Origin of the sequence: Micromonospora ferruginea (assembly GCF_013694245.2) — a bacterium.
Classification (GTDB): Bacteria; Actinomycetota; Actinomycetes; order Mycobacteriales; family Micromonosporaceae; genus Micromonospora; species Micromonospora robiginosa.
Genome location: NZ_CP059322.2, coordinates 2,173,458 through 2,288,150, shown reverse-complemented (window position 1 = coordinate 2,288,150; position 114,693 = coordinate 2,173,458). Strand labels below are relative to the sequence as shown.

The following is a 114,693-nucleotide window of genomic DNA, read 5'->3' as shown; positions in this document are numbered from 1 at the left end:
CGGGGTGATCGGCGCGGCACTCACCCTCACGGTCGGCGTCCTCTCCGGATGCACCGGCGGCGAGGCCGTCGACGTCGGTGACGGCGGCGGCGCCAAGGGCGCGGGGGGCGTCCTCAACGCCGCCATCGGTGGCGAACCGGACCAGCTCGACCCGCACAAGACCTCGGCCTACTACAGCTTCCAGGTGCTGGAGAACGTCTACGACACCCTGGTCGAGCCGGACGCCGACCTGAAGATGGTGCCCTCGCTGGCCACCAAGTGGACCACCAGCGCCGACCAGCTCACCTGGACGTTCACCCTGCGCGACGGCGCGACGTTCTCCGACGGGTCGCCACTGACCTCGGAGGACGTCGTCTACTCGTACGAGCGGATCATCAAGCAGAAGCTGAACACCGCCTACAAGTTCGCCACCGTCAAGTCGGTGACCGGTCCCGACCCGGCGACCGTCGTGGTGACGCTGAGCGCGCCCACCCCGAACCTGCTGGCCAACCTCGGCGGCTTCAAGGGCGTCGCGATCGTCGAGAAGGCCAACGTGGAGTCCGGCAAGGTCAAGACCGCCCCGGTCGGCAGTGGTCCGTTCAAGGTGGCCGGCTACACCTCCGGCGACAGCATCAAGCTGGTCCGCAACGACGCCTACTGGGGTGACAAGCCGAAGCTGGACGGCGTCACCTTCACCTTCGTCAAGGATCCCACCGTCGCGCTGCAGAACCTGCGCAGCGGCCAGGTGCAGTGGACCGACAACCTGCCGCCGCAGCAGGTGAAGTCGCTGCGCGACGGCGACGACCCGGTGGTGAGGTCGGCGCCGTCGACCGACTACTGGTACGTGGCGCTCAACGAGGCCCGCAAGCCGTTCGACAACCCCGAGGTCCGCCGCGCGATCGGCTACGCCCTGGACCGGGAGGCGATCACCAAGGCGGCCAAGTTCGGCCTCGCCACGGTCAACCAGACCGCCATCCCGCGCAACAGCGCGTTCTTCTACGACTACGCGCCCTACTCGCACGACCCGGCCAAGGCGAAGCAGATGCTCGGCCAGGCCGGCGTCGGCAACCTGACCATGGACCTGATGGTCACCAGCGAGTACCCGGAGACGGTCACCGCCGCGCAGGTCATCGCCGCGCAGCTCAAGGACGTCGGCATCACCGTGAAGATCCGTACGCTGGACTTCGCCCAGTGGCTCGACGAGCAGGCGAAGGGGAAGTTCGACGGGTTCATGCTCGGCTGGCTGGGCAACGTCGACCCGGACGAGTTCTACTACGCCCAGCACCACAGCGGCGGCACGTTCAACTTCCACAAGTACGCCAACCCGGCGGTGGACAAGCTGCTCGACACCGCCCGCACCGAGACCGACCAGAACGCCCGCAAGCAGGCGTACGAGCAGGCCGCGAAGCAGATCGTCGACGACGCCAGCTACCTCTACCTCTACAACCCGGACGTGGTGCAGGGCTGGTCGAAGAAGGTCTCCGGCTACGACGTCCGCAGCGACCGGGCGATCCGGTTCCGCTCGGTCGCCCTCGGCAAGTGACCCGCTTCGTCCTGCGGCGGGTCCTCCAGTCGGCGGTCGTGCTGCTCGGGGTGACCCTGGTGGTCTTCCTGCTGCTGCAACTGGTGCCGGGTGACCCGGTCCGGGTGGCGCTCGGCACCCGCTTCGACCCGCAGACGTACGAGGCGCTGCGCTCGCGCGCCGGCCTCGACCAGCCGCTGCCGGTGCAGTACGCCAGCTATCTCGGCCACGCGCTCACCGGTGACCTCGGGGTCAGCTTCCGCACCGGCCAGCCGGTCAGCCGGATCGTGCTGGAACGGCTGCCGGCGACGCTGTCGCTGGCCGTCACCGCGGTGCTGTTCGCCCTGCTGGTCGCGTTCCCGCTGGGCATCGTCGCGGCGGTGCGCAGCGGCTCGGCGGTCGACCACGCGGCCCGCGTGTTCAGCCAGTTCGGCGTCTCGGTGCCGGACTTCTGGATGGGCATCATGGGCATCATCCTCTTCGCCGGGGTGCTGGGGTGGCTGCCGCCGTCGGGCTACGTGGCGCTGACCGAGGACCCGGGCCGGTGGGCCAGCCACGTGGCCCTGCCGGCGGTCACCGTCGGCCTGGTCACCGCGTCGATCCTCACCCGGTTCATCCGCTCGTCGGTGCTGGAGGTTCTCTCCGCCGACTACGTCCGCACCGCCGAGGCGAAGGGGCTGCGCAACCGGGTGGTGATCCTGCGGCACGTGCTGCGCAACGCGCTGATCCCGGTGGTCACCGTGGTCGCGGTGCAGTTGGCCAGCCTGCTCGGCGGTGTGATCGTGATCGAGGTGCTGTTCGCCTGGCCGGGCATCGGCCGGCTCACCTTCGACGCCGTCCAGGCCCGCGACTATCCCGTCCTGCAGGGCGCGGTGCTGCTCGTCGCGGCGCTGTTCCTGCTGGTCAACCTGCTGGTGGACATCCTCTACGCCCGCCTCGACCCGAGGATCACGGTCAAGTGAGCGCCGCAAGCGAGAGCACCGGCCGTCGCGTGCTGGACGCGCTGCGCCGCGACCCGCTCGCGGTCGGCGGCACGCTCGTCCTACTGCTGCTGGTCGTGGTGGGCGTCTTCGGCCCGTGGCTCGCCCCGGCCGGGGTCAACGACGTCGACGTGGACGCGATGCTGCGACCGCCCAGCGGCGCGCACCCGTTCGGCACCGACGAGCTGGGCCGGGACGTGCTCAGCCGGGTGCTGGTCGCGGCCCGCGTCTCGCTGGAGGTCGGCGTGGTCAGCGTCGGCATCGCACTGGCCGCGGGCGTGACGCTCGGGCTGCTCGCCGGCTACTACCGGGGCTGGCTGGACAGCGTGCTGATGCGCTGCATGGACGTGCTGTTCGCGTTCCCGGTGCTGCTGCTGGCGGTGGCCATCGTGGCGGTGCTCGGCCCCGGCCTGCTCACCGCGATGGTCGCCATCGGCGTGGTCTACACGCCCATCTTCGCCCGGATCACCCGGGCCGGTGTCCTCTCCGTACGCGAGCAGGTCTTCGTCCGGGCCGCCGTCTCCATCGGCGCGTCCGACCTGCGCATCATGCGCCGGCACGTGCTGCCCAACATCGCCGCGCCGCTGATCGTGCAGACCTCCCTGTCGCTGGCGTTCGCGATCCTCTCCGAGGCGGCGCTGTCCTTCCTCGGCCTCGGCATCCAACCGCCGGCGCCGGCCTGGGGGCGGATGCTGTTCGACGGGCGCGGCTTCGTCACCGACGCCTGGTGGCTGGGCGTGTTCCCGGGCGCGGCGATCTTCCTGACCGTGCTCGCCTTCAACCTGGTCGGCGACGCGCTGCGCGACGTGCTCGACCCCCGCCAGCTCACCGTCAGCGAGGCCCGAAGGGGCACCACCGCATGAGCGAGCGCACCGAGCGAAGCGAGGGCCACGAGCGCATGCCCAGCCAGCCCAGCACGAGCAACGGCAAGACCGTGTTCTCCGTCGAGGACCTCACGGTCACCGTGGGCACCCGGCGCGGGCCGGCCCGCGCGGTGGCCGGGGTGTCCTGGCAGGTGCGGGCCGGGGAGACGTTCGCGCTGGTCGGCGAGTCCGGCAGCGGCAAGAGCATGACGCTGCTCGCGGCCACCGGGCTGGCGCCGCGCGCGGCGACGGTCACCGGCCGGGTGCGGCTGCTCGACACCGAGCTGAGCGCGTTGCCGGACGACCGCCGCCGCAAGCTGCGCGGCCGGCACGTCGGGTTCGTCTTCCAGGATCCGATGACGTCGCTCAACCCGGTGCTGCCGGTGGGCCGGCAGGTCACCGAGGCGGCCGAGGCGCACCTCGGACTGACCCGCCGCGCCGCCCGCGACCGGGCGGTGGAGCTGCTCGACCTGGTCGGCATCCCGTCCGCCGCGCGGCGCGTCGACGCGTTCCCGCACCAGTTCTCCGGCGGCATGCGCCAGCGGGTGGTGATCGCCATGGCGCTGGCCTGCGAGCCGGACCTGCTCATCGCCGACGAGCCGACCACCGCGCTGGACGTGACCACCCAGGCGCAGATCGTCGAGCTGGTCGCCGACCTGCAACAGCGGCTCGGCACGGCGGTCGTCTGGGTCACCCACGACCTGGGCGTGGTCGCCGGCATCGCGGACACGGTCGCGGTGATGTACGGCGGCCGGATCGTCGAGCAGGGCCCGGTCGACGCGGTGTTCGACACGCCGTCGCACCCGTACACCCGGGCGCTGCTCGCGGCCCGGCCGGACCCGGCGCGCCGGGGTGAGGACCTGGTGGCCATCCCGGGCGCGCCGCCGAGCCCGCTGGACCTGCCGCCGGGGTGCGCGTTCTGGCCGCGCTGCCCGGTGCGCGCCGATCCCCGGTGCGAGCACGAGCTGCCCCCGCTGACCCCGGTCGGCCCCGGGCACACGGTCCGCACCTTCTATCCGGGGGAGACCTCATGACAGCGGCGGACGTGGTCGCCGAGCTGGACGACCTGGCGGTGCACTTCCCGACCCCGGCCGGCGTGGTGCGGGCGGTGGACGGCGTCAGCCTGGCGGTGCGTCGCAGTGAGACGCTCGGCCTGGTCGGCGAGTCGGGCAGCGGCAAGTCGACCGCCGGCCTGGCGCTGCTGCGGCTGGTCGACCCGACCGCCGGCCGGGTCCGGGTGGCCGGCGCGGACGTCACCGACCTGTCCCGCCGCCGCCTGCGCGGGATGCGCCGGCACGTGGCGATGGTCTTCCAGGACCCGCAGGCGTCCCTCGACCCGCGCCGCACGGTCGGCGACAGCATCGCCGAGCCCTTGCACGTGCACCGGCTGGCCGGTTCCGCCGCGACCCGCCGGGACCGGGTGGCCGAGCTGCTGGAGCTGGTGGGCCTGCGCGCCGACACCGCCGGCCGGCATCCGCACGAGCTGTCCGGCGGCCAGCGCCAGCGGGTGGGGGTGGCCCGCGCGCTGGCCGGGGAGCCGGACCTGATCGTCCTGGACGAGCCGATCGCCTCGCTGGACCTGAGCGTGCAGGCGCAGATCATGAACCTGCTGCGGCACCTGCAACGCGACCTCGGGCTGACCTACCTGTTCATCGCGCACGACCTGGCCGCGGTGGAGCACATGAGCGACCGGATCGCGGTGATGTACCTCGGCCGCATCGTGGAGACCGGCCCACCGGAGCGGATCTACCAACGGCCGGCGCACCCGTACACGGCGGCGCTGCTGTCGGCGGTGCCGGTGGCCGATCCCCGCGTCGAGCGGCAACGCCGCCGCACCGTGCTCACCGGAGACATCCCCAGCCCGGTGGACCCGCCCAGCGGCTGCCGGTTCCGTACCCGATGCCCGCGGGCCCGCGCCGAGTGCGCCGGGACCGATCCGGCGCTGGCCGAGGTGGGCCCCGACCACCGCGCGGCCTGCCTGTTCCCGCTCGACGGCGAGGCCGCCGACCCGGCGTAGGATCGACGGTGATGACCTTCACCACCCGGCCGACGCTGCGCGGCACGTTCGGCATGGTCTCCTCGACGCACTGGCTGGCCAGCCAGTCGGCGATGGGCGTACTGGAGCGCGGCGGCAACGCCTTCGACGCCGCGGTCGCCGCCGGGTTCGTGCTGCACGTGGTCGAGCCGCACCTCAACGGCCCGGCCGGCGAGGTGCCGGCGATCGTGGCCACGGCCGCCGATCCGACCCCCCGGGTGCTCTGCGGGCAGGGCCCGGCCCCGGCCGGGGCCACCGTCGCGCACTTCGCGTCGCTCGGCCTGGACCTGGTGCCCGGCTCCGGCCCGCTGGCCGCGGTGGTGCCCGGCGCGGTCGACGCCTGGCTGCTGTTGTTGCGCGACCACGGCACCCGCTCCCTCGGCGAGGTGCTGGAACCGGCGATCGGCTACGCCGCCGCCGGCCACCCGCTGGTCGGCGCCGCCGGGGAGACCGTCGAGCGGGTCCGGTCGCTGTTCACCGAGCACTGGCCGACCTCCGCGCGACTCTGGCTGCGCGACGGCCGCCCGCCCGCGCCGGGGGAGATGGTCACCAACCCGGCGTACGCGCGGACGCTGCGCCGCCTCGTCGACGCCTCTCGGGCGGCCGGGGCGGACCGGGTGGCGCAGATCGAGGCGGCCCGGCGCGCCTGGCGGGAGGGGTTCGTCGCCGAGGCGATCGAGGAGTTCAGCCGCCTGCCGTTCCGGGACTCCAGCGGCCGCCCGCACGCCGGCGTGCTCACCGGCGCCGACCTGGCCGGCTGGTCCGCCGGCTGGGAGGAACCGGTCACGCTCGACTGGCACGGGCACACGGTGGCGAAGAGCGGCTTCTGGGGCCAGGGGCCGGTGCTGCTGCAGACGCTGGCGACGCTTGACGCCCTCGACGACCCCCGGGCACTCGATCCGTCCACGGTGGACGGCATCCACGCCCAGGCCGAGGCGCTCAAGCTGGCCTTCGCCGACCGGGAGGCGTGGTACGGCGACACCGACGTGCCGGGTGGGGCGCTGCTGTCGCCGGAGTACGCGCGAGCGCGGGCCGCGCTGATCGGCGACTCCGCGTCGACCGCGCTGCGCCCGGGCAGCCCGGCCGGCACGCCGCCCCGGCTCCCGGCGCACCTGCACGCGCACGACACCCGGCGCGCCGGCCCGCCGGATCCCGCCACCGGCGAGCCGACCGTACGCGCGGACGGGGTGACCCGCGGCGACACCTGCCACGTCGACGTGGTCGACCGGTGGGGCAACATCATCTCCGCCACGCCGAGCGGCGGTTGGCTGCAGAGTTCGCCCACCATCCCGGAGCTGGGTTTCCCGCTGGGCAGTCGGTTGCAGATGTGCTGGCTGGAGGAGGGGCTCGCCTCGTCGCTACGGCCGGGTCGTCGGCCGCGTACCACGCTGAGCCCGACGCTGGTGCTGCGCGAGGGCGAGCCGGTGATGGCCTGCGGCACGCCCGGCGGCGACCAGCAGGACCAGTGGCAGTTGCTGTTCCTGCTGCGGCACCTGGCCGGCGGGCAGGAGTTGCAGGCGGCGATCGACGCCCCGGCCTGGCACACGACCAGCCTGCCGGCGTCGTTCTATCCGCGCGAGGTCGAGCCGGGCGTGCTGGTGGTGGAGGACCGCGTGGATCCCGAGGTGCTGGCCGGCCTGCGCGCGAGGGGCCACACGGTCCGCCGCGCCGACCCGTGGAGCCTGGGCCGCCTCTGCGCCGTCACCCGCGACCCCCGCACCGGCGTCCTCGCGGCCGCCGCCAACCCCCGAGGCGCCCAGGGCTACGCCACCGGCCGCTGACCCCCGCCCCCGGCCCCCGCCCCGCCCCGTCGATCTTGGACTTGTGGCGCCTCGAATGTGGTGGATGTCCGCCTTGTCATCGACCACAACTCCATGATCGACGGATCCCGGGTGGGCGGTTACGATCTCGCGGTCGGGCACGGGGAGGAGACGATCGTGGGGCTTTTTCGGCGGCGGGGACGGGAGCAGGGGCGGGGCGGCGGGCCGGTGATGGATCCGGCGTTCGGGGATCCGGTGGCGCGGGCGTTGGTCGACGCGCTGGGCGCGCGGGACTGGCGGGCCGCCCGGGACGTGCTGACCCCGGTCACCGACCCGGACGACCGCGCGTACCTGATGGAGGCCGCCGGGCGGGTCGACGGCGTGCAGGACTGGATCGGCGAGTGGGTCGCGGCGGAGCCGGACTCGACGCTGCCGGTGCTGGTGCGCGGCTGCCACGCGTTCTACTGGGCGTGGGAGGCACGCGGCAACCAGCGCGCCGAACACACCGGCCAGGATCAGTTCCGGGAGTTCCGCAAGCGGCTGCTGGTGGCCGAGAACCTGCTCGACGAGGTGGCGGACCGGGACCCCGACGACGTGACGTCCCGAGCCTGGCTGGTCGCCACCTCCCGGGCCCGGCAGGTCGACCAGGAGGAGGCGGCGGCCCGCTTCGACGCCGTGGTCACGCGGCACCCCGGGCACCAGGTGGCGCACGAGCACCGGTTGCAGTACCTGTGCCCGAAGTGGTTCGGCACCGAGGAGGCGATGTTCTCGCTGGCCCGGGCGGCGACCGTGAGCGCGCCGGAGGGCAGCATGCTGCCGGCGCTGATCGCCGCCGCGCACATCGAGAAGTGGCTGGAGCTGCCGGCCGGCGAGGACGACGCGTACATGCGGTCGGACGAGGTCGGCGCCGAGCTGGTCGCCGCCGCCGAGCGGTCGGTGCTGCACCCGACGTTCCGGCCCGGCCCCGGCCTGGCGCCCCGCGCCGGACTGTTCGCGCTCGCCCTGGAGCTGGCGCACGAGTTCGAGGCCGCGGCCCGGGTCTTCGACCTGCTCGGCGACCAGGTCAGCGAGTGGCCCTGGGGGTACGTGGGCGAGCCGGTGGCGGCGTTCGTCCGGTCCCGGGACTGGGTGCGCGAGCACGTGTCCTGAGCGGCGGAACGCCAGGTCCGATCACCGCCGGACATCGCCACCGTCCCCGAGCAGGCTGGTCCTCATGAACAACACGCTTGAGGGCAAGGTCGCGCTGGTCACCGGCGGGGCCGGGGATCGGGGCGGCGGTGGCGACGCGGCTCGCCGAGGAGGGCGCCGACGTGGCGCTGACGTTCCACCGGGACCGGCGACGGGCCGACGAGGTGGTGGACCGGATCAGGGCGATGGGCCGACGGGCGACGGCGGTGCGTGCGGACAGCGCGGATCCGGGCGAGGTGGTCGCCGCCGTCGACCGTGCCGCCGGTGAGCTGGGGCGGCTCGACATCCTGGTCAACAACGCCGGGGCGTTCCTGCTGGGGTCGCTGGAGCAGTTGCGCCCGGAGGACTTCGACCGGACCGTGGCGGTCAACGTCCGGGCGCCGTTCGTGGCCTCGCAGGCGGCGGTGCGGCACATGGCGGCCGGTGGCCGGATCGTCACCATCGGCAGCAACATGGCGGAACGGACGCCGTTCCCGGGCTTCGCGCTCTACGCCATGAGCAAGACCGCGCTGGTCGGGCTCACCCGGGCGCTCGGCCGGGAACTCGGCGGCCGGGCGATCACCGTCAACCTGGTGAATCCCGGTCCGACGGACACCGACTCGAACCCGGCGGACGGTCCGAACGCGGGCGCCATCGGCGGCCTCACCGCCCTCGGTCGGTACGCGGAGCCGGCGGAGGTGGCCGCCGCGGTGGCGTTCCTCGCCGGACCGGACGGGCGCTACGTCACCGGGGCCACGATCAACGTCGACGGCGGCTTCGCCATCTGACCCGCGCGGCGCGGCCGGTCCGTCCCCGCTCGCGGAGGGGGACCGGCCGCGGCGGGCTCAGCCGTCGATCCGGGTGATGTTGCGGATCTTGTTGGCCGCGTCGAGCGCCGCCACCTTGTACGCCTCGGCCAGCGTCGGATAGTTGAACACGGCGTCGAGCAGGTAGTCGACCGTGCCGCCGCAGCCCATCACGGCCTGCCCGATGTGGATGATCTCGGTGGCCCCGGTGCCGAACACGTGCACCCCGAGCAGGCGTCCGTCGCCGGGCGAGACGAGCAGCTTCAACATGCCGTAGGAGTCGCCGACGATCTGCCCGCGGGCCAGCTCGCGGTAGCGGGCGATGCCCACCTCGAACGGGGTGGAGCTGTCGGTCAGCTCGTCCTCGGTCTTCCCGACGAAACTGATTTCCGGGATGGTGTAGATGCCGATGGGTTGCAGGTCGGGCATGGCCCGGGCCGGCTCCCCGCAGGCGTGTTGCGCGGCGAGGCGGCCCTGTTCCATCGAGGTGGAGGCCAGCGCCGGGAAGCCGATCACGTCGCCGACGGCGTAGATGTTCTCGACCGAGGTGCGGTAGTGGGTGTCGACCTGGATCCGGCCGCGGTGGTCGGCGGTGAGGCCGGCCGCCTCCAGCGCGAGGTCGTCGGTCTGGCCCTGCCGGCCGGCGGAGTACATCACCGTGTCGGCGACGATCTTCTTGCCGCTGCGCAGCACGCAGAGCGCGGCGGTGCGGTGCTTCTCCACCGAGGCCACCTCCTCGCCGAAGCGGAAGGTGACCGACAGGTCCCGCAGGTGGTACTTGAGCGACTCGACGATCTCCTCGTCGCAGAAGTCGAGCATCCGCTCGCGGCGCTCGACCACCGTCACCTTGGTGCCGAGCGCGGCGAACATCGACGCGTACTCCATGCCGATCACGCCGGCACCGACGACCACCATGCTGCGCGGCACGGCCTGCAGGTTGATGACGCCGTCGGAGTCGACGATGGTCCGGTCGTCGAAGTCGACGCTGTCCGGGCGGGCCGGCCGGGTCCCGGCGGCGATGACCGCCTTGTCGAAGGTGACCCGGTTCTCGCGGCCGGAGCCCGCGTCGACCCAGACCGCGTGCGGGTCGGCGAACCGGCCGGTGCCGGTGATCATCGCGATCCGGTTGCGGGCCAACTGGTTGCGGATGACGTCGGTCTGCCGGCTGATCACGTGCTCGGTGCGGGCGGCCAGGTCGGCGACCGTGATGTCCTCCTTGACCCGGTAGCTGCTGCCGTAGAGGTCGCGCTGGCTCAGCCCGGTCAGGTAGAGGACGGCTTCGCGCAGCGTCTTGGACGGCACGGTCCCGGTGTTGATGCACACCCCACCGAGCATGTCGCGGCGGTCCACGATGGCCACCCGCCGCCCCAGTTTGGCGGCGGCGACGGCCGCCTTCTGTCCACTCGGCCCGGATCCCAGCACCAGCAGGTCGTAGTCATACACGAGGGCCAGCGTGTCAGGGTGTGCGGCTCGACGCCAGCCGTCGAGACGCTACGGAAGGATCAAGATCGCTAGACTCGTCGTATGCCGGACTCCACTGCGACCTGGCGCACCGTCGAGGACGAGGTGGTGCGGGGGCGGCAACGCCTCGTCTTCGTCCGTGAAGCGGATCACCACATCCTGACCCCGCTCTCCGTCTACGCCGACGGCGTCGTCACCTGGCGATGGGAGTCAACGGACGTCGACGGCCTCCGGGCCGCGTTCGACGACGGCACGCTGACCCTGGCCCCGCCCGAGGGCGCGACGATCACCGTCGACGGCACCGCCGCCGGCCCGGCGCGGCTGACGTCCTGGCTGACACCCGACCTGGTGGTCGCCGACCTCGCCGACGAGCTGGACCGGCTCAACGACCGGCCGGACTCCTCCGGGCGCTGCTGGAACGCGCTGATCGCGTACGCCGCCGAGCCGAGCCGTGCCAACCTGGAGATCGTCCGCGAGCGGTACCTCGCGGTTCCCGAGCACCGGCGGCGATACGTGCTCGGTGACATGGACCAGGACGACGTGCCGGTGCGGATCCTGCTCGCGGAGCCGGGTGAGACGACCCCGGCCCGGCGTCCGGAGCACACCCTCACCGTGACGACCGAGATGCAGGAGTGGGCGGTGGACTACTTCCGCCGCAGCGAACGCGGCATCGCCGCGTCGCGGGAGCGGGACGTGCTGGACGGGCCGGAGGTCGCGACCAGGGTCCCGCTGCGGATCGGCGGCCACGTCTATCCGAGCGGCTGGCCGCAGCCGCCGGGTTCCGAGGTACTCCAGCTCGACTATCCGGCACCGGTCGTGCACGACGGCCGGGAGTATCCGAGCGTCATGCACGCCTACTGGGCGCTGTCCACCGACGACGCCGCCTGGCACGACCGCATCGCCGGCGTCGAGCGCGGCCTGGACGCCCGGGCGCTCGCCGAGCAGGCGCCCCGGCGGGACGGCTGGCCGGCCGTCCGGCTCGGCGTGATGGCCGCGCTCCTGCGGGACAAGTTCGCCCGGCACCCGGCGATGGCGGACCGGCTCCGGGAGACCGGGGACGCCCGGTTGCTCTACGGCGACTGGGGATCCCGCTACTGGAGTTCGGCCGGCGCCAACTGGGTGGGCCGGCTGTTGGAGCTGGTGCGATCGGAAAAGGCGGCGCGGTGAACGCCGGTCACCGGCCCGACGAGGTGCCGGGCCGGTGACGCGGATCCGTGCGCTCAGCGGCCCTGGAGCCCCCTGACGGTGTCGCCGAACGTCCAGCCCTTCGACCCGTCCCAGTTGACCGACCAGGTCATCAGCCCCTTGAGCCCCGGCACGGAGTTCCAGGCCTGCCCCACCAGCGCCGGGCCCATGTACCCGCCGCCCGCGCCGGGCTGCGCCGGCAGGCCGGGGACCTGCTTGTCGTACGGGACGCGGATGGTGACGCCCTGGACGGTGAGCCCGTTGTTCAGGCACTGCGTCTGCACCGTGAAGCCCTGCACCGTGCCGGCCGGGTACGAGTCGCCGGCGCAGCCGTACATCGAGCCGTTGTAGTACTGCATGTTCAGCCACCAGAGCCGGCCGTTGTCCGCGTACTTCTTGACGATCGGCAGGTAGGCGCCCCAGATCGAGCCGTAGGTGACGCTGCCGCCGGTGACGTACGCGGTCTCCGGCGCCATGGTGAGCCCGAAGCCGGCCGGCATCTGGGCCAGCACGCCGTCGATGATCCGGATCAGGTTGGCCTGCGACGGGGAGAGCTGGTTGATGTTCCCGCTGCCGGTCAGCCCGGTCTCGATGTCGATGTCGATGCCGTCGAAGTTGTGCCGCTTGAGGATCGGCACCACGGTGGCGACGAAGCGGTCCGCGACGGCTGCGGAGCTGAGGTCGATGCCGGCGGCGGCGCCGCCGATGGAGAGCAGCACGGTCAGCCCGCTCGCCTTGGCCTGGCACACCTGCGCCGGGGTGGGCACCTTGACGCCGGCGTCCATGCCGTCCTCCCAGAGCACGGTGCCGTCGGCGCGGATGACCGGGAACGCGGCGGTGACCACGTTGTAGCCGTGCCCGGTGATCCGGGAGTCGGTGATCGGGATCCAGCCGAGGCCGGGGTGCACGCCGTTGGCCGCGCCGTCCCAGTTCTCCCAGTAGCCCTGGAGCACCTTGCCGCCGGGCCGCGATCTCAGCGCGCAGGTGTCGCCGCCGGGTGTGGTCGGGCTGGGTGTGGCGGTCGGCGTCGGCGTCGGGGTGGGTCCGGGCGTGCGGGTGGGGAGGGGCTGGGCGTGGGCGAAGGCGGCCGGGTGGTCGGGCTCGGCGACGGCGTGCCGCCGGTGCAGGCGCCCAGGTCGGTCCAGAGCGCCGGTACGGCGGCCGGGGTCCAGCCCGCGCCGACCGGTGGGGTGTGCGTCACCAGCGCCTGGTAGAGCCGGCCGCCGAAGGTGGCCCGGCTGCCGGCGGTCCAGGTGACGCCCTCGGCCCAGGCCGGCGCGTCGCAGGCGACCAGCGCGGCCTGGTTGCCGGTGGGCGTGGCGCCGGCGGTGGCCGGCAGGGCCACGGTGGCGGCGAGTAGCGCGACGCCGCCGAGCAGGGCGGTCATCGGACGTCCGAGTCGCATGTCATACCTCCTCGTCGATGCGCCGGAGGCTATCAGTTAACTTTGTTAAATGTAAATGTCCAGTAGCCTGTCAGCACTTCGTTCAGAGCGTGAAAATGCGGGAAGGACGGCGGCGGACGTGGACGCCAGACGCACCACGGTGCGCGACATGCGCCGGGCCAACCGGTCGGTCCTGCTCACCCGGATCTGGCTGGACGGGCCGCTCAGCCGGCACGAGCTGGGCCAGTCCACCGCGCTGAGCCTGGCCAGCGTGAGCAACCTGGTCGGCGAGATGATCGCCGAAGGGCTGGTCGAGGAGGCCGGCTCGGTCGAGTCCGACGGCGGCCGTCCCCGGGTGCTGCTGCGCGTCGCGCCCGGCTACGGCTACCTCGTCGGGGCCGACGTGGGCGAGACCCGGGTACAGGTCGAGCTGTTCGACCTGAGCATGACCGCGCTGGCCAAGGCGGAGTACCCGATCGCCGCCGCCGAGCCCGACCCGGTGCGGGTCGCCGCGCACCTGTTGCACGGCCTCGCCGCGGTGACCGAGCAGGCGGGCGTCGACCCGGGCGCGGTGCTCGGCTTCGGCGTCGCCGTCTCCGGCACGGTGGAACACACCGCCGACGCCGTGGTGCACGCCCAGACCCTCGGCTGGGACGGCGTCCCGCTCGGCGCGATGCTGCGCGCCGGCACCGACGTCCCGGTGCACGTCGACAACGGCGCCAAGACGCTCGGGCAGGCCGAGATGTGGTTCGGCGCCGGCCGGGGCGTCCGGCACGCGGTGGTCGCCCTGGTCGGCTCCGGTGTCGGCGCCTGCGTGGTGGCCGGCGGCGTCGGCTACCGCGGCGCGCACAGCAGTGCCGGCGAGTGGGGCCACACCACCATCGTGTACGAGGGCCGGCGCTGCCGCTGCGGCAACCTCGGCTGCCTGGAGGCGTACGTCGGGGCGGAGGGGGTGCTGGACCGGTTCCGGCAGGCCAACCGGGGTCGCCCGGCGGCCGGCGGGGACGAGGAGAGCGCGTTCGGCGAGCTGCTGCGCGCCACCGGCCGCACCGCGGTGAAGGTGGTCGACGAGACGGTCGGCTACCTGGGCGCCGGGGTGGCCAACCTGGTGAACCTGTTCAACCCGGAACGGGTGGTGCTGGGCGGCTGGGCAGGGCTGGCCCTGGGCGAGCGGCACCTGCCGGCGATCCGCGAGGCCACCGCGCGGCACGCGCTGCGCCAGCCGTACGCCCAGACCTCGATCGAGCTGTGCCGGCTCGGACCGGACGCGGTCGCGATGGGCGCGGCCACCCTGCCGATGACCCGGCTGCTGCGCGACGGCGGCGTCCCCCGCGAACCCGCGGTGCGACCCGCGCCCGCGCGACGGCCGGGCCGCCGCTGAGCGGCGGCCCGGCCGGTCGGCTCAGGAGGGCAGCGTCCACTTCTGGTTGGCGCCGCCGGTGCAGCTCCACACCTGGGTCTTCGTGCCGTCGGCGGCGGTGTTGCCGGTGACGTCGAGGCACTTGTTCGCCTGCGGGTTCACCAGGTCCCGCGCGGCGGTCCAGGTCCACTGCTGGGCGGCGCTGCCGTTGCAGGTCCACAACTGGACCTTCGTGCCGTCGGCGGTGCCGCCGCCGGCCACGTCCAGGCACTTGCCGAGCGCGCGCAGCGTGCCGTCGGCGGCCCGGGTCCAGCGCTGGTTGGTCCCGCCGGTGCAGCTCCAGATCTGCGCCGGGGTGCCGTCGGCGGTGGCGTTGTCGGTGACGTCGAGGCACTTGCCGCCGATGCCGGTGACCGGGCCGGTGGGCGGGGTGCCGCCGCCGGACGGGGTGCCGGACCAGGTGAACGTGGCGGTGGTGCGGGCCGGCAGCGTGTAGGTGAAGGACTGCCCGCCCCACACCACCTTCACCGACTGCGCCGACGTGCCGCCGTTGTGCGCGAGCAGCGCCTTGGAGCCGTCCGGGTTGCGGTAGGCGACGTTCGGCACGGTCGTGTCGGCGGTGGAGTCGATCCGGGTCGCGCCGGGCCGGACGAACTTGGTGAGGTGCCCGGTGGTGTAGTACTCGACGGTGTAGTCGACCTGGCCGGCCCGGGCGCCGCCCTCCTGCACGGTGATCAGGCCGGTGCAGGTGCCGCAGCCGCCGTTGTGCGGGCCCATGTTCTGGTTGACCGCGAGGCTCCACTTCACCACGCTGCGACTCCAGTTTCGCGCGTAGGTGACGATGTCGGCCATGTCCTCGTTGTGCTGGTTGGTGATCCAGGTGCCGCCGGAGTGCTCGGTGCTGAACTGCGGCACCGCCGGGTACTGGGCGCGCACCTGGCTGCCGACCGCCGGGTCGCCGAAGTAGCCGTGCCAGGCGATGCCGCCGAACAGCGGGTCGGTGCGTACCGCGCTGTCGGCCAGCAGGCCGGAGCCGATCGTGCCGTAGTCGCCGTAGTTCCAGTCGTGCACCAGCACCTTGGTGCTGAGGCCGGCGGCCCGCAACGCCGGGTAGACGAAGTTCTTGGTCAGCTCGGTCAGGCCGGAGGCGTTCCAGCTCATGCCCGGGTAGTCCATCGCGGTGGGGTTACCGGACTGGCAGCAGTTCGGCTCGTTCTGCACCGACAGGTAGTCGACCGGGACGCCGCGCGCCGCGTACGCCTGGATCGTCTTGACCAGATACTGCGCGTAGGTGGCGTAGTGCTCCCACTTCAGCCAGCCCATCTGGTCCATCCGGCCGTTGTCCTTCATCCAGCCGGGCGCGCTCCACGGCACCACCATCACCCGCAGCGCCGGGTTGAGCTGGCGGGCCTGCGCGGTGAGCAGCTCGACGTTCGTGTCGTAGCCTCCTGCGCCGAAGTCGTTCAGGTCGCAGCAGGTGTCGTCGAGGGAGACGTTGCCGGGGCGGGACAGGTCGGACGCGCCGATCGGGTTGCGCACGAACGACAGCCCGATGCCGTCGGTGGGGCTGAACAGCTTGCGCATCACCGCGTCCCGGGTGGCCGCGCTGACCGGACCGCCGCGAAGCAGGTACGCGGTGGTGTCGGTGATGGACGCGCCGGCGCCCTCGAACGGCTGGTAGCGGGTGTTCTCGTCGACGGTGATGGTGCGGGTGGCGCCGGGGCTGGTGGCGGCGAAGCTCAGCGGGCTCTGCTGTTGCAGGCCGCGGGTGACGGTCCGGCCGCCGGCGTCGGAGGTGGTGGTGAGCCAGACGTCGACGGTCTCGCCGGCGGCGTGGGCCGCGGTGGTGGGGACGAGGGCGCCGGCGGTGAGGCAGAGCGTCAGGGCGACGCGGCCGGCGTGGCGGGCAGCGGTGGTGGGGGACACGGATGCTCCTTCCGAATGAATTGACATCCGCGAATGAGCGAACCGTTGTTCCGGCCTTATGTCAAGACGTGAAAAAAATGGGCGGCCGCCCGGGAGGACTCCCGCGCGGCCGCCCCGGGCGGTCGCCCTAGCCCTGCCCGCGCACCCGTCGCACGGTGTCGCGGTACCACAACGCGCTGCGCTTGGGGGTGCGGCGCTGCGAGTCGTAGTCCACCCGCACGATGCCGAAGCGCTTGTCGTAGCCGTACGCCCACTCGAAGTTGTCCAGCAGGGACCAGGCGAAGTAGCCACGGATGTCCGCGCCCGCCTGCCGGGCCCGGGCCACCGCCCGCAGGTGCTCGGTCAGGTAGGAGACCCGGTCGTCGTCGGCCACGAACCCGTCGGCGTTCGCCTCGTCGTCGAACGCCGCGCCGTTCTCGGTGATCACCATCGGCACGCCCGGGTAGTCCCGGTGCAGCCGGACCAGCAGGTCGGTGAAGGACTCCGGCACGATCTCCCAGTCCATCGCGGTGCGCGGCAGGTCGCGGCGGACCACCCGGCGCACCGGCTTGCCGTCGTCGTCGCGCTCGCGCCCCTGCTCGTCCACCCCGGAGTGCACCTGCCCGAAGTAGTAGTTGACCCCGAGCACGTCGATCGGGGTGGCGATGACGTCCAGATCGCCGTCCTCGACCGGAATGCGCACCCCCTCGGCCGCCAGGTCGTCGATCACGTCCTGCGGGTACGACCCGCGCAGCACCGGGTCCAGGTAGAGCCGGTTGCCCAGCCCGTCCGCGGCCCGCGCCGCGTCCCGGTCCGCCGCGCTGTCGGTGGCCGGGTCGGCGGTGGACAGGTTCACCGTCAGGCCCAGCTCGATCGGCGACTGCGCCGCCGCCCGCAGCCGCTGGGTGGCCAGCCCGTGCCCGAGCAGCAGGTGGTGCGCGGCGGCGATGCCGTCGCCCAGGTTCCGCCGGCCCGGGGCGTGGTCGCCGTACGCGTAGCCGAGCATCGCCGAGCACCACGGCTCGTTCAGCGTGGTCCAGGTGCGCACCCGGTCGCCGAGCGCGGCGAAGACCAGCTCCGCGTAGTCGGCGAAGCGGTACGCGGTGTCCCGGTTCGGCCAGCCGCCCGCGTCCTCCAGCTCCTGCGGCAGGTCCCAGTGGTAGAGCGTCACCCACGGGTCGACGCCCCGGCCGAGCAGCTCGTCCACCAGCCGGTCGTAGAAGGCCAGCCCGGCGGCGTTGGCCGGCCCGCGCCCGCCCGGCTGCACCCGGGGCCACGCCACCGAGAACCGGTAGGTGTCCAGCTCCAGGTCGGCGATGAGCGCCACGTCCTGCGGCATCCGGTGGTAGTGGTCGCAGGCCACGTCGCCGTGGTCGCCGTTCGCCACCGCGCCGGGGACCCGGCAGAAGGTGTCCCAGATCGACGGGGTGCGGCCGTCCTCGGCCGCCGCGCCCTCGATCTGGTACGACGACGTCGCCACCCCCCACCGGAAGGTCGGCGGCAGCGTGTCGATCGGGTCGGCCTGATCGACGCTCGGGCGGTTGAGGTCGGTGTCCATGGTTCTCCTCGCGGTAGCGGTGGGCTCGGACTTCTCAGCGGGGCAGCGGGGCGACGGCCGGGTGCAGCCAGCACGCGACGGCCCGGGTCGGATCGGCGACGCCGGGCGGCCCCAGCACCGGAAGCCGTTCGTCGCAGGGGTCGAACGCCTTCGGGCAGCGGGGGTGGAACGCGCAGCCGGCCGGCATGGCGCGCAGGTCCGGCGGGGAGCCGGGGATGCCGGTCAGCTCGCGGCGCGGGCCGCGCAGCGCCGGGAAGGAGTGCAGCAACCCCTCGGTGTACGGGTGCAGCGGCTCGGCGTACAGCTTGGCGGCCGGCGCCTCCTCGACGATCCGGCCGCCGTACATGATGGCGATCCGGTCGGAGAACTCCACCAGCAGCGACAGGTCGTGGGTGATGAACAGCACCGCGAAGCCGAGGCGTTCGCGTAGCTCGGCGAGCTGGCCGAGGATCTGCCGCTGCATCACCACGTCCAGCGCGGTGGTCGGCTCGTCCATGATCACGAGTTGCGGCTCCAGCGCCAGGGCCATGGCGATCATGACGCGTTGCCGCATGCCGCCGGAGAGCTGGTGCGGATAGCTGTCCAGTCGGTCGGCGGCGATGCCGACCAGGCGCAGCAGGTCCCGGGCGCGGGCCAGCCGGCCCGCCGCGGTGCTCCTCGGCTCGTGCGCCTTGATCACGTCGAGGAGCTGGGTGGAGACCTTGTGCACCGGGTTGAGCGAGTTCATCGCACCCTGGAACACGATCGACGTCTCCGCCCAGCGGAACTCGCGCAGCTTCGCCGGGCTGAGCGTCAGCACGTCCACCGGCGGCCCGTCGGCCGGGTGGTAGATCACCTGGCCGCCGCTGACCACGCCGGGCGGGGGCAGTAGCCGGGTCAGCCCGTACGCCAGGGTGGACTTGCCGCTGCCGCTCTCCCCGGCCAGGCCGAGCACCTCGCCGCGGTGCAGCGTCAGGTCGACGTCGCGCACCGCGTGCACCGCGTCCGCGCCGACGCCGTAGTCGACGCACAACCCACGGATCTCCAGCACCTTGCCGTTCATGAGGTCCGGTCCTCTCGGGTGTCAGGCATCGGCACGGGAGCCGGCTTCGGGGCCAGCACGGGGGTGAAGCCGACCCGCATCCGCACGGTGCGGCCGTCGGCGGTGCGGATCCGGGTCCGGCCGCCGGTGCGCAGCCGGGGGCTGACGAACTCGTCGATCCCGAAGTTGATCAGCGCGAGCGCGGTGCCGAGCAGCGCGATGGCCAGCCCGGCCGGCACGAACCACCACCAGGCGCCCTGCGCGAGCGCCTGCTGGCCCTGCGCCCAGAACAGGATGGTGCCCCAGTTCCAGGAGCTGACCGAGGAGATGCCGATGAACGCCAGGGTGATCTCCGACATCACCGCGAAGATGACCGTGCCGACGAATCCGGACGCGATGATCGCGGTGAGGTTCGGCAGGATCTCGAACCCGATGATCCGCCAGGTCCGCTCGCCGGTGGCCCGGGCCGCCTCCACGTAGTCGCGGCGGCGCAACGACAGTGTCTGGGCGCGCAGCACCCGGGCCCCCCAGGCCCACGAGGTGAGCCCGATGATGAGCGCGACCAGCAGGTCGCCGGCCTGGTCGACGAGGGACGCCACGATGATGATCAGCGGCAGCGCGGGGATCACCAGGAACACGTTGGACAGCGCGGACAGGCTCTCGTCGGCCGCGCCGCCCAGATAGCCGGCGGTGACGCCGATCAGGATGGACAGGATGGTGGCCAGCACGCCGGCGATCAGCCCCACCACCATCACGCTGCGCGCGCCGACCAGGATCTGACTGAAGATGTCCTGCCCGAGGTGGGTGGTGCCGAACCAGTGCCGGGACGACGGCGCCTGGAGCACGTCGGCGCCCCGCGCGTCCGGGTCGTACGGCGCGATCCACGGGCCGATCACCGCCAGCAGCGCGTACACGCCGAGGACGACCAGCCCGGTCGCGGCCTTGGCGTTCGCCACGAAGCGGAACCGGCGGCGGCGCGCCTTGGCCGACGGCTGCGCCATCGCGCCCTGGCCGGGGATGACCTGCTCGATGCTGGACGGGGAGAGTGTCATCGCTCAGCTCTTTCGGGTCCGCGGGTCGAGGAGCAGGTATGCGACGTCGGCGAGCAGGTTCGCCACCAGCACCGAGATCGTGATGATCAGGAAGATGCCCTGCATCAGCGGGTAGTCCTTGCTGCCGACCGCCTGGAAGAGCTGGAACCCCAGGCCCGGGTAGGAGAAGACGATCTCCACCAGCAGCGTGCCGCCGACGATGAAGCCCAGCGACAGCGCGAAGCCCGACACGTTGGGCAGCAGCGCGTTGCGGGCGGCGTAGCTGAGCGCCACCCGGCGCTCGGAGAGCCCCTTGGCGTGCGCGACCGTGATGTAGTCCTCGCTGGAGACGGTCACCATCATGTTGCGCATGCTGAGGATCCAGCCGCTCATCGACGAGACCAGGATGGTCGCCGCCGGCAGGATGCTGTGCTGCAACGCGCTCGGGATGAAGTACGCGTCGAACGCCGGCACCAGCCCCGGCTCGTAGCCGCCGGAGGAGGGGAAGAAGCTGCCCGGCCCGGCGAACAACGCGATCGCCACCAGGCCCAGCCAGAAGTAGGGGATCGAGGAGAGGAACGTGGTGGCCGGCAGCAGCCCGTCGATCCACGACCCGCGCCGCCAGCCGGCGCCCACGCCGAGCGCGGTGCCGAGCAGGAAGCTGACGATCGTGGTGACGCCGACCAGGCCGACGGTCCACGGCAGGCTGTTGCCGATCACCTCGGACACCGGGGCCGGGAAGAACGTGAACGACAACCCGAGGTCGCCGTGCAGGAGTTGGCCCCAGTAGGCGACGTACTGCTCCCACAGGTTGCGATCGGAGTCCAGGCCGAACAGCACCCGCAGCGACGCGATCGCGTCGGCGCTGATCCGGCCCTGGTTACGCGAGATCAGCGACTGCACCGGGTCGCCCGGCACGATCCGCGGGATGAAGAAGTTGAGCGTGATCGCCGCCCACGCGGTGAACAGGTAGAACGCCACCCGTTGCAGCAGGAACCTCATCGGGTCGCCTCCTGTCCGGCGGTGGCGCCGGCCGTCGGGGTCGCCGTGGCGGTTCCGGTCTTCCCGGCCGCGACGGTGTCCGGGTCGAACAGCCAGCACGCCGCCCAGTGCCCGGGCCGGTCCTCGACCGGGATCGGCGGCGGCAGCTCGGTGGTGCACCGGGGCATGGCGTGCGGGCAGCGCGGGTGGAACCGGCAGCCGGCCGGCGGGCGGATCAGGCTCGGCGGCTCGCCCTGCCCGCGCTCGCTCGCCGCTTCGGCGTCCGCGCCGGCGCCGGTGATGCGGTCCGGGTCCGGCGCCGAGTCGGTCAACAACCGGGTGTACGGGTGCGCCGGCCGTTGGGTGACCGTCTCGCTGTCGCCGCCCTCGACCATCCGGCCGGCGTACATGACGATGGTCTCGTCGGCGAAGTAGCGGGCCGAGGCGATGTCGTGGGTGATGTAGAGGATCGCCAGGTTCAGCCGGTCCTTGAGGTCCTGGAGCAGGTTGAGCACGCCGAGGCGGATCGAGACGTCAAGCATCGACACCGGCTCGTCGGCGAGCAGCACCTCCGGGTCGGCGCCGAGCGCCCGGGCGATGGCGACGCGCTGGCGCTGCCCGCCGGACAGCTCGTGCGGGAACGCGTCGAGGTAGCGCTCCGGCGGGGTGAGGCTGACCCGGGTGAGCAGGTCGGCGAGCGCCCGCTCCAGCCCGTCCGGGCCGGATCCGGCGTTGCCGTGGATGCGCAGCGACCGGGTCAGGTGGTAGCGGACCGTGTGCACCGGGTTCAGCGACGCGAACGGGTCCTGGAGGATCAACTGCACCCGCCGCACGTACGCCCGGAAGCGGCGGCCGCCGTGCACCCGGGTCGAGGCGCCGTGCAGCCGGATGTCGCCGCCGGTGCGCGGGTAGAGCTGGGCCAGCAGCCGGGCCACCGTGGACTTGCCGGAGCCGGACTCGCCGACCAGCGCGGTCACCCGGCCGCGGCGCAGCGCGATCGAGACGTCGTCGACGGCGTGCACCACCGCCGGGTTCCGGGAGAGGAGGTCGCGCAGCCGCCGGCGCACCGGGAAGTGCTTGGTCAGGCCGACGGCCTCCAGCACCACCTCGTCGGCCGGCGCCGGGGCGCTCTCGGTCGTCGTCATGCCGAATTCCTGTCTGAGGTTGCCGGGGGTGAGGGCGGGGTCCGCCGCCCCGGCCGGCGGGCGTGCCGGCCGGGGCGGCGACGCCGGGTCAGCCGGCGGTCGGCTTGAGGTGCAGCACCACGTCCAGCGCGTTGGGTTGGGTGGGCTGCAGCGCGCCGTACGGGTTCGAGTCGTCCGGCCAGCCGGTCCAGTTCTTCACGCTGTACGCGCCGCCGATGTTGTCCGCGCCGACCGGGATCATCGGCGTCTGCTCCACGAAGATCTTCTGGAGCGTGGCGAGCGCGGTGGTGCGGGTGGCGTCGTCGGTCGCGTTGGCGTACGAGACCAGCGCGTCGGTCGCCGCCTGATTGGTGAAGCGGCCGAAGTTGCCGGCCGGCGACGCGGTGCCGATCGGCTTGAGCACCCGACCGTCCATGATCGTCCGGTAGATGTCGTACGGCGTGGCGCCGCTCTCGGTCCAGCGGAAGGTGGCGTCGAAGTTGCCCTGCTCCACGTTGCGGAACCAGGCGTCCTGGTTGGCCTTGTCGATGGTCGCCGCGATGCCGATCTTCGACAGGTTGTCCTTCACGATCTCCAGGCTGGTCTGGTAGTCGGACCAGCCGGCCGGGTCGGTCAGCTTGATCGTGACCGGCTTGCCGCCCTTGTCCTTGAGCGTGGTGCCGTCGAGCTTGTAGCCCGCGCCGGTGAGCAGCGCCTTGGCGCCCTCGACGTCGACCTTGTGCTCCTGCCCCTTGTACTCCGGCGCGATGAACGAGTCACCGGCCGGGCTGGGCAGGCCGGTCACGCTCTTGACCTCGGGGTGGAAGTAGGCCGCCTCGGCGGTGGTGAAGATGTCCGACCGGTCGACGACCATGTTCATCGCCTTGCGCAGCGTCGGGTCGTCGAACGGCTTCTTCGTGGTGTTCAGGTAGAGGCCGTGGATGCCCAGCACCGGCGGCGCCCACACCTTGTGGTTCTTCTGGTCCTTGGCCACGAACACGGTCTGGTAGTTGGGGATGAAGACGAAGCTCCACTCCGACTCGCCGTTGGCCAGCGCCGTGGTCTGCGCGCTGTTGTCGGTGTACGAGGTGAACCGCAGCTCCTTGACCTTCGGCGCGTCCTGCCAGTAGCCGCCGTCGCGCACGGTCAGCGTGGTGGTCGCCGGGGTGAACGACTTGAGCGTGTAGGGGCCGCTGCCGACCGGCTGCTTCACCGGGTCGGTGGTCGGGTCGGCGATCTTCTCCCACAGGTGCTTCGGCACGATCGGCACCCGCCACAGCACCTTCTGCTGGTTGACGAACTGCGGGCTGGACATGGTGATGGTGACGTCGTTGCCGCTCGCGGTCGCGTCGGTGTACGGCACGCCCTGGTCGTTGAGCGCGGGGAACTTCTTGACCAGGTTGTAGGTGAACGCGACGTCCTCGGCGGTCACCTTCTGCCCGTCCGACCAGGTGGCGTTGTCGCGGATGGTCACCTTGACCGACTTGTAGTCCGCCGACCACTCGGCCTTGGTGGCCAGCCACGGCTTGAACGGCTCGGCCGGCTTGACCGGGTTCCACATCATCAGCGGCTCGTAGATCTGCCACCGGTAGCCCAGCGACGCGGCGGCCGAGGTGGTGAGGAACGGGTTGTTGTTCTCCGCCTGCGGGCCGTTGGGCATGCCGACGTTCAGCACGGTCGCGGCCTGGCCGCTCTTCTTGTTCGCGTTCGGGCTGTCGCCGCAGGCGGCCACAGTGGTGGTGACCATCGCGCCGGCCAGCGCGGCGGCGAGGAGTTGCCGTCTTCTCATGGAGGTCTCCCTCGGTGGTCCCGCGTGTCCTCGGGCGGGATGTGGTGGATGGAGGGTGTGCGGTGGTGCACCGGCGGGCTGGCTGCCCACCGGCGTGGTCGCCGGGTGCGGCGGGGTGACGCTCAGGTGACGTGGGTGGAGGCGCGGGCGGCGAAGCCGGTCGGGATGACGGTCGGGGTGTCGGGCAGCGGGGTGCCGGTCAGGTGGGCGATGAGCAGCCGGGCGGCGGCCGTGCCCATCTCGCGCAGCGGTTGCCGCACCGAGCTGAGCGGGGGATGGGTGTGCCCGGCGAGCGGCAGGTCGTCGAAGCCGACCACCGCCACGTCCTGCGGGACGCGCCGGCCGGCGTCGCGCAACGCCTGCAGCGCCCCGGCGGCGGAGAGGTCGTTGTGCGCGAAGACCGCGTCGAACGGCACGCCGTCGGCGAGCAGCCGCCGCACCGCCGCGCGCCCGCACTCGAACGTGAAGTCGCCCTCCACCACCCGCTCCGGCGCGACGGGTACGCCAGCGTCGGCGTACCCGCCGGCGAACCCGGCGAGCCGCTCCCGGGTGCAGCCGAACCGGCGCAGCCCGGTGATGACCAGCGGCCGGCGACGGCCGAGGGAGAGCAGGTGCGCGGCGGCGGCCCGGGCGCCGTCCTCGTTGGTGGTCCGCACCGACGGAAAGCCGGGCTGGTGGCCACGGTCGTCGATGAGGATCACCGGCAGGCCGCGCCGGTGCAGCCCGGTGATGTAGTCCAGGGTGCCCTCGGGTTCGACCACGAGCAGGCCGTCGAAGGACTTGGCGGAGACCTGGGAGGCGAACCGCCGCATCGACTCGTCGCCGTGGGTGCAGGTGAACAGCAGCATGCCGTAGCCCTCGGCCTCGACCGCGTCGGCCGCGCCCTGCAACACCTCGCCCATCCAGGGCCAGGTCAGGGCCGGCACCAGCATGCCGACCACCCGGGTCCGCCCGCGGGCCAGCCCGACCGCGCGGGCGCTCGGCACGTAGCCCAGGTCGCTGATCACCGCGCGGACCCGGTCGGCGGTGCGGATGTGCACCTCGCCCTTGCCGTTGAGCACCCGCGAGACGGTCGTCTTGCTCACCCCGGCGCGGGTCGCGACGTCGGCGATGGTGATCGGCACGGGACGCTCCCGGGACGCAGGGACGGGGGATGTTTCGGAACCGGTTGCGGTAGCGGTTCCGTGGCAGTCAACCGAAGTGGCGCCGGTCACGTCAATAACGGGCCGGTAACGAAACATGCCTAAGTTCGACACCTGAAAAAAGTGGCCAGGCAGCGGATGCGTCGATCAAGCCGGTGAGCAGCGTCGATGCAGTGCGATCGGCAGGTTCCGGTGTGGACGGTGCTCAGCTTCGCGCGTACACGTCGCCGGCGTTCGCCTCGTGCGGCAACCCGTCCAGATACGCCGCCACCGCGCCGGCCGGCCCCCAGCCGGGCAGCGCGAACGTCGTCTCGTCGCCGAGCGCCACCGTGAACGCGGTGAAACCGAGCGTGGTCAGCCGCTCCAGACAGTGCCCGGCCAGGTCCCGGGTGATCGTGGTGAACTCGAACGACAGCGCCGGCACCGGGCGGCTCAACCCGGCCAGCACGGCGTCCTCGAAGCCCTCCACGTCGATCTTCACGAACGCCGGCCGGCCGTACGCGTCGACGAGCGCGTCCAACGTGGTGCCGCCCACCTCGATCTCGTCGTCCCAGGTCTGGCCCTCCCAGCCGGCGGCCCGGTCGGCGGCCCGGACGAAGCCGGGGGAGGCGGTGGAGACGGTCGGGTTGGCGGAGTTCACGTGCAGCCGGACCGGTCCGGTCGTCGCTCCGCAGGCCGCCTCCACCACCGTCACCGCGTCGTCGCCGGCGTGCAGGGCGCGCAGCACCCGGGCGCACAGCGGTTGCGGCTCCACCGCGACCACCCGGGCGCCGAGCCGGCGGAAGCTGGCGAGCCGGTCGCCGACGTGCGCGCCGACGTCGAGGACCAGGTCGCCGGCACGGACCAGCGGGGCGTAGAACGCGTCGAGCGCCGCCTCGCGTGCCGGGTCACCGTGGTAGAAATCGAGCGACCGGCGCAGGCCGGCCATCGCGGGATCCGCCCTGAGCGCCTCGAGCACACCCTCCCGATCTCCCACCTCACCGACGGTAGTCACGGTTCGCCCACCGTGAGCCGGGTTCACGTCATCCGACCACCACGCTATCCTCCTAGGATGCTCTAGGCGGTGTGACCAGGCCCGGCACGGGGCCCGAAGCGGGCGAACGCGGATCACCGGGGCCGCCGGGCGGAGTTCGCGGGCTGACCGAGTCCTCGCCACCGGACAGCGCCCGGGTCACCCGCTCGTCCGCCTCGCCTTTCGACTTGAGAGCGCGGGCGACTCAGGGGGCGGCCGTCCAGCGACTCGCTCACCGGGGCCAGCGGTGTCCGCCGCCCCGGCCTCGACTGTCCCTCTGGCGTCGTGCCGCACGGCGGTGTCCACCGCCCGGCCTCGACAGGCCCTCTCGCGTAGTGACGCACTCCCGCGCCGGGCGGTGCGTCCGGCCGCGAAGCCGAGTCGCCTCCGCTCTCAGCTCGAAAGGCGCCGGGCAGGGGTGCCGCCGGGTGGCCCGCCGGGTCAGGGGGTCTCGACGACCTCCTGGCCGAGCGGCCAGAGCGCGGCCGGGACCAGCTTGAAGTTGGCCACCCCGAACGGGATGCCGATGATCGTCACGCAGAGCGCGACCCCGGCGAGGATGTGCGACAGGGCCAGCCACCAGCCGGCCAGCACCACCCACAGCACGTTCGCCAGCCCGGACGGCACCCCGGCGCCCGGCTTCGGCACCAGCGTGCGGCCGAACGGCCACAACGCGTACGAGGCGAGGCGCAGCGAGGCGACACCGAACGGGATGGTGACGACCAGGACGAAGCAGATCAGGGCGGCCACGCCGTAGCCCACGGCCAGGACGAGGCCGCCGCCGAAGACGAGCCACAGCAGGTTCAGCAGGAAGCGGATCACCACTCCATGGTGCCCGCCGCCGGCAACCGGCCCGAACCGCGACGGGCTACCGTCGGGCTGCGGCCCGGTCCGCCGCACGGCCCCCGGTCACCCCGTACCGGCCCCGGTGCGGTCCGGCGTCAGCAGGGCCGCCACGGCGCGGGCGGTGTCCGGATGCGCGGCGAGCAGCGGCGACCCGCCGTCACCGGCCGGCCGGCCGGGCCCGGCGAGGGAGCGCCACGGCCCGTCGCAGCCGAGCAACGCGGCCACCGCGTCCACGGCATCCGGGTGGTCGACCAGCAGTCCGGCGAGCGGACCCGTGGACGCCTGCGGAGTCGGCGCCGGCGCGGTGGGCGCGGCGACCCACGGTGGTGTCCAGGCGTCCAGCGCGGGAAGCGTGGCCGGGAAGGTGCGCTCCGCCTCGCGGACCAGCAGCGGGACCAGCTCCGGGCCGTGCTCGCGCAGCGTGGTGATCAGGGTGGGCAGCCAGGGCAGCAGCACCGGATCGGGCAGCCCGGCGAACGCGGCGGACATCGTCTCGACCACGAACGGCGCCAGCCCCGGCACCGGGTCGAGGGCATGCACGAACCCGGAGAGGTAGTGCGGGAACGCCGGCACCACAAGCGGGTTGGCCAGCAGCTCGGCGCAGCGCTCGCGCAGGTGCGCCAGCGGCAGCAGGCCGAGCTGGTGGCGAGCCGCCCAGAGCAGCGCCAGCTTGGCCGGCGCCTCGGGGTGGGCCTGCGCGACGGCCAGTTCGAGCTGCGACCGGTCACAGCCCAGCGACAGCGCGAGGCTCTCCATGCTGAACAGGAAACCGAGCATCGCGCCGACCTGGCGGACGCCCGTCGTCTCGTCGACGAACGCGGTGGGCAGCAGCGTGCAGTAGTGCGCGTAGCCGGTGGTGACGAACGCCCGGCACCAGGCGGGCAGCGCGGGCGCGGTGGTGCGGTGGTGGGCGAGCAGCCGGCGGATGCGCCGCAGCACCTCCGGCGCGTCGTCGACGGTGCGTTCGGCGGCGAGCAGTTCCACCGCCCGCGCGCCGAGTTCGTCGACCAGGCGGGGGCTGTCGAGCAGCCGGATGGCATCCTCGACCGCGGCGAGCGCGCGGGCGGCGGTCGCGTCCGGGCCGCGCACGGCGCGACGCAGCCGCTGCTCCAGCACCTGCTCGACGGTGACGCCCTCGTAGCCCAGCTCGATCAGGGCGCGCTGGTTGCGGCCGAGGGCGAGGTCCCAGCTCTCCTGCGTGGAGCGGTGGCCGAGGCGGCGTTCGCCCATGATCGGGCGGACCGCGTCGGCGGGCAGCAGGTGCCGCAGCATCCAGAGCAGGTCGGAGCAGGGCGCCAGCGCCGGGTCGGCGCGCAGGTCGAGCAGCGCGCGTTGCACGGTGCGCCGTTCCAGGTCGAGGCCGAGCGGGTGGAGCCGGTCGAGGACGTCACGGGCCAGCGGCGGCAGGGAGTCGTAGCCGACCTGGCCGATCCGGTCGCCGCCGAGCAGGATCTCGCAGAGCCGGCGCACGTCGCGGCGGCCGGGCACCACGTCCTTCTCGATGCAGGTGACCGCGGCGTCGGCGAAGTCGTACGGCGTGGGCCGGGCCCGGTTGCGCAGGTTGGCCAGCAGGATCGACGTCTCGAACACGGCGATCGCGTCGGCGGTGCTGGCCAGGTAGCCGTTGCGGCGGGCGAGCCGGACGATGTCGACGCACCAGCCGCGCAACTCCGCCTCGTCCAGCTCGTCGAGCGCGGGTGGCGCGGCGAGGAAACCGGTGAGACGGTCGGTGCTCGTGTCGGCCGGGGCGCCCGCCGGCGTGGCGCGGGCGCGGCGGCCCTTCTTCCCGGTCTGCTGCCCGGCCAGCCGGTACGGGGTGAGCCGGGTGCGGCCGATCGCGGCGGTCCAGTTGGCGGCGGCGATGGACACGGTGCCGGGGGCGAGGCCGAACTGCGCCTCGATGGCGGAGTGGCTGGACGGGATGAGGCCGTAGCGCCAGCGGGTGCCGGTGCGAGGGCTGATCGGGAAGTCCGGCGCGGTGGAGTCGAGGCCGAACTGTTCGACGTGGCTGGCGGCGTGGAAGGCGCCGCAGACGTAGAGGCAGTCGGCCGGGTCGGCGCCGGTGGCGGCGAGGTGCTGGCGCATCCGCGTCCACATGTGGCGCTCGCGGTCGGAGTCGCGGTCGTCGCGGGCGGACCGGGCCGGGCGCAGCCGGCGGAACAGGCTGCCGATCAGCACCATCACCTGGCGGTAGGTGTCGTGGTCGGCGTCGGCGAGGGGGCGTTCCACGTACTGCTCCCACCACTCCGACCAGTGCCGCACCTTGCCGTGGTGCAGCAGGTAGGACTCCAGTTCGGCGAACCGGGGGCGCAGGTCGCCGATCTCCACCCCGATCGCGTCGCCGTGCAGGGCGCCGTCCTCGTCGGTGGCCGGCGTCGGGTCGGGACCGGTCGGCCGGTCGTCGCGCGGGGTCCACTGGTAGACGTGGTCGGTGGAGCGGTCCACCAGCACCAGCTCGACGCCCGGGGTGTCCAGCGCGTACGCGATGGCCTGGTATTCCGCGGAGGCCTCGGTGACCGGTGCGATGACGCTCAGCGGGCTCCACTCGGTGGGGAAGCCGTCGAGTTCGGTGGCGAACGCCTGCACGGCCACCGGCAGGCGGCAGTTGCGCAGCTCGTCGAGGAGCGGGCGCAGGTCCTCGCAGAGTTCGAGGTAGATGACCTTGGGTGGGCGGGCGCGCAGCCGCCGGACCATGGCCAGCGCGGACGCGGGGGAGTGGTGGCAGACCGGGAAGATCTCCAGCCGTTCGCCGAGTGCCCGGTCGACGTCGTCGACCATGCCGGCGAGGATCCCGGCGAGCGCGTCGGGGGAGTCGGCGAACGCGGCAGCGGCGTCGGTGAGCTGTTCGCGCAGCGCGCCGAAGAGGCCGGTCGGTGCGGGGGCGGTCACGACAGGGACGCGATCGCCTGGCGGCCGCCGTCGAGGAAGCCGTCCCAGTCGCCGCCGTCGGCCTTGGCGCGCGGCTCCACGACGCCGTGCAGGTATTTGTTGAGGATGGCCAGGTCCTCGGGGCTGCGCCGGGCCAGCGAGCCGACCAGCGAGCCGGCCAGGGTCTGCGCGCGCAGGGTGCGGTCGCCGAAGAACTGGCTGTGCAGGACGGCGTCCTCCAGCACGCCGATCTGCTCGGCGGTGGACAGCGCCGACTCCAGCTTCTCGTCGTCGCTGGTGGCGGCGGACGCGGCGGCGCGCAGGTCGGCGAAGCTCTGCAGCAGGATGCCGAGCAGGGTGGGGGGCACCTCCAGCTCGATGCGGTGCCGGCGCAGCAGCTCCTCGGTGCGGAAGCGGACGATCTCGGCCTCGCTGCGCTTGTTGGTGACGACCGGGATGCGGACGAAGTTGAACCGGCGCTTGAGCGCGGAGGACAGGTCGTTGACGCCGCGGTCGCGGCTGTTGGCGGTGGCGATGATCGAGAAGCCGGGCTGGGCGAAGACGATGTTGTCGTCGTTCAGCTCCGGGATGGAGACGTACTTCTCGGACAGGATCGAGATGAGCGCGTCCTGCACGTCGCTGGTGGAGCGGGTCAGCTCCTCGAAGCGGCCGATGACGCCCTGCTCCATGGCGGTCATGATCGGCGAGGGGATCATCGACTCGCGGGACTGGCCGCGGGCGATGACCATGGAGACGTTCCAGGAGTATTTGATGTGGTCCTCGGTGGTGCCGGCGGTGCCCTGCACGACGAGGGTGGAGTTGCCGCAGATCGCGGCGGAGAGCAGCTCGGCGAGCCAGCTCTTGCCGGTGCCGGGGTCACCGATGAGCAGCAGGCCCCGGTCGGAGGCGAGGGTGACGATGCTGCGTTCGACGAAGCTGCGGTCGCCGAACCACTTCTGCGGGATCTCCCGGTCGAGGCCGTCGGCGCGTTCGGAGCCGAGCACGAACAGCCGGACCATGCGTGGGCTCAGGCGCCAGGAGAACGGCTTCGGCCCGGTGTCGACCGACTCGAGGTAGGCCAGCTCGTCGGCGTACTTGACCTCGGCGGGGGCGCGGAGCATGTCGGACATCAGGGGTGCTCTCCTAGGTGAGGAAGTTCTTCAGCTCGGCGACGAGCTTGCGGATGTGGCCGGAGATGACGGGCGTGCCGAGGTCCTTGAAGCGCTGCCGGAACCACGGGTTGACGCTCTGGTGGCCGGAGCTGTTGACCGAGCCGACCGGGATGAACCGCACCCCGGAGCGGTGTACGGCCTCGATGCCGTCGAACAGCGGCTGGGAGCGGTCGAACTCGTAGAAGTCGGAGATCCAGACCAGCACGGTGTTGCGCGGCTCGGCGATCTTAGGGCGGGCCAGGGCCATGGCGACCGGGCCGTCGTTGCCGCCGCCGAGGTTGGTGCGCAGCAGCACCTCGAACGGGTCGTGCACCCAGGGGGTCAGGTCCAGCGCCCGGGTGTCGTACGCGATCAGGTGCACGTCGACCTTGGGCAGCCCGGCGAAGATGGAGGCCAGGATGGTGCAGTTGACCATGGAGTCGACCATCGAGCCGGACTGGTCGACCACCACGATGAGTCGGGCCGGGGTGGTGCGGCGGGCGGTCTGCCGGTAGTAGAGCCGGTCGACGTAGAGGCGCTCGTCGTCCGGGCTCCAGTTGGTCAGGTTCTGCCAGATGGTGCGGTCCAGGTCGAGGTTGCGGAAGACCCGCTTGGGCGGCACCGACCGGTCGACGGCGCCGACGGTGGCCTGCGCGACCTGGGTGCGCAGCACCTCGGCGACCTGGTCGACGTAGCGGCGGATCAGCGACTTGGCGTTGGCCAGCGCCACCCCGGACAGGTTCGCCTTGTCCCGCAGGAGCTGCTCGATCAGGGACATGCTCGGGGTGAGCCGGGCGGCCAGCGCCGGGTCGGCGAGCACCTCCCGCAGCCGCATCCGCCGGACCAGGTCGCCTTCCAGCCCGGCCAGCGTGGCGCCCAGGCCGGCGCCCTCGCGGCGCAGCTCGCCGGGCGCGACGCCGCACGCCTGCTCGAACCAGCCGGCATCGGCCTGCCAACGCGCCAGTTGCCCGGCGCTGACCTCGCCGGCGCCGGTGGCGAACACGTTGAGCAGCAGTTTGGACGCCAGCGCGGCCCGGCGGACCTCGGCCTCGGCCGGGTGGAACGGCCCGTCGTCGGCCGGCGTCTCCCGGTCGGCGGCGAGCAGGTCGCGCAGCTCGGCGGCGAGCGCCGGGAAACGCTGGACGACGGTGTCGACGGAGACGGTCGGGTCGAGCAGCGCGGCGGGCAGGCCGAGGTCGTCGACCACGGCGACGCTCGCGGACTCCAGCGTGGGCTGCTCGTCGGGGCTGAACAGGCGGGCGAGCAGCCGCCAGTAGAGCACCTGGCGGCGGTTGGCGTGGGTGCGGTCGTCGGTCATCGGCGCAGCAACCGTCCCGCGCGTTCGCGCAGCACGGCCACGGCGTCGCCCGCCCTGGCCTCGGCCTTGGCGGCCTTCGCGTCGGTGACGCCGCATGCCCAGTCGCCGTTGTGCGCCTCGACGGTCTGCCGCTTGACCGTGGCCCGCACCGCGAGCGGTTGCAGCAGCCAGCGGCCGTCGTCCCAGCGCAGCAGGCCGAGGCAGGTGGTGGCGGTGGCCAGCAGCGCCGGGGTGAGCGGCCCGGCCGCCGGCAGCCGGTCGACGGCCAGCGGGATCACCGCGCCGTCGAGGTCGACCGTCGGGCCGCCGTCGCCGTCACGGTCGACCCGGCCCTCGACCAGGACCGGCTCGGCGATCGCGGCGGGGTGGCGGTGCAGCGGCGGGGTGGCGGCGGCGGTCGCGTCGGCGAGCAGGACCCGGGCCGTGGCGAACGGGTCGGCCGGCTCGGCGAGCGCCGCGCGGGCGTCGACCCAGTGCAGGTCGCCGCCGTGCGCGGGCAGGTCGGTGACGGTCAGCGCGCGCCGCTCGGCCAGCGCCTTGAGCAGCACCGGGTAGGCCTCCAGCAGCCGCCAGCCGGCCGGGCCGACGATGGTGGCGACCTTCGCCGCGCCGACGGTGACCCGGACCAGCCGGACCGCGCCGCCGCCGGCCGGTTCGAGCAGGGCGTGCAGTTGCACCTGGAACGCGGTGTCGTGTTCGTGCACGTCGACGCCGAGCGGCAGCAGCCGGCCGGACACCGGCTCCGCCGGCGTGGTCTCCGCGGTGGCGCCGGCGGCGAGCAGCACGGCCCGGCTCCACAGGTCGGCCCACCGGCGGGCGGGGACCCGGGTCGGGTCGGTCACCGGCAGGGCGGCGCGCAGCTCGGCGGCGAGGCCGTCGAGCAGCACCGCGAGGCGGCGCAGCGCCGGCTCGGCGAGCGCGGCCTCCACCGGCGCGGCGACGCCGGAGAGCAGCTCGTGGTCGGCGCCGCGCCAGCCGGCGAGCGCCAGCTCGTGCAGCCACGCCCGGGCCCCGGCGCGGGCGGGCGCGGCGTCCGCCGGCCCGCCGGTGGCGGCGGCCGATGGGACACGGGACCGGTGCAGCGCGGTGTCGAGCCGCTCCAGCAGCGCGTCGTGGACGGCGCCGAGCAGCGCGGCGCGGGCGCCGGCGAGCACGGCCAGGTGCTCCTCGGTGAGCGCGCCGGTGGTCGCGGCGCGCACCGCCTCGGCGACGCGGTCGGCCAGCGGGGTGCCGGCGACCGCGTCGGCCAGCGCCGCCCAGGCGGCGGCGTCCGGTTCGGCGACGCGGGCCAGGCCGCGCACCAGCGTGTCGTCGACGGCGTCGACGACGGCGAGCGCCTCGGCCAGCCCGGCGGGCGCGTCGGCGTCGAGCCGGGTGAGCTGCGCGGCGAGCATCAGCGCACCCCCGCCGTGGCCGGGAACCAGTGCAGCTCGGGCACCGGCGTGGTGGTCGGCGGCACCTCCAGGTAGGCCAGGTGGCTCAGGAAGCGGCTGAACACCACCGCCGCCGGGCCGGGCTCGTGCCGCGCCTCGGTGCGGGCCAGCAGCTCGCCGCCGGTGTCGACGCCGTCGCCGACGTCGACGCGCAGGTAGCGGGCGACCTGCGCGACGCCGTACTGCAGGACGGCCTCGTCGGCCAGCGCGTGCAGGTGCTTGCAGAGCAGCGTGCCGCGCAGGCCGCCGCAGGGCCGGTTGTTGTTGGTGCTGCAGTTGACCGCGTGGCTGCCGGCGGTCACCGAGGAGACGTAGACCCGCTCCACGTCGGACCCGCTGGACACCACCCCCTGCAGCCGCCCGTCGGCCAGCTCCACGAAGGGCACCTTGGCCAGCTTGCGGGCTCGCGCCGGGGGCGCGACCCGCAGCACGCTCCGCCGTCGCCAGGAGGCGTCGGTGGGCTCCGTCATCGTCTCGACCTCCCCGCCGGCGGCCGGCTCCGGGCACGCCGGAACGCCGTCGCCGGCCCGTGATCCGTGCCGTTGTGACGACTAGGATCATGGACCACGGGTACGACAGGAGCGCGCCGGGCTCACCCGGCGTCGAGCGCCACCAGCCGGGGCCGCAGCTCGGCCACCACCGGGTGCTCCGGTGCCAGCAGCGCCAGCGCGTCGGCGAGCGCCCGGCCCGGCGCGAGATGCCGGTACGCGCGCAGCGTGTCGAGCGCCGCGAGCAGTTCCAGCCGGGCCGGGCCGGGCCGGGTGAGCTGTTCGCGTACCCGCAGCGGCAGCCGCGCGTAGGCCTGGGCGCGGAACGCCGGGTCGGTCATCCCCGGCACCGCGAGCAGCAGGTCCACCAGCTCGCCGTCGGCGCGCGGGTGGGGGATGGGGGCGGCCGGCGGCCGGTCGTCGTCGCCGGCCAGCCGCAGCAACTCCTGGCGCAGCACCCGGTAGGACCGGTGCTCCGGCGAGTCGGGCCGGACGATGGTGAAGTGGTCGCCGGGCAGCACGCCGGCGTCCGGGAACACGCTGCGGGCGGAGGCCGGCGACACCACGGCGTCGCTCTCGCCCGCGAACGCCAGCACCCGGGTCGGCGACCCGGGCGGGTGCACGATCCGGTGCAGCACGGCGCGCTGGGCGTCCAGCACGGCGGCGTTCAGCGGCCGGAGTTGCCGCTCCTGCGGGTTGGCGCGCAGCAACGCCCGCCGCGCGGCGAGCCCGAGGTCGGATCCGGCGGTCGGGCAGGCGTACATCAGCAGCAGGCGGATCCGGGCCAGGTCGGCGTCGTCGTCGGTGAGCATCCGGGCCAGCGCCCGCTGCGCCACCAGGCCGCCCTGGCTGTGCGTGACAAGCGCCAGCCGGGGCCGGTCGGCCAGGTCGTGCCGCAGGAACGTGCGCAGCCCGTCGGCGACGTCGTCGAACGTCGGCACCTGGCGCAACGGATGCCAGGACAGCAGCGAGGTGGCGTAGCGGAACGCGTGGGTGTCGACGTCGCCGAGCGCCGGGTCGGCCCGGATCAGGTCACGGAACGTCGCCCACACCTGGTCCGAGGACAGGAAGCCGTGGACGAACACCACAGTGGTTCTGGCCACGGCGTCACGCTAGCACCGCGCCGCACGCGGCGTGGCGCGGCGGAAACCCCGCGCCACGCCGGGATTCTTCGGCCCGCCGAGCGTCCGGGAGGCCCGCCACTATGGATAATGACTCCCCGTGAATCAACCGTACGCTGTCGACGTCGACTCGGAGCTGATCGATCTGAAGCCGGTCGATCTCGCCCTGCTTCCCGAGCTTGACCAGGAGATTCTCGGTCCGGTCATGGGCCGGTTGCTGCGCCGTGTCGACGATCCCGAGAGCATCACCAGTGGTTACAATCCGCAACGACTCGACTGATCTCGCCCACCCGGGTGGAGGAAGCATGACCGTCACGCAGCCGATCGACGAGCTGGACCGGCACCGGCTCGACCGCCACCACTTCGGGGACCTGGCGGCGGGCGGCGGCGACGCCGGGACCGTCGAGGAGCTGCTCGCCGCCGAGCACAGTTGGCGGCTGCTGCAGTTGCGCGCCGTGCTCGACGCGGTGGCCGGCACGCCGGAGGTGGCGGGGCCGCTGCCGCCGGTGGCCGAGGCGTGGGCCCTGCTGGTGGCGGCGCAACGCCGCGCACCGGCCGAGGTCGACCGGCTGATCGCGCACCCGCACGTCGGCACCTGGGCGGGGTACGTGCTGCGCCGGCTGCGCGGCTCCACCGTCACCGCCGACGGCCCGCTCTGGGCCGACCTCGGCTACCTGCACGCCCTCGCGGCCGTGGCCGGCGTCCGCGCGGGCCTGTCGTTCGCGTTGCGGGTGCCGGTGCGCGACGGGTTCGCCGCGCTGCCCACGCTGGGCGGCGCCGTGCTGCCCGCCCCGCAGCGGTGGACGGTGGCCGAGGTGGCCGGCGCCGACGGCGCGGCGACCGTCACGCTCGACGGCCACCGGGTCGCCTTCGACCGGGCCGGTGGCGGCGGCGACGGCTGGTTCGCGCTGCCCACCGTGCGGGCCGAGGCCGGCGGCCGGACGCTGACCGTCGGCCTGGACTTCCTCGACCCGTACCGCAATCTGCGCAGCCCGACCCCGCCGGACCTGGACACGGTCGCGGCCGTCGACCGCTGGCGGACGCTGCTCACCCAGGCGTGGGAACTGCTCGTGCGGGTCTGCCCGGAGCGCGCCGCCCCGATCGCCCGCGGCCTGTTCTCGGTGGTGCCGCAGCGCCCGGCCGAGCGGTTCCGCACCATGAGCGCGTCGGCCGGGGACGCCTTCGGCAGCATGCTCATCTCGGAGCCGGAGGACGCGCCGGAGCTGGCGGTGACGCTGGTGCACGAGTTCCAGCACATCAAGCTCGGCGGCCTGCTGCACCTGACGCCGCTGCTGACCGCCGAGCCGCCGCACCGGCTCTACGCGCCGTGGCGGGACGACCCGCGCCCGCTGGGCGGCCTCCTGCAGGGCGTGTACGCGTTCGTCGGGATCACCGAGTTCTGGCGGGCGTACCGACCGGTGGCCGCCGGCGCCGGCGGCCCGGTCGCGCACTTCGAGTTCGCCCGGTGGCGGCGGCAGGTCGCCGCGACGGTGGCGATGCTGCGCGCCCGGCCGGAGCTGACCGACGTCGGCCGGCGCCTGCTCGACGGCCTGGCCGCCACGGCCGAGACCTGGCGGTCGGAGCCGGTGCCGGCGGAGGTGCTCGCCGCGGCCGACGCGGCGGTCGACGACCACCGGGCCCAGTGGCGGCTGCACCACCGGCGCCCCGACCCGGCGGTGGTGCGGGCGTTCGCCGACGCCTGGCGGGCCGGCGCGGCCCGTCCCGACACCGACGGCGCGGACCCGCCGGTGGTGGCGGACGCCGCCGCGCGCCGGCTGGACACCCGCGCGGTGCTGCTGCTGTGGCGGCTCACCGACCCGGAGGGCTTCGACCGGCTGCGCAAGGACCCGTCGACGGTCGGCGAGCGGGTCACCGGGGCCGGTCCGGCCGACCTGGCCTACGCCGCCGGCGACACCGCGCACGCGCACCACCTGCACCTGGCCGAGCTGGCCGCCGGGCCGGGCAGCCCGTCGGCGTGGGCCGGGCTGACGCTGACCAGCGCCGCCCTGGGCCTCGACGAGGCGGCGGCGGCGCTGCGCAGCCGACCCGAGCTGGTCCGCGCCGTGCACGGCGCCCTGCTCGCCGCCGGCTCGCCGGCGGACCCGGTGGAGCTGGCGGCCTGGATCGGGCCGGCCCCGACCGCCGGCTGAGCCGCCCGGCCCCGGTGGCGGTACGCGAGCCGCCGCCGGGGCGGGCCGGCTACAGCGGCATCGGATCCAGGTCGCAGTCGCCCCGCACCGCCGGGTCCAGGCCGGCGCGGGTCGCCGGGTGCGCGTCGCCGAGCGTCCGGTGGAACGTCGGCCCGATCTCGTCGAGCAGCGCCCGCCCCTCCGCCACCCGCTCCAGCGCGATCAGGTCCATCGCCAGGTTGCCCAGCGCGATCAGCGTGGTCGGGTGCTCCGGCCCGAACACCTCCCGCGCCCGGTCCACGGTCGCCCGGTCCAGCTCGTACGCGGCCCGGTGCTCGCCGAGCACGTAGAGATCGTTGCCGAGGTTGATCGAGGCGGCCAGCACCAGCGGATGGTCCGGCCCGAGGCGGCGGGCGAGCACGGTCAGCCCGGCCTCGTTGACCGACCGGGCGAGCGCCGCGTCGCCGCGCAGCCGGTGCACGATCGCCGCGTTGGCGCGGGCCGCCACCGTGTACGGGTGCTCGTCGCCGAAGAGCCGGTGGTAGCTCTCGGTGATCTCCTCGCTGAGCCGGGCCGCGGAGTCGAGGTCGCCGGTGGCGCGCAGGTCGACGGCGAGACCGAACGCGGCGAGCAGGGTGTCCGGGTGGCCCGCGCCGTAGCGGGCGGCGAAGCCGTCGCGTACCTCCTGGGAGAGGTCGCGGGCGGTGACGTGGTCGCCGGCCTTGCGCACCGCGGAGGCCAACCGGCGGCGGGCCAGCAGTGTCTGGGTCTGCGCGCTGCCCCAGACCAGCGGCAGCCGGTCCACCACGTTCTGCATCTCCGCCCGGGCGGGCAGGTACTCGCCCAGCTCGCGCCGGTCGATGATGAGGTTGAGGTGGGACTCCAGCGTCTGCGCGTGGTCCTCGCCGAACAGCAGCACCCGGTGCGCGTAGGTGGACCGGTCGACGGCGAAGGCCCGTCGCATGTCGCCGGTCAGGCGCAGGCTGACCGCGAGGTTGTGGGCCGCGTTGAGGGTGCTCGGGTCGTCCTCGCCGAGCAGCACCACGTGCCGGCGGTAGACGTCCTCGTCGATCTCCAGGGCCTGCGCGAAGTCGCCGGCGACGCGCAGGTCGGCGGCGACCGCGCCGCGGGCGCTCAGCAGCTCCTCGGTGTCCTCGTCGCTGGCGCTCTCGTGGGCCCGCAGGATCCGGCTGTTCAGCTCCCGGGCCTCGGAGTGCCGGCCCAGGCGGTAGAGCATGAAGCCGAGCCACTGGCCGATCCGCAGCGTGGTCGCGTCGGTCTCGCCGAGCCGCTGCCGCCAGGTGTCGTAGGCGTGCCGGGACAGCTCCAGCGACGCCTCCATGTCGCCCCACCAGTAGAGGTAGCGGGCCTCGTTGTAGATGAGCTGGTGCACCCAGCCCTGGGCGGACTCGACCGCGCCGGAGACCAGCACGTGCGGGTAGAGGTCGGCGTAGCTGGGCCAGTTGGCCGGCGTGTCCGGGTCGTTGCGGTCGCCGGTGGCGAGCAGCCGGTGGGCGCTGGCCCGCATGGCGTCGCGCTCGCCGGCGTTCATCCGGTCCAGCAGCACCGCCTGGATCAGCCGGTGCATCTGGATCGAGTTGGTGCGGTGGATCACCCGCGCCAGCGCGTAGCGGTTGATGTCGCGGATGGCCCGGCCGAGCCGCATCGGGTCGCGCAGCGCGCCGTTGAGCTCGGGGTGGATGTCGGCGTTCTGCGCGCCGCTGAACAGCGTGCGGGGGATCGGCTCGGGGGCCAGGAAGGAGCACACCTGCAGCAGCCGGAACGCGGCCGGGTTGGCGACCACCAGCCGGTCCAGCGAGACGTTCCAGGCGGCCGCCACGGGCAGTTGGTAGTCCATCGGCGGCGCCTGTTCGAGCAGCTCGACGCGCTTCTCCTCGAACAGTCGCAGGTATTCCTCGGCCGGCATGCCGGTCTCGGCGCGCCAGGCCGCCGCCTGTTCCAGGGCCAGCGGCAGGTCGCCGAGCGCGTCGGCCAACCGGTCGGCCTGCTCGTCGGTGAGTTCCGGGCCGCGCCGGCGCAGCAGCTCGACGCTCTCGGCGCGGGTGAAGACGTTCACCTCGAGGGTGCGGGCCATGGTCGCCCACTGCGGGTTGCGTGAGGTGATCATGATGCTGCCGGAGCCGCCGGTGGGCAGGTAGGGCAGCAGCACCTCCGGGCTCTCCGCGTTGTCGAAGATCAGCAGCCAGCGCGGGTAGGGGCGGCCCAGCCGCAGCGCCTCCTGCACCGCGAGCCGGGCGCTGCCCACGTCCGGCCCGGCGGTCAGGTTCATCCGGTGGGCCAGCTCGACCAGGGAGGCGCCGATCTGGGTGGCGCGTTCGGCCGGGATCCACCAGATCAGGTCGTACTCGCCCTGGTGCTGGTAGACGTATTCCACGGCGAGGTGGGACTTGCCCACGCCGCCCATCCCGTGCAGGGCGTGCGGCAGCACCGCCGTGGTGCCGCCCTGGATCTGCCGGTGCAGCAGGGTCAGCAGGTCGGCGCGACCGGTGAAGTTGGGGTTGCGCGGCGGGACGTTGCCCCAGACGGCGGGAGTCCGGCCGGGGGTGCTGGCGTCCACTGGGGTCGTCGACAATCCGGCTCCTTCAGCGGGGACGCTACGGTGGGGGACGTCGGCTTCTTCGCCTCCACCCATGATGACATTCGTGCCCCGCGATGCGGGAGTGTCGCGGACGTCGCGTTCGTCCGGCGTGTCCTGCTCCAGCGCGGTGCGCAGCCGCCGGGCCCGCCCCAGGTAGCGGCCGGAGAGCGCGCGCAGCACCGCCATCTCCACCCGGGCGTCGGCGGCCGGGCCGGGCAGGTCGAGCGGGACGCCGTCCGGGTCGGACAGCACCGGCCCCCACGCGGCCAGCTCCGGCCGGTCCGGGCCGAGACGCGCCGCGAGGGCCCGCAGGATCCGTACCGTCTCCGCCCGCCGGCCGATCGCCAGCAGCTCCTCCCGGACGCCGGGCCGGAAGTCGACACCGAGCCGGCTCGGCCCCGGCTCGACCAGCGGGCCGGTGAGCACCTCGGCCAGGTGCACGTCGCCGGCCTCGGGCACCACCTCGTCGCGGACCGCCGCCACGGCCGCCGGGTCCAGCGGCGCCGCGGCCAGCCCGGTGGCCAGCCGCAGCGCCGTCGGGGACGCCCAGGAGACGAACTCGCGGACCGCCGCCGCCGGATCCCACCGCGGCGGGGGACGCCGGTCGGGAGGTCGCGGCGGCCGGGCGTACGCCAGGACGGCCGGCAGGTCGACCCAGCGCGGATGCCGGCCGGCGACCAGGTCCACCCAGGCGGCCAGCCAGCGGGGCCGCAGCTCCACCACCGGCACCGGCACCGCGTCGGGGTCGGCCGGGCGACCGGCGTCGGTCCACGCGCGCAACGGGTCCGGTTGCCGCCACCACAGCCGCGAGTTCGGCGCGCCGGCCCGGGGCGCCCGCAGGCCCAGCCGCTGCGCGGCGAACCCGCCCCGGTGCCACATCTGCTGCGGCAGCAGGTGCACCACCGCCACCGGCTGGCGTCGCGCCCACGCGTGCAGGTGCGGCAGGGCCGCGCCGCTGCGCCAGGCCGGGGCGGCCCCGTCGGAGAGCACCAGGACGATCCGGTGCCGCCGCACCGCGGGCAGTCCCGACGCGGCGGGCACGGCCGGACCCCGCCGGCCGCGCCGCAGCAGCACCTCCTCGGGGCGGGTCCCACCGGTGGCGAGGTGGCACACCTGCACGTCGTGGAAGGCCATGTGCCGGCGGAGCAGGGTGGTGAAGGTCCGCACCCGGGCCGACCAGACCGTCATCGAGGGGTGCTCGTCCACCACCAGCACCACGTCCCAGCGGGCCCGCGCCGCCCGCCGCAGCACCGGCCGGGCCAGTCCCGCCTCGGCCTGGGCGGCGGTGGCCTCCTGGTCGTACACGAACAGCTCCCGCGGCGAGACCAGCCGCCGGAACGGACGCAGCACGTCGGCGAGCGACTCCTCGCCGGCGGTCGCGGCGCCGGGGTCGGCCGGGCCGGCGGGGAGCCGGGCCGGCCGGGTCATTCCGGGTCCGCCGTCGGCCCGCCGCGCCACAGCACCTCGGCGAGCCGGTCCCAGTCCGCGGCGTCGTCGGCGTCGGCGGCGGCGAGCTGGACCGCGTCGAGCAGGTGGTCCAGGGTGGGCGCCTCGGGGCCGTGCCGGCGCTCCAGGTACGCCCCGACCAGCCCGGCGGCGCCCGCGGGCCGCTCGGCGAAGTGCGCGTCGACCATCTGCAGCAGGGTGGTCTCGTCCGGGTCGGCCATCCGCAACCGCAGGCAGTGACGCAGGAACGCCGGCGGGAACACCCGGTCCTCGGTGCAGGTCATCACCACCAGCGGGAACTCGTGGCAGCGCACCCGCCCGGCGCGTACCGTGGCCCGGCCGCCCGGGTCCGCGGTGTGCACGGTGACCTCCGGGCTGTGCTCCGCCGCCCGGACCAGCTCGGGGATCTCGAACCCGCCGTCGTCGAAGACGGTGCGCAGTTGCTGGGGCAGGTCGATGTCGCTCTGGTCCAACTCGTCGACCAGCAGCACCCGGGGTGTGCGGTAGGGCAGCAGCGCGGTGCCCAGCGGCCCGAGGCTGAGATGCTCGCCCAGCTCGTCGCCGATCGCGCGGTCCGGGCTGCGGCCGGCGCGGACCCGCCCGAGCGGGTCGTGCTGGTAGAGGCCGGCGCGCACGGTGTCGTGGGTGGACACCGGCCAGTGCAGCACCCGGCCCAGGCCGAGTTCCCGGGCGATCCGGTAGGCCAGGCTGGACCGGCCGGACCCGGCGCGACCGGTGACCAGGAGCGGGCGGCGCAGCAGCAGCGCGGCGTTGACCACGTCCACCTCGCGGGGGTCGGGGTGCCGGGCGGCCGTCGCCGCGCCGAGCCGGCGCTCCAGGTCCGGGTCGTCGGTGGCCGCCGGCGGCTCGTCCGGCCCGCCGTCGAAGGCGCGCCAGCGCGGCGGCGCCGGCCAGCGGCGGTCCCGCTCGGCCGGGTCGAGCGGCTCCCCGGTGCCCCGGTAGACCCGCCACCCGGCGGTGCCCGGGGCGCTCACGACGACCGTCCCGGCCGGTCGTCGGGCCGGTGCAGCTCGGGGGTGCGTTCCGGGTCGTCCCAGAGCACCACCAGGTGCCGGCCGCTGTGCCGGTCGGCGTGCGGCTCCAGCGCGAGCGCGTCCAACCGCGCCCGCCGGGCGTGCACCGGGAGGCGCGCGATGCGTCCGTCGGCGGTCATGTCCCGGATCTCCTCCCAGAACTCCGTGTCGGACGGGCGGGTGCGGTGCCAGACGATCACCGGCAGCCCGGCCCGGAGGGCGGTCATCACTTCCTTGAACCCGAGCGGGTTCGACGGCGTCGGCGGGGCGCTGAGCAGCAGGGTCGACCAGCGCGGGTCGGCGGTCAGCTCGGCCTCCAACCGGGTCAGGTACGCCGAGCCGTCCGGCCGGCTGCGGAACAGCCGGCTGTGCGCCGGCTCGGCCTGCAGGTGCTCCCACCGGCGCCGCCAGGCCCGGTGCCACTCCGGTTGCCGCAGCCGGTTGAGGCTGCGCACCACCACCGGGTAGTCCATCGCCAGCACCTTCTGTTCCAGGTGGACGCTCGCCGGCTCCTTGCGCCACCAGGCGACGTCCTCGTTGAGCAGTTCCACCGGCAGGACCAGTTCCACGGCGACGTCGGCGCGCCGGTCGGACCACTCGATCTCCATCTGGTGGACGATCCGCTCGACGGTCGCCTCCAGCTCGGCGTACGCGACGTCGGTGAGCTGGCCGTGCCGCCGGGAGTGCCACCCCTGCGCGCCCTGCCACTGCCGGTAGTGCGAGACGGTGTAGCCGGCGCTGCCGGGGGCCAGGTCCGGCTCGACCTGGACGACCAGGTAGACGTACGGCTCGGGGGTCTGGTCGCCGGCGTTGACCTGCGCCCGCCGGCGGTCCAGGTCGGCGGTCAGCTCCAGCAGGCTGGCCCGGCGCCGGTTGCGGTGCCGGATCACCCGGGCGGTCTCGGTGTCCACCTCGTGCTCCAGCAGCACCAGGAAGAGCATGTTCGGGGGCAGCCCGCGCGGCGGGTCGTTCTGCCCGGAGAGGTAGACGAAGACGTCCCAGGCGGTGACGCACCAGGACGGCGGCGTGGCGGTCTTGTGGTCGGTGGCCCGCTGGTAGAGCCAGCCGAGCGACTCCGGGCGGTGCGCGGTCAACGCGGGTCGCAGCTCGGTCCAGTCCTCGGCGGCCAGCACCTCGAAAAGGTCGACCTCGTACCGCAGCCGGTGCAGCGGGCCGAGTTGGGCGGCGGCCGGTTCGAACAGCGCGACCACGCCGATCAAGGCGGCCAGGTCGTCGAGGCAGACGCGCGCCACCTCGATGCTCTGGTCGCGGGGGTTGGCGTAGTCGTTGACGCCGTGCTGGGCGAGCCGTTCGCGGAGCCTGCCCACCATCAGCCGGCGGCTGTCGGGCTCCTGGAGCAGGCGCATGCCGGAGAGCAGGTCGACCAGTTCTTCCTCGACGCGGCGTCGCTGGGCGGCGCCGGGGGACGGAAGCTGCGTCATGGGCCATCCGGTTCGTCGCACGGCGGGGGTCGGAGGTCGGCCGGTGCGGCCACGCCGGCACGGCGGCGGGCGGCGGCGGACGTCCATGATCGCAGCGGGGGTGGCGGTCTCACGTCGACTGTCCGGTCCCCGACATCGTTGGCATCGGTATCCTCCGATTCATCGTGGCGGAGCACGCACCATTCTGACGCCGTGGTCAAGTGCCGACCACGGACGGTGGTCGCGGGTGGACTGCCGCCGAGGCCCAAACGACCGTTAAGCTTGCAGGGGTCCGTACCCGGACGCCGCCCCGGCTCACCCACCCCACGGAGCTCATCGCGCTATGGACGTCGACCGGATCCTCCCCACCGACGAGGCCCACGACCTGCTGGACCTCGCCACCGAGCTCGCCGACCGGGAGCTGGCCCCGCGGGCCGCCGGCTTCGAGGAACGCGCCGAGTTCCCCCGCGACGTGCTGCGCACCCTCGGCCGGGCCGGCCTGCTCGGCCTGCCGTACGCCGAGGAGCACGGCGGCGCCGCCCAGCCGTACGAGGTGTACCTGCAGGTGCTGGAGATCCTCGCCAGCCGGTGGCTGGCCGTGGCCGAGGCGGTCAGCGTGCACACGCTGTCCTGCTACCCCCTCGCGCAGTTCGGCACCGACGAGCAGCGCAAGCTGCTGCCCGACATGATCGGCGGGGAGCTGCTCGGGGCGTACTGCCTCTCCGAGCCGCAGGGTGGCTCGGACGCGGCGTCGCTGACCACCCGGGCGGTGCGCGACGGCGACGACTACGTGGTGACCGGGACCAAGGCGTGGATCACCCACGCCCGGGTCGCCGACTTCTACAACATCTTCTGCCGCACCGGCGGGCCCGGCCCGAGGGGCATCTCCTGCCTGCTGGCCGACCGGGGCACGCCGGGCATCCACCCGCAGGCGGCCGAGCGCACCATGGGCCTGCACGCCTCGCCGGTGGCGCAGGTCGCCTTCGACGACGCCCGGGTGCCCGCCGAGCGGCTGGTCGGCGGCGAGGGCGCCGGCTTCACCATCGCCATGTCCGCGCTGGACTCCGGCCGCCTCGGCATCGCCGCCTGCGCGGTGGGGCTGGCGCAGGCGGCGCTCGACTACGCGGTCGGCTACGCTCGCGAGCGCCGGCAGTTCGGCCGGGCGATCATCGACTTCCAGGGGCTCGGGTTCAACCTGGCCGACCACGCCACCGGGATCTCCGCGGCCCGCGCGCTGATGCTGGCCGCCGCGCGGCTGCGCGACGCCGGCCGGCCGTACTCGATCGAGGCGGCGAAGGCGAAGCTGTTCGCCACCGACCTGGCGATGCGGGTGACCACCGACGCGGTGCAGGTGCTCGGCGGCGCCGGCTACGTCGCCGACCACCCGGTCGAGCGGTACATGCGCGAGGCGAAGGTGCTGCAGATCGTCGAGGGCACCAACCAGATCCAGCGACTGGTCATCTCCCGCGCCCTGGCCAAGGGCTAACCTGTCGCGGTGACCTTCCCCCGGATCACCGTCGACCCCGACGTCATGGGCGGCGCGCCCTGCGTGCGGCAGTCGCGCATCCCCGTGGCCACGCTGCTGGCCATGATGGCCGAGGGCATGTCCGTCACGGACATCCTCACCGACCTGCCGTTCCTCGACGAGGAGGACATGGCGGAGGTGCTCAACTACGCCGCCGACGCGGTCCGCGACCGGACGGCCCGCTGAGCGTCACGACGGCGGGGCGGGTACGCCCTGGGAGCGCTATCTCCGGTAGGTTGCACCGCGTGGAGGACATCGACCGCGCCATCGTCGCCGCGCTGACCGGCGACGGTCGGCTGTCGTACACGGACCTGGCCGAGCGGGTGGGGCTGTCGGTGTCCGCCGTGCACCAGCGGGTCCGCCGGCTGGAGCAGCGCGGCGTGATCAGGGGCTATTCGGCCCGCGTGTCGTTCGAGGCGCTGGAGCTGCCGCTGACCGCGTTCGTGGCGATCCGGCCGTTCGACCCGTCGCAGCCCGACGACGCGCCGGAGCGGCTGGCCCACCTGCCCGAGATCGACTCGTGCTACTCGGTCGCGGGGGAGGACTTCTACCTCCTGCTCGTGCGGGTCGCCGGCCCGGCCGACCTGGAGCGGCTGCTGCAGGAGATCCGCACCTCCGCGAACGTCACCACCCGCACCACGGTGGTGCTCTCCACGCCCTACGAGAACCGGCCGCCGAAGATCAGTGCCGAGCTGCCCGGTCGGCCGCGGTCGCGTTCGGCGTCGGAGCCGGCAGGTTCCACCGCTGGATGACCGGGCGGCCGTGCTCGTGACCGAGCACGCTCAGCGTCGCGGTGTCCAGCCGCAGCAGCCCGCCGGCCGACGGCGGCAGCCCGATCCAGCGCGCCCCGAGCACCCGCAGGCTGTGCCCGTGCCCGACCAGGGCGACGCTGCCGCGCTCCAGCAGCGGGGCGACCCGGGCCAGGACGCGGTCCAGGCGGGCGGCCACCTCGTCCGGTGACTCGCCGCCGGGTCCGCCGTCGGCCCAGATCGTCCAGTCCGGCCGTTCCTCGGTGATGGCCGCGGTGGTGCGTCCCTCGTACTCGCCGTAGTTCCACTCGGCCAGGTCGGGGTCGGTGGCGTCGACGGTCAGCCCGGCGAGGTGCGCGGTGCGGGTGGCGCGTTGCCGAGGGCTGGACAGCACCCGCACGAAGCGCCGGCCGGCGAGCAGGGGAGCGAGCGCGCGGGCCTGCCGCTCGCCGTCGGCGGTCAGCTCCAGATCGGTGTACGAGGTGTGCCGGTGGCTGGCGCTCCACGCGGTCTCGCCGTGCCGGATCAGCAGGATCTCGTTCACCGGCCCAGTCAACCACGCCTGCCGTGCCGGCACCGGAAGCCGTTCTGACCTATTGTCCTAGGATGCCTTACGCGATGTGCGCCGGCCGACGACGTTTCCCGAGCCCGGCACCGGGGACGCAAGCCGGGCAAGCCGCGACCCGACGAGGAGGGCGACATGAGCTTCACCGACAAGGCGAAGAACAAGGCCCAGGAGATGAGCGGCATGGCCAAGGAGCGCATCGGCGACATGACCGACAACGAGCGGTTGCGGGCCGAGGGCGCCGGCGAGCAGAGCACGGCGCGCGCCAGGCAGGCCGGGGAGAACGTCAAGCAGGCCGGCCGCGACGTCAAGGACGCGTTCGAGAAGTGACCACGAACGAAGGCGGGCCACCGGAGTACCGGTGGCCCGCCTTCGCGGTGTCCCTGGGGGTGCGGGTCAGTCGTCGCGGTGGGCGCGCCACCAGGCCTGACCGGCCTCCGGCAGGGTGTCGATCGGGTCGTAGTAGGCGTAGCGCTTGTTGAGCGCCTCCAGGTCGGCCGACTCGATCGAGGTGCGGTAGTTCTTGGTCCAGTAGGAGATGCCGCGCTCACGGTCGTAGTCGGTGAGCATGTGCACCCAGCGCTTGCCGACGAACGGGACGTCGCAGACGATGCGCGGGGTGGCGTAGCCGGGCAGGTAGCCCATGATGTCGTGCTGGAGCTGCTGGGCGTGCCAGACCGGGACCCGCCAGTGCTCGGCGTTGGGGATCAAGTCGCACATGTAGAAGTAGTACGGCAGGATGCCCGCCTCGCCCTGGAGCGCGAAGCAGAGGTCGAGCAGGTCGGCGCTGGTGGCGTTGACGCCGCGCATGAGCACGCCCTGGTTGCGCACGTCGCGGACGCCGACGTCGAGGGCGGTCTGGGCGGCCTTGGCGACCAGCGGGGTCAGCGACTGGGCGTGGTTGACGTGGGTGTGGATGGCCAGGTTGACACCGCGGCGGGCGGCGGTGCGGGCGACCCGCTCCAGGCCCTCGACCACGTCGGGCTGCAGCCAGTGCTGGGGCAGGCCCATGAGGGCCTTGGTGGCGAGCCGGATGTCGCGGATGGTCCCGATCTCGAGCAGCCGCATGAGGTACGACTCGAGGTTCTTCCACGGCACGTTGGCCACGTCGCCGCCGGAGACGACCACGTCGCGGACCCCGGGGTGGGCCTTGAGGTAGGCGATGTGGGCGTCGTAGCGGTCGACCGGCTTGAGGGTGAGCTTGAGCTTGTCGACGGCGGGGGTGGAGTTGCCGACGAGGTCCATCCGGGTGCAGTGGCCGCAGTACTGCGGGCAGGTGGAGAGCAGCTCGGCGAGAACCTTGGTGGGGTAGCGGTGGGTGAGGCCCTCGGCGACCCACATGTCGTGTTCGTGGAGGCTGTCGCGGCTGGCGTAGGGGTGGGACGGCCAGTCGGTGCGCCGGTCGGAGGCGACCGGGATCATGTAGCGGCGGACCGGGTCGGCGAGCAGCGCCTCGGTGGTCATCGGCGCGAACGGCACCATCGTGTTGATCATCTGGGGCGGCACCAGCATGGACATGGTGGCCAGGGCCTTCTGGTCGGCCTCGAGGTCGGCGTAGAAGGTCTCGTCGACGAGGTCACCGAGGACCGTGCGGAGCTGCTTGATGTTCTTGACGCAGTTGACGCGCTGCCACTGTGCGCTCTCCCACTGTTCCCGGGTGACGTGGCGCCAGCCGGGGAAGCGGGTCCAGTCGGGTTCGACCAGGGGGGCGCGTCGGTATTCGTAGGGCTGTCCGGCGGTGGGAGCGGCGACCGGCGTGGAGCGGGGCGTCGGGATGGTCTCCACCGGTTGGGTCTGGGTCACGGCCCCTCCTCGTCGTGGTGCGGGTTGATCAACCTTGCGAAGGCTACTGGAAAATCTGCGGTGAAGAAATTAGTCTGCCGTAAGTTTTCCCGCGACGCGAACCCTGGCCAGGGGTTCGGGCGGCTGGACATAGGGGGTCGGGCGTGACGTCACCGGTGGGTCTGCACCGAGTCGTGGAACCGGCGGGGGTGCTGCCGCAGGCGGCCTGGCGCCTGGACGCCGACCCGCGGATCGCGGCGAACGAGGTGCGGATCCGGGTGGAGCGGCTGAACCTGGACGCGGCGAGTTTCCGGCAGTTGGCGGAGAAGCACGGCGGCGACGGCGAGAGGGTCCGCGCCGAGGTGCTGGACATCATCTCGACCCGGGGCAAGATGCAGAACCCGGTGACCGGTTCCGGCGGCATGCTGATCGGCACGGTGGAGGAGGCGGGGCGGCGCTCCCCGCTGGGGCTGCGCCCGGGGGACCGGGTGGCCACGCTGGTGTCGTTGACGCTGACGCCGCTGACCGTCCTCGACGGGCTGGCCCGCTGGGACGGGCGCAGCGAGCAGGTGCCGTGCGACGGGTACGCGATCCTGTTCGCCCGGTCGATCGCCGCGGTGCTGCCGGCGGACCTGCACCCGGAGCTGTCGCTCGCCGTGCTGGACGTGTGCGGGGCGCCGGCGTTGACCGCGCGGGTGGTGGCCGAGCAGGTGGCGCGGCGGGGCCGCGAGGGTGATGCGCGTCCGGTGTCGGTGGCGGTGATCGGCGGGGCCGGCAAGAGCGGGTCGCTGTCCCTCGCGGCGGCGCGGCGGGCGGGCGCGGCTCGTGCGGTCGGGGTGGTGCCGGTGGCGGCGGAGCGTGACGCGCTGGTGGCGGCCGGGTTGGCCGACGCGGTGGCCCTCGCGGACGCGCGGGATCCGGTGGGGTTGTCCACGGCGGTGACCACGGCGTTGGGTACGCCGGCGGACGTGACGGTGGTGTGCGTGGACGTGCCGGGGTGTGAACACGGTGCGGTGCTGGCCACGGCGGACGGCGGTACGGTGATCTTCTTCTCGATGGCGACGAGTTTCGCGGCGGCGGCGTTGGGTGCGGAGGGCCTGGCGGCGGACGTGACGATGCTGGTGGGGAACGGGTTCGTGCCGGGGCACGCGGAGCTGGCGTTGGAGTTGTTGCGCTCCGAGCCGGGGGTGCGCGGCCTGTTCGAGGCGCGGCTGGCGGCAGACTGAGGTCATGACGAACCCCTCGACGTTGTATCGCGGTGGAGTGCTGCACTGTCCGGCCGAGCCGAGCGCGACGGCGCTGTTGGTGCGGGACGGGCGGATCGCCTGGTTGGGTGCGGACGCGGACGCGCCGGCGGCCGACCGGGTGGTGGAGGTGGGCGGCGCGCTGGTGACGCCGGCGTTCGTGGACGCGCACGTGCACGCGACGGACACCGGTCTGGCGTTGTCGGGGCTGGATCTGTCGGTGGTGCGTTCGGGTGGGGAGCTGCTGGCGGCGGTGGCGGCGTTCGCGGGCGGGTTGCCGGGCGACGCGGTGGTGTTGGGGCACGGGTGGGACGAGTCGTCGTGGGCGGATGCGGTGTTGCCGGACGCGGCGGCGGTGGATCGGGCGGCGGGTGGTCGCCGGGTGTATCTGTCGCAGGCGTCGATCCATTCGGCGTTGGTGTCGGCGTCGTTGTTGGCGGCGTGTCCGGAGGCGGCGGGTGCGGCGGGGTTCGACGGGTCGGGGTGGTTGCGTCGGGATGCGCATCACGTGGTGCGGGCGGCGGCGTTCGCGTCGGTGACGCGGGCGCAGCGGGTGGCGGCGCAGCGTCGGGCGTTGGGGCATGCGGCGTCGTTGGGGATCGCGGCGGTGCACGAGTGCGGTGGTCCGGACATTTCCGACGAGGAGGACTTCGCCGGTCTGTTGGCGGTGTCGGGGGACGGGCTGCCGGAGGTGTACGGGTACTGGGGTGAGCTGCTGGGTGCGGCGCGGGCCCGGGACCTGGGCGCGGTGGGCGCCGGTGGTGACCTGTTCGCGGACGGGGCGTTGGGGTCGCGGACGGCGCACGTGTCGGGGGCGTACCTGGACGGGGAGCCGGGGGCGTGCGGGCACGGGTACGTGTCGGCGGAGCAGGTGCGTGATCATCTGTTGGACTGTGCGGCGCACGGGATGCAGGGCGGGTTCCACGCGATCGGTGACGCGGCGATCGGGACGGTGTTGGCGGGGTTCGCGGAGGCGGCGGAGAAGCTGGGTACGGAGCGGTTGCGGGCGGCGCGGCACCGGGTGGAGCACGCGGAGATCATGAGCAAGCGGTTGATCGCGGGGTTCGTGGAGTTCGGGATCGTGGCGTCGATGCAGCCGGCGTTCGACCGGTTGTGGGGTGGTTCGGGGCGGATGTACGAGTCGCGGTTGGGGTTGGCGCGGTCGTTGGAGTCGAATCCGATGGGTGCGATGCACGGGGTGGGGGTGGCGTTGGCGTTCGGGTCGGATTCGCCGGTGACGCCGTTGGACCCGTGGGGTTCGGTGCGGGCGGCGGCGGCGCATCACAACCCGTCGCAGCGGATGAGTGTGCGGGCGGCGTTCGCGGCGCACACGCGCGGTGGTTGGCGGGCGGTGCATCTGGACAACGAGGGGGTCCTGGCGTTGGGTGCGCCGGCGACGTTCGCGGTGTGGGACTCCCCGGCGGGGGTGGAGCGGGGTCTGCCGGTGCTTCAGGCCGAGGATCCGGAGGTGCGGGGGGCGGACGATCCGACTCCGCTTCCGGTGTGCCGGGCCACGGTGTTGCGCGGTGACGTGATCTATCAGCGGGAAGGGACTTCGTGACAGGCAAGCTTGGGTTGGATCCGGCGCTGGTGGCGCGGGCGCGGGAGTTGGCGCGCCGGGCCGGGCAGCCGGTGGTGGATCTGGCGCGTAGCCACACGACGGTGTCGGTGGAGCGGGCGGTGCTGCGGCTGGCCGGGGTGTCCGGCGCGGATCCGGACGGGATTCCGTGGGTGAACCGGCTGGTCGACGCGGTGGTCGCCGACGTGGGGTTGGGGCACGGGGTGTCGGTGCCGGTGTTCGACGCGTTGGCGCGGGAGGGCATCGCGGACGTGACGTTGCTGGCGCAGAAGGCGGCGGCCGGGTCGGTGCGGTTCGCGGTGCCGTCGGGAAAGGCGGCGACGGCGGCGCGGCGGGCGGCGCGGCGGGCGGTGGCGGCGGGGATCCGGCAGGTCGACCGGCGGCGGGTGGAGCGCGAGCGGCTGGTGAAGCGGTACGGGGATCCGAAGCAGCGGCCGTGGATCTATCTGATCGTGGCGACCGGGGACATCTACGAGGACATCCCGCAGGCGCAGGCGGCGGCGCGGGCCGGCGCGGACGTGATCGCGGTGATCCGGTCGACGGGGCAGTCGTTGCTGGACTACGTGCCGGAGGGGGCGACCCGGGAGGGTTTCGCCGGCACGTACGCGACGCAGGAGAACTTCCGGTTGATGCGGGCGGCGCTGGACTCCTCGTCGAAGGAGTTGGGCCGGTACGTGCGGCTGACGAACTACGCGTCGGGTCTGTGCATGCCGGAGATGGCGACGCTGGCCGGCCTGGAGCGGCTGGACATGATGCTCAACGACTCGATGTACGGGATCCTGTTCCGGGACATCAACCCGATCCGCACGTTCGTGGACCAGCGGTTCTCGCGGCAGGTGCACGCGCGGGCGGGGATCATCATCAACACCGGTGAGGACAACTACCTGACCACCGCGGACGCGGTGGACGAGGCGCACACGGTGACGGTGTCGCAGTTGTTGAACGAGTTCTTCGCGCACGAGGCGGGGTTGACCGATCCGCTGTTGGGGCTGGGGCACGCGTTTGAGATCAACCCGGATGTGCCGGAGTCGTTCCGGTTGGAGTTGGCGCACGCGTTGCTGGCGCGGGAGTTGTTCCCGGACGCGCCGTTGAAGTGGATGCCGCCGACGAAGCACATGACCGGGGACGTGTTCCGGGGCAATCTGCTCGACGGGTTCTTCAACCTGGTCGGGACCATGACGGGGCAGGGCATCCTGCTGGTGGGGATGATGACCGAGGCGGTGGTGACGCCGTGGTTGTCGGACCGGGACATCGCGTTGCAGAACGTGCGGTACGTGTTGGGCGCGGCGGGCGGGTTGCACGAGGACTTCGTGCCGGCGCCGGGCGGGTTCATCCAGCAGCGGGCGCACCGGGTGCTCGGTGAGGCGGTGGAGTTGCTGGAGCGGATCGGGGAGCAGTCGTTGTTGACGGCGATCGCCGAGGGCACGTTCGGGATCATGAAGCGGCCGGCGGACCGGGGCAAGGGTCTCGACGGGGTGGCGCGGCACGCCGACGACTACTTCAACCCGGCGACGGAGATCCTGGAGCAGCAGCCCTCATGAGCGAGCGCGGGAAGACGGTCGTGCGGCCGTACGGGGACACCACGGGCGACGGCATGGTGCAGGTGTCGTTCACGTTGCCGGTGCCGCACGACAAGCGGGCCGAGGGCGCGGCGGTGCAGTTGGCCAACAAGATGGGCATGGACCCGGCGATGCTGGTGCACGCCAAGCCGATCGGCGACGGGTTCACCTTCTTCGTGGTGTACGGGCGGGTGAACCACCTGGTGGACCTGGACAAGGTGCAGGTGGTGGAGCGGGACTTCCCGCTGCTGTCGGCCAAGGAGGTCAACGCGGTGGTGAAGCAGCGGATGCGCCGCAAGCTGTCGGTGGTGGGGGCGTGCATCGGCACCGACGCGCACACCGTGGGCATCGACGCGATCCTCAACGTCAAGGGCATCGCCGGGGAGAAGGGCCTGGAGTACTACCGGGAGTTGAAGGTCAGCAACCTGGGCGCGCAGGTGAGCGTGCCGGAGCTGGTCGAGGCGGCCCGGCAGGAGAAGGCCGACGCGGTGCTGGTGTCGCAGGTGGTGACGCAGCGCGACGCGCATCTGCACAACACGCGGGAGATGTCGGCGGCGTTCCGGGAGGCGATGCCGGCGGGGAAGCGGCCGCTGCTGATCGTGGGTGGGCCGCGCTTCGACGAGACGATGACCGGGGAGTTGGGCGTGGACCGGATCTTCGGTCGCGGCACCACCCCGGGCGAGGTGGCCAGCTACCTCGTGCACGCGTTGATCACTTCCAGGAGGGCGAGCAGTTGAGCGAGCAGGATCCCCGGCTGGGGTTGACCGTGACGCACCGCCGGTACGTGCCGTACGCGCACGCGCACTACGCGGGGAACCTGGTCGACGGGGCGTACGCGTTGGGGTTGTTCGGTGACGTGGCCACCGAGGTGTGCATCCGCACCGACGGCGACGAGGGCCTGTTCGCCGGCTACGCGGACGTGCGGTTCGTCGCGCCGGTGCGCGCCGGTGACGTGGTGGAGGTGACCGCGCGGGTCGTGCGGGTGGGTTCGCGCAGCCGGACGCTGGAGTTGAGCTGCGCGGTGGTGTGCCGGGGCCGCCCCGACAAGGGCGACTCGGCGGCCGAGGTGCTGGACCCGCCGATCGTGGCGGTGACGGCGACCGGCACCGTGGTCGTGCCCGCTTCCGCGTGAGCGCGAGGAGCGAGCCGGTCCTGCGAGCCCCGCAGTCGCGAACGAAAGAGAGCACAGCGTGAGCGTCGCGGTCTGCGCGGACGTCGGGTCGACGTACACGAAGGCGGCGGTGGTCGACCTCGACGGCGGGCGGCTGGTCGGCGCGGCGTCGGCGCCGACCACGGTGGGTTCGGACGTGCTGCACGGCCTGGACGCCGCGGTCGGCGCGGCCACCGCGGCGGCCGGGGTCGGTGACGTGCCGTGGTACGTGTGTTCGTCGGCCGGCGGGGGGCTGCGCCTGGCGGTGGTCGGCTACGAGCCCCTGGTGACCGCGCAGGCGGGCCGGCGGGTGGGCCTGTCGGCGGGGGCGAACGTGGTGCACGTGGCCGCCGGGCGGCTCGGCGCGGCGGAGCTGGCGGCGTTGCGGGCGGCCCGCCCGGACGTGGTGCTGCTGGTCGGCGGCACCGACGGCGGCGACGCGGACACGTTGACGCACAACGCGACCCGGCTGGCGAAGGCCCGCTGGCGGGTGCCGGTGGTGCTGGCCGGCAACGTCGACGCCCGCGCCGGGCTGCACGCGCTGCTCGCCGAGGCGAAGGTGCCGGTGACCGTGGCGGACAACGTGCTGCCGCGCATCGGGGTGCTGGCGCCGGCGCCGGCGCGCGCGGCGATCCGGGAGGTGTTCCTGCGGCACGTCATCGGCGGCAAGAAGCTGTCGCGGGGGTCGCGGTTCGCGCGGCTGGTGCGCGCCGCCACCCCGGACGCGGTGCTCACCGGCGTGGAGGTCCTCGCCGACACCGTCGGCGGTGACCTGGCGGTGGTGGACGTGGGTGGGGCGACCACCGACGTGTATTCGGTGCTCACCCCGGACGAGCGGGCCGACGGGCCGGGCCGGGAGGTCACCGGCACGCTGTGGCGGGCCCGCACCGTGGAGGGGGACCTGGGGATGCGGTGGTCCGCGCCGGGTGTGGTGCGCGCGGCGGCGGAGGAGCGGCTGCTGGCGGCGGGGGAGCAGGATGCCCTGGCGGCCGCGGCGGCGGTCCGGGCCGCCGATCCGGGGTTCCTGCCGGTCTCCGACGCCGACCGGGCGGTGGACGGGCGGATCGCGGCGTTGGCCGCGACGGTGGCGGTGCGCCGGCACGCCCGGGGCGCGGCCACCGGGGAACGCGCCGGGCGGGACCTGCGGGAGGTGCGGCTGCTGGTGGGCTCCGGTGGGGTGTTGCGCCACGGCGACCCGGCCGACGCGCGGGTGGTGCTCGACGCGGTGCTCACCGACCACGCCGGTGGGTGGCCGTTGCCGCGCGCCGCCCACCCGGTCGTGGACGTGGACTACGTGCTGGCCGCCGCCGGGCTGCTCGCCGCCGAGCATCCGGGCGCGGCGGCGGCGGTGCTGCGCCGGCACCTCGGCGGCTGAGGCGGGCGTCCACCCATCGAGACGCGCCGACGCGACACGCCGTGGCGCAACACACGACAGGCCCGGGTGGGTTGACAGCGGCGGGGGTGCACGCCGTACCGTCTTTGAGTCCTACCACGGGAAGCGGCTGTTGTTCGCTTCGTCCTCTCGTCCGCTGGCCGAGCGACCGGAAGGTTGCGGCGGCCAGGTCCAGCGGGCGGGGGTCGGCGGGGCGGCGCGAACCGGTCGCGGTTACCGGTGTACGGGCAGGGTGTGAGGAACGGCCAGTAGACAACGGCCAGGCGGGGGCAGCCAGTCCACGTCCGGTCGGTCCGAAGGTCGGCGCCGATCACTCTCGCCCCACCGGCCGGGGAGGGCCTGGGAGCATCGGGGTGCGGCTTCGGCCGCGCCCCGATTTCCGTCACCGGGCCGCCCACGGGCCGCCAGCCGTCCGCGCCGGGTAGCCTTCGCCCCGTGATCGTGGTGAGGTGCCGGTGACGACGCTCGAGCAGGACCAGCCGCGTGCCACCGACGGGGCACGCCCGCACCCCGGCGCGCGCCGGCCGCTGCCGTTGACGCTGGCCGTGCCCGCCGCCGTGGTAGCCGGGTTGGCGCTGCTGGCGGCGTTCCCCCCGTACGGGCTGTGGCCGCTCGCGCCGGTCGGGGTGGCGTTGCTGGCCGCCGCGGCGCACCGGCGGCGGTTGCGCGCCGGGGCCGGGCTGGGGTTCCTGGCCGGGGTGGCGCTGTTCGCGCCGCTGCTGGAGTGGACGAACCTGCACACCGGCTGGCTGCCGTGGGCGTTGCTGTCGCTGCTGCAGGCCGGCTACCTGGCGCTGCTGGGCGCCGCCACCGCCTGGGTGTCGCCGCTGGCCGACCGGTGGCGGGTGCTGTGGGCGCCGCTGACCGGTGTGCTGTGGGTGGGGCAGGAGGCGTTGCGCGACCGCACCCCGTTCGGCGGGTTCCCGTGGGGGCGGCTGGCGTTCAGCCAGGACACCTCGCCGCTGCTGCGCCTGGCCGCGCTCGGCGGCGCCCCGCTGGTCACGTTCGCCGTCGCGCTCGCCGGGGGGATCCTGCTGACCCTCGCCTGGCGGGACTGGCGGCGCCCGGCCGGGCAGTGGCGGCCCATCGCCGGGCTGGCCGCCGCCGGGGCGCTGCTGCTCGCCGCCGGACCGGCCGTCCCGGCGGGGGTACGCGGCGCGGGCGACACCGTCACCGTGGCGATCGTGCAGGGCAACGTGCCCCGCCTGGGCCTGGACTTCAACGCCCAGCGGCAGGCGGTGCTCAACAACCACGTCGACGCCACCCTGAAACTCGCCGAGCGGGTCGCCGCGGGCGCGCAGCAGCGCCCCGACCTGGTGGTGTGGCCGGAGAACTCCAGCGACATCGACCCGTTGCGCAACCCCGCCGCCGGGTACCGCATCTCCCAGGCCGCCGACGCGATCGGCGCGCCGATCCTGGTTGGCGCGGTGCTGCTCGGCCCCGGGCCGGGGGAGGTCCGCAACGCCGGGCTGCTGTGGCGCCCGGGCAGCGGCGCCGACCTGGGTCAGGTCTACACCAAGCGGCACCCGGTGCCGTTCGCCGAGTACGTGCCGCTGCGTTCTGTCGCCCGTAGGGTCAGCGCCGAGGTCGACCGGGTCCGCTCCGACTTCGTCCCCGGGCAGCGCCCCGGCGTGCTGGACGCCGGCGCGGCCACCCTCGGCGACGTGATCTGCTTCGAGGTCGCCTACGACGGCATCGTGCGCGACACCGTCACCGGCGGCGCGCAACTGCTGGTGGTGCAGACCAACAACGCCACGTTCGACGTGGCCGAGGCCCGCCAGCAGTTGGCGATGGTGCGGCTGCGCGCCGTCGAGCACGGCCGTGCCGCGTTGATGTCGTCCACGGTCGGGGTGTCCGGGTTCGTTACCCCCGACGGGCGGGTAGACGGTGCCACCGGGTTCAACACCGCCGAGGTGGTGGTGCGGCAGATGCGGCTCGGGGACGGGCGTACCCCGGCCACCACGGTCGGGATGTGGCCGGAGGTGGCCCTGGCGGCCGTCGCGGTCGCGGCCCTGGCCGGCGCGGCCGTGGCGCGCCGCCGCCGGGAGGCCACGCCCGGCTGAGGCGACGGAAGGCGGTGCGACGGTGGGTGCGGCAGCCGGCCATCCCGGGGTGGGACGGGTCCTCGTGGTCATTCCCACCTACAACGAGGCGGACAACGTGCGCCGCATCGTCGCCCGGGTCCGCGCGGCGGCGCCCGCGGTGGACGTGCTCGTCGCCGACGACAACAGCCCCGACGGCACCGGCGGCATCGCCGACGCGCTGGCCGGCGGCGACGGGCAGGTGCACGTGCTGCACCGGCCCGGCAAGGACGGCCTCGGCGCGGCCTACCTGGCCGGGTTCGCGTGGGCGCGCGAGCGCGGCTACGACGCGGTGGTGGAGATGGACGCCGACGGCTCGCACGCCCCGGAGGACCTGCCGGCGCTGCTGCACGCCGCCCGCGACGCCGACGTGGTGATCGGCTCCCGGTGGGCGCGCGGCGCGCGGGTGCTGAACTGGCCGTGGCGGCGGCTGCTGCTGTCGCGGGTGGGCAACCTGTACGCGCGGGTCGCGTTGGGCATGCCGGTCAGCGACGCCACCGGCGGTTACCGGGTGTACCGGTCGGCGGCGCTGGACGCCATCGACCTGGGTTCGGTGCGCTCGCAGGGGTACGCGTTCCAGGTGGAGCTGTCGCGGCTGGCGCACCGGGCCGGGGTGCGCATCGTCGAGGTGCCGATCACGTTCGCCGAGCGGGAGCACGGCGACAGCAAGATGAGCCCGCTGATCGTGGCGGAGGCGTTGTGGCGGGTCACCCGGTGGGGGGTGCGGGACCGGCGCGCGGCGGTGCGGGGCCGCCCGCGGGCGTTGGCCCGGTGGCCGTGAGCGCGGGCGTGTCATGCTGGAGGGGCGTGAGGACACACCGGGCGGATGGGGTGAGATGCGCCGAGGACTCAGATTCGTACCACCGGCTCTGCTGCTGCTGACGCTGCTGGAGCTGGCCGTTTTCGTGCTGGTCGGGCGGGCCGTCGGGTTCGGTGCGGCGCTGCTGCTGGTGTTCGCCGCGTCGCTGCTGGGTCTGGTGCTGCTGCGCCGCGAAGGCATGCGGGCGTGGCGGGGCTTCCGGTCCGCCGCGCAGGCCGGCCAGCCGCCGGGGCCGCAGGTCACCGACGGGCTGGTCGGGTTGGCCGGGGCGCTGCTGCTGGCGCTGCCCGGCCTGGTCAGCGGCGCGGTGGGCCTGCTGCTGCTGGTGCCGCCGCTGCGCCGCCTCGCCGGTGGCGGGGTGCGCCGGGCCACCGAGCGGCGGGTGTCGTCGATGGTCGCCGGTGACCTGTTCGGCCCCCGCCGGGTGCGGGTCTACCCGGGCGCGCCGCAACCGGCGCCCACCCCCACCGCGCAGCGGCCGGCGGAGCCGCCGCAGCCGGGCCCGGCCATCGAGGGTGAGATCGTGGACCGCTGAGGGAAACCGCCCAGACGTGACGAAGCGCCCCCGGGGTGATCCCGGGGGCGCTTCGTCACGTGGTGCTCAGGCGCGACCGCGGCGGGTGCGGACCTCCTGCAGCCGCTCGGCCAGGATGTCCTCCAGCTCGGCGATCGAGCGCCGCTCCAGCAGCATGTCCCAGTGGGTACGCGGCGGCTTGGCCTTCTTCTGCTCCGGCTCGGTGCCGTCGACCAGCCGGGCGACGCTGCCGTCGAACTTGCACTCCCAGGTCGCGGGGACCTCGGCGTCGACGGCGAACGGCACCTCGAACTGGTGGCCCTTGGCGCACAGGTACTCGCGGGTCTGACGCGGCGCGAGCTCCGTGTTGCGGTCGGATTCGTAGCTGACCGCGCCCAGCCGGCTACCGCGCAGCATACGCTCGCCCATGATCGACTTCCCCTCGTTCGTGGTGCTGGTCCTCAGGTGTAACGGCCGGTCACCGCCCGCCCATTCCCCGGCCGCGCCGGCCGGGCCGTACGCGGGTCGGGAAGCTCAAGGGTAACCGGCCGCGACAGCCGGCCGAATCGGTGGAGTGTTTCGCCCCGCACCGGGGATGTTACCCACCACGTGCGCCGGAGGTGACAATGAGCAGTGACGCGCCGGTCGGGGCCCGACCGCCCGCCGGGAAGACGTTCTTCGGCCACCCGCGGGCGCTGTCGACCCTGTTCCTCACCGAGATGTGGGAGCGGTTCAGCTTCTACGGCATGCGGGCCATCCTGGTGCTGTACCTGACCGCCACGGTCGCCGACGGCGGCCTGGGCATCGGCGAGTCCACCGCCAACGCCGTCTACGGCAGTTACAACGCCATGGTCTACCTGATGGCGCTGCCCGGCGGGTGGGTCGCCGACCGGCTGATCGGGGCGCGGCGCAGCGTGCTGTGGGGCGGCGTGGTGATCGCCGCCGGGCACTACGTGATGGCGATCCCCACCGGGTGGAGCGTGTTCGCCGGTATGACGCTGATCGTGCTCGGCACCGGCCTGCTCAAACCCAACATCTCCACCATGGTCGGTGACCTGTACGAGCGTGACTCGCCGCGCCGCGACGCCGGGTTCTCCATCTTCTACATGGGCATCAACCTGGGCGCGTTCATCGCCCCGCTGGTCACCGGCTTCCTCGGTGAGAAGGTCAACTGGCATCTGGGGTTCGGGGCGGCCGCGGTCGGCATGACCTTCGGCGTGCTGCAGTACGTCGCGGGCCGGCGCAACCTCGGCGACGCCGGCGCCCGCCCCGCCGACCCGCTGCTCGGCGCCGACCGGCGTCGGGCGCTGACCCGCGCCGGCATCGCCGTCGGCGTGCTGCTGCTGGCCCTGCTGGTGCTGCTGCTGGCCGGCTGGTTCACCGTCGACACGGTGGTCAACCTGCTCGCCGTGGTCACCGTGCTGGTGACCGTCGGCTACTTCGCCCGGATCCTCACCGACCGGGAGATCAGCGACACCGAACGCAGCCGGATGAAGGCGTACGTGTGGCTGTTCGTCTTCGCCGCCGCGTTCTGGCTGATCTACGACCAGGCCGGGTCGGTGCTGAACATCTTCGCCGCCGACCGCACCGACCGGAACGTGGCGGGGTTCACCTTCCCGGCGTCCTGGCTGCAGTCGGTGAACCCGATCCTGATCATCATCGGCGCGCCGCTGGCCGCGTGGCTGTGGCTCAGACTGGGCCACCGGGTGTCCACGCCGACGAAGTTCGCCGTCGGCCTGGTGCTCAACGGCCTGTCGTTCGTGCTGATGGCCGCCGCCGCGCGCGCCGCCGTCGGCGGCGACCTGGTCTCACCGTGGTGGCTGGTCGCGGTCTACGCCATCCAGGTCGCCGGTGAGCTGTCGCTGAGCCCGGTGGGCCTGTCGGCCACCACGAAACTGGCCCCGGTGAAGTACGCCAGCCAGATGCTCGGCCTGTGGTTCCTCGCCACCGCCGTCGGCGACGCCATCGGCGGGCAGGTGGCCCGGCTGGCGGAGAGCTGGTCGCAGTCGACCTACTTCCTCACCTTCGGCCTGGCCTCGGTGGTGCTGGGCCTGGCCGCGGTGATGTTCACCCGCCAGATCCGGGGACTGATGGCCGGCATCCACTGACCCGGGGCTCAGTGCGGGGTGGGCGGCAACGGCAACGGCAGGCCGGGCAGCCCGTCGATGCTGCTCGCCACGTGCTCCTTACCGGCGAAGTAGGCCGACAGTGACGCGTCGTCCTCCCGGGCGAACCGCCGCGCGTGCAGGTCACGGTCGGTGTCGTAGCTCATCAGCGGCACCGCGTAGCCGCAGGTGTCGCGGATGAGCTGGGCGCGCACCACGATCACCGCCCGCAGCCCGTGCGGTGTCGGGTCGACGTCGAAGTGCCGCAGCAGGTCCGGCCAGCGCCTGTCGTCGCGGAACACCGGCTCGCCGCGCCCGTGCACCCGCACGATGTTCGGCGGGCCGTCGAACGCGCACCACATCAGCGTGACGCGGCCGTTCTCCCGCAGGTGGGCGACGGTCTCGGCGTTGCTGCCGGCGAAGTCGAGGTAGGCCACCGTGTGCTCGTCGAGCACCGCCAGGGTGCCGCGCAGACCCTTCGGGGACAGGTTGACGGTGCCGTCGCCGGACAGCGGCGCGGTGGCCACGAAGAACATCGGTTGCGCCTCGATGAACTCCCGCAACCGGCCGTCGATGCGCTCGTACGTCTTTCCCATGCCGTCGATCCTCGCCGCACGGGCGGTCGCGCGCTGCCCCCGTCCCGCTCCGTGGCCGCCTCAGCCGGCCCGCGAACCGAGCGCGGCCAGCGCCCCGGCCAGGTCGCTGACCTGGTCGGCGAGCTGCCCGGCGCGCCGGGCGGCGGTGTCCCGGTCGGTTTCCGCCGCGCTCAGGCGCGCCGCCAGGTCGGCCGCGCGCGCCTGCGCCGCCACGGCGCTACGCCGGGCCTCGGCCAGCTCGGCGCGCAGCGACTCCCGTTCGGCGGTCCGGGCCGCCACCTCCACGCGTACCGCCTCGGCCGCCTCGGCGCGGGCCGCGCCGGCGGCCGTCGCGGCGTCGGCGCGGGCGGCCTCGGCCCGGTCCCGCTCCGCGGCGGCCTGCCGCGCGGCGGCGGCCTCGGCGTCGGCCCGTTCGGCGGCGGCCCGCGCCGCGCGGCGCTCCTCGGCCGCCTGCGCCCGGGCGGCCTGCGCGTCGGCGCGCGCCGCGTCGGCCTCGACGCGCAGGTCCCGCGCCCGCTGCACGGCCTCGGCGGCGGAGCGGGTGGCCCGCTCGGCGTCGGCGCGGGCGGTGTCCCGCTCGGCGGTCAGCTCGGCGACCCGCTGCCGCTCGGCGTCGCGTTCGCCCCGCACCGAGCGCAGCTCGACGCGGGCGGCGTCGCGGTCCCGGTCGGCCTGCGCCCGCAACGCCTGCGCCGCGCCCGCCTCGGCGCGCGCGGCGTCGCGGGCCGACTCGGCGGCGACGGCGCGTTCGGCGGCCGTGGCGGCGGACGCCTGCGCCCGGTCGGCCCGTTGGCCGGCGGCGTCGCGCTCGTCGCGCGCGGCCCGGGCGTCGCGCCGGTCGCGGGCGGCCGCGGCGGTCGCGTCCTCGGCGTCGCGGCGGGCCTCGTCGCGTTCGGCGTGCGCGGCGGCGACCTGCGCGGACGTCTCGGCGCGCAGCTCGGCGAGCTGCCGCTCCACCCCGGCCGGGGACAGCTCGGCGTGCAGCGCCTCGGTCAGCGTCTCCACCACCTGGTCGAGCCGGTCCACCGCCTCCCAGGTGCGCGCCACCTGCCCGGGCAGGCCGGGGGAGTTGCGGTGGCGCATCCGGGAGTTGCGGGCGGCCCGCTGGCAGGTGCCGTCGTTGTCCCGGCAGTAGCGGAACGGGCGGCCGGCGCCGGCGCGCTGCGGCACCTCACGTCCACAGTGGGCGCAGGGGCGGGTCTCGGTGGCGGGCTCGGCGTCCATCGCCGGCGAAGTCTAGTGCGCGCCGCGCGCGGCGGCGTCCAGGGTGTAGCGGCGCTGCACCAGCACCGCGAGCACCATCACGGCGGCGGGCAGCAGACCGAAGCCGAGGCGCAGCGCCGCGAGCGCGTCGGGCGACTGGGTGACGGCCTGCCCGGCGCTCGACGCGACGAAACCACCGGCGGCCAGGCACAGCGCGTACGCGTAGGGGCCGAGCGCCGCGCCGGTGGCCTCGGTGGCCGTCCACACCCCGGTGTAGGTGCCGGCCCGGTCCGTGCCGGCGGCGCGGATCACGTCGGGCAGCATCGAGAACGGCAGCAACTGCATGCCGGCGAACGCCACCCCGAGCACCGTCACGGCGGCCACCAGCACCGGCAGCCCGGCGGGCCGGCCGACCGCCAGCACCAGCGACCCGGCGGCGAACGCGACCTGCGCGCCGAGCAGGGCACGCTGCTTGCCGACGCGGCGGGCCAGCGCCAGCCACGCCGGGGTGACCAGCAGCGCGGGCGCGACGAACGCGGCGACCAGCACGGTGGTCAGCCCGGCGCGGCCCAGCTCGTACTCGGCGTAGTAGGGCACCCCGGCCAGGACCAGATGGGTGGTGGTCGACATGGCCAGGTAGGCGCCGGCGAGGCGGCGGAACTGCGCGTCGCGCAGGCTCGCCGCCAGCGCCCGCCACCCGCCCGGGCCGTGACCGGGCGCCGGGTCGGCCGCGGCGCCCCGCAGCCGGCCGATCCCGGCCACCCCGACCGCCATCGCGACGAGCATGCCGGCGGCCAGCGCCACCGCCATCCGCAGGTAGCCGGCGCGGGTGGCGTCGTCGCCGCCGGCCAGCAGCGGCGCCAGCAGCCCGGACGCCAGGATGCCCAGGGTGAGCACCACCATCCGGAACGCCATCAGCCGGGTCCGCTCGTGGTAGCCGATCCGCAGGTCCGCCGGGGTCGCCAGGTAGGGCACCTGGTAGGCGGCGAACAGCAGGTTGCCGGCCACGAAGAACACCGCCACCCAGCCGGCCGCGCCCGCGCCGGTCAGCCCACCGGGCACCGCGAACAGCGCGGCGAACGCCGCCGGCAGCGCGCAGCCGGCCAGCAGCAGCCGCCGGCGGTGGCCCCGGCGGGCCTGCTCCACGTCGCACCGGTGCCCGATCCACGGGTGCAGCAGCACGTCGGCGACCTTCGGCAGCAGCAGCGTCAGCCCGGCCAGCCACGGCGCGACCGCGAGCACGTCGGTGAGGAAGTAGAGCAGCAGCAGGCCGGGCACGGTGACCCAGACGCCCATGCCGAGCGAGCCGGCGGCGAACCCGACCAGCGGGCCGCGCGGCAGGGCGACGGCCTCGCGTCGCTGGTCCACCCCGGTCATCGCCACCCCAATCCAACGGATGCTGGATTGTAGGGGGAACAATGGCCGGATGACCATGCCTCGCCGCCGGCCGGGCCGGCCCCGCCGTGACGACCAGCGGCCCACCCGCGACCTCGTGCTCGCCGCCGCCACCGCGCTCTTCGCCGAGCGGGGCTTCGACGCGGTCAGCGTCCGGGACGTCGCGGCGGCCGCCGGCGTCGACGTGGCCACCGTCGCGCACCACACCGGCGCCAAGGCGCAGCTCTACGACGCCTGCTTCGCCCGGGTGTTCGCCGCCGAACGGGAGGCGCTGGAGGCCGCCGGGGAACGGGCGGGCGCCGCCCTGGCCGCCGGGCCGGCCGACGCGCTGCGCGCCCTGCACGACCTGGTCGACGTGTTCGTCGACTTCCTGGAGGACCGGCCGGAGACGACCGCGCTGTGGCTGCGTCGCTGGCTGGAGCCGCAGCGGCACGCCGAGCTGGACCAGCGCTACGCCGCGCCGCTGTACGCGCAGGTCGAGCGGCTGCTCGCCGCCGCGGCCGAGGCCGGGGCGCTGACCGAGCCGGCCCCGCACGTCACCGTGCGCAGCCTGGTCTGGGCGGTGCACGGGCACGTGGTGGCGCTGGCCGCGCGCGCCGGCTCGGCGGCCCGGGAGCGGCGGGAGTTCCGCGCGTTCGTGCACCGGTTGCTCGACGGGCTCTACCCGCCGGCCACCCCTTGACCGGGCCCCCGCCCACCGGGGATTATCCAGCGGTCGTTGGATAAAAGGGGGCGGGTATGGCGGCACCACCCAGGGTCGCGGTCGTCGGTGCCGGCGCGGCCGGACTGGCCACGCTCAAGGCGCTCGCCGACGCCGGGGTGCCGGCGGTGGCGTTCGAGAGCGCCGACACGCCCGGCGGCCTGTGGGTCTACGGCGCGCCCGACTCGCCGGCCTACCGGACGCTGCACCTCAACACCAGCAAGGGGCGCACCGAGTTCGCCGACCACCCGATGCCGGCGCACTGGCCCGACTACCCCGACCACACCCGCGTCGCCGGCTACCTCGACGACTACGCCGACCGGTTCGCGCTGCGCGAGGCGGTACGGCTGCGGCACACCGTCGAGCGGGTCACCCGCACCGGCGACGGCTGGCGGGTGCACGCCACCGGCCCCGACGGGCCGGTCAAGGTCGACGTCGAGGCCGTGGTGGTCGCCAACGGGCACAACCGGGCGCCCCACCTGCCCGAGCCCTACCCGGGCGAGTGCGCGGCCGCGCAGATGCACAGCCACGACTACCGGGGGCCGGAGCAGCTCACCGGGCGCCGGGTGCTGGTCGTGGGCGGCGGCAACTCGGCCATGGACATCGCCGTCGACGCCTCGCACGCCGCCGAGCGGACGCTGCTGTCGCTGCGCCGCGGCGTCTGGGTGGTGCCCAAGTACCTGCTCGGACGCCCCTCGGACACGCTCAACGGGGCCCTGGCACGCCGGCTGCCGTGGCGGCTGCGCCAGCGGATCAGCCAGGGCATGCTCACCGCCACCGTCGGCCCGCCCACCCGCTACGGGCTGCCCGCCCCGGCGCACGGCTTCCTCCAGGACCACCCGACGCTCTCCGACGCGCTGCTGTCGCGGCTCACCCACGGCGACATCGCGCCCCGGCCCGGCATCGCCCGCTTCGACGGGCGGCGGGTCGAGTTCACCGACGGCCGCGCCGACGAGGTCGACCTGGTCATCTGGTGCACCGGCTACCGGGTGCGGGTGCCGTTCCTCGACCCGGAGCTGCTCGGCGACGGCGCCGAGCGGCTGCCGCTGTACCGGCACGTGTTCCACCTGGACGCCCCCGGGCTGGCGTTCGTCGGGCTGATGCAGTCCACCGGGGCGGCGTTCCCGCTGCTGGAGGCGCAGGCCCGGCTGGTCGCCGCCCGGCTGGCCGGCACCTGGACGGCCCCGGAGCCGGCCCGCCAGGCCGCCGCCTGCCGGGCCGAACTGCGAGCCGCCACCGCCCGGTGGGGGCAACGCCGCCCGCACATGCGCGTCGACTTCGACGCCTACCTGGCCGAGCTGCGCCGGGAGCTGACCGCCGGCCGGCGACGCGCCGGAGCGACCCGGTGAGCGCGCTGGCCGGACGGCGGGTGCTGGTCACCGGCGCGCGGGGCACCTTCGGCCGGCGCCTCGGCGACGCGCTGAGCGCCGCCGGCGCGCACGTGCTCGGGCTGGACCTGCACGCCGACGCCGACGCCACGCCGCCGGTGCTCGGCGTCGACCTGACCGACCCGGCGGCCACGCCGGCGGCCGTGGCCGCCGCCGTCGACCGCCTCGGCGGGCTGGACCTGCTGATCAACAACGCCGGGGTCGGCGGGCCCGCGCCGGCCGAGCTGGCCCCCGACGAGGTGGTGCGCCGGCAGGTGGAGGTGAACCTGCTCGCCGCCTGGCGGACCACGGCCGCGGCGCTGCCCGCCCTGGAGGCCGCCCACGGTCGGGTGATCTTCGTGGCCAGCCGGATGGCCGTGCTGCCGCTGCCACTGGCCGCCGCCTACGGGGTGAGCAAACGCGCCCTGGTCGCGTACGCCGACGCGCTGCGCCACGAGGTCGGCACGCACGTCGGGGTCAGCGTCGTCTACCCCAGCATGGTCGACTCGCCGATCCACGACAGCACCGTGGCGGCCGGGCTGTCGCTGAACGGCGTGTCCCGGCCGGAGCCGGTCGACGGGGTGGTGACGGCGATCCTGCGCGCCGCCACCACCCGGCGCGCGCCCCGCGACGTGGCCACCACCCGGCGCGGACGCGTCGAGCTGGCGCTGGCCCGGCACGCGCCGGCGCTGGCCGACCGGCTGGTGCGGCGTACCGTCGCCAAGCGCATCGCCGCCGGTGACCTGGACCGGGCCGTGCTGGCCGCCGGAATGGTGCGGCGGCACCGCGACGCCCGGCGGTAGCCTGCTCGCCATGCCCGTGTCGCGCGTCCCGTGACGGGTAGTGCCAGGTCTACCCGAGGTGTCCCACCAGCGTGCTGTCCGCGCCGGTCAGCGCCCACCTAACCTGGGCACATGGCAGAAGCGCTGCTCCGGGCGGTGACCGGGCGACAGTTCCTGGTCTCGACCTGGCCGTGGCGCGGCTTCGCCTACGCCGTCACGACCGCGGTCGCCGCCGGCCTGCTGTGGCTCGCGCTGGCGGTGCCGCTGACGCCGCTGCTGTCGGCCGCCGTGGTGCTGCACGCCGGGCATACGGGTGGTCACCTGGTCGTGGCGGCCGGTCTCGGACTGGTCGGGGTGGGCCTACTCGGGCTGCTCGGCCCGCAGGTGGCGCTCTCGACGGCCCGCGCCGAACGGTGGCGGCTGCGGCTGGTCGGCGACGCCCCGCCGTCGCCCGGGCGCCGGGGCGACCTCTACACCGACCCGGCCACCTGGCGGGCGGTCGCCTACATGGTGCTGCTCGGCGTCGTCGGCCCGCTGTGGCTCGGGGTGCTCGCCGTCGTCGCGCTGCTCGTCGTCTCGACGCCGGTCGCGGTGCAGCACCGGATCTCGGTGGCGGACCCGCTGGTCAGCGTCGTCGGGCGGGCCGGTGGCGGGCTGCTGCTGATCCCGGTGCTGCTCTACCTGGCCGCGCTGTTGGGCGGGGCGCACGCCGCGCTGGCCCGGATGCTGCTGCGCCCCGAGCCGTCCGAGGACCTGATCGAGGTGGCCCGGTCCCGGACCCGGCTGATGAACGCGTTCGACGCCGAACGGGTACGCATCGAACGCGACCTGCACGACATCGCCCAGCAGCGCCTGGTCGCCCTGACCATGCAGATCGGGCTGGCCCGGCTCGACCTGCCGCCCGCCTCGCCGGCCGACGCCGCGATGGCCGCCGCGCACGGGCAGGCCATGACGCTGATGGCCGAGCTGCGGGACCTGATCCGCGGCATCAGCCCGCGCGCCCTGCGGGAGCTGGGCCTGCGCGCCGCGGTCGAGGAGCTGGCCGCCGCGAGCGGCCTCGACGTCCGCGTCGACGTCGCCTCGGCGCGGTTCCCGGCCGAGGTGGAGTCCGTCGCGTACGCGGTGGTCTCCGAGGGCCTGGCCAACGCCGCGAAGCACGCCGGCGCCACCGAGGTCACCGTCACCGCCCGCCGCGGGGCCGACGGGCTCCTGGTCGAGGTCCGCGACGGCGGTGGCGGCGGCGCCGACCCGGCGCGCGGATCCGGGCTGACCGGGCTCGCCGACCGCGCCGCCGCGGCCGGGGGACGGCTGCTGATGTCGAGCCCGCCCGGCGGTCCGACGGTCCTGCGGGTGGAGCTGCCGTGCGCGTCGTGATCGCCGAGGACTCGGTGCTGCTGCGGGAGGGGCTGAGCGCGATGCTGCCCCGGTTCGGCATCGAGGTCGTCGCCGCCGTCGGTGACGCGCCGGCGTTGCTGGCCGCCGTCCGCGAGCACCGCCCGGACCTCGTGATCACCGACGTGCGGATGCCGCCGGAGCACACCGACGAGGGGCTGCGGGCCGCGGTGGCGCTGCGTGCCGAGGATCCGCAGCTCGCGGTGGTCGCCCTCAGCCAGTACGTGCAGCACAGCTACGCCGCGGACCTGCTCGCCTCGGGCTCCGGCCGGTTCATCGGCTACCTGCTCAAGGACCGCATCGGCGACGTGACCGAGTTCGCCGGGCAGCTCCGCCGGGTGGCCGGGGGCGCCACGGTGGTCGACCCGGAGGTGGTACGGCAGCTCATGCAACGCCACCGGGACCCGCTGCGGCAGCTCTCCCCGCGCGAACGCGAGGTCCTCGCGCTGGTGGCGCAGGGGCACTCGAACGCGGCCGTCGCCCGGACCCTCTCCCTGACCGAGGCCGGTGTCGCCAAGCACATCGGCAACGTCCTGGCCAAGTTGGACCTGCCGGTCAGCGACGACACCAACCGGCGGGTTCTCGCCGTGCTCACCTACCTGCGCAGCCGATCCGACTAGGAGCCCCTCGTTGACCACCTCCACCGCCCGGCGGCACGCCGCCGGGCTCCTCACCATGGCCGTCGTCCTGGCCGTCGCGTTCTTCCTCGTCCCGCCGCTGGTCGGTGCCGTCCGGCCCGACGACGTCCCGCGCGCCTTCGTCGCCTACTGGTCCGCGGGCGGCCCGGGCTTCCCGCCCGACCTCCAGCGGCTCGTCGACCAGCAGTTCCGCCTTCACCTGGCCCGCGTGGCGATCGCCCTGCCGCTGCTCGGGGTGCTGGTGACGTCGGCCTACCGGCTCCCGCGGCTGCGGCTGCCGATCGGGGTGCTCGCGCTCGCCGTGGCGGTGCTGCTCATCGCCACCGTGCAGGGCGCGGTGTCCCCGTTCGGCACGCTGCTGCCGGCCCTGGCGTCCGGCCCGGCCGACGACCACCTGGCCGCCGTCCTGGCCCAGGTCCGCGACCAGGCCGAGCACGGCCCGACGTCACCCGCCCTGGACGTGATGCTGGACGAGTACGTGCGGTGGCACGTGGTGAAGGGCGCGCTGGTCGGCCTGCTGGCCGCCGTCCTGGCCGGCCTGTCGGTGCTGACCTGGCGCCGGCGTCGGTGGCTCGGGTTGCTCCCGGCCGTGCCGGCGGTGGCCGCGCTGGTGGTCCTGGCGGCCAACCTGAGCACCGTGGCGGATCCCGTCCCGCCGTTCCTGCTGCTGTTGCAGGGCGGCTGACGCGGGCCGGGTCACCGGCTGGTGTCGCGCACGGTCAGCCGGGGTTCCAGCAGCGTCACCTCCGGCACCGGCTCGTCGCGCAGCCGCCGCATCAGCAGCGTCACCGCCTGCCGGCCCACCTCCTCGGCGGGCACCGGCACGCAGGTCAAGCCGGACGGCTCGGCCAGCTCGTCGGGGCAGACCGCGACCACCGCGACGTCCTGCGGGACCCGGCGGTCCAGCAGGGGCAGGGTGGACAGCACCGGCCCGACCGCCGACTCGTTCTGCACCACCAGGCCGGTCACGTCGGGTTGCTCGTCCAGCAGCGCCGCCAGGTCCCGGCGCACCGCCCCCGGGGCCTCCTCGCAGGGCCGGGTCACCGCGTCGACACCCAGCCGGCCGGCCGCGGCGAGCACGCCCGAGCGGGTGCGGTGGGCGAAGCCGGTGCCCCGGTCGTAGACGGCGGCCGGGGCGCCGAGCAGCGCGATCCGGCGGTGCCCGGCGGCGGCCAGGTGCTCCACGCACAGCTCGCCGGCGCGCCGGAAGTCGAGGTCCACGCAGGCCAGGCCGGTGCTGTCGGCCGGGTGCCCGATCAGCACGCCGGGCAGCGCCAGGTCCCGCAGCAGCGGCACCCGCGAGTCCTCCAACTCCACGTCCATCAGCAGCACCCCGTCGACGAGCGCGCTGCCGGCGATGCGGTGCAGCCCGGCCGGGCCCTCGTCGGCGGTGACCAGCAGCACGTCGTGGTCGAAGCGGCGGGCGGTGGTGACCACCGCGGTGGCGAAGCGCATCACCACCGGCACCTGCATGCCGGTGCGCAGCGGCAGCACCAGCGCGATCACGTTGGCCTTGCGGCTGGCCAGGGCGCGCGCGCCGGCGTTCGGGTGGTAGCCCAGGGCGCGCACGCTGGCCAGGACCCGGGTGCGGGTGCCGGCGGAGATGACGCGCTTGCCGCTGAGCACGTACGACACGGTGCTCGCGGCCACCCCGGCGTGGCGGGCCACGTCGGCGATGGTGACCTGCTCACCGGCGCCCCGGCCGGTCACCGGGCCACCCCGCAGCCCCGCGCGTCGGGCGTGCTCGCGGCGCCGCCGCCGGTCACGGTGAGCGCGCCGGCCAGCCGGACGTCGCGGGCGGAGCGGCCGACCAGCACCGAGTGGGTGGCGTCCTCGGTCACCATGGCCGCCCGGGTCTCGTCCCACCAGGCCAGCTCCGCGGTACGCAGCCGCAACGTGACCCGGGCCGCGCAGCCCGGCTCCAGGGTGACCCGGGCGAAGTCGCGCAACTGCCGCAGCGGCTGCTTGACCCGGGAGCGCCGCTGCCGGGTGTAGAGCTGCACCACCTCGGTGCCCGGCCGGCGGCCGGCGTTGGTGACCTCGACGCTCACCCGCACCTCCTCGCCGGCGTGCGCCGTGGCGGTGCTCAACCGGAGGTCGGCGTAGGCGAACTCGGCGTAGCTGAGCCCGTGGCCGAACGGGTACAGCGGCTCGCCCCGGTGGTAGAGGTAGGTGGCGTCGGCGCCGATGACGTCGTAGTCGAGCAGGTCGGGCAGCTCGGCGGCGTCGGCGTACCAGGTCTGGGTGAGCCGGCCGCCCGGGTCCTCCGCGCCCAGCAGCACGTCGGCCAGCGCGTTGCCGTGCTCCTGCCCGCCGTGCGCGCTCCACAGCACCGCCGGCAGGTGCTCCCGCGCCCAGCCCACCGCGTACGGGTAGCTGCTGGTCAGCACCAGCACGGTGCGCGGGTTCGCCGCGTGCACGGCACGCAGCAGGTCGAGCTGCCCGGCCGGCAGCGCCAGGTCGACGCGGTCCTCGGTCTCCCGGCCGTTGACCATCGGGTGGTTGCCGAGCACCACCACGGCCACGTCGGCGGTAGCGGCCAGCGCGGCGGCCTCGGCCGCGCCGTCGGCCCGCAGCTCCACGGCGAACGCGGCGGGCTCGCCGGCGGCGACGGTGAGCCGGCCGCCGGCGTCGACGGCGACGTGCCGGTCGGTGGCGATGTGGTGCAGCCACGCCGTGCCGTCGGGGCGGTGGCACACCCGGAACGTCTCGCGGACCACCCAACCGCCCGGGCCCGGACGATCGGCGACCAGCGCGCCGGTGTCGTCCGCGCCGACGTGGCCGCCGGTGTCGACCGCGCGCAGCGCCAGCACGCCGTTGCCCCAGTCGACCACGTCGAACTCGGCCGGCGTCGTGTCGGCGAGGGTCAGCGGCCCGCCGTCGGCGCAGCGCACCGCGCGCTGCCCGACGCGCAACGTGACCCGGTCCGCGCCGGGGTGGGTGGTGACCTCGCGCAGCCGCCCGAGCAGCCCGTCGTACGCGGTGACCGCGTACGGCAGGGTGCCGCTGTACCAGTCGGTGAGCACGGTGCCGGCGAGCGGGCCGAGCACGGCGACCCGCAGGTCGGGCGAGAGCGGCAGCAGCCCGTCGTTGCCGAGCAGCACCATCGACTGGCGGGCGGCCTCGCGGGCGAGTTCCCGGTGCGCGGGGCAGTCGACGACGTCGGCCGGCACGTCGGCGTACGGGTCGTGCCCGGGCGGGTCGAGGTCGCCCAGGCGCAGCCGCACCGACAGGATCCGCCGGACCGCCCGGTCCACGTCGGACTCGCCGATCAGCCCCCGGGCCAGCGCCTCGGTGAGCCGCTCGACGGTGGGACCGGGATCGTCGTCGTCCTCGGTGAAGCTGTCCACCCCGGCGCGCAGCGCGGCGGCGAACCCGGCGACGTGGTCGGGCAGGTGCGCCTGCACGCCGGCGATGTTGCCGACCGCGCCGGCGTCGCCGACCACCATCACCTCGTCGTCGGCCCAGCCGCGCAGCTCGCCGTCGAGGAGCGGGCTCAGGTGCGCCGGCACGCCGTCGATCAGGTTGTACGACGCCATCACGGCGACCGCCGCGCCGGCGGCCAGCGGCGCGCGGAACGCCGGCAGCTCGTACTCGTGCAGCACGCGCGGCGGCAGGTCGCTGGAGGTGGTCGCCCGGTCGGTCTCGTTGTTGTAACCGAGGAAGTGCTTGAGCGTCGGCGCGGTCCGCAGCCGGGTGGGGTGGTCGCCGCGCAGCCCGAAGGCGTAGGCGGTGGCGAGCCGGCCGGTGAGCCAGGGGTCCTCGGACCAGCCCTCCTCGTTGCGGCCCCAGCGGGGGTCGCGCAGCGGGTTGACCACCGGCGCCCACACGTTGAGGCCGACGCGTACCGGGTCGGCCCGGTGCTTGGCGCGCACCTCGTCGCCGACGGCGGCGCCGACCGCCCGGATCAGCCGCGGGTTCCAGCTCGCCGCCAGGCCGAGCGCCTGCGGGAAGACGGTGGCCTCGCCGAGCCAGGCGACGCCGTGCAGCGCCTCGGTGCCGGTGCGGAACGCCGGCAGGCCGAGCCGGGGGACCGGTGCCTGCCACTGGTGCAGCAGGCCGAGCTTCTCCGCGATGGTGAGGCGGGCCAGCAGGTCGTCGGGGCGGTGGGGGGTGCGGTCGGTCATGGCGGGCGCCTCCGGTCGGCGCGCGGGCCGCCGGAGGCGTCGTCGAAGCGCTTCGACGGGCCCGCTGCTGAGACGGCGGCGCGCACGCGCGTGCAAGGGGTGGTGGTTGGCCGGCGGGGTCGGCCCGGAGCGCTGGTGAAGCGCTTCGACAACCGCCGGAAAACACGCCGCCACGGGTTGCCCGGCCCGGGGGCGGCGCTACCGAGGTTGGCACCCGGGGCCGGTGCGGTCAAGGGGGCAGGCGACCGGCAGTTGCCCGGCCTCCACCGTGGCCAGTGCCGCGGTGGCGCCGCCCAGCGCGCTGGCCGCCGAGCCCAGCGCGCTGGCCTCCAGCCGGACCGTCGCCGGCGGTCCCGACGTGCGCGCGGCGATCTCGTCGCGGGCGGCCGGCAGCAGCCACGGCGCGAGCGCCGCCAGGTGGCCGCCGACCACCACCACCTCCGGGTCGAGCAGGTCGACCAGGACGGACACCGCGTACCCGAGGTGCCGGCCGACCTCGGCGAGCCCGTCGCGCACCGGGGCGTCACCGGCGCGGGCGAGGGCCTGGATCCGCTCGATCTCCGGCAGGTAGTCGGTGACCGGGCCGTCCGCCGCCACGTCGGGGAGCAGCCGGCGCACCACGGCGTCCACGCCGGCCACCGCCGCGAGGCAGCCGTGCCGCCCGCAGTGGCACGCCGGCCCGCCCGGGTGCACCAAGAGGTGGGCGATCTCGCCGGCGAAGCCGCGGCCGCCGCGCAGCAGACGACCGCCGCTGACCAGGCCGGCGCCGACGGTCAGCCCGCCGCTCAGGTGCACCAGGTCGGCCGTGCCGGCGTACGGGCCGTGGCGCAGCTCGGCGGAGACGGCGAGGTTGGCGTCGGTGTCGACCCCGACGGGGAAGCCCGGGTCGCGCAGCGCGCGGCGCAGGTCGGCGGCGAGCGGCACACCGTGCCAGCCCAGCGCCGGCGCGGCCGGCACGGCGCCGTCGGCGTCGACCAGCCCGGGCACGCCCACGGTGAGGCCGAGCACCGTGCGGCCCGCCCCGGTGACCCGGGTGACCGCGCGGCGGGTGAGCGCGGCGAGCGCGCGTACCGTCTCCGGCGGGCCGGCGGTGGCGGCGGCGAACGCGCGTCGCCAGGTGAGCAGCCGCTCGCCGGCCAGGTCGGCGGCGACCACGACCAGCTCGTCGGCGCCGATCCGCAGGCCGAGCCCGACATAGCGGGAACCGTCGAGGACCAGCATGGTGGCCGGCCGGCCGACCCGGTTCTCGGTGAGCCCGGTCTCGCGCAGCAGGCCGTGCTCGATCAACTCGCCGACCAGGCTGGACACGGTGGCCTTGTTGAGCCCGGTGCGTGCGGCGACGTCGGCGCGCGAGCAGGGCGCGTGCGTGCGGACGTGGCGCAGCACGACGGCCCGGTTGGCCACCCGCACGTCGCCCAGGTCGGCCGTCTGCGACGACCGGTCGATGCTGATCACGTGGTGCCCGCCTCCTGCGCCGCGGCCGTCGGGTTCGGCTACAGCTTAAACTAAATCGGCCACGCCCCCGCCGGGCGCGTCCCCGTCGCCGAACCAGGGCTCGAACGGGCTCACCGCCGCCGGTTGGCCGTCGAGGACCACCCGGCGCGGCGGGTCGTCGCCGACCACCGCGACCCGGCGCACGTCCAGCGGCCCGTCCACCCGGACCCGCAGCGTGTCGCCGTCGCGGACGGCGGTGACCGTGGTGTCGCCGTCGGGGTCGCGCACCACCGTCACCGCGTCGGTCCCGCCCCACGACACCAGCGTGACGTCACGGAACGGTCCTTCGGTGACGGTCGGCGCGGGCGCCACCACCGGCACCAGCGCGCCGTGCCGCACGTACAACGGCAGCCGGTCGAGCGGCGCGGACACCCGCAGGTGCCGGCCGCCGGCGTGACGGTGCCCGGTGGCCGCGTCCAGCCAGTCGTCGCCCTCGGGTAGGTAGACGGCGCGCTGCCCGGACGGGTCGAGCACCGGCGCGACCAGCAGGTCCGCGCCCAGGCGGTACTGCAGGTCGGTGGTCCAGGCGGTCGGGTCGCCGGGCGTGTCGAGCAGCAGCGCCCGCATCATCGGGCTGCCGGTGCGGGCCGCGTCCACCGCCACCGACCAGAGGTACGGCAGCAGCCGGTAGCGCAGCCGCAGCGCGGCGACCGCGTGGCGTTCCGCCTCCGGCGGGAAGTCCCACGGCAGCCGGCTGGTGGTGCCGTGCAGCCGGACCAGCGGCGACAGCGCGCCGAACTGGGTCCAGCGCACGTAGAGGTCGGGCTCCGGGGTGCCGTGGAACCCACCGGTGTCGTGGCTCCAGAACGGCACCCCGGACAGCCCGTGCGACAGGCCGCCGCGCAGCGTGCTGGCCATGCCCGGCCAGGTGGCGTTGACGTCGCCGCTCCACTGCGCGCTGTGCCGCTGCCCGCCCAGGTAGGACGAGCGCGCCCACACCGTACGGTGCCCGGCCACCTCCTCGGTGACGTCGGCGACCACGTCGTTGAACAGCAGCGCGTAGACGTTGTGCAGCTCGACGCCGGTCATCCCGTTGTGCGCCACCGCGTCGGCGGGCACCGCCTCGGCGAAGTCGGTCTTGAACACCGCGACGCCCTGGGCGAGCAGCGGCCGCAGCAGGCCCTGGAACCAGCGCACCGCCGCCGGGTTGGTGAGGTCCACGATGGCGCAGACCGGATAGCTGCCGTGCCAGGTGTCCGCCACGTACGTGCCGCCGTCGGGGCGGCGCAGGAAGTAGCCGGCGGCCTCGGCGTCGGCGTAGAGCGGACTGTCGGTCATCAGGTAGGGGTTCATCCACAGGCACACCCGGAAGCCCTGCTCGGCGAGGTCCTTGAGCATCCCGGCCGGGTCCGGGAACGCCCGCTCGTCCCAGCGCAGCTCCGACCAGCGCCCGGCGACCTGCCAGTAGCAGTCCAGGTGCAGCACGTCGCAGGGGATGTCCCGCGCCCGGATCGTCCGGGCCCGCTCCCGTACGCGTTGCTCGCTGTCCGGGAAGAACCCGGAGGAGATCCAGGCGCCGAACGCCCAGCGCGGCGGCAGGTACGGCCGGCCGGTCAGCGCGTCGAGCCGGTCCAGGATCTCGGCCGGGGTCGGCCCGGCCAGCACGTAGTAGTCGAGCAGGTCGTCCGGGACCAGCACCTGCACGCTGCTGTGGGTGCTGGCGCAGACGTCGAACTGCACCGGCAGGCCGCTGTCGACCAGCACCCCGTAGCCGCGGTCGGACAGGTAGAACGGCACGTTCTTGTGCGACCGGTCGGACTCGCCGCCGAACGCGTCGAAGTTCCACATCAGCGGGCGCTGGCCGCGCTTGTCCAGCGGGGTGAACTTCTCGCCGAAGCCGACGAAACGCTCGTCACCGGGCGCGACGAAACTCTCGTGCCAGGCGACCGGCTCACCGTCGAGGGTGGAGCGGCCGAGCGGCAGCGTGCGTCGCCGGCCGCTGATGTCCCGGGTGCCGCCGTCGGTGGCCACCAGCAGCCGGCCGTCCGGGCCGAGGAACCGCAGCCCCCACGGGTCGAGGCGGATCTCCGCGACCGCCCCGCCGGCGTCCACCCGGGCGTACGCGTCGTCGACGGTGACCTCGGCCGGGTGCGGCGCCGGCCGGGTCAGGGTGGTGGCGCGCGCCGAGCGGCTGCGCACGCGCAGGTCGTCGGCGAGGCGTACCCGCAGGATCCCGTCGCCGGCGGCCTCGATGCGGGCGACGAGCGTGCGGCCGGAGGCGCAGGTGGCGCGGAGCGTGACGCCGTGCGGGTCGGTCCCGACCACCTCGGCCCGCAGCACGTCGTCGGCGCCCTGCTCACCGGGGGAACGGACCGGCAGGTCGGGCGGGTCGGCCACGAACGTCTCGTACGGGACCAGGGGCGGGCGGTACGGCATGGGCGTCTCCTCGCGGCGACCCGGGCGGCGGCACCGCCAGTTTCTTTGGAACCACAACTAACTGTCAATGATCCACCGCATTGACTTTCCGCCTCACCTGTTCCTACTTTGGCCGGGATGACAACTAAAGCGCTGTGGAGCGGCGGCCGGCTCAGCTACGGCGGCGACTGGAACCCCGAACAGTGGCCCCCGCCGGTGTGGTCGGCGGACATCGCCCTGATGCGCGAGGCCGGCGTCAACCTGGTCACCGTCGGCGTGTTCGCCTGGTCCCGGCTGGAACCCGCCCCCGGCCGCCACACCTTCGACTGGCTCGACCGGGTGCTGGACCTGCTGCACGACGGCGGCATCCGGGCCGCGCTGGCCACCCCGACCGCCTCGCCGCCACCCTGGTTCACCCACGCCCACCCGGACGCCATGCCGGTCACCGCCGACGGCATTCGGCTGCACCACGGCAGCCGGGACACCTACTGCGCCGCCGCGCCCGCCTACCGCGCCGCGGCCCGTCGCATCGCCGAGACGCTCGCCGCCCGCTACGCCCACCACCCGGCGCTCGCGCTGTGGCACGTGCACAACGAGTACGGCACCACCTGCCACTGCCCGCACACCGAGACAGCGTTCCGCCGGTGGCTGGTCGAGCGGCACGGCGACCTGGACACGCTCAACGACGCCTGGGCCACCAGCTTCTGGGGCCAGCACTACGCCGACTGGGCACATGTCGGCGCGCCCCGCGCCACCCAGTACCTGGCCAACCCCGGCCAGCTCCTCGACTTCCGTCGCTTCTGGTCCGACACGCTGCTGTCCGCGTACACCGAGCAGCGCGACGTGCTGCGGGCGGCGAACCCGGCGGTGCCGGTCACCACCAACTTCGTGCTCGGCGACTGGGTGCCCGTCGACCACGCCCGATGGGCGCGCGAGGTGGACCTGGTCGCCGTCGACCACTACCCCGACCGGGTCGACGCCGCCGAGGAGCAGACCGCGCTCGCCGCCGACCTCGCCCGCGGCTGGGCCCGCCACGGCGCCGGCCGACCCGCGCCGTGGCTGCTGGCGGAGAGCGCGCCCAACCAGATCCACACCGCCGGCCGGATGCACACCAAGGAACCCGGACGGATGACCCGGCACAGCCTCGCGCACGTCGCCCGCGGCTCCGCCGGGGTGATGTTCTTCCAGTGGCGCGCCCCGGCCGGCGGCGCCGAACGGTTCCACTCCGCCGTGGTGTCGCACGCCGGCGGCGCGGACACCCGGGTGTTCCGCGAGGCCGCCCGCCTCGGCGCGGCGCTCGACCGCCTCGCCGGGACCGAGGCGGGCCGGGTGGCGGCCCGGGTGGCCATCGCCTCCGACGCGGCCAGCGGCTGGGCGCTGCGCCACCCCGGGATGCCCCGCGCCGACCTCGACCACCCGGGCGAGGTGGCCGCCGCGCACCGGGCCCTGTGGCGCGCCGGCATCGCCACCGACCTGGTCACGCCCGGCGACCCGCTCGACGGGCACCGGCTGCTCGTGCTGCCCGCGCTCTACCTCGCCGCCGACGCCACGGTCGACTGGGTACGCCGGCACGTCCACGCCGGCGGGCACCTGCTGGTCACCTGGCTCAGCGGGGTCGCCGACGAGCACGCCCGCGTCCGCCTCGGCGGCTACCCGGGCGCGTACCGGGACCTGCTCGGGGTGCGGGTTGAGGAGTTCCACCCGCTCGCCGACGACGAACGGGTGCCGCTGACCAGCGGTGGGTTCGGCCGGATCTGGTCGGAGACCGTGCACCTGGCCGGGGCGGAGCAGATCAGCGCGTATATCGGCGGGGTGCTCGACGGCCGGCCCGCGGTCACCCGGCACCGGATCGGCGACGCCCGCGCCTGGTACGTCTCCACCCGCCCCGACGACGACACCTACCGCCGGGTGCTCACCGACGCCGCCCGCCTCGCCGGCGTCGTCCCCACCTGCCCGGCGGCGCCCCCGGGCGTCGAGGCGGTCCGCCGCGTCGACGGCGACCGGAGCTGGCTGTTCCTGCTCAACCACACCGACCGGCCGCAGCGGGTGCCGGCCGCCGGGCACGAACTGCTCACCGGCGAGGCGGTCGACGACCGGGTCACCGTCGCGCCCGGCGGCGTGGCGGTGCTGCGCGAGGCGCCGCGCTGACCCGCGTACCGGATCAGCCGGCGGCGACGGCGGCGCGGGAGCGGTCGGCGGCGATCCGCACCGCGAGCCCGGCCAGCACGGTGCCCATCACGTAGCGCTGCAGGCGCGCCCAGCCCGGCCGGCGGCTGAGGAACGCCGACACCGAACCGGCGCTGAGCACGATCAGCGCGTTCACGGTCAACGCGATGGCGATCTGGGTCAACCCCAGCAGCAGGCTCTGCACCGCCACGTGCCCGCGCGCCGGGTCGACGAACTGCGGCAGCAACGACACGTAGAGGATGGCGATCTTCGGGTTCAGCAGGTTGGTCACCAGGCCCATGGTGAACAGCCGCCGGGGCCGGTCCGGCGGCAGCGGCGCCGGCGTGAACGCCGACCGGCCGCCCGGGCGCAACGTGCGCCACGCCAACCACAGCAGGTAGGCCGCGCCGGCCAGCTTCACCGCCGTGTAGAGCGGCGGGACCAGCACGAACACGGTGGCGATGCCGGCCACCGCGGCGCTCAGGTAGACCAGGAAGCCGACCGCCACGCCGAGCAGCGACACCAGGCCGGCCCGCCGCCCCTGGGTGACCGAGCGGGACACCAGGTAGACCATGTTCGGGCCGGGCGTGAGCACCAGACCGAGCGCCACCAGGGCGATCCCCACCACCGCGCCGAGCGTGACCATGCCGCCTCCCGCCGTAGACCCTGCCCGGACCCTACGCCGGCCGGCCCGGCGCGGAGGACCGGGCTCGCGCCGGGGCGGGGTGACGCGCGACACTCGGGGGATGCCCGTCCTGCTGTCCGCCGCCGCCACCCCGTCCGCGCCCGGCCTGCTGCTGCGACCGTTCCGCGACGGCGACGGGGACGCGCTGCTGGAGGCGTACCGGGACCCGGTGCTGCGCGCCTGGACCCGCTACCCGGTGACCACCCGTGGCGAGGCGCGGGCCTTCGTGCGCCGCAGCCGGCAGGGCTGGGCGGCCGACCGCCGGTTCAGCTTCGCCGTGCTGGAGGACACGCCGGCGGGGGAGCGGCTGGTGGCGTGCGTGGTGCTCAAGGAGGTCCACCCCGGGCAGCCGGCAGCCGAGGTCGGCTACTGGACCGCCGCGCCGGCCCGGGGGCGGGGCGTCGCGCCCCGGGCCGTCGAAGCGGTCACCGGGTGGGCGTTCGCCCGCTTCGCCGCCGCCGGCCTGACCCGGATGGAACTGTTCCACCAGATCGACAACCCGGCCTCCTGCCGGGTGGCGGAGAAGAGCGGGTACGCGTTCGCCGAGGTGGTGCCGGCCCGACCGCCGTTCCCACGCGACGGCCACCGGCACGTACGCCCACGGCCCTGAGCCGTCAGGCCCCGCCCAGCAGGCGCAGCAGCAGCCTCGGTTCGCCCGGCCACGCGTCCAGCAGCACCTGCCGGGGCACCTGCCGCCCGGCGTAGCGCAACGCCAGCGCCACCACGACGATGTCGTCCAGCGGGCCGACCACCGGCAGGAACTCCGGGATCAGGTCGATCGGGCTGGCCAGCCAGACGCCCGCCACCACGATCGCGATCCGCGCCCGACGCGGCACCCGCGGATCACGGCGCAGCCGCCGCACCGTGGTCAGACAATCGGGCACGAAAGCGGCCAGGTCACGCAGGATCCCCGGCGGCAGCCGCCGGGCCAGCAGCACCAGCAGCGCCCAGCTCCCCACCAGGCAGGCCATCCCCACGCCGAGGCCGATCAGCCAGTCCCGCACGCCGCCGCTCCCTCCCCTGGGCGCCCGGGAACACCCCGGCACCGTCCGGCGCTGACCATAGGCGGAAACCGGCGGATACGGTGAACACCGGAGGTGACGGCGATGACGTACGGCTGGGAGGCCGCGGTCGAGGCGCAGATCCGCTCCGCCCAGGAGCGCGGCGAGTTCGACAACCTGCCGGGCGCCGGCAAGCCGATCCCGGGCCGCAACGAGCCCTACGACGAGGGCTGGTGGATCCGCGGCTTCATGGAACGCGAGCAGATCCCGTCCGACCTCATGCTGCCCACCCCGCTGCAGCTTCGACGCCGCATCGAACAGCTTCCCGCCGAGCTGCGCGACCTGCCCACCGAGGAGGCCGTCCGGTCGTCCGTGGCGGTGCTCAACGCCGAGGTGGTGGCGTGGCTGCGCGCGCCGACCGGGCCACGCGTCGTGGTCCGCCCGGTCAACGTGGAGGAGGCGGTACGGCAGTGGCGCGCCGACCGCCGGCACGCCGCGGTGATCCCGTCGGCGCCGTCACCGCCAACGGCCGGGCGGCCCGCCCGCTCCCGCCGCCGCTGGCGTTGGTGGCGTCGCTGAACCCGACGGCAGGTCAACCGCGTTATTCTGAGCCCCATGGACCCGACCGGCTCCGTCCGAGGCGTCAGCACAGCACACCGCACGCGGCCCGTCCCGGGCGCCCGGCGGTCGTGGCGGACGATCTTCGCGCACTGCACGGGCCCACCACCGGCGTCGTCGAGCTTCCCCACCGTCTGTTCTGGCAGCCCGACCGGCATGTCGACCTCGACCGCCCAGGGTTGTTGCCCTGGATGTACGAGACGGTGCTGACCGAAGCCGTCCGCCACGACGAGCTGCGCACCTGGCTGCACGGGCCGACGCTGATCCGACTCTGGTCGACGCTGTATCTGCCTCGGGGCGTCCGCCGCGCCTGGGAGGAGCGCCACCCGGTGCTTCGCGTCCGGGACCTCGAAGGGCTACGCAAGGCCTTCGCGGACTGGCCGCGAGCGTAGGCGCGCCCTCGCCCTCACTGCGGCTCGTCGGGCCGGCGACGTCGGGCCCCGGCCCTATCCTCGGGGCGTGACGATTCACCGGATGGACAACGTCGGCATCGTGGTCGACGACCTCGACGCCGCGGTCGCCTTCTTCACCGCGCTCGGCATGGAGCTGGAAGGTCGGATGCCGATCGAGGGTGACTGGGCGGGACGGGTCGTCGGGCTGTCCGACATGCGTAGCGAGATCGCGATGATGCGCATCCCGGACGCGCCGGGCCGGCTCGAACTCGCGACCTACCACGCCCCACGGTCGATCACCCCCGAGCCGGCGCCCACCCCGGCCAACACGCTGGGCCTGCACCGCGTCATGTTCGCCGTCGACGACATCGAGGCCACGCTCGCCCGCCTGCGCCCGCTCGGCGGCGAACTCGTCGGCGAGGTGACGCGCTTCGAGGACAGCTTCCTGCTCTGCTACCTGCGCGGCCCGAGCGGGATCATCCTCGCCCTGGCCGAACAACTCACCTGAGACGTACGTCCACCGAACGCGCGGGGGCGGTGGGGGCCGCACCGGGCCTGCGTACCCTCTGGCCATGACTCGACGGGGATGGGGCCTGGTCGTCGTCGGGGCGAGTGTGCTGGCTCTGGTGTCGCTCGCCTCGAACGTGACGACTCCGGGCCAGCTCGACGGCAGTGCGGACACCGTCCTGGCCAGCCGGTTGACCGTGAGCCAGCTCGTCAACGCGGGAACGGTCTGGGCCGGGCTGGCAGTGGTGTCCGGGTGGCTCGCCCGCCGACCCGCCCCGGCCGTCGCCGCGGGAGCCGTCGCCCTGCTCACCGCCTGCGTCGTCCACTACGGCGTGGGGACGGCGTTCGGGATGTTCGACCGGGACGTCTGGGCGGCCAACCTGCACTGGCTCCTGGCCGCGCTGGTGCTGGGCGGACCGCTCGGCCTGGTGGGCGCGATCGCTCACCGGGCGGATCCGTGGGGGCTGGCCGCCCGTCTCGTCGTCCCCCTCGGCGCGGTGCTCGAACCGTTCGTCGTCGGCCGGTTCACCACCCCCGCGATCCTGCCCTGGCCGAACCGGGTCGCCGACGTCGTCAGTGGGCTGGTGCTGCTGGTGGCCGGAGTGGTGGGCTGCGGTCGGATCCTCAGCGTGCGCGGGCGGCGACCGGCGTCGCACGGGCAGCGGCCGACCGCCGACGTCTGAGCACCGCCCCCGCGGGCGCACGCTCAGCCACGTGCCGCCTGCCAGGTCCAGGCGGTCCGGCGCGGGCGCCCGCCCATCGGGGCCCGGCCGGTCAGCCAGAGCAGCACCGGCGTCGGGTCGCCGGCGGGCGCGTCGGGAAACAGCCGCCGCACCACCGCGGAGCACAGTTCGGCCGGCGGCGACCAGGCCAGGTCGAGGCCCCGCGCCACGTCGCGGGTGTGCAGCAGGATCTCCGCCACGCCCACCGCGGCGAAGCCGCGCGGACGTCGGTGCCGTTCACCGCCGCCGCACGCGCAGCACACAGGTCAGCATCGGCAGGGTGAACTCGCCGTGCGCGGTCTCCGGGCGGCTCGCCAGGAACGCGCGGATCCGGTCGAGCGCCGCCGCCCGCTCCGGCTCCGGCATGACCAGCATCCCCGCCCGGGTGGCCAACGTCGCCACCAGGGAATCGGCGGTGCGGCGCTGCCCGTGCCGGAACTCGGCCTGCTCCGGGCCCTCGAACCGGGCCGGCGCGCCGTTCCTCGGCAGGTGCATCCGCGCCGTCTCGACCCGCCAACCGGCCGGCGTGTCCCGCGGGCCGACGGCCGCGCTGCCGCTGACCTCGGCCAGCCCGGCGACCCAGTCGACCCGGTCGTCCAGCACGTTCCACAGCCCGGCCAGCACGCCGCCGGGGGCGAGGACCCGGGCGATCTCCGGACCCGCCACCGCCATGTCGAACCAGTGCATGGCGTTGCCGGCCAGCACGGCGTCGACGGTGGCGTCCGGCAGCGGGATCGCCTCGGCGCTGCCCGGCAGCGCCCGCGTGTCGGGCAGGGCGCGGCGCAGCTCGGCCAGCATCGCCGGGTCCGGCTCGACGGCGGTGACGTCGGCGCCGACCGTGCCGAGCGTGGCGGTCAGCTTGCCGGTGCCGGCGCCCAGGTCGAGCACCCGCCGGCCGGGCGCCGCCTCCAGCGCCCACCGGACCGCGTCGCGCGCGTAGTCCGGGCGGTGCTCGGCGTACGCGGTGGCCGCCGCGCCGAACGAGGACGAGTGCCGGTCGCGTTCGTGCTGGTCCATTCAGGTGCTCCCCTCGTCGAGCGCGGCGATCAGGCGCAGCGGGTCGATGTAGTCGCGGTAGGACACGACGAGGCCGTCGCGGACCCGGAACACCGCGATCACGGTCTGCTCGAACGGCGCGCCGGTGGCCACGACGTTTCCGTGTGCCTCGTACTCCACGATCACCACCTCGGGGTCGGTGGTCTCGTGGAGCACCACGTCACGGTGCTCGTCGATGGTGATCAGGGCGTGCGCCGCCTCGGTCAGGTGCCGGCGGATCTCGGCGTGCCCCTGCACCCGGCCGGGCACGCCCGCGGGACGGAACGGCCACTCGATGTACCCCTGGGGGGCCATCACCGCCACGAACGCCTCGACGTCCTGCTCCCGGCCGGCGCGCAGCACCCGCTCGACGGCCTCCCGCGACGACACCGGCATGCTGCCTCCCGATCGGACCGCTGCTGTTGCTGCCACCGTAGTGGCCCGGCACACCTCCGCGCTGTTCTGCCAGCGGCGAAAGCCGTTCTGACCGGGCGCGACGGTCACTACGCTCGGTCCGATGACGGCGATCACCACGCGCACGGTCGCGTACCCGGCCGACGGCCTGACGATGATCGGGCACCTCGCGCTCCCGGCCGGTGTCGACCGCCGACCCGCGGTGCTGCTCGGGCCGGAGGGCACCGGGCTCAGCGACGTCGAGCGCCGCCGGGCCGATGCGCTCGCCGAACGGGGATACGTGGCGCTGGCCTTCGACCTGCACGGCGGGCGCTACCTGGGCGACCCCGAGGAGATGCTGGCCCGGTGCCTGCCGCTGCTCGCCGACCCCGACCGGATGCGGAGCATCGGCCACGCGGCGCTCGACGTGTTGCGCGCCGAACCGCGGACCGACCCGGAGCGGATCGCCGCCGTCGGCTACGGCACCGGGGGCGCGATCGGGCTGGAACTCGGGCGCGACGGCGTCGACCTGCGCGTGATCGGCACCGTCAACGCACTGACCACGGGCCGGCCGGGCGAGGCGGCGCGCATCCGCTGCCCGGTGTGGGTCGGGGTCGGATCGGAAGACCCGATCATGCCGCCCGCGCAGCGGGACGCGTTCACCGAGGAGATGCAGGCCGCGGGCGTCGACTGGCGCCTCGTGGTCTACGGCGGCGCGTTGCACGCCTTCCACCACCCGCCGGTCGACCACCCCGTGGTCCCCGGCGTCGGCCACCACCCGCGGCACGCGCAGCGCGCCTGGCGCGACGTCGTCGCGCTGCTCGACGAGTGCCTGCCCCTGACGGAGTGATCTCCCGGACCGCCCGGCCGGCGACCGCATGCCCGCTACCGCACGGACATCAGCGTGAACGCGAAGCCGGCGATCCTGGACCGCCGCATCGGCACGTCGCACTTGACCCGCCGCTCGACTTCGGCCCGGCTGAGGCCGAGCCCGCGTGCGACGAGCCGGTCCGGGCGTACCGGTATCGGATCGCGGAGGACCACCTCCACCCGGATCGGCCACGCCTCGCCGAGCGGCACCGGCGTGGCGTCCAACCGCCAGGCGTCCGTCCAGTCGAGGGCGAAGCGGTTACGTCGGGCCAGCGCCGGATCCAGCAGGGTGGACGCCACCAGCCGGCCGTCGTTGACGTGGTAGCCGTGCAGTTCGGCCGGATCGAACGAGGCGACCGGCGTGCGCTCGTGGACGGTGAGCTTGCTGGTCCGGTCGCAGCGTACGCAGCGGACGAGCAGCCACACGTCCAGCAGCTTGCCGTTCGCGTTGACCCGGAACCGCCCGTCGCCGGTGGTGGCGGAGCCCGACGGGCAGTCCACGCACCGCCGGGACAGCAGGGGCAGCCGGGTCCGGTGGACGACCCAGGGCAGCACGATATGAGGTGGTGAGGACATGAGTTCCGAGACCTGATCTCTCTAGACCTGACACGAGGCCGATTACGCGCGACCTCGAACGCCGCATGACCGGGCGCGCGGGGCAGCCCGGCGGAACCGACGGGACGCGTCGGCTACCGGTGAGCGGTGGAACGTGTCAGATCCGGAGAGCGGGCGGGGTCATGCGGCTCGTGTCCTCTCTCCTCGGTGTCGCAGGCAACCTACGGACGACCGGGAAGGAACCTCAACCGGTTATCTGCCCGCATTACCGTATTACCGGTTACAACAATCCGATAATTAGCCGGAACAAAGGCCCCAAACCGTGCATACATCATAATGACAGTTCGTGTGCGTAATGGTTTAGGATGGTGTATCGCGCTCGTTAGCCGTCGCTGGCGGGCCGGTAGCCGGCTCGGGCTGCGGCCACCTCGGCGGCGCGTCGCTCACGCCAACGCCGCTGGGCGTCGCTGTTGCAGCGCCGGCACACCTTCCGGAGGCGCCCGGTGGCCGAGTCGACCTCTCGGTCATGTCCGTTGCGGCAGGTCGGCTGCTGCTGACGCTCTCGGCAGTTGTCGGCGTGGCTGAGCTGTCGCAGATGGGTCGGCTCGATGCAGTCGGGGATCCCGCAATCGTGGTGGACGTCCAGGTCAGGCCGATAGCCGCCGACGAAGACCGCATACGCGGCGACATGGGCCCAGGCTCGTCCGGCGAGCTTCTGGTAGATCCCGCGCTGCCGGCCGTAGCCCCGCACGATGAGGCAACCCGACGGCACGCGCTCCGAGCGGTCCAGAAGATATGCCCGCAGCGAGCTCTCAGTGAAATGCCGGGACAGGCCAGCAACCTGGGACAGCATCGGCCGAGCATATGAGACCCCTGTGACAGGTGGGCCACCCACGAATCATCCGCGGGTGGCCCACCACGCCAGGCTCAGCGTTGGGTGCGGTCGTCGATCTCGGTGCCGGACTCGCCGGGCCGGGCGCCGATCGCCTCCTCGGCGGCACGGCCGCCGGTGCTCTCGTCGCCCTGCCGCAGGGAGCTGCGGGGCAGCCCGGCCAGGTGCGCCGGATCCTCGATCGGCTGGTCCGGCCAGTCGTCCTGGGTGCCGTCGGCCAGCCCGGCCCGGCGCAACACCTCCACCAGGTCGTCGTGCGACAGACGCTCGGCATCCGGAATCCCGGCCCCGCGCGCCATCGACTGCAGCGTCTTCAGGTCTTCGCTCACGAATATCTCGGCCATGCCGGAGCCTTCCCGGCGCCCAAGACAAGGAAACCGGCGCAGGGCCGCCCGAGCCCACGCCGTGCAGGGCGGAAAGAAACACCTTCGATGAGAGCGGTATGCCTGTGAGGCATGAATATGACTTTCGGTCATACCGCTCTTGACCGGTCTGTTCGCCTGGGCGGCGACACGCCCGAACGTCCGAGTCCGGCGCGGAGACTGCCCGGGCACGACCCAAGGCGCGGCGAGGGCGGGCGTGGACGCCCGGCATGAGGCGGCGGCACGAACGCCGCCGGTCACGGGCGGGTCAGCACCTCGGGAGGAGCGACAGGAGACACGTGGATCCGCTCGTGACCGGGCCCGAGCGGCCCGCCGGACCGGCCGGTGCGTACCGCGATCACCTCGGCGGCGATGCTGACCGCGGTCTCGGTGGGCGTGCTCGCGCCCAGGTCGAGCCCGGCCGGACCGGCCAACCGGGCCAGCGCGCCCTCGTCGACGCCGGCCGCCCGCAGCCGGGCGAGCCGTTCGGCGTGCGCGCGGCGGGACCCGACCGCGCCGACGTACGCCGCCGGGCCGGCGAGGGCCACCTCCAGCAGCGGCAGTTCGAACTTCGGGTCGTGGGTCATGGCGATCAGCACGGTCCGCCCGTCCACCCGGGCGCCGGCGGTCTCCGCCGCCAGGTAGCGGTGCGGCCAGTCCACCACCACCTCGTCGGCAGCGGGAAACCGTCGACGGGTGGCGAACGCGGGACGGGCGTCGCAGACGGTCACCCGGTAGCCGAGCTGGGAACCGAGTGCCGCCAGCGCCGCGACGTGGTCGGTCGCGCCGAACAGGATCATCCGGGGCGGTGGCGGGAACGCGGTCACCAGCACCGCGATGCCCTCACCGTCGACGGTGTGCCGGCGCACCTCGGTGCGGCCGGCGGCCAGCGACACCTCCGCGTGGCGGACGGCCGCCGCGTCGAGGCGCGCGTCGCCGAGCGAGCCGTGCTCGCCCCAGGGGCCCAGCAGCATCCGCCGGCCCAGGTGGTGCCGGGGGCCGGCGACGCAGGTCAGCACCGCCACCGGCCGGCCGGCGCGCACGGCGGTGACGACCTCGTCCAGTCGGGGAAAGGTGACCCGATCGAGGCGCTCGACGAAGACGTCGATCGTGCCGCCGCAGGTGAGCCCCACGCCGGTGGCCGCCTCCAGGCCGGCGCCGTAGCGCAGCGCCCGGGCGGGCCCGCTGTCGCGTACCTGCTCGGCCTCGGCGTGCACCGCCGCCTCCACGCAGCCACCCGAGACGCTCCCCAGGACCACGCCGTCCGGGCCGACCAGCATGGTCGCGCCGACCGGCCGCGGGGCGCTGCCCGCGGTGGCGGTGACCGTCGCGGCGGCCACCGGTTGGTTCGCTACCCACCATCGCAGCAGGTCGGCGAGGTGGTCACGCATCGAGCAGTCCCGCCTGCCCGGGCCGGTCCAGGTCGGTCCCGTCGGCCACGTCGGCGCACGGCACGACCCGCAGCCGGTCGTGGTGGGCGCGCAGGTAGTCGCGGGCGCCCCGGTCGCCGACCGCCACCCGGGCCGCCCCCGCCCAGTGGTCGCGGCCGAGCAGCACCGGATGCCCGTGGCGACCGTCGCGGTGGGCGGCCACGGCGAGCGAGCCGGCGGTGGCGTCGCGCGCGACCCGGCGTACCGCGGCGGGGGTGAGGCCGGGCATGTCGACCAGGGTGACCACGGCCGCCACGACAGGGGTGGGCACCAGCGCGGCCAGCCCGGCGCGCAGCGACGAGCCCATGCCGGTGGGCCATGCCTCGTTGTGGACCACCTCGGGCAGCCGGGCGCGGGCGCGCACCTCGTCGGCGGCCGCGCCGAGCACCACCACGACCGGGTCGCAGCCGGCAGCGGTGAGGATCCCGGCGGCGTGCTCGACCAGCAGGCCGCCCCGGTGGGCTAGGAGCGCCTTCGGCATGCCGAAACGGCGGCCGGCGCCGGCGGCGAGGAGCAGTCCAGCCGTGGCCATGGCCCGAGCGTAGCGGGAGAACCGAGATCCGGTATCCCTCGCTTCTAGCTTTCTCGCCTAGCATGTATCTCGTATTTGCTGTCGGGATGGCGGTGAGGTGCCGGGTGACACCAGACGAAGCGCCCGCGTGGCGGCGGCTCAGCCCGCTGCCCCTGGACCGGCTGGCTCCGCTGCCGGCGCTGGCCGAGCACCTGGACCGGCCCGAGGCCGGACGGCTCCTGGCCGAGGCCGACGCGAGCCGTACACCCCCGGACGACGTGCTGGCCGCGCTGCGGTCCCTCGGCGTCGCCGCGGTGTACGACCCGGCCACCGCCACCGCCGTGCACGTCAACGCGCTCAACGCCGTCCTCGCGCGACACAGCGGCAGCCTGGCGATCACGCTCGGGGTCAACGCGCTGGCGCTGCTGCCGCTCTACATCGCCGGCACCCCGCCACAACGCGACCGGGTCGGCGCCGTACTGCGGGCCGGCGGCTCCGCCGCCATGCTGCTCACCGAGCTGGCGCACGGCAGCAACCTGGCCCGCATCGCCACGCGGGCGGTGCCGGACGGCGACGGTTGGCGGCTGACCGGAGAGAAGCACCTGATCAACGGCGGCCGGCGACACGACCTGCTGGTGACGCTGGCCCGCGTCGACGGCGGCGACGACCTCGGGCTGTTCCTCGCCGAGCGGGACGGCACGGTCCACGCCCTGCCCGCCTGGCGCACGCTGCCCACCGCCGCCGCGGACATCTCCGGCGTACGCCTCGACGGCACCGCGGCGCAGCCGGTCGGCGCGCCCGGTGACGGCGCGGCGGTCCTGCGGCTGACCCTAGCGCTGTCCCGGGGCGGCATCGGCTCGCTGGCCTCGGGCGCCGCGAGCGGGGCGCTGGCCCAGGCGGTGCGCTACGCCCGCGAGCGTGACGTCTACGGCGAGCCGATCGTGCACCTGGGCGCGATAGCGGAGCACCTGTTCCGGGCCGCCGCCCTCGACGTGCTGGTCGCGGCCGCCGCGGTCAAGGCGACCTTCCTGATCAACACACTCGGGCCGGCCGCCGCGCACGCCACCGCGGTGGCCAAGTACGCCTGCTGCCGGTTGGCCGAGGAGGCCGTCACCGAGGGCCGCGCGGTGCTCGGCTCCCGGGCCCTGGTGGAGGAGTTCGGCTACGCCGCCCAGGTGCGCGACGTGCTGCTCTACGGCGTCTTCGACGGCACCAGCCACATCCTGCTCGACCAGTTGCAGTGGCGATTGGAGCGCTTCGCCGCCGGCCCGGCCCGGGGCGACGACGGCTACCGGGTGCTCGCCGAGGCGTACGCGAGCGCGCCGCAACCCCTGGTGGACGTCGCCCGGCTGCGGGTGCGGCCGTTCGCGCCGAACCCGGCGCTGCGGGCCGCGACGCTCGCCGCGGCGACCGACCGCCCGGCGGTGGGCGCGCTGGCGACGCTCCTGCGGCGGCTGTTCGACGTGGTCGGTCGCGCCCGTCGCAGCGGACGCTGGGCGGCGGACCAGGCCTGGCGCTTCGCCGGTGCCGGGATCCTCGCGGAGGCGGAGGCGCTGCTGGCCGCCGTCGAGCTGGTCGACCCGTGCGCCCGGGCGCTGCTCGGCCTGCCCGGCCGGGCCGGGGAGGTCGACGAGGCGGCGCTCGGCTACGCGCTCGGCTGGCGTGGCGTCGGGCTCGCCGCCCAGGTCGACGAGCTCGCCGCCGACCTGGCGGCCGACGGCCGGCCCGGGACCGACGACCCGTCCACGGCGGTCGAGACGGACGATCCGGCGGGGACGGACGATGTGCGCGCGGCGTTCGCGGGCGAACGGGCGCCGGCGCGCGCGGCGCTGCGGCGCTGGCTGACCTCGACGCCCGCCGGCCCGTCGCGCCCCGGTCCGGCCGCCGTGCCCGACGCGCCTGCTTCCACACCGGACCGGCCGACGCGGCGTCCGGGTTCCGCGCCGGGCACCGCCGGTGCGGCGGACCGGTCGGCCGCCGGGGCGGCGCGGTGAACGCCGCCGGCCGTCGACCCCGGATCGCCGTCGACGTCGCGGGCGCGGACCTCGGGCCGCAACCGGTGGTCGCCGGGGCGCTGGCCGCCGCCGAGAGCGCGGACGTGGTGCTGGTCGGCCCGCGCGAGCGCGTCCGGGCGCTGCTGCCCGGCGGCGTGCCACCACCCGGAGTACGCCTGCTCGACGCCCCGGACGTGGTGGGCATGGCCGACGACCCGGTGGCCGCCACGTACGCCAAGCGGCGCTCGTCGCTGCTGGTCGCCGCGGCGGAGGTGGCGGCGGGCCGGGCCGACGCCATGGTGACCCCGGGCAACACCGGTGCCGCCGTGCTGGCGGCGGCGGCCCGGCTGGGACGGGTGCCCGGGGTGACCAACCCGGCGCTGGCGACGGTGCTGCCGGTGCCGGACGCCGGGCCGACCGTGCTGCTCGACATCGGCGCGACGGCGACCGCGCAGCCGGAGTGGCTGGTCGAGTTCGCGGTGCTCGGCGCCGAGTACGCCCGCTGCCGCCTCGGCGTCGACCGGCCCCGGATCGGCCTGCTGTCCAACGGGCACGAGTCGGTCAAGGGCGGCCCGGTGCGCCGCGACGCGCACCTGCTGCTGGCCGCGATGCCCGGCTACGTGGGCCAGATCGAGGCGTACGACGTGCTGGGCGGCCGGGTGGACGTGGCGGTGACCGACGGGTTCACCGGCGACGTGGCGTTGAAGATGTACGAGCGCACGCTGGACGCCACCGTGGGGCTGGCGCTGGCGGCGGTACGGGCGTTCTCGCCGATCGGCGCGCTGGCCCGGGACCGGGAGCGGCGGGTCACCGCGGCGGTGCGCCGGGGGCTGGCCGCCGAGGCGGGTGGCGCGCTGCTGGGCGTACGCGGGGTGTGCGTGGTCTGCCACGGCGCGGCCGGCGCGGCCGACGTGGCGGCCGGGGTGGACATCGCGGTCGAGTGCGTGCGCTCCGGGGTGGTCGACCGGACCGGCGTCGCCTTCGCGGCCTCGTCGCGTCGACGCCGGGCGGTGCGGCGCATCGCCGTCGACGGATGACTGAGTCGTTCTTGTATCTGGTTTTCCACATACGAGCGTTGATATGGTGCCGGGGACTCCTGGGGTGAGGGTGGTGCGATGTCAGAGCAGATGATCCAGGTCCACGATCTGCGCCGGTCGTTCGGCGCGACGACCGCGGTCGACGGGGTCGGATTCGAGGTGGCCGCCGGCGAGGTGGTCGGCCTGCTCGGCCCGAACGGCGCCGGCAAGACCACCACGATCCACTGTCTCACCACACTGCTGAAGCCGGATTCGGGCAGCGCCCGCGTCGCCGGCTTCGACGTGGTCGACCAGGCCGCCCAGGTGCGCCGCAGCATCGCCGTCACCGGCCAGTTCGCGGCGCTCGACGAGCTGCTCACCGGCCGGGAGAACCTGGTGCTGTTCGGCCGCCTGCTCGGCCTGGACCGGCGGGCCGCCGCCACGCGTGCCGACGAGCTGGTGGAGCGCTTCGACCTGGGGGAGGTGGCCGGCAAGGCGGTCCGCACCTACTCCGGTGGCCTGCGCCGCCGCGCCGACCTGGCCGCGAGCCTGGTGGTCGACCGGCCGGTGCTGTTCCTCGACGAGCCGACCACCGGCCTCGACCCGCGCAGCCGGCGGGCGTTGTGGGAGGTGGTCCGGCAGTTGCGCGCCGACGGCACCACCGTGCTGCTGACCACGCAGTACCTGGAGGAGGCGGACCAGCTCGCCGACCGGGTGCTGCTGGTCGACCACGGCCGGGTCGTCGCCGAGGGCACCCCGGACGAGCTGAAGGGCCGTCTCGGCGGCACGGTCTGCGAGGTGCGGGTGGAGGATCCGCGGGCCCGGGAGACGGCCGCCGCGCGGCTGCGCGAGGCGTTCCCGGAGCTGACCGAGGACGACGACGTGCTGCGCGTCGCCGCCGGGGCGGGCACGCTGACCGAGGTGGTGCGCCGGTTGGAGGCCGCCGGCGTGGAGGCCGACGACGTGACGGTCCGCCGGCCCACCCTGGACGAGGTGTTCCTGTCGCTGACCGGGTCGGCCGCCGGCGTGCCCGACGTGGCGGGAGCCGGGCGGTGACCGTCGCGAGCCCGCCGGCCGCCGGGCCGGCGCGGCAGTTCGCCGTGCTGGCCGCGCGCAACCTGCGCCAGGCGCGCGCCGGCCGGTCGGTCGGCCTGACCGTGGTGTTCCCGCTGACGTTCTTCGCCGGCTTCATGGTGGTGTTCCACCGGTTGATGTCCGACTACGGCATCGCCTACGAGCAGTTCCTGCCGCCGGCGATCGTCGTGCAGACCACCGTGCTGGTGGCCATGTCGGCGTGCTACATGGTCGCCGGTGACGCCCGCAGCGGGCTGATCGCCCGCTACCGCACGCTGCCGATGGGCGCCGCCGTGGTGCCCGCCGCCCGGCTGGTGGTGGACGCGGCGCGGGCCGCCGTCGCGGTGGCGGTGATCCTCGTCGCGGCCGTCGTGGTCGGTTTCCGGTTCACCGCGGGCGCGGCCGGCGCGGTGGGTTTCGTGCTGCTGGCGGTCGGCTTCGCGGTCGTGCTGGCGGCCGGGTGCGCCGCGCTGGGCCTGGGCGCCCGTGACCCGGAGCACGTCTACTCCGCGCTCACCCTGCCCTATCTGGTGTTGACCACGGTGTCCACCGCGTTCGTGCCGGTCGACGCGTTCCCGGGCTGGTTGCAGCCGCTGGTGCGGGTGTCGCCGTTCTCCGCCCAGGTCGACGCGCTGCGGGCGCTGTCCACCGAGGGCGCCGACCAGCGGGTCTGGCCGGCGCTGGTCTGGTTGGTGGTGCTGGGGCTGCTGTTCGGCTTCGCCGCCGCCCGTTCGTTCCGGAGGACCCGATGAGCACTGTCACCCAGGCGTCGCTGTTCGCCGGGCGCAACCTGCGCCGGTTCTTCCGCGCCCCGCCGGCGCTGATCTACTCGTTCGCGTTCCCGGTGCTGCTCCTGCTCACCCAGTACGCGGTCTTCGGCCGCATCGTCGGCGACGGCGACCGCCAGCACTACCTGGAGCGGCTCGCGCCGCTGGTGGTGCTCTCCACCGCCGCGTTCGGGTCGCCGTCGAGCGCGGTCGGTTTCCTGCGCGACCTCAAGGGCGGGCTGGTCGACCGGCTGCGGGCGATGCCGGTGCGGCCGGGGGCGCTGCTGGCCGGGCGGGTCGCCGGTGACGTGCTGCGCATCGTGCTGATCGGCGTGCTCACCACCGCGGTGGCGCTGCTGCTCGGGTTCCGGTTCCGGCAGGGCGCGGTGGCCGTGGTGGGTTTCTTCGCGGTGCTCGCGCTGTTCGGGGTGATGTGGGCGGCGATCGCGCTGTGGCGCGGCTCGGGGCCCGGCGACGAGGAGTCGTTGCCGCCGTCGCTGACCGGCCCGGCGACGCTGCTGTTCATCTTCTCGTCGGGGTTCGTGCCGGTGTCGGCGTTCCCGTCGGTGGTGCAGCCGTTGGTGCGGGCCAACCCGTTCTCGGTGGCCACCGAGGCGTTGGTCGGGCTCTCCTCGGGCGGGCCGGTCCTGGCGCCGGTGCTGCAGACCCTCGCCTGGGTGCTGGGGCTGGGCGGGATCTGCCTGCTGGTGGCGGTGCGCCGCTTCGGCCGCCGCACCGCCGCCTGACCGGGCGGGCCGGTCAGACCGGGCTGGCCATCCGGTAGAGCATCTGCTGGCCGCCGGTGGCCAGCAGATGCCCGCCGTCGGACCAGACCCGGGCGCGGGCACCCAGGGTGCCGCCGTTTGCCGAGGCGGCCTCGCCCTCGACCAGCAGCCACTCGCCGGCGTCGCCGCCGGCCTGGAAGCCCACGTAGAGATCCATGCTCGGGGCCATGAACGTGGTCTGCTCGAATGCCTGCACGATGGCCGGGAACTGCACCACGTCGACGGCGAACACCAGCCGGGCGGCGGCCAGCCACGGGTCGGCGCCGGCCGGCAGCGGTTCGTGCAGCCGCAGCCAGCCGCGTACGGTCGGCACGCCGTCGCGTTGCGGTGACCAGCCGCCGGCCGGCCAGCCGGACAGGCGTACCTCGTAGCAGCGTTCCCAGATCGGCAGCACCGGCAGGCCGTCGCGGCGCATCAGGTCGACGAGCGCCGGCAGCTCGTCGGGCCCGGGCAGCTCCGGCGCCGGCATCCAGCGGCGCTCCGGGCCGACCAGACCGTCCGCGACGGTCCACACGTGCGCGGCGAGCACGGTGCGGTTGCGCTGGCGCAGCGTGACGTGGAACGCGGCGGCGCGCCGGGTGCCGTGCACCCGCTCCACCGTGAGCTCCGCCTCGCCGTAGCGGGCCGGGGCGAGGAACTGGCAGCTCAGGCTCACCGGCAGCATCCCGCCGGCGGCGTCGCCGGCGGCGCGCAGCGCGACCGCGGCCAGGTAGCCGCCGTTGGGTCCCCACACCGACCAGTCCTCGGCCAGGCTGGCCCGGTAGTGACCGGGCGCGGTCCGCTCGACCGCGGCGTCGTCCGCGAGACTGGCCATCGGACCTCCCCCTCCACGCACCATCCGTCGACACAAGATACTGCACAGCAAAAGCAGATACGAGTACGATGCGGCGCATGGATCTGCGTGACAGCGCCGAGGAGGCCGCGTTCCGCGCCGGGCTGCGTGACTGGCTGGCCCGGTCCGTGCCGGTGACCACCGGGACGGCCGGCGCGCCGGCGCGGGGACGGTGGGACGACGTGGACGCGGTGCGGTCCTTCAGCGCCGCGCTGCACGAGGCCGGCTACGCCGGGCTCACCTGGCCGGTGGAGTACGGCGGGCGCGGCCTGTCCCCGGTGCACCAGGCGATCTACCTGGAGGAGAGCGCCCGTGCCGAGGCCGGCGAGCACATCGGCGTGATCGGCCTGGGCATGGTCGGTCCCACCGTCATCGCCTGCGGCTCACCGGCCCAGCGGGCCTGGTACCTGCCCCGGATCCTCACCGGCGAGATCATCTTCTGCCAGGGCTTCTCCGAGCCGGAGGCCGGCAGCGACCTGTCCGCCGTGCGGACGCTCGCCCGCCGCGACGGCGACGAGCTGGTGGTGACCGGGCGCAAGGTCTGGTCCTCCTACGCGCACCTGGCCGACCACTGCCTGCTGCTCGCCCGCACCGACCCGGACGCGACCCGCCACCGTGGCCTGTCGTGCCTGCTGGTCGACCTGCGCACGCCCGGGGTGACGGTGCGCCCGATCCGGCAGATGACCGGCGAGGCCGAGTTCGCCGAGATCGAGTTCGACGAGGTGCGGGTGCCGCTCGACGCGGTGGTCGGCGAGATCGGCGACGGCTGGCGGGTGGCGATGACCACGCTGGCCCACGAGCGCGGCACCTTCGGCTTCACGCTCACCGCCCGGTTGGAGGTGGCGTTCCGCCGGCTGGTGGCGACCGCGCGGGCCCGCGGCCGTGACACCGACCCGCTGGTCCGCGACCAGATCGCCGCCCGCTACGTCGAGCTGGAGGGGCTGCGCTGGACCAACCGGCGTGCCCTGGCCGAGCTGCGGCGCACCGGCACGCCCGGCCCGGAGACGTCGGTGGTGAAGCTGCGCTGGTCGCAGGCGCACCAGCGGCTGACCGCGCTGGCCGTGCTGCTCACCGCCGACGGCCGGCCGGACGGGTGGGACCGCTACTGGCGGCGCGAGATGCTGCGCAGTCGCGCCAACACCATCGAGGGCGGCACCTCGCAGGTGCTGCGCAACGTGATCGCCGAGCGGGTGCTCGGCCTGCCCAGGTCGTACTGACGCCCGTCCGGAGAGGACCGCAGCATGGACTTCGCACTGACCGGCGAGCAGGAGACGTGGCGCGACACCGCGGCGAAGTACCTCGCCGACGAGCGCGCGGCCGGCGACAGCGACCGGACGTGGGCCGACGTCACCGGCCTCGGCTGGCTGGATTCCGAGCTGGGCACCGTCGAACTGGCCCTGCTCGCCGAGCAGCTCGGCCACGCGCGCAGCCCGCTGCCCTGGTGGTCGACGATCGGCCTGGCCGGGCCGGCGTTGCGGGCCGCCGGGCGCGAGCCGCGCCGGCCGGCCACGCTGGCCTGGGCCGAGGAGGCCGGCCCCGGCACGCTCGCCGCCCTGCTGGCGCCGCACCGCCCCGGCGGGGGGATGAGCTGCACGGTCGCCGCCGACGGGACCGTGCGCGGGCGCAAGGTCGCGGTCCCGCACGCGGCGGAGGCGGTCGACCTGGTGGTGGCCGTCGCCGGCCCGGACGGCGTGGAGCTGCGCCTGGTCGACGCGTCGGCGCTGCGCCCGGCGCCCACCGACGCCGGGCCGGCGGGTCTGGACCCGACCCGGCCGGCCGGCACGGTGGAGCTGTCCGGGGTGGCCTCGACGCCGCTGGTCGCGGCGGACGCGAGCGGCGACGTGCTCGCGGCGATCCGGCGGCGCACGCTGGCCCTGCTCGCCGCCGAGGCCGTCGGCGTGGCGACGCGCGCGCTGGCCTGGGCCGTCGGGTACGCCACCACGCGGACCCAGTTCGGCCGGCCGATCGGCGCGAACCAGGCGGTGGCCCACCCCCTCGCCGATCTCTACGGCCAGGTCGAGACCGCCCGCTCACTGGCCTACCGGGCCGCCTGGTCGGTCGACGCGGAGCCGGGCCCGGTCGCGGACCGGGCCGTCGCGGCCGCCGCGGTGGCCGGGCGCGAGGCCGCGACCGCCGCCTGCGAGACCGCCATCCAGACGTACGGGGGCAGCGGCTTCACCTGGGAACAGCCGCTGCACCACTGGTATCGGCGGGCATGGTGGCTGGCCACGTTCGACGGCACGGTCGCCGACCTGCGCGCCGAACTGGCCGCGTCGCTGCTGGACGGGGCGTCCGGTCAGGACGCCCCGGGGCGGTAGGAGCCGAAGCTCCAGATGTTGCCCTCGGAGTCGCGCACCGAGTAGCCCTGCCCGCCGTAGTCCTCGTCGCGCAGCTTCTGCACGATCTCGGCGCCGGCCGCGACGAGCCGGTCGTAGTGCGCGGCCACGTCGTCGAGGACCACGTAGGTCGCGCCGGGGCCGGTCTCCAGCACCAGCCGCCCGTCGCCGCCGTCGGTCTCGGAGGAGAGCATGACCATGCCGTTGCCCCAGGTCAGTTGGGCGTGGCTGATGGTGCCGTCCGGACCGGGGACGACCAGGGCCTCGCGGAAGCCGACGACGTCGACCAGCCAGCGGACGGCGGCCGGCGCGTCGCGGTAGCGAAGCGTGGGGATGATTTCCGGGCCTGCGCTCATGCCGGAGAGTCTAATGAAGAATCGCGGATAGCACATGCGTCGCGCATGGCATGTCGGATCTTCGGCTACGCTGTGCCCATGCTTCGCTACGACTACGTCATCGTCGGCGCGGGTGCGGCCGGCGCGGTGCTGGCCGCGCGGTTGAGCGAGGATGCCGGGCGTTCGGTGCTGCTGCTGGAGGCCGGTCCCGACCTGGCCGGTGACGCCGGGCCGGAGGTGTTGCGCACCGGCTCGGTGGAGGCGGAGGACGGCTTCGACTGGGACCTGCGCGCCACCGTGGTCGCCGGGCGCGAGGCGCCGCTGCGGCGCGGCCGGGTGGTGGGCGGCTCGACCCGGATCAACGACCGGGGCGCGATGCGCGCGCCGGCTGCCGACTTCGCCGCCTGGGGTCGTGGCCTGCCGGAGTGGGACTGGCCGGCGGTGCTGCCCGCGTTCCGCCGGCTGGAGAGCGACGCGCAGTTCGGCGATCGCGACCACCACGGCGCCGACGGTCCGGTGCCGATCACCCGCTGGTCGCGCGGGCAGTTGACCCCGGCGATGGACGGTTTCCTGGAGGCGGTGCTCGCGCTCGGGCACGACTACCAGGAGGACATGAACGCCCCGGACGCGGTCGGCATCGGGATGTATCCACAGAACCGGCGCGACCGGCTGCGCATGTCCACCGCGCAGACCCACCTCGACCCGGCCCGGTCCCGGCCCAACCTGACGGTGCGGGGCGACGCGGAGGTCGAGCGGGTGCTGCTGACCGACGGCCGGGCGGTGGGGGTGCGCGTCGGCGGCGAGACGATCGGCGCGGGTGAGGTGGTCCTCTGCGCGGGCAGCCCCTACAGTCCGGCGCTGCTGCTGCGCTCGGGCATCGGCCCGGCCGACGAGCTGCGGGCCGCCGGTGTCACCCCGCTGGTCGACCTGCCCGGCGTGGGCGCCGACGTGATCGACCAGCCGGGTGCGATCATCCTGGTGGTGCCCGAGCGGGAGGCGGTCGGCACCGACTGGCCGCGCACCCAGCTCATCGGGCGGCTCGCGGGCATCCCGGGGCACGCCGCCGACCAGGCGTTCTATCTGAGCCTGTTCACCGGGATGAGCACCACCCGCGGCGCGGGCGCGGGCCTGGACCGGCTGGTCGGCACCGACCTGATCAACACGGTGATGATCGGCGACATGGCGATGGCCTCCCGGGGCCGGGTCGGCCTGCGCTCGGCCGACCCCGCCGCGCCGCCCGCGGTCGACCTCGACTTCTACTCCGCCGACGGTGACCTCGCCCGGATGCGCGACGCCTACCGGCACGCGTGGGAGATCGCCAACCAGGCGGCGTTCACCAAGACCGTGGCCCGGTTCGCGCTGGTGGACGACGCGGTGGTGGGCGACGACGAGCAGCTCGACCAGGTGCTGCGCAACACCACCTACAGCCGGCTCAACCTGGTCGGCGGCGCGCGGATGGGCACGTCGGACGACCCCGGCGCGGTGGTCGACGGGCACTGTCGGGTGCACGGCGTGCCCGGCCTGCGGGTGGTGGACGCCTCCGTGGTGCCGGTGCCGCTGCGGGCGCCGGCGGCGCTGACCAGCATCATGATCGGGGAGCGCGGCGCCGAGCTGATCCGGGGCTGAGCCCGCCCGGTTCGCGACGTGACCCGCCGGGCGCCCGGGTCAGCGGCGCAGCAGGCTCGACAGGGGAGTGGCCGGGTCGGCCACCACCGCGCGCGCGACGGTGACGTAGCCGTCGAGCAGCCGTTCGGCGTCGGCGGGCGCCAGCCGGGGGGTGTGGAACAGCACCGCCCGCAGCCCCGACCCGCGCGGCGCGATCGCCAGCTCGGTGCCGAAGCGGCTGCCGATCGCCTCGGGCAGCAGCAGCTCGAACTCGGCGTCGGCGGCCGGGACCCGGTGGTCGAGTTCGGCCATCATCTGGAACACCACGTCGTCGACCCGGCCGCCCAGGTTGGCGCTGCCGGTGGCGACCGCCTGGTAGGGCTGCTCCTGGTTGGCGAAGGCGGCGGTGGCGGTCGCGTGGGTGGCGGCCAGCAGCGCCGGGAACGTGGCGAACGGCGGCAGCTTGGTGCGCAGCACCACCATGTTGGCGCAGAAGCCCACGGTGCGCCGGCTGTCCGGGTGGCTGCGGTTGGCGAACAGCGAGGCCACGGCGAGGTCGCCCTGGCCGGTGACGCGGTGCAGCACCGCGTAGTAGATCGCCAGGGTGACGCTGAACAGCGTGGTGCGGTGCTGCCGGGCCAGCTCCCGCAGCCCGCCGGCCACGGTGGCGTCGAGGTCCCGGCCGCGTACGCCCGGCGTGGCGTCCGGCGGCGGGTCGCGGTAGGGCAGCCGGGGCAGTCGCAGCCCGGTGAGCTGGGCGCGCCAGAACTCCCGCTGCCGGTTCAGCTCGTCGCCGGCCAGCCGGGCCTCCTGCCAGGCGACGAACTGGCCGTACTGCCAGCGGATCGGGGGCAGTGCGGCGGGGCGGCCCGGGTGCGCGTCGTAGAGCGCGCGCAACTCCTCGAAGAGCAGCCCGCACGACCAGGCGTCGGTGACCAGGTGGTGCATGGTGAAGCAGAGGACCACCTCGTCGTCGGCCACCCGCCAGGCGGTGGCCCGGGTGGGCCAGGCGCCGACGTCGACCCGGGTGGACAGCTCGGTGGCGACGGCCGCGTCCGCCGCGGCGCGCGGGTCGGGGGCGTCGCGCAGGTCCAGCACCGACAGCGGCACCGGTCGCGGGTCCTGCACGAGTTGGGCCAGGCGGGGGCCGCGGCCGGTGAACGTGGTGCGCAGCGCCTCGTGCCGGGCGGTCAGCGCGGTCAGCGCCGCGGCCAGCGCGTCGAGGTCGACCGTGCCGGTGACCCGGCACAGCAGCGGGCAGTTCAGCGCCCCGTGGTCGGCGCGGTAGTGGTCGATGATGCCGAGCAGTCGCTGGCCGACGGAGGCCGGTACGGGTCGGGGCGCCACGCTGCGACGGTACCCGGCCGCGCGCGTATCTGTCATCAAGGGTCTGGCATCTTGTGTTGTCTGTCGGTACCTTGGGCGCATGTCTGGTCTGTCGGTCACCACGCCCGTGCCGGCTCGGCTGACGTGGCGGTACGAGTCCGAGATGCCTCGGGTGCTCGCCCTCTACGAGCGGGCCAAGAGCGCGCAGTGGAACGCCACCACGGACGTGGACTGGTCCATCCCGGTGCCGTTCGGTGAGCCGCTGCCCGACGACTCGGCGTTCGCGATGGCCTCGTTCGAGGCGTCCCCGCTGGCCGCGCGCGGCCGCCCGATGTGGGACACGTTCCGCTGGGAGCTGCAGTCCTGGATGGTCAGCCAGTTCCTGCACGGCGAGCAGGGCGCGCTGGTGGTGGCCGCCCGCCTGGTCGAGGTGGTGCCCGACCTGGACAGCAAGTACTACGCGGCCAGCCAGGCCGCCGACGAGGCACGCCACGTCGAGGCGTTCTCCCGCTACCTGCGGGAGAAGGTGCCCGAGCCGTACCCGATCAACCCGGCGCTGGCCGAACTGCTGGAGGACCTGCTCTCCGACGCCCGGTGGGACATCACCGCGCTGGGCATGCAGATCATCGTCGAGGCGCTGGCGATGGCCGCGTTCCGGCTCGCCAACAGCACCTTCCACGACCGGCTCATCTGCGACATCACCCGGCTGGTGGCCCGCGATGAGGCCCGGCACGTCTCCTTCGGCGTGCTGTCGCTGGAGGGCATCTACGCCGAGATGACCAGCGCGGAGCGGGCCGACCGGGAGGAGATGGTGCTGGAGTCGGCGAGCCTGATGCGCCGCCGGTTCCTGCTCGAGGACGTGTGGGACCGCATCGAGGTCGACCGCGACGAGGGCGTCGACTTCGCCGCGCACAACGAGCTGATGATCAAGTATCGGCAGGCCATCTTCGCCCGGGTGGTCACCGCCCTGGCCAACATCGGGCTGCTGACCCCCCGGGTCCGCTCGGGGCTGGAACGCCTCGACCTCATCGGCTTCGCCGACCGCTCGATCCGCCTACCTCGCGCCTGACCGGAGTGGACATGCCAGTGCTGACCACGCTGACCCTGGACGGCATGTGCGGCGACGTCGCCGGGCTGCTCGACGAGCCGGTGTCGCCCGACGACGACCTGCTGGAGCGCGGTCTCGACTCGATCGGCCTGATGCGGCTGGCGGCGCAGTGGTCGGCCGCCGGCGCGGACCTCACCTTCGGCCAGCTCATCGAGCACCGCACGGTGCGGCAGTGGCACGCCCTGGCGCACGCGGCCGGCGGCGACGCGACGCCCGCGCCGGCCGACGACGAGGCGGTCGACCCGCAGGCGCCGTTCGCGCTGGCCACCATGCAGCACGCGTACTGGGTCGGACGGGCCGGGGACCAGGCGCTCGGCGGCGTCGGCGCGCACTTCTACAACGAGTTCGACGGCCGGCACGTGGACCCGGCGCGGCTGGAGCGGGCCGTGCGCGCGCTGGTGCGCCGGCACGACATGCTGCGGGCGACGTTCCTCGACGACGGCCGCCAGCAGATCGGCCCGGACGGGGCGTGGCCCGGCCTGACCGTGCACGACCTGCGCGACCTCACCCCGGCCGACCGGGACCGGCGCCTCGCCGAGCTGCGCGACACGCTGTCGCACCGCAGCCTGCGGGTGGACCGGGGCGAGGTGTTCGACATCCAGCTCTCCCTGCTGCCCGAGGGCGCCACCCGGATCCACGTCGAGATCGAGATGCTGGTCGCCGACGCGCACAGCTTCCGGGTCCTCCTGGCCGACCTGGCCGCCCTCTACGACCGCCCGGACGCGCCGCTGCCGGCGATCGGCTACAGCTATCCGCAGTACCTGGCCGTGCACGCCCGCCGCCGGGAGGCCGCCCGGCAGGCCGCGTCGGCCTACTGGCGGGAGCGGCTGCCGGAGCTGCCCGGCGGACCCGAGCTGCCGGTCGCGGTGGCGCCGGAGCGGGTGCGCGGACACCGGGTGACCCGCCACCACCACTGGCTGCCCGGCGCCGACCGGGACCGCCTCGCCGCCCGCGCCCGCGAGCACGGCGTCACCCTGCCGATGGTGTTCCTGACCGCGTTCGCCGAGGTGCTGGCCGCCTGGAGCAGCCGGCAACGCTTCCTGCTCAACCTGCCGCTGTACGACCGCACGCCGTACCACCCGGACGTGCCGCTGCTCAGCGGCGACTTCACCAACCTGCTGCTGCTGGAGGTCGACGCGACCGACGAGGCGTCGTTCGTGGACCGGGCCCGCCGGCTGCACGAGCAGTTCACCCGCGACGTCACGCACAGCGCGTACTCCGGGGTGGACGTGCTGCGCGACCTGGCCCGCCACCGGGCGGAGCGGGCGGTGCTCGCGCCGGTGGTCTTCACCAGCGCGCTGAGCCTCGGCGAACTGTTCGGCGCGGACGTGCGTACGTGCTTCGGCGACCCGGTGTGGACCAGCTCGCAGACTCCGCAGGTGTGGCTGGACAACCAGGTCACCGAGCGGGAGGGCGGCCTGTACCTGAACTGGGACGTGGTGGCGGAGTTGTTCCCGGCCGGGGTGTCGGAGGCGATGTTCGCCGCGTACGTGTCGCTGTTGCGCGGGCTGGTGGACGGTGACTGGTCGGCGCCGGCGGCGGTGGACCTGCCGGCGACGCAGCGCGCGGTGCGGGAGCGGGTGAACGACACGGCGACCGTCTTGCCGGCGGGGCTGTTGCACGAGGGGTTCTTCGGGTGGGCGGCGCGGGAGCCGGGCCGCCCGGCGGTTCTGGGTGACGGGTTGTCGGTGTCCTACGGGGAGTTGGCCGGGCGGTCGTTGCGGTTGGCCGGGGCGCTGGTGCGCGCCGGCGTCAATGTCGGTGACGCGGTGGGGGTGTGTCTGCCCAAGGGTGTGGAGCAAGTCGTCGCGGTCCTCGCGGTGCTGGCCGCCGGTGGCGTGTACGTGCCGGTCGGCGTGGATCAGCCGGCCGCGCGGCGGGAGCGGATCCTCGGCCGGGCCGGGGCCAAGGTGCTGATCCGCGCCGACCGCGGCGGACCGGCCGCCGACGAAGCGGGGCCGAACGGCGGCGCGCCCGCTGCGCTCGGCCCGGCGGTCGACGGAGTGGGGCCCGACGGTGACGGTGGGCCGGCGCTGGAGCGGCCGGTGGACGTCGACCCGGGCGCCCTGGCCTACGTGATCTTCACGTCCGGGTCGACCGGGGAGCCCAAGGGCGTCGAGGTGTCGCACGCCGCCGCGATGAACACCATCGAGGCGATCCGCCGCCGCTACGACATCGGCTCCGGCGACCGGGTGCTGGCGGTGTCCGCGCTGGACTTCGACCTGTCCGTCTTCGACGTCTTCGGCCTGCTCGGCGCCGGCGGCGCCCTCGTCGTCGTCGGCGAGGACCAGCGGCGCGACGCCCGCGCCTGGCTGCGCCTCGCCACCGAGCACCACGTCACCGTCTGGCAGTCGGTGCCGGCGCTGCTGGACATGCTGCTCACCGCCGCCGAGGCGGACGGGACGACCACCGACCTGCGGCTCGCGCTGCTCGGCGGCGACTGGGTCGGCCTGGACCTGCCGGGGCGGCTGACCGCGCTGCGCCCGCACGCCCGGCTGGTCGCCCTCGGCGGCACCACCGAGACGGCGATCCACTCCACCGTCCTCGACGTCGGCGAGGTGCCGGCGGACTGGCGGTCCATCCCGTACGGGCGGCCGCTGCCCAACCAGCGTTGCCGGGTGGTGGACGGACGCGGGCGGGACTGCCCGGACTGGGTGCCCGGTGAGCTGTGGATCGGCGGGGCCGGCGTGGCGGCCGGTTACCGGGGCGACCCGCAGCGCACCGCCGAACGGTTCGTCACCCACGTGGGCGCCCGGTGGTACCGCACCGGCGACCTCGGCCGGTACTGGCCCGACGGCACCCTGGAATTCCTCGGCCGCACCGACCACCAGGTCAAGATCCGCGGCCACCGCATCGAACTCGGCGAGATCGACACCGCGCTGCATCAGCATCCCGCGGTGCGCGACGCGGTCACCGTCGCGGTCGGCGCCACCACCCGCCGGCTCGCCGCCGCCGTCACCGTCCACCAGCACGTCGACGCCGACGACCTGCGCGCCTTTTTGACCGACCGGCTGCCCGGGTACATGGTTCCCGAGCACGTCGCGGTCCTCGACGCGCTGCCGCTCAGCGGCAACGGCAAGATCGACCGGCGGGCGCTGGCCGATCGCCTGGCCGACCGGGCCGACCGGCCCACCGAGAGCCGGCCGCCGGTCGGCCCGGTGGAAACCGCGCTGGCCGCGGTCTGGGCCGAACTGCTCGACGTGCCGGCCGTCGGACGCGCCGACAGCTTCTTCGCCCTCGGCGGGGACAGCCTGCTCGCCACCCGACTGCTCGGCCGGATGCGGGCGGCCGGGCTGGCCGGCGGGCAACTCCGGCAACTCTTCGCCACGCCCACGCTGCGCGCGTTCGCCGCCGGCCTGCGGCTGGAGCGGGACGCCGGCCCGGCCGCGACGCTCGCCGCGGACCTCGCGCACCGGCACGACCCGTTCCCCCTCACCGACGTGCAGCGCGCCTACTGGATCGGGCGCACCGGCGACTTCGCGCTCGGCGAGGTGGGCTCGCACTGGTACTGGGAGTTCGACGGCGCGGACGTGGACCTCGACCGGCTCGCCACCGCCTGGAACCGGCTGGTGCGCCGGCACGAGATGCTGCGCGCGGTCATCGACCCCGACGGGCGGCAACGCATCCTGCCCGAGGTGCCCGACGTCGCCATTGCGGTCACCGAGGGCGAGGCCGCGCCGGCCGAACTGCGCGACCGGCTGTCGCACCGGGTGGCCGACCCGACCCGGTGGCCGCTGGTGGCGATCGAGGCCGCCCGGCACGGCGACAACCGGGTCCGGCTGGCGTTCAGCTTCGACTACATCGTGCTCGACGCGCTGAGCATCGTCACCGTCTTCGCCGAGCTGTCCGCGCTCTACACCGACCTCGACGCGCCGCTGCGCCCGATCGGGGTGTCCTTCCGGGACTACGTGCTGCACGCCGGGCCCGACGAGGCCACCGTCGCCGAGGACCGGCGCTACTGGTCGGCGCAGGCGGCCGAGCTGCCACCCGCGCCGCACCTGCCGCTGGCCGTCGACCCGGACCGGGTCCGCGCGCCCCGCTTCGTCCGCCACGAGGGACGCCTCGACCCCGAGCGGTGGTCCGCCCTGGTGGCTGCCGCCCGTACCCACGGCGTGAGCCCGGCCGCGGTGCTGGCCACCGCGTACGCCGAGGTGCTCTCGGCCTGGAGCGGCCGGAGTGACCTCACGCTCAACCTGACCCTGTTCGACCGCCGCGAGGTCCACTCGGACATCGACCACGTGTTGGGCGACTTCACCTCGCTGCTGCTCGTGCCGCACCGGCCGGCCGCCGGCGACGACTTCCTGAGCCTGGTGCGTCGCCTGCAGGAGCGGATGTGGGACGGCATGGAGCACCACGGCGTGTCCGCGATCTGGGTGCTGCGGGAGATCGCCCGCCGCGCCGGGGCGGCGGCGGCGACCATGCCGGTGGTCTTCACCAGCGCGCTCGGCATCAGCGACGAGCTGGTCAGCATGGACCTGCCGTTCGGCGAGCAGATCTGGGGCGCCTCGCAGACCCCGCAGGTGTGGCTGGACAACCAGGTCATGGAACGCGACGGCGGCCTGCTGGTGAACTGGGACCTGGTGGCGGAGTTGTTCCCGCCCGGGGTGTCGGAGGCGATGTTCGCCGCCTACCTGGACGTGCTGCGCGGGCTGGCGTCCGGCGACTGGTCGCGGCCGGCGCCGGTCGGGTTGCCGCCGGCACAGCGCGCGGTGCGGGAGCGGGTGAACGACACGGCGACCGTCTTGCCGGCGGGGCTGTTGCACGAGGGGTTCTTCGGGTGGGCGGCGCGGGAGCCGGATCGTGCGGCGGTGCTGGGTGACGGGCTGTCGGTGTCCTACGGGGAGTTGGCCGGGCGGTCGTTGCGGTTGGCCGGGGCGCTGGTGCGCGCCGGCGTCAATGTCGGTGACGCGGTGGGGGTGTGTCTGCCCAAGGGTGTGGAGCAGGTCGTCGCGGTCCTCGCGGTGCTGGCCGCCGGCGGTGTGTACGTGCCGGTCGGCGTGGATCAGCCGGCCGCGCGGCGGGAGCGGATCCTCGGCCGGGCCGGGGCGAAGGTGCTGGTCCGCGCCGACCGTTCCGGCCGGGACGGCGAGGCCGGGGGCATCGGGCCCGACGGTGACGGTGGGCCGGCGCTGGAGCGGCCGGTGGACGTCGACCCGGCCGCCCTGGCCTACGTGATCTTCACGTCGGGGTCGACGGGGGAGCCCAAGGGCGTGGAGGTGTCGCATGCGGCGGCGATGAACACCATCGAGGCGATCCGCCGCCGCTACGACATCGGCTCCGGCGACCGGGTGCTGGCGGTGTCCGCGTTGGACTTCGACCTGTCCGTCTTCGACGTCTTCGGCCTGCTCGGCGCCGGCGGCGCCCTCGTCGTCGTCGGCGAGGACCAGCGCCGTGACGCCCGCGCCTGGCTGCGCCTCGCCACCGACCACCACGTCACCGTCTGGAACACCGTGCCGGCCCTGCTCGACATGCTGCTCACCGCCGCCGGCGACGAACCACCGGGAGCGCTGCGGCTCGCGCTGGTCTCCGGCGACTGGGTGGGCCTCGACCTGCGGGACCGGTTGGTGGCCGCCCGTCCCGGCGCGCGGCTCGTCGCGCTCGGCGGCGCCACCGAGGCGGCGATCTGGTCCAACGCGTTCGAGGTGGGCGAGGTGCCGGCGCACTGGCGGTCCATCCCCTACGGCCATCCGCTGCCCAACCAGCGGTACCGGGTGGTGGACGGACGCGGGCGGGACTGCCCGGACTGGGTGCCCGGCGAGCTGTGGATCGGCGGGGCCGGCGTGGCCGAGGGCTACCGCGGCGACCCCGAGCGCACCGCCGAACGGTTCGTCACCCACGAGGGGGTCCGGTGGTACCGCACCGGGGACCTCGGGCGGTACTGGCCCGACGGCACGCTGGAATTCCTCGGCCGCACCGACCACCAGGTCAAGATCCGCGGCCACCGCATCGAACTGGGCGAGATCGAGGCCGCGCTGCTGCACCACCCGGCCGTGCGGGACGCCGTCGCCGTCGCGGTCGGCGCCAGCACCCGCCGGCTCGCCGCCGCCGTCACCGTCCACCAGCCCGTCGACGCCGACGACCTGCGTGTCTCCCTCACCGACCGGCTGCCCGCCTACATGATCCCCGAGCATCTCGCGGTCCTCGACGCGCTGCCGCTCAGCGGCAACGGCAAGGTCGACCGGACCGCGGTGGCCCGGCTGCTCGCCACCGGCGACGGCGCGCCGCCCGACGAACCACCCCGGCCCGGGTTGGAGACCGAGATCGGCGCGCTCTGGGCCGAACTGCTGGCCTGCCCGACACCCGGCCGCACCCGCAACTTCTTCGCCCTCGGCGGCGACAGCCTGCTCGCCACCCGCCTGTTGGCCGTGCTGCGCGACCGCTACGGCGTCGACCTGCCGATGCGGGGACTGTTCGACCGACCCACCATCGCGGACCTGGCCACCGCCGTGCAGGACGCCGCCGGCGCGTACGAGGAAGGGGCGATATGAACGGGCAGGACCTGGTCGCCGAACTGGCGCAACTCGGTGTCCGACTCTGGGAGGAGAACGGCCAGCTCCGCTTCCGCGCCCCGGCCGGCGTCCTCACCGACCAGCGGCGGGCCGCGCTGCGCCAGCACCGCGAGGAGGTGCTGGCCGCGGTGCGCGACGCCGCCGTCCCCGCCGCCGTGCCGCACCCCGAGCAGCGGTACGAGCCGTTCCCGCTCACCGACGTGCAGAGCGCCTACCTGCTCGGGCGCGGCGACACGTTCGCCTACGGCGGGGTCGGCTGCCACGGCTACGGCGAGCTGGGCTTCGCCGACCTCGACGTGGACCGGCTCGAACACGCCTGGCGGGAGGTGGTCGCCCGGCACGACATGCTCCGAGCCGTCGTCGACCGCGACGGCTCCCAGCAGGTCCGCGCCGACGTCCCGCCGTACCGGATCGAGGTCCGCGACGCCGACGCGGACGGCTTCGCCGACGCGGACGGCTTCGCCGACGCGGTCGCCGCCACCCGCGCGGAACTGGACCACCGCCGCTACGACCCGCGGCAGTGGCCGCTGTTCACGCTGCGGGTGACCCGCGGCCCGCGGCGCAGCGTGCTGCACTTCTCGATCGACTTCCTGGTCTGCGACTTCGTCAGCATCAACCTGCTCCTGGACGAGCTGGGCCGCCGCTACGCCGGTGACCCGCCCGGCGAGGACCTGGAGCTGACCTTCCGCGACCACCTGCTGGCCACCGCGCCACTGCGCGACGGGCCGCGCCGCGACGCCGACCGGGACTGGTGGCTGGCCCGCCTGGACGACCTGCCGCCCGCGCCGGAGCTGCCGTTGCGCCCCGACGCGCTCGCCGCCCCGCCCCGGTTCCGCCGCCTCGACCTGCGCCTCGACGCGGCCGAGTGGGCCGGGCTGCGCCAGCGCGCCGGGCGGCACGGCGTCACCCCGTCCGGCGCGGTGCTCGCCGCGTACGCCGAGGTGATCGCCGCCTGGAGCACCCACCCGCGGTTCTGCGTCGACGTGACCCTGCTCGACCGGGTGCCGACGCACCCGCAGGTGGACCGGATCGTCGGCGACTTCACCTCGGTCAGCCTGCTCGCCGTCGAACAGGACCCGGACGCCCCGGTGCAGGAACGGGCCAAGCGCCTGCAGGCGCAGCTCTGGTCCGACCTGGACCACCGCCGGTTCTCCGGCGTCGACGTGCTGCGCGAGGTGGCCCGGCGGCGGGGACCCGACGCGGCGCTCATGCCTGTGGTGTTCACCAGCGCGATCGGGCTCGGCGGCGACACCGGTGTGGAGGGCTTCGGCGAGCTGGGCTACGGCATCAGCCAGACGCCGCAGGTCTGGATCGACTGCCAGAACATCGAACGCGCCGGCGGGCTCGCCACCAACTGGGACGTGCGCGAGGGCGTCTTCGCAGACGGCGTCGTGGACGAGATGTTCGCCGCGTACACGGCGCTGCTGCGCCGGCTGGCCGGCACCGACGAGGCGTGGGAGGAACTCGCCCCGGTCGCGCTGCCGGCGGCCAGCGCCCGCCGGCGGGCCGAGGTCAACGACACCGCCGCGCCGCTGCCCGACGGGCTGCTGCACGAGGGCGTGCTCGCGCAGGCGTTGCGCACCCCGGACCGGGTCGCCGTGGTGGCGCCGGACGCGAGCCTCACCTACCGGCAGCTCACCGGGCGGGCGGGCGCGGTGGCCGCCCGGCTCGCCGAGGCCGGCTGCCGCCCCGGCGACCTGGTCGCGGTGGTCGCCGACAAGGGCTGGCGGCAGGTCGTCGCGGTGTTCGGCGCGCTGCTCGCCGGCGCCGCGTACGTGCCGGTCGACACCAACCAGCCGCCGGCGCGGCGGGACCTGATCCTCGCCGGGGCGGGCGTGCGGCACGTGCTCACCGAGGCGGACCGCGTGGACGGCGACTGGCCGGACCCGGTCGAGGTGATCGCCGTGGACGACTGCGACGGTCCCGCGCCGACCGCGCTGCCGCCGCGCCAGGCCGGCCCCGACGACCTCGCGTACGTCATCCACACGTCCGGCTCCACCGGCACCCCGAAGGGCGTGATGGTCACGCACCGGGCGGCGTTGAACACGGTGGTCGACATCAACACCCGCTTCGACGTGACCGCCGACGACCGGATCCTCGGCCTGGCCGGCCTCGGGTTCGACCTGTCCGTCTACGACCTGTTCGGCCCGCCCGCCGTGGGCGCCGCCCTGGTGCTGCCCGCGCCCGAGCGGCGCGGCGACCCGACCCACTGGGCGGACCTGGTCACCGGCCACGAGGTGACGCTCTGGAACTCGGTGCCGGCGCAGATGCAGATGCTCGCCGACTATCTGTCGGCCGCGCCGACGGTGCGCACGCCGTCGCTGCGGCTGGCGCTGCTCAGCGGCGACTGGATCCCGGTCACCCTGCCGGACGAGATCCGCGCCCTGGTGCCCGGCCTGGCCGTGGTCAGCCTGGGCGGCGCGACCGAGGCGGCGATCTGGTCGATCATCCATCCGGTCGGCGCGGTCGACCCGGCGTGGCGCAGCATCCCGTACGGCGTGCCGCTGGCCAACCAGAGCTGGCACGTGCGCGACGGCGGCCTGCGGGACCGCCCGGACTGGGTGACCGGCGAGCTGTACATCGGCGGCGCCGGGCTGGCGTCGGGCTACCTCGGCGACCCGGAGCGCACCGCCGAACGGTTCGTCACCGACCCGGCCACCGGGCAGCGGCTGTACCGCACCGGCGACCTGGGCCGCTACCGGCCCGACGGGGTGATCGAGTTCCTCGGCCGGGAGGACCACCAGGTCAAGGTGCGCGGGCACCGGATCGAGCTGGCCGAGGTGGAGGCCGCGCTGCTCGCCCATCCGGCGGTCGGCGCGGCGGTCGCCGTGGTGGACGGGGACCGCCCGTTGGAGCGCAGGCTGGCCGCCGTGGTCCAGCCCGCCGCGGTCGAACCCGGCCCGGCCACCACCGTCGACCCGGCCGGCCCCACCGCCGCCGGCGCCGCCGTGGTCGCCGGCACCGACCTGGACGGGTACGCGGACTACCTGCACGACCTGGACCGCCTCGGCCTGGCCGCCATGCTGGACACGCTGCGCGCGGCCGGCCTGTTCCTGGACGACCGCCCGCACCCGCTGGCCGAGGTGTACGCGGGCACCGGCGTCGCGCCCCGGCACCGCCGGCTGCTGCGGCGCTGGCTGCGGGCGCTCACCGACGCCGGCGTGCTGCGACGCGACGACGACGCGTACCGGCTGGTGGAGACGCTGTCCCCGGCGGCGCGGGCGTGGGACGCGGCGGCCCGGCGGGCGGCGGAGGTGGGGGAGGCGCCGGAGCTGGTGCGCTACTTCCAGGGCAGCGCCGCGGCGCTGCCGGCGCTGCTGCGCGACGACGAGGACCCGCTGGCGCTGCTCTTCCCGGCCGGTGAGCTGGCCGTGTCGGACAACCTCTACGCCGGCGCCCTGTTCAACCGCTGGGCCAACGCGGTCGCCGCGTCGACGGTGCGGGCGCTCGCCGAACGACTGCCCGGACCGGTGCGGATCGTCGAGGTCGGCGCCGGTTCGGGCGGCACCACGGCGGCCGTCCTCGACGCGCTCGACGGGCTGGACGTCGACTACCTCTACACCGACCTGTCCGGGTTCTTCGTCGAGGCCGGCCGGCAGCGCTTCGGCGACCGGCCCGGCCTGCGCTTCGCCACGCTGGACCTGGACGCCGACCCGGCCGGGCAGGGTCTCGCCCCGAACAGCGTCGACCTGGTGATCGCCGGCGACGTGCTGCACGCCACCCGGGACGTGCCGGCGACGCTGGCCCGGCTGCGCGGCGTCCTCGCCCCGGGCGGGCACCTGGTGCTGCTGGAGATGACCCGGGAGCACTACCAGATCATGACGTCGCTGGAGCTGCTGGTGCGCCTCGACGACGAGCTGGGGGACTTCGCCGACCTGCGGCGCGGCACCGACCGGACGTTCCTCGACGCGGACGAGTGGCGGGGCCTGCTCACCGGCGCGGGCGCCGCGCCGGTGCTCGACCTGCCCGCGCCCGAGGACCCGATGGCCGGGCTCGGGATGCGGATCGTCGCGGCCCGGGTAAAGGCGGACCGGCGGCGGGTGGTGCCCGACGAGCTGCGGGCGCACCTGGCCGAGCGGCTGCCCGACTACATGGCGCCGAGCGTGTTGCAGGTGGTCGACGAGCTGCCCCGGACCGCCAACGGCAAGCTGGACCGCGCCGAGGTGCGCCGGTTGTTGGCGGCCGGCACGGCCGGTCCGGAGACCGGCGGCGCCGCGCCGAGCGCCGGGCTGGAGGAGGAGATCGCCGCCGTCTGGGCGGACGTGCTGCGGGTCGAGCGGGTCGGCCGCGACGCCGACTTCTTCGCCCTCGGCGGGGATTCGCTGCTCGCCGCGAAGCTCGCCGGCCAGCTCGCCGAGCGGGTGCCGGCCGCGTCCGGGGTCTTCTTCGACGAGCTGCTGCGCACCATCCTGGAACACCCCACCGTCGGCGCGCTCGCCGAACGGCTCGCCGCCACGGCCGGACCCGCCGCCCCGGACGACGAGCCGGACGCCGGCGCGGTGGAGGTGACCCCGCTCGCGGGCGACGGCCCGCCCCGCTACCTGCTGGTGCACGACGGCAGCGGCCGACTCGACGGGTACGCCGCCCTGCCGGCCGGGCTGGCCGTTGACGGCGCGGTGTGGGGGGTGGCCGACGGCGCGCTGCACCGCTACACCGGCCTGGACCCGGCGCCGCTGGTGCAGCGGCTCGCCGCCGACTACGCCGCCGAGCTGGCCGGGCACCGGTCCGGGGCTCCGCTGACCGTGGTGGGCCGGGGCGAGGCCGGTGCGCTGGCGCTGGAGCTGGCCCGGCAGCTCACCGAGTCCGGGGTGGACGTGACCGGGCTGGCGGTCGCCGACCCGGTCCCCGGCGACGCGTACGCCAGCTCGCCGTACGCCGGGGACGTGACGCTGCTCTGCCCGGGCGAGCCGGACCCGGAAGGTGTGGCCTGGTGGGGCGAGGTGTGCCTCGGCGAGCTGACCGTGACCCGGGTGCCCGACGACCCGGCCGGCTGGGCCGACGCGATCGCCGGGCGGGGCTGACGTGCCCGGCACGATCGCGCTGGTGGGCGCGGCCGGCGGGGTGGGCCGGCACGCGTTGGCGCACCTGCTGGCGTGGACCGTGGACACCGTCCGCGCGGGCGGCCGCGACCCGGGGCGGCTGCCGGGCGGCGACGCGCGGGTCCAGGCGTACCCGGTGGACCTGACCGACCCCGACGGCCTGGACGCGTTCTGCGCGGGCTGCCACACGGTGGTCAACTGCGCCGGCCCGGCCGTCACGGTCGGCGACACGGTGGCCCGCGCGGCGGCCCGCGTCGGCGCCGCCTACGTGGACGCCGCCGGCGACGACGGGCTGCACCGGGCCGTCTCCGCGCTGCCCGGCTCCGCCGACCGGGTCGCGGTGATCTCCGCCGGGATGATGCCGGGCCTGTCCGGGCTGCTCCCCGCCTACCTGGCCGCGCACCTGCCGGACGCCCGCCGGATGTCCGGCTGGGTGGGCGGGCGCGACGGGTTCACCCCGGGCGCGGCGCGGGACTTCCTCGCCGTCGGCGACGGCGGGTACGGCGAGCCGCTGGCCGCCTGGCGCGACGGGGCCCGGCGCGCGCGGGCGCTGGCCGCGCGGGCCGGCGCGGTGGTGCCGTTCTTCGACGAACCGGTGCTGCTGCAGCCGTACCTGAGCACCGAGACCGAGCGGCTGGCCGCCCGGTTGGGCCTGGCCGACGTGGACTGGTGGTCGGCGTTCGCCGGCGGGCGGGTGCCGGCCGCACTGGCCGACGGCGCGCGGCGTGCCACCGGCGGTCCGGCGGAGCTGGCCGAGGCGGCGGACGCGCTGTGCCGGGCGGCCGAGCTGGACG

95 protein-coding genes and 2 pseudogenes (2 of these 97 running past the window's edge) are annotated in these 114,693 nt (G+C 74.7%); 51 read left to right on the top strand and 46 right to left on the bottom strand.

Annotated features, from left to right (window positions below):
* The 8 genes and pseudogenes from H1D33_RS10150 to H1D33_RS10115 all read left to right on the top strand — a co-directional run.
* Positions 1-1,522, top strand: partial view of an ABC transporter substrate-binding protein gene (locus H1D33_RS10150; protein ID WP_181568307.1) — the 3' portion only. The gene continues 17 nt to the left of window position 1, outside the view; only the last 1,522 of its 1,539 coding nucleotides appear in the window; its start codon lies beyond the left edge, outside the window; it ends in the stop codon at positions 1,520-1,522.
* Positions 1,519-2,463 carry an ABC transporter permease gene (locus tag H1D33_RS10145; protein ID WP_181568308.1) on the top strand — a complete coding sequence of 315 codons (945 nt, stop codon included), beginning with the start codon at positions 1,519-1,521 and terminating at the stop codon, positions 2,461-2,463. The genes H1D33_RS10150 and H1D33_RS10145 overlap by 4 nt, the downstream gene beginning before the upstream one ends.
* A complete protein-coding gene (locus tag H1D33_RS10140) occupies positions 2,460-3,344 on the top strand; it encodes an ABC transporter permease (RefSeq protein ID WP_181568309.1) in 885 nt (294 codons plus the stop codon). The genes H1D33_RS10145 and H1D33_RS10140 overlap by 4 nt, the downstream gene beginning before the upstream one ends.
* 35 nt (positions 3,345-3,379) lie before the next feature.
* Entirely contained in the window at positions 3,380-4,378 is a 999-nt protein-coding gene (locus H1D33_RS10135; protein WP_181572807.1) for an ABC transporter ATP-binding protein, read from the top strand.
* The gene (locus tag H1D33_RS10130) at positions 4,375-5,361 is read left to right on the top strand and encodes an ABC transporter ATP-binding protein (RefSeq protein WP_181568310.1); all 987 of its coding nucleotides are present in this window, start codon (positions 4,375-4,377) and stop codon (positions 5,359-5,361) included. The genes H1D33_RS10135 and H1D33_RS10130 overlap by 4 nt, the downstream gene beginning before the upstream one ends.
* A gap of 11 nt (positions 5,362-5,372) precedes the next feature.
* The gene (locus H1D33_RS10125; RefSeq protein WP_307755387.1) at positions 5,373-7,160 is read left to right on the top strand and encodes a gamma-glutamyltransferase family protein; all 1,788 of its coding nucleotides are present in this window, start codon (positions 5,373-5,375) and stop codon (positions 7,158-7,160) included.
* A 156-nt stretch (positions 7,161-7,316) separates the two neighbouring features.
* Positions 7,317-8,288: a DUF4034 domain-containing protein gene (locus tag H1D33_RS10120; RefSeq protein WP_307755386.1), complete on the top strand. Its 972-nt coding sequence runs from the start codon at positions 7,317-7,319 to the stop codon at positions 8,286-8,288.
* A 64-nt stretch (positions 8,289-8,352) separates the two neighbouring features.
* Positions 8,353-9,094: pseudogene (locus tag H1D33_RS10115) on the top strand (SDR family oxidoreductase).
* Between the two features lie 57 nt (positions 9,095-9,151).
* Here H1D33_RS10115 and sthA read toward each other — a convergent pair.
* Positions 9,152-10,555 (bottom strand): Si-specific NAD(P)(+) transhydrogenase, encoded by a 1,404-nt coding sequence (gene sthA / locus H1D33_RS10110; protein WP_181568313.1) that lies wholly within the window; start codon positions 10,553-10,555, stop codon positions 9,152-9,154.
* An 81-nt stretch (positions 10,556-10,636) separates the two neighbouring features.
* On the opposite strand from sthA, the gene H1D33_RS10105 reads away from it, so the two are divergent.
* Positions 10,637-11,740 carry an NADAR family protein gene (locus tag H1D33_RS10105; RefSeq protein WP_181568314.1) on the top strand — a complete coding sequence of 368 codons (1,104 nt, stop codon included), beginning with the start codon at positions 10,637-10,639 and terminating at the stop codon, positions 11,738-11,740.
* 53 nt (positions 11,741-11,793) lie between these two features.
* On the opposite strand, the gene H1D33_RS10100 is transcribed toward H1D33_RS10105, so the two are convergent.
* A complete protein-coding gene (locus H1D33_RS10100) occupies positions 11,794-12,711 on the bottom strand; it encodes a chitinase (RefSeq protein ID WP_246411471.1) in 918 nt (305 codons plus the stop codon).
* A gap of 20 nt (positions 12,712-12,731) precedes the next feature.
* On the bottom strand, positions 12,732-13,163 hold the full coding sequence (locus H1D33_RS10095; protein ID WP_246411473.1) for a carbohydrate-binding protein: 432 nt from the start codon (positions 13,161-13,163) through the stop codon (positions 12,732-12,734).
* A 118-nt stretch (positions 13,164-13,281) separates the two neighbouring features.
* On the opposite strand from H1D33_RS10095, the gene H1D33_RS10090 reads away from it, so the two are divergent.
* The gene (locus H1D33_RS10090; protein WP_181568315.1) at positions 13,282-14,523 is read left to right on the top strand and encodes an ROK family transcriptional regulator; all 1,242 of its coding nucleotides are present in this window, start codon (positions 13,282-13,284) and stop codon (positions 14,521-14,523) included.
* A gap of 21 nt (positions 14,524-14,544) precedes the next feature.
* Here H1D33_RS10090 and H1D33_RS10085 read toward each other — a convergent pair whose 3' ends face one another.
* The 16 genes from H1D33_RS10085 to H1D33_RS10010 form a co-directional block, all read right to left on the bottom strand.
* Entirely contained in the window at positions 14,545-16,428 is a 1,884-nt protein-coding gene (locus H1D33_RS10085; protein WP_246411476.1) for a lectin, read from the bottom strand.
* A 127-nt stretch (positions 16,429-16,555) separates the two neighbouring features.
* The gene (locus H1D33_RS10080; RefSeq protein ID WP_181568317.1) at positions 16,556-17,965 is read right to left on the bottom strand and encodes a GH1 family beta-glucosidase; all 1,410 of its coding nucleotides are present in this window, start codon (positions 17,963-17,965) and stop codon (positions 16,556-16,558) included.
* 34 nt (positions 17,966-17,999) lie between these two features.
* On the bottom strand, positions 18,000-19,007 hold the full coding sequence (locus H1D33_RS10075; RefSeq protein WP_181568318.1) for an ABC transporter ATP-binding protein: 1,008 nt from the start codon (positions 19,005-19,007) through the stop codon (positions 18,000-18,002).
* A complete protein-coding gene (locus H1D33_RS10070; protein ID WP_181568319.1) occupies positions 19,004-20,038 on the bottom strand; it encodes an ABC transporter permease in 1,035 nt (344 codons plus the stop codon). Before H1D33_RS10070 ends, H1D33_RS10075 begins: the two co-directional genes overlap by 4 nt.
* A gap of 3 nt (positions 20,039-20,041) precedes the next feature.
* Positions 20,042-21,019 (bottom strand): ABC transporter permease, encoded by a 978-nt coding sequence (locus H1D33_RS10065; protein ID WP_181568320.1) that lies wholly within the window; start codon positions 21,017-21,019, stop codon positions 20,042-20,044.
* The gene (locus H1D33_RS10060) at positions 21,016-22,143 is read right to left on the bottom strand and encodes an ABC transporter ATP-binding protein (protein WP_181568321.1); all 1,128 of its coding nucleotides are present in this window, start codon (positions 22,141-22,143) and stop codon (positions 21,016-21,018) included. Before H1D33_RS10060 ends, H1D33_RS10065 begins: the two co-directional genes overlap by 4 nt.
* A gap of 88 nt (positions 22,144-22,231) precedes the next feature.
* A complete protein-coding gene (locus H1D33_RS10055; protein ID WP_181568322.1) occupies positions 22,232-23,911 on the bottom strand; it encodes an ABC transporter substrate-binding protein in 1,680 nt (559 codons plus the stop codon).
* Between the two features lie 122 nt (positions 23,912-24,033).
* Complete coding sequence (locus H1D33_RS10050) at positions 24,034-25,035, bottom strand: LacI family DNA-binding transcriptional regulator (protein ID WP_181568323.1); 1,002 nt, start codon at positions 25,033-25,035, stop codon at positions 24,034-24,036.
* Positions 25,036-25,258: 223 nt separating this feature from the next.
* Positions 25,259-25,981, bottom strand: coding sequence for an FkbM family methyltransferase (locus tag H1D33_RS10045; protein WP_181572808.1), 723 nt, complete (start codon positions 25,979-25,981; stop codon positions 25,259-25,261).
* A gap of 525 nt (positions 25,982-26,506) precedes the next feature.
* Positions 26,507-26,887, bottom strand: a complete 381-nt coding sequence (locus H1D33_RS10040) for a YccF domain-containing protein (RefSeq protein WP_181568324.1) — start codon at positions 26,885-26,887, stop codon at positions 26,507-26,509.
* Positions 26,888-26,974: 87 nt separating this feature from the next.
* Complete coding sequence (locus H1D33_RS10035) at positions 26,975-29,800, bottom strand: DUF5682 family protein (protein ID WP_181568325.1); 2,826 nt, start codon at positions 29,798-29,800, stop codon at positions 26,975-26,977.
* On the bottom strand, positions 29,797-30,909 hold the full coding sequence (locus H1D33_RS10030) for an ATP-binding protein (RefSeq protein WP_181568326.1): 1,113 nt from the start codon (positions 30,907-30,909) through the stop codon (positions 29,797-29,799). Before H1D33_RS10030 ends, H1D33_RS10035 begins: the two co-directional genes overlap by 4 nt.
* 13 nt (positions 30,910-30,922) lie before the next feature.
* Complete coding sequence (locus tag H1D33_RS10025; protein WP_181568327.1) at positions 30,923-32,248, bottom strand: VWA domain-containing protein; 1,326 nt, start codon at positions 32,246-32,248, stop codon at positions 30,923-30,925.
* Positions 32,245-33,642, bottom strand: coding sequence for a hypothetical protein (locus H1D33_RS10020; RefSeq protein WP_181568328.1), 1,398 nt, complete (start codon positions 33,640-33,642; stop codon positions 32,245-32,247). The genes H1D33_RS10025 and H1D33_RS10020 overlap by 4 nt, the downstream gene beginning before the upstream one ends.
* Complete coding sequence (locus tag H1D33_RS10015; RefSeq protein ID WP_181572809.1) at positions 33,642-34,112, bottom strand: hypothetical protein; 471 nt, start codon at positions 34,110-34,112, stop codon at positions 33,642-33,644. Before H1D33_RS10015 ends, H1D33_RS10020 begins: the two co-directional genes overlap by 1 nt.
* 161 nt (positions 34,113-34,273) lie before the next feature.
* The gene (locus H1D33_RS10010; RefSeq protein WP_181568329.1) at positions 34,274-35,272 is read right to left on the bottom strand and encodes an alpha/beta hydrolase family protein; all 999 of its coding nucleotides are present in this window, start codon (positions 35,270-35,272) and stop codon (positions 34,274-34,276) included.
* Between the two features lie 118 nt (positions 35,273-35,390).
* Here H1D33_RS10010 and H1D33_RS10005 point away from each other — a divergent pair, with 118 nt between their 5' ends.
* Together H1D33_RS10005 and H1D33_RS10000 are read left to right on the top strand one after the other, a co-directional pair.
* A complete protein-coding gene (locus H1D33_RS10005) occupies positions 35,391-35,570 on the top strand; it encodes a hypothetical protein (protein WP_181568330.1) in 180 nt (59 codons plus the stop codon).
* Positions 35,571-35,595: 25 nt separating this feature from the next.
* A complete protein-coding gene (locus H1D33_RS10000) occupies positions 35,596-37,440 on the top strand; it encodes an HEXXH motif domain-containing protein (protein ID WP_181568331.1) in 1,845 nt (614 codons plus the stop codon).
* A 49-nt stretch (positions 37,441-37,489) separates the two neighbouring features.
* On the opposite strand, the gene fxsT is transcribed toward H1D33_RS10000, so the two are convergent.
* The 4 genes and pseudogenes from fxsT to H1D33_RS09990 form a co-directional block, all read right to left on the bottom strand.
* Complete coding sequence (fxsT, locus tag H1D33_RS30290) at positions 37,490-40,210, bottom strand: FxSxx-COOH system tetratricopeptide repeat protein (RefSeq protein ID WP_414685534.1); 2,721 nt, start codon at positions 40,208-40,210, stop codon at positions 37,490-37,492.
* A gap of 156 nt (positions 40,211-40,366) precedes the next feature.
* Positions 40,367-41,554 (bottom strand): annotated as a pseudogene (locus H1D33_RS30285) (SAV_2336 N-terminal domain-related protein); the annotation flags it as partial.
* On the bottom strand, positions 41,443-42,459 hold the full coding sequence (locus H1D33_RS30280; protein ID WP_181568333.1) for a MoxR family ATPase: 1,017 nt from the start codon (positions 42,457-42,459) through the stop codon (positions 41,443-41,445). The gene H1D33_RS30280 and the pseudogene H1D33_RS30285, both read right to left, overlap by 112 nt.
* Positions 42,456-43,940: a VMAP-C domain-containing protein gene (locus tag H1D33_RS09990; RefSeq protein ID WP_181568334.1), complete on the bottom strand. Its 1,485-nt coding sequence runs from the start codon at positions 43,938-43,940 to the stop codon at positions 42,456-42,458. The genes H1D33_RS30280 and H1D33_RS09990 overlap by 4 nt, the downstream gene beginning before the upstream one ends.
* A gap of 322 nt (positions 43,941-44,262) precedes the next feature.
* Between H1D33_RS09990 and H1D33_RS09985 the strand changes: the two genes are divergently transcribed.
* Genes H1D33_RS09985 through H1D33_RS09975 form a run of 3 tightly spaced genes read left to right on the top strand, consistent with a single transcriptional unit; the run spans position 44,263 to position 46,196 of the window.
* On the top strand, positions 44,263-45,405 hold the full coding sequence (locus H1D33_RS09985; RefSeq protein ID WP_181568335.1) for an acyl-CoA dehydrogenase family protein: 1,143 nt from the start codon (positions 44,263-44,265) through the stop codon (positions 45,403-45,405).
* Between the two features lie 9 nt (positions 45,406-45,414).
* A complete protein-coding gene (locus H1D33_RS09980; RefSeq protein ID WP_013286269.1) occupies positions 45,415-45,630 on the top strand; it encodes a DUF433 domain-containing protein in 216 nt (71 codons plus the stop codon).
* Between the two features lie 59 nt (positions 45,631-45,689).
* The gene (locus tag H1D33_RS09975) at positions 45,690-46,196 is read left to right on the top strand and encodes an Lrp/AsnC family transcriptional regulator (RefSeq protein WP_181568336.1); all 507 of its coding nucleotides are present in this window, start codon (positions 45,690-45,692) and stop codon (positions 46,194-46,196) included.
* Here the strand turns inward: H1D33_RS09975 and H1D33_RS09970 are convergent.
* Complete coding sequence (locus tag H1D33_RS09970; protein ID WP_181568337.1) at positions 46,126-46,737, bottom strand: histidine phosphatase family protein; 612 nt, start codon at positions 46,735-46,737, stop codon at positions 46,126-46,128. The two genes, H1D33_RS09975 and H1D33_RS09970, sit on opposite strands and share 71 nt — an antisense overlap.
* A gap of 156 nt (positions 46,738-46,893) precedes the next feature.
* Between H1D33_RS09970 and H1D33_RS09965 the strand changes: the two genes are divergently transcribed.
* Entirely contained in the window at positions 46,894-47,088 is a 195-nt protein-coding gene (locus H1D33_RS09965) for a CsbD family protein (protein WP_181568338.1), read from the top strand.
* Positions 47,089-47,154: 66 nt separating this feature from the next.
* Here H1D33_RS09965 and H1D33_RS09960 read toward each other — a convergent pair whose 3' ends face one another.
* A complete protein-coding gene (locus tag H1D33_RS09960) occupies positions 47,155-48,561 on the bottom strand; it encodes a KamA family radical SAM protein (RefSeq protein WP_181568339.1) in 1,407 nt (468 codons plus the stop codon).
* Positions 48,562-48,704: 143 nt separating this feature from the next.
* Between H1D33_RS09960 and kdd the strand changes: the two genes are divergently transcribed.
* From kdd to H1D33_RS09915, 9 genes are all read left to right on the top strand, one after another.
* Complete coding sequence (gene kdd, locus H1D33_RS09955) at positions 48,705-49,766, top strand: L-erythro-3,5-diaminohexanoate dehydrogenase (protein ID WP_479686832.1); 1,062 nt, start codon at positions 48,705-48,707, stop codon at positions 49,764-49,766.
* Between the two features lie 4 nt (positions 49,767-49,770).
* The gene (locus H1D33_RS09950; protein WP_181568340.1) at positions 49,771-51,345 is read left to right on the top strand and encodes an amidohydrolase; all 1,575 of its coding nucleotides are present in this window, start codon (positions 49,771-49,773) and stop codon (positions 51,343-51,345) included.
* A complete protein-coding gene (gene kamD / locus H1D33_RS09945) occupies positions 51,342-52,904 on the top strand; it encodes a lysine 5,6-aminomutase subunit alpha (protein WP_181568341.1) in 1,563 nt (520 codons plus the stop codon). The genes H1D33_RS09950 and kamD overlap by 4 nt, the downstream gene beginning before the upstream one ends.
* Positions 52,901-53,659: a lysine 5,6-aminomutase subunit beta gene (kamE, locus tag H1D33_RS09940; RefSeq protein ID WP_181568342.1), complete on the top strand. Its 759-nt coding sequence runs from the start codon at positions 52,901-52,903 to the stop codon at positions 53,657-53,659. Before kamD ends, kamE begins: the two co-directional genes overlap by 4 nt.
* Positions 53,656-54,054, top strand: coding sequence for a 3-aminobutyryl-CoA ammonia lyase (gene kal, locus H1D33_RS09935; RefSeq protein ID WP_181568343.1), 399 nt, complete (start codon positions 53,656-53,658; stop codon positions 54,052-54,054). Before kamE ends, kal begins: the two co-directional genes overlap by 4 nt.
* Positions 54,055-54,112: 58 nt before the next feature.
* Positions 54,113-55,447, top strand: a complete 1,335-nt coding sequence (locus H1D33_RS09930) for a glutamate mutase L (protein WP_181568344.1) — start codon at positions 54,113-54,115, stop codon at positions 55,445-55,447.
* 473 nt (positions 55,448-55,920) lie between these two features.
* Positions 55,921-57,528 (top strand): apolipoprotein N-acyltransferase, encoded by a 1,608-nt coding sequence (gene lnt / locus H1D33_RS09925; RefSeq protein WP_181568345.1) that lies wholly within the window; start codon positions 55,921-55,923, stop codon positions 57,526-57,528.
* Between the two features lie 22 nt (positions 57,529-57,550).
* The gene (locus H1D33_RS09920; protein ID WP_181568346.1) at positions 57,551-58,327 is read left to right on the top strand and encodes a polyprenol monophosphomannose synthase; all 777 of its coding nucleotides are present in this window, start codon (positions 57,551-57,553) and stop codon (positions 58,325-58,327) included.
* A 55-nt stretch (positions 58,328-58,382) separates the two neighbouring features.
* Positions 58,383-58,901, top strand: a complete 519-nt coding sequence (locus tag H1D33_RS09915) for an FxsA family protein (protein WP_181568347.1) — start codon at positions 58,383-58,385, stop codon at positions 58,899-58,901.
* A 66-nt stretch (positions 58,902-58,967) separates the two neighbouring features.
* Here H1D33_RS09915 and H1D33_RS09910 read toward each other — a convergent pair whose 3' ends face one another.
* Complete coding sequence (locus H1D33_RS09910; RefSeq protein ID WP_181568348.1) at positions 58,968-59,309, bottom strand: RNA polymerase-binding protein RbpA; 342 nt, start codon at positions 59,307-59,309, stop codon at positions 58,968-58,970.
* A 197-nt stretch (positions 59,310-59,506) separates the two neighbouring features.
* Between H1D33_RS09910 and H1D33_RS09905 the strand changes: the two genes are divergently transcribed.
* Positions 59,507-60,988 (top strand): peptide MFS transporter, encoded by a 1,482-nt coding sequence (locus tag H1D33_RS09905; protein WP_181568349.1) that lies wholly within the window; start codon positions 59,507-59,509, stop codon positions 60,986-60,988.
* A gap of 8 nt (positions 60,989-60,996) precedes the next feature.
* Here the strand turns inward: H1D33_RS09905 and H1D33_RS09900 are convergent, their stop codons facing one another.
* From H1D33_RS09900 to H1D33_RS09890, 3 genes are read right to left on the bottom strand one after another with little or no spacing between them, the layout of a single operon-like run.
* Positions 60,997-61,581: a pyridoxamine 5'-phosphate oxidase family protein gene (locus H1D33_RS09900; protein WP_181568350.1), complete on the bottom strand. Its 585-nt coding sequence runs from the start codon at positions 61,579-61,581 to the stop codon at positions 60,997-60,999.
* Between the two features lie 60 nt (positions 61,582-61,641).
* The gene (locus H1D33_RS09895) at positions 61,642-62,805 is read right to left on the bottom strand and encodes a coiled-coil domain-containing protein (RefSeq protein ID WP_181568351.1); all 1,164 of its coding nucleotides are present in this window, start codon (positions 62,803-62,805) and stop codon (positions 61,642-61,644) included.
* 12 nt (positions 62,806-62,817) lie between these two features.
* Positions 62,818-64,161, bottom strand: a complete 1,344-nt coding sequence (locus tag H1D33_RS09890; RefSeq protein WP_181568352.1) for an MFS transporter — start codon at positions 64,159-64,161, stop codon at positions 62,818-62,820.
* Between the two features lie 49 nt (positions 64,162-64,210).
* Between H1D33_RS09890 and H1D33_RS09885 the strand changes: the two genes are divergently transcribed.
* The 6 genes from H1D33_RS09885 (at position 64,211) to H1D33_RS09860 (ending at position 69,743) form a co-directional block, all read left to right on the top strand.
* Positions 64,211-64,861, top strand: a complete 651-nt coding sequence (locus tag H1D33_RS09885) for a TetR/AcrR family transcriptional regulator (protein WP_246411478.1) — start codon at positions 64,211-64,213, stop codon at positions 64,859-64,861.
* Between the two features lie 56 nt (positions 64,862-64,917).
* Positions 64,918-66,228: a flavin-containing monooxygenase gene (locus tag H1D33_RS09880; protein ID WP_181568353.1), complete on the top strand. Its 1,311-nt coding sequence runs from the start codon at positions 64,918-64,920 to the stop codon at positions 66,226-66,228.
* Positions 66,225-67,049 carry an SDR family NAD(P)-dependent oxidoreductase gene (locus H1D33_RS09875; RefSeq protein ID WP_181568354.1) on the top strand — a complete coding sequence of 275 codons (825 nt, stop codon included), beginning with the start codon at positions 66,225-66,227 and terminating at the stop codon, positions 67,047-67,049. The genes H1D33_RS09880 and H1D33_RS09875 overlap by 4 nt, the downstream gene beginning before the upstream one ends.
* 111 nt (positions 67,050-67,160) lie before the next feature.
* Complete coding sequence (locus H1D33_RS09870) at positions 67,161-68,402, top strand: sensor histidine kinase (protein ID WP_181568355.1); 1,242 nt, start codon at positions 67,161-67,163, stop codon at positions 68,400-68,402.
* A gap of 41 nt (positions 68,403-68,443) precedes the next feature.
* A complete protein-coding gene (locus H1D33_RS09865; protein ID WP_246412245.1) occupies positions 68,444-69,040 on the top strand; it encodes a LuxR C-terminal-related transcriptional regulator in 597 nt (198 codons plus the stop codon).
* A 10-nt stretch (positions 69,041-69,050) separates the two neighbouring features.
* Positions 69,051-69,743: a hypothetical protein gene (locus H1D33_RS09860; RefSeq protein ID WP_181568357.1), complete on the top strand. Its 693-nt coding sequence runs from the start codon at positions 69,051-69,053 to the stop codon at positions 69,741-69,743.
* 11 nt (positions 69,744-69,754) lie between these two features.
* Here the strand turns inward: H1D33_RS09860 and H1D33_RS09855 are convergent, their stop codons facing one another.
* The 4 genes from H1D33_RS09855 to H1D33_RS09840 form a co-directional block, all read right to left on the bottom strand.
* The gene (locus H1D33_RS09855) at positions 69,755-70,768 is read right to left on the bottom strand and encodes a LacI family DNA-binding transcriptional regulator (protein ID WP_181568358.1); all 1,014 of its coding nucleotides are present in this window, start codon (positions 70,766-70,768) and stop codon (positions 69,755-69,757) included.
* Positions 70,765-73,185 (bottom strand): beta-glucosidase family protein, encoded by a 2,421-nt coding sequence (locus tag H1D33_RS09850; RefSeq protein WP_181568359.1) that lies wholly within the window; start codon positions 73,183-73,185, stop codon positions 70,765-70,767. Before H1D33_RS09850 ends, H1D33_RS09855 begins: the two co-directional genes overlap by 4 nt.
* Positions 73,186-73,383: 198 nt before the next feature.
* Complete coding sequence (locus H1D33_RS09845) at positions 73,384-74,640, bottom strand: ROK family transcriptional regulator (protein WP_181568360.1); 1,257 nt, start codon at positions 74,638-74,640, stop codon at positions 73,384-73,386.
* A 45-nt stretch (positions 74,641-74,685) separates the two neighbouring features.
* Positions 74,686-77,055: a TIM-barrel domain-containing protein gene (locus tag H1D33_RS09840; RefSeq protein ID WP_181568361.1), complete on the bottom strand. Its 2,370-nt coding sequence runs from the start codon at positions 77,053-77,055 to the stop codon at positions 74,686-74,688.
* Positions 77,056-77,172: 117 nt separating this feature from the next.
* Between H1D33_RS09840 and H1D33_RS09835 the strand changes: the two genes are divergently transcribed.
* Complete coding sequence (locus H1D33_RS09835) at positions 77,173-79,182, top strand: beta-galactosidase (RefSeq protein ID WP_181568362.1); 2,010 nt, start codon at positions 77,173-77,175, stop codon at positions 79,180-79,182.
* Positions 79,183-79,195: 13 nt separating this feature from the next.
* Here the strand turns inward: H1D33_RS09835 and H1D33_RS09830 are convergent, their stop codons facing one another.
* A complete protein-coding gene (locus tag H1D33_RS09830) occupies positions 79,196-79,846 on the bottom strand; it encodes a LysE family translocator (protein ID WP_181568363.1) in 651 nt (216 codons plus the stop codon).
* 100 nt (positions 79,847-79,946) lie between these two features.
* On the opposite strand from H1D33_RS09830, the gene H1D33_RS09825 reads away from it, so the two are divergent.
* Positions 79,947-80,495 carry a GNAT family N-acetyltransferase gene (locus H1D33_RS09825; RefSeq protein ID WP_181568364.1) on the top strand — a complete coding sequence of 183 codons (549 nt, stop codon included), beginning with the start codon at positions 79,947-79,949 and terminating at the stop codon, positions 80,493-80,495.
* Between the two features lie 4 nt (positions 80,496-80,499).
* Here the strand turns inward: H1D33_RS09825 and H1D33_RS09820 are convergent, their stop codons facing one another.
* The gene (locus H1D33_RS09820; protein WP_181568365.1) at positions 80,500-80,889 is read right to left on the bottom strand and encodes a YkvA family protein; all 390 of its coding nucleotides are present in this window, start codon (positions 80,887-80,889) and stop codon (positions 80,500-80,502) included.
* Positions 80,890-80,991: 102 nt separating this feature from the next.
* Between H1D33_RS09820 and H1D33_RS09815 the strand changes: the two genes are divergently transcribed.
* From H1D33_RS09815 to H1D33_RS09800, 4 genes are all read left to right on the top strand, one after another.
* Positions 80,992-81,465 carry a DnaJ family domain-containing protein gene (locus H1D33_RS09815; protein WP_181568366.1) on the top strand — a complete coding sequence of 158 codons (474 nt, stop codon included), beginning with the start codon at positions 80,992-80,994 and terminating at the stop codon, positions 81,463-81,465.
* A gap of 110 nt (positions 81,466-81,575) precedes the next feature.
* The gene (locus H1D33_RS09810; protein WP_181568367.1) at positions 81,576-81,896 is read left to right on the top strand and encodes a hypothetical protein; all 321 of its coding nucleotides are present in this window, start codon (positions 81,576-81,578) and stop codon (positions 81,894-81,896) included.
* Positions 81,897-81,963: 67 nt separating this feature from the next.
* Positions 81,964-82,404, top strand: a complete 441-nt coding sequence (locus H1D33_RS09805; RefSeq protein WP_181568368.1) for a VOC family protein — start codon at positions 81,964-81,966, stop codon at positions 82,402-82,404.
* A 64-nt stretch (positions 82,405-82,468) separates the two neighbouring features.
* Entirely contained in the window at positions 82,469-83,086 is a 618-nt protein-coding gene (locus tag H1D33_RS09800) for a hypothetical protein (RefSeq protein ID WP_181568369.1), read from the top strand.
* Positions 83,087-83,109: 23 nt separating this feature from the next.
* Here H1D33_RS09800 and H1D33_RS09795 read toward each other — a convergent pair whose 3' ends face one another.
* The 3 genes from H1D33_RS09795 to H1D33_RS09785 are packed head-to-tail and all read right to left on the bottom strand — an operon-like array spanning position 83,110 to position 84,556.
* Complete coding sequence (locus H1D33_RS09795; RefSeq protein WP_246411480.1) at positions 83,110-83,325, bottom strand: hypothetical protein; 216 nt, start codon at positions 83,323-83,325, stop codon at positions 83,110-83,112.
* Positions 83,326-83,362: 37 nt separating this feature from the next.
* The gene (locus H1D33_RS09790) at positions 83,363-84,142 is read right to left on the bottom strand and encodes a class I SAM-dependent methyltransferase (RefSeq protein ID WP_181568370.1); all 780 of its coding nucleotides are present in this window, start codon (positions 84,140-84,142) and stop codon (positions 83,363-83,365) included.
* Positions 84,143-84,556, bottom strand: a complete 414-nt coding sequence (locus tag H1D33_RS09785; RefSeq protein WP_181568371.1) for a nuclear transport factor 2 family protein — start codon at positions 84,554-84,556, stop codon at positions 84,143-84,145.
* Positions 84,557-84,677: 121 nt separating this feature from the next.
* Between H1D33_RS09785 and H1D33_RS09780 the strand changes: the two genes are divergently transcribed.
* The gene (locus H1D33_RS09780) at positions 84,678-85,403 is read left to right on the top strand and encodes a dienelactone hydrolase family protein (RefSeq protein WP_181568372.1); all 726 of its coding nucleotides are present in this window, start codon (positions 84,678-84,680) and stop codon (positions 85,401-85,403) included.
* A gap of 35 nt (positions 85,404-85,438) precedes the next feature.
* Here the strand turns inward: H1D33_RS09780 and H1D33_RS09775 are convergent, their stop codons facing one another.
* The 5 genes from H1D33_RS09775 to H1D33_RS09755 form a co-directional block, all read right to left on the bottom strand.
* Positions 85,439-85,978 (bottom strand): DUF1062 domain-containing protein, encoded by a 540-nt coding sequence (locus H1D33_RS09775; protein WP_246411482.1) that lies wholly within the window; start codon positions 85,976-85,978, stop codon positions 85,439-85,441.
* Positions 85,979-86,360: 382 nt separating this feature from the next.
* Positions 86,361-86,831 carry an HNH endonuclease gene (locus H1D33_RS09770; protein ID WP_181568374.1) on the bottom strand — a complete coding sequence of 157 codons (471 nt, stop codon included), beginning with the start codon at positions 86,829-86,831 and terminating at the stop codon, positions 86,361-86,363.
* A gap of 74 nt (positions 86,832-86,905) precedes the next feature.
* The gene (locus H1D33_RS09765; RefSeq protein WP_181568375.1) at positions 86,906-87,214 is read right to left on the bottom strand and encodes a hypothetical protein; all 309 of its coding nucleotides are present in this window, start codon (positions 87,212-87,214) and stop codon (positions 86,906-86,908) included.
* 275 nt (positions 87,215-87,489) lie between these two features.
* A complete protein-coding gene (locus H1D33_RS09760; protein WP_181568376.1) occupies positions 87,490-88,623 on the bottom strand; it encodes an XdhC family protein in 1,134 nt (377 codons plus the stop codon).
* Positions 88,616-89,194 carry a nucleotidyltransferase family protein gene (locus H1D33_RS09755; RefSeq protein WP_181568377.1) on the bottom strand — a complete coding sequence of 193 codons (579 nt, stop codon included), beginning with the start codon at positions 89,192-89,194 and terminating at the stop codon, positions 88,616-88,618. Before H1D33_RS09755 ends, H1D33_RS09760 begins: the two co-directional genes overlap by 8 nt.
* A 104-nt stretch (positions 89,195-89,298) precedes the next feature.
* Here H1D33_RS09755 and H1D33_RS09750 point away from each other — a divergent pair, with 104 nt between their 5' ends.
* The 5 genes from H1D33_RS09750 (at position 89,299) to H1D33_RS09730 (ending at position 94,770) form a co-directional block, all read left to right on the top strand.
* Positions 89,299-91,167, top strand: coding sequence for an acyl-CoA dehydrogenase family protein (locus H1D33_RS09750; RefSeq protein ID WP_181568378.1), 1,869 nt, complete (start codon positions 89,299-89,301; stop codon positions 91,165-91,167).
* Positions 91,164-92,204, top strand: a complete 1,041-nt coding sequence (locus H1D33_RS09745; RefSeq protein ID WP_181568379.1) for a phosphate acetyl/acyltransferase — start codon at positions 91,164-91,166, stop codon at positions 92,202-92,204. Before H1D33_RS09750 ends, H1D33_RS09745 begins: the two co-directional genes overlap by 4 nt.
* A 78-nt stretch (positions 92,205-92,282) precedes the next feature.
* Positions 92,283-93,239, top strand: a complete 957-nt coding sequence (locus tag H1D33_RS09740; RefSeq protein ID WP_181568380.1) for an ATP-binding cassette domain-containing protein — start codon at positions 92,283-92,285, stop codon at positions 93,237-93,239.
* Entirely contained in the window at positions 93,236-94,009 is a 774-nt protein-coding gene (locus H1D33_RS09735) for an ABC transporter permease (RefSeq protein ID WP_181568381.1), read from the top strand. The genes H1D33_RS09740 and H1D33_RS09735 overlap by 4 nt, the downstream gene beginning before the upstream one ends.
* Positions 94,006-94,770, top strand: coding sequence for an ABC transporter permease (locus H1D33_RS09730; protein ID WP_181568382.1), 765 nt, complete (start codon positions 94,006-94,008; stop codon positions 94,768-94,770). The genes H1D33_RS09735 and H1D33_RS09730 overlap by 4 nt, the downstream gene beginning before the upstream one ends.
* A gap of 13 nt (positions 94,771-94,783) precedes the next feature.
* Here H1D33_RS09730 and H1D33_RS09725 read toward each other — a convergent pair whose 3' ends face one another.
* Positions 94,784-95,623 (bottom strand): acyl-CoA thioesterase, encoded by an 840-nt coding sequence (locus tag H1D33_RS09725; protein ID WP_181568383.1) that lies wholly within the window; start codon positions 95,621-95,623, stop codon positions 94,784-94,786.
* 77 nt (positions 95,624-95,700) lie between these two features.
* Here H1D33_RS09725 and H1D33_RS09720 point away from each other — a divergent pair, with 77 nt between their 5' ends.
* Complete coding sequence (locus tag H1D33_RS09720; RefSeq protein WP_181568384.1) at positions 95,701-96,858, top strand: acyl-CoA dehydrogenase family protein; 1,158 nt, start codon at positions 95,701-95,703, stop codon at positions 96,856-96,858.
* 24 nt (positions 96,859-96,882) lie between these two features.
* Positions 96,883-97,959: an acyl-CoA dehydrogenase family protein gene (locus H1D33_RS09715; protein WP_181568385.1), complete on the top strand. Its 1,077-nt coding sequence runs from the start codon at positions 96,883-96,885 to the stop codon at positions 97,957-97,959.
* Here the strand turns inward: H1D33_RS09715 and H1D33_RS09710 are convergent.
* Positions 97,938-98,333 (bottom strand): VOC family protein, encoded by a 396-nt coding sequence (locus H1D33_RS09710; RefSeq protein WP_246411484.1) that lies wholly within the window; start codon positions 98,331-98,333, stop codon positions 97,938-97,940. The genes H1D33_RS09715 and H1D33_RS09710 overlap by 22 nt on opposite strands.
* Positions 98,334-98,411: 78 nt before the next feature.
* On the opposite strand from H1D33_RS09710, the gene H1D33_RS09705 reads away from it, so the two are divergent.
* Entirely contained in the window at positions 98,412-99,938 is a 1,527-nt protein-coding gene (locus H1D33_RS09705; RefSeq protein WP_181568387.1) for a GMC family oxidoreductase, read from the top strand.
* Between the two features lie 39 nt (positions 99,939-99,977).
* On the opposite strand, the gene H1D33_RS09700 is transcribed toward H1D33_RS09705, so the two are convergent.
* Entirely contained in the window at positions 99,978-101,264 is a 1,287-nt protein-coding gene (locus H1D33_RS09700; RefSeq protein ID WP_246411486.1) for a condensation domain-containing protein, read from the bottom strand.
* 79 nt (positions 101,265-101,343) lie between these two features.
* Here H1D33_RS09700 and H1D33_RS09695 point away from each other — a divergent pair, with 79 nt between their 5' ends.
* The 4 genes in view from H1D33_RS09695 to H1D33_RS09680 are tightly spaced (at most 11 nt apart) and all read left to right on the top strand, a layout consistent with a single transcriptional unit that may run on beyond the window.
* Positions 101,344-102,312, top strand: a complete 969-nt coding sequence (locus tag H1D33_RS09695) for a ferritin-like domain-containing protein (protein WP_181568388.1) — start codon at positions 101,344-101,346, stop codon at positions 102,310-102,312.
* 11 nt (positions 102,313-102,323) lie between these two features.
* Positions 102,324-108,839 (top strand): non-ribosomal peptide synthetase, encoded by a 6,516-nt coding sequence (locus H1D33_RS09690; RefSeq protein ID WP_246411488.1) that lies wholly within the window; start codon positions 102,324-102,326, stop codon positions 108,837-108,839.
* Positions 108,836-113,881, top strand: a complete 5,046-nt coding sequence (locus H1D33_RS09685; RefSeq protein WP_181568389.1) for a non-ribosomal peptide synthetase — start codon at positions 108,836-108,838, stop codon at positions 113,879-113,881. The genes H1D33_RS09690 and H1D33_RS09685 overlap by 4 nt, the downstream gene beginning before the upstream one ends.
* A gap of 1 nt (position 113,882) precedes the next feature.
* On the top strand, positions 113,883-114,693 hold the 5' portion of the coding sequence (locus H1D33_RS09680) for an NAD(P)H-binding protein (RefSeq protein WP_181568390.1). The gene runs 293 nt beyond the window's last position; 811 of the gene's 1,104 nt are visible here — the first part of the coding sequence; the start codon lies at positions 113,883-113,885; its stop codon lies off the right edge, out of view.

What these genes read in the sequence shown, in the direction of transcription:
- H1D33_RS10075 (WP_181568318.1), bottom strand. Translation starts at nt 19,007, where the DNA reads ATGAACGGCAAGGTGCTGGAGATCCGTGGGTTGTGCGTCGACTACGGC.
- H1D33_RS10065 (WP_181568320.1), bottom strand. Translation starts at nt 21,019, where the DNA reads ATGAGGTTCCTGCTGCAACGGGTGGCGTTCTACCTGTTCACCGCGTGG.
- H1D33_RS09870 (WP_181568355.1), top strand. Translation starts at nt 67,161, where the DNA reads ATGGCAGAAGCGCTGCTCCGGGCGGTGACCGGGCGACAGTTCCTGGTC.
- H1D33_RS09965 (WP_181568338.1), top strand. Translation starts at nt 46,894, where the DNA reads ATGAGCTTCACCGACAAGGCGAAGAACAAGGCCCAGGAGATGAGCGGC.
- H1D33_RS10130 (WP_181568310.1), top strand. Translation starts at nt 4,375, where the DNA reads ATGACAGCGGCGGACGTGGTCGCCGAGCTGGACGACCTGGCGGTGCAC.
- H1D33_RS09950 (WP_181568340.1), top strand. Translation starts at nt 49,771, where the DNA reads ATGACGAACCCCTCGACGTTGTATCGCGGTGGAGTGCTGCACTGTCCG.
- H1D33_RS10060 (WP_181568321.1), bottom strand. Translation starts at nt 22,143, where the DNA reads ATGACGACGACCGAGAGCGCCCCGGCGCCGGCCGACGAGGTGGTGCTG.
- H1D33_RS09990 (WP_181568334.1), bottom strand. Translation starts at nt 43,940, where the DNA reads ATGACGCAGCTTCCGTCCCCCGGCGCCGCCCAGCGACGCCGCGTCGAG.
- H1D33_RS09705 (WP_181568387.1), top strand. Translation starts at nt 98,412, where the DNA reads ATGCTTCGCTACGACTACGTCATCGTCGGCGCGGGTGCGGCCGGCGCG.
- kamE (WP_181568342.1), top strand. Translation starts at nt 52,901, where the DNA reads ATGAGCGAGCGCGGGAAGACGGTCGTGCGGCCGTACGGGGACACCACG.
- H1D33_RS09790 (WP_181568370.1), bottom strand. Translation starts at nt 84,142, where the DNA reads ATGGACCAGCACGAACGCGACCGGCACTCGTCCTCGTTCGGCGCGGCG.
- H1D33_RS09865 (WP_246412245.1), top strand. Translation starts at nt 68,444, where the DNA reads ATGCTGCCCCGGTTCGGCATCGAGGTCGTCGCCGCCGTCGGTGACGCG.
- H1D33_RS10070 (WP_181568319.1), bottom strand. Translation starts at nt 20,038, where the DNA reads ATGACACTCTCCCCGTCCAGCATCGAGCAGGTCATCCCCGGCCAGGGC.
- H1D33_RS09890 (WP_181568352.1), bottom strand. Translation starts at nt 64,161, where the DNA reads ATGACCGGGGTGGACCAGCGACGCGAGGCCGTCGCCCTGCCGCGCGGC.
- H1D33_RS09740 (WP_181568380.1), top strand. Translation starts at nt 92,283, where the DNA reads ATGTCAGAGCAGATGATCCAGGTCCACGATCTGCGCCGGTCGTTCGGC.
- H1D33_RS10080 (WP_181568317.1), bottom strand. Translation starts at nt 17,965, where the DNA reads ATGGACACCGACCTCAACCGCCCGAGCGTCGATCAGGCCGACCCGATC.
- H1D33_RS09690 (WP_246411488.1), top strand. Translation starts at nt 102,324, where the DNA reads ATGCCAGTGCTGACCACGCTGACCCTGGACGGCATGTGCGGCGACGTC.
- H1D33_RS09685 (WP_181568389.1), top strand. Translation starts at nt 108,836, where the DNA reads ATGAACGGGCAGGACCTGGTCGCCGAACTGGCGCAACTCGGTGTCCGA.
- H1D33_RS09850 (WP_181568359.1), bottom strand. Translation starts at nt 73,185, where the DNA reads ATGACCGACCGCACCCCCCACCGCCCCGACGACCTGCTGGCCCGCCTC.
- H1D33_RS09830 (WP_181568363.1), bottom strand. Translation starts at nt 79,846, where the DNA reads ATGGTCACGCTCGGCGCGGTGGTGGGGATCGCCCTGGTGGCGCTCGGT.
- H1D33_RS09720 (WP_181568384.1), top strand. Translation starts at nt 95,701, where the DNA reads ATGGATCTGCGTGACAGCGCCGAGGAGGCCGCGTTCCGCGCCGGGCTG.
- H1D33_RS10055 (WP_181568322.1), bottom strand. Translation starts at nt 23,911, where the DNA reads ATGAGAAGACGGCAACTCCTCGCCGCCGCGCTGGCCGGCGCGATGGTC.
- H1D33_RS09780 (WP_181568372.1), top strand. Translation starts at nt 84,678, where the DNA reads ATGACGGCGATCACCACGCGCACGGTCGCGTACCCGGCCGACGGCCTG.
- H1D33_RS09915 (WP_181568347.1), top strand. Translation starts at nt 58,383, where the DNA reads ATGCGCCGAGGACTCAGATTCGTACCACCGGCTCTGCTGCTGCTGACG.
- H1D33_RS09715 (WP_181568385.1), top strand. Translation starts at nt 96,883, where the DNA reads ATGGACTTCGCACTGACCGGCGAGCAGGAGACGTGGCGCGACACCGCG.
- H1D33_RS09835 (WP_181568362.1), top strand. Translation starts at nt 77,173, where the DNA reads ATGACAACTAAAGCGCTGTGGAGCGGCGGCCGGCTCAGCTACGGCGGC.
- H1D33_RS09905 (WP_181568349.1), top strand. Translation starts at nt 59,507, where the DNA reads ATGAGCAGTGACGCGCCGGTCGGGGCCCGACCGCCCGCCGGGAAGACG.
- H1D33_RS09725 (WP_181568383.1), bottom strand. Translation starts at nt 95,623, where the DNA reads ATGGCCAGTCTCGCGGACGACGCCGCGGTCGAGCGGACCGCGCCCGGT.
- H1D33_RS10095 (WP_246411473.1), bottom strand. Translation starts at nt 13,163, where the DNA reads ATGCGACTCGGACGTCCGATGACCGCCCTGCTCGGCGGCGTCGCGCTA.
- H1D33_RS09985 (WP_181568335.1), top strand. Translation starts at nt 44,263, where the DNA reads ATGGACGTCGACCGGATCCTCCCCACCGACGAGGCCCACGACCTGCTG.
- H1D33_RS10030 (WP_181568326.1), bottom strand. Translation starts at nt 30,909, where the DNA reads ATGTCCGACATGCTCCGCGCCCCCGCCGAGGTCAAGTACGCCGACGAG.
- H1D33_RS09910 (WP_181568348.1), bottom strand. Translation starts at nt 59,309, where the DNA reads ATGGGCGAGCGTATGCTGCGCGGTAGCCGGCTGGGCGCGGTCAGCTAC.
- H1D33_RS09900 (WP_181568350.1), bottom strand. Translation starts at nt 61,581, where the DNA reads ATGGGAAAGACGTACGAGCGCATCGACGGCCGGTTGCGGGAGTTCATC.
- H1D33_RS09815 (WP_181568366.1), top strand. Translation starts at nt 80,992, where the DNA reads ATGACGTACGGCTGGGAGGCCGCGGTCGAGGCGCAGATCCGCTCCGCC.
- H1D33_RS09825 (WP_181568364.1), top strand. Translation starts at nt 79,947, where the DNA reads ATGCCCGTCCTGCTGTCCGCCGCCGCCACCCCGTCCGCGCCCGGCCTG.
- H1D33_RS10045 (WP_181572808.1), bottom strand. Translation starts at nt 25,981, where the DNA reads ATGGCCGGCCTGCGCCGGTCGCTCGATTTCTACCACGGTGACCCGGCA.
- H1D33_RS09710 (WP_246411484.1), bottom strand. Translation starts at nt 98,333, where the DNA reads ATGAGCGCAGGCCCGGAAATCATCCCCACGCTTCGCTACCGCGACGCG.
- H1D33_RS09695 (WP_181568388.1), top strand. Translation starts at nt 101,344, where the DNA reads ATGTCTGGTCTGTCGGTCACCACGCCCGTGCCGGCTCGGCTGACGTGG.
- H1D33_RS09880 (WP_181568353.1), top strand. Translation starts at nt 64,918, where the DNA reads ATGGCGGCACCACCCAGGGTCGCGGTCGTCGGTGCCGGCGCGGCCGGA.
- H1D33_RS09800 (WP_181568369.1), top strand. Translation starts at nt 82,469, where the DNA reads ATGACTCGACGGGGATGGGGCCTGGTCGTCGTCGGGGCGAGTGTGCTG.
- H1D33_RS09730 (WP_181568382.1), top strand. Translation starts at nt 94,006, where the DNA reads ATGAGCACTGTCACCCAGGCGTCGCTGTTCGCCGGGCGCAACCTGCGC.
- H1D33_RS10000 (WP_181568331.1), top strand. Translation starts at nt 35,596, where the DNA reads ATGACCGTCACGCAGCCGATCGACGAGCTGGACCGGCACCGGCTCGAC.
- H1D33_RS09770 (WP_181568374.1), bottom strand. Translation starts at nt 86,831, where the DNA reads ATGCTGTCCCAGGTTGCTGGCCTGTCCCGGCATTTCACTGAGAGCTCG.
- H1D33_RS10105 (WP_181568314.1), top strand. Translation starts at nt 10,637, where the DNA reads ATGCCGGACTCCACTGCGACCTGGCGCACCGTCGAGGACGAGGTGGTG.
- H1D33_RS10025 (WP_181568327.1), bottom strand. Translation starts at nt 32,248, where the DNA reads ATGACCGACGACCGCACCCACGCCAACCGCCGCCAGGTGCTCTACTGG.
- H1D33_RS10020 (WP_181568328.1), bottom strand. Translation starts at nt 33,642, where the DNA reads ATGCTCGCCGCGCAGCTCACCCGGCTCGACGCCGACGCGCCCGCCGGG.
- H1D33_RS09785 (WP_181568371.1), bottom strand. Translation starts at nt 84,556, where the DNA reads ATGCCGGTGTCGTCGCGGGAGGCCGTCGAGCGGGTGCTGCGCGCCGGC.
- H1D33_RS09760 (WP_181568376.1), bottom strand. Translation starts at nt 88,623, where the DNA reads ATGCGTGACCACCTCGCCGACCTGCTGCGATGGTGGGTAGCGAACCAA.
- H1D33_RS09885 (WP_246411478.1), top strand. Translation starts at nt 64,211, where the DNA reads ATGACCATGCCTCGCCGCCGGCCGGGCCGGCCCCGCCGTGACGACCAG.
- H1D33_RS09765 (WP_181568375.1), bottom strand. Translation starts at nt 87,214, where the DNA reads ATGGCCGAGATATTCGTGAGCGAAGACCTGAAGACGCTGCAGTCGATG.
- H1D33_RS10125 (WP_307755387.1), top strand. Translation starts at nt 5,373, where the DNA reads ATGACCTTCACCACCCGGCCGACGCTGCGCGGCACGTTCGGCATGGTC.
- H1D33_RS10135 (WP_181572807.1), top strand. Translation starts at nt 3,380, where the DNA reads ATGCCCAGCCAGCCCAGCACGAGCAACGGCAAGACCGTGTTCTCCGTC.
- H1D33_RS09840 (WP_181568361.1), bottom strand. Translation starts at nt 77,055, where the DNA reads ATGCCGTACCGCCCGCCCCTGGTCCCGTACGAGACGTTCGTGGCCGAC.
- H1D33_RS09895 (WP_181568351.1), bottom strand. Translation starts at nt 62,805, where the DNA reads ATGGACGCCGAGCCCGCCACCGAGACCCGCCCCTGCGCCCACTGTGGA.
- H1D33_RS09755 (WP_181568377.1), bottom strand. Translation starts at nt 89,194, where the DNA reads ATGGCCACGGCTGGACTGCTCCTCGCCGCCGGCGCCGGCCGCCGTTTC.